Origin of the sequence: Streptomyces sp. NPDC059398 (genome assembly GCF_042751845.1) — a bacterium.
In the GTDB taxonomy this organism is placed as follows: Bacteria; Actinomycetota; Actinomycetes; order Streptomycetales; family Streptomycetaceae; genus Streptomyces.
Window position 1 is genome coordinate 1 of sequence record NZ_JBHYWP010000018.1, and the last position, 86,612, is coordinate 86,612.

Sequence of the window (86,612 nt, forward strand, 5' to 3'; positions counted from 1 at the left end):
GCGCTCCGGGCGGCCCCGGGTGTCAGCTCTCCGGCCGGTCCTCGGGGACGGACTCGATGCCGCCCTCCGCGGGGGTCGTGCCGTTGGTACCCGCGGTGACCGCGTTGACAGCGCCGTTGGTGAGCGCCAGCTCCCTCGGGGAGAGCACCGGCGGGCGTGTCGAAGGCGTACGCCGGTTGGAGCCCGTCCACGCCGGGCGGGCCGGACGCTTCACGATCCCGGAGAAGACCTCGGCGATCTGCTCCTTGTTCAGCGTCTCCTTCTCAAGGAGCTGGAGGACCAGGTTGTCGAGAACGTCGCGGTTCTCGACGAGGATCTCCCAGGCCTCGTTGTGCGCGGTCTCGATGAGCTTCTTGACCTCTTCGTCGACCAGCGCCGCGACCTCTTCCGAGTAGTCGCGCTGATGACCCATCTCCCGGCCGACGAACGGCTCGGAGTTGTCGGCCCCGAACTTGATCGCGCCCAGACGCTCGGTCATGCCGTACTGCGTGACCATCGCGCGGGCGGTGGCCGTGGCCTTCTCGATGTCGTTCGCCGCGCCCGTGGTCGGGTCGTGGAAGACGAGCTCCTCGGCCGCGCGCCCGCCCAGCATGTACGCCAGCTGGTCGAGCATCTCGTTGCGCGTGGTCGAGTACTTGTCCTCGTCGGGCAGGACCATCGTGTAGCCGAGAGCACGGCCTCTGGAGAGGATCGTGATCTTGTGGACCGGGTCCGAGTTGGGGGAAGCCGCCGCGACCAGGGCGTGTCCGCCCTCGTGGTACGCGGTGATCTTCTTCTCCTTGTCGGACATGATCCGGGTCCGCTTCTGCGGGCCAGCCACGACACGGTCGATCGCCTCGTCCAGCGACTCGTTGTCCACGAGCTTCTGGTTGCCGCGCGCCGTGAGGAGCGCCGCTTCGTTCAGCACGTTGGCCAGGTCGGCGCCGGTGAAGCCGGGCGTACGACGGGCGACCGCGCCCAGATCGACGTCCGGGGCGACCGGCTTGCCCTTCTGGTGGACCTTGAGGATCTCCAGACGGCCCTGCATGTCCGGACGGTCGACCGCGATCTGCCGGTCGAAACGGCCGGGACGCAGCAGCGCCGGGTCCAGGATGTCCGGCCGGTTGGTGGCGGCGATCAGGATGACCCCGCCCTTCACGTCGAAGCCGTCCATCTCGACGAGCAGCTGGTTCAGCGTCTGCTCGCGTTCGTCATGGCCACCGCCGAGGCCCGCGCCGCGGTGCCGGCCGACGGCGTCGATCTCGTCGACGAAGACGATCGCCGGGGCGTTCGCCTTGGCCTGCTCGAAGAGGTCACGCACCCGGGAGGCACCGACACCGACGAACATCTCGACGAAGTCGGAACCGGAGATCGAGTAGAACGGCACCCCGGCCTCGCCCGCGACGGCGCGCGCGAGCAGCGTCTTGCCCGTTCCGGGCGGTCCGTACAGCAGGACGCCCTTCGGGATCTTGGCGCCGACGGCCTGGAACTTCGCCGGCTCCTGCAGGAACTCCTTGATCTCATGGAGCTCTTCGACAGCCTCGTCGGACCCCGCCACATCGGCGAAGGTCGTCTTGGGGGTGTCCTTGGTGATCAGCTTGGCCTTTGACTTGCCGAACTGCATGACCTTGGAGCCGCCGCCCTGCATCTGATTCATCAGAAACAGGAAGACCACGACGATGAGTACGAAGGGCAGCAGCGAGAGCAGGATCCCGACGAAGGGATTCTGCTTCGACGGGGAGACCGTGTAGCCCTTCCCGATGTCGCCGCTGTCGACCTTGCTCTGCAGCTTGGCGGCGAGGGCGGTGCCCTGCGCGTCGCCGATGTAGTTCGCCTGGAACTTGCCGCCCGACTCGCCGTCCAGCTTCTGGCCGTTCTTCAGCTCGATCTTGATGACGTTCTCGTCACCAGTCGTGACCTTGGCCTGCTCGACCTGGTTCTTGTCGATCGCCTGGACGACCTTGGAGGTGTCCACTGACTTGTAGCCGCCCGACGAGCCGACGACCTGCATCAACACGACCACGGCGAGGACGGCCAGCACGATCCACATGACCGGCCCACGGAAGTATCGCTTCACGTCCATCCATACGGGGCGGAACTACGCCCCGTCCCTCCTGCCCGTAGGTAAATGCTGCTGTGAGTAAAGAGTGTTCTTCGGACGGTACCTCAGCATGGCCGCCCGCGACCTCACGGGAGTGCCGACGAACCTTCCTTCCCCTGCTCCAACGGCGGGAAATAGGTGAGGGTTCCCGTTCGGCTCACGGCTGAATGCCGGGCGCCCGACAGGGCCGGACGGGGTGTCAGCCGCCGTACACGTGCGGAGCCAGTGTGCCGACAAAGGGGAGGTTGCGGTACTTCTCGGCGTAATCGAGTCCATAACCGACGACGAACTCATTCGGAATATCGAACCCGGCCCACTTCACATCGAGCGAGACCTTTGCCGCATCCGGCTTACGGAGCAGTGTGCAGACCTCCAGCGAGGCGGGCTCGCGGGATCCGAGGTTCGACAGCAGCCAGGAGAGAGTCAGACCCGAGTCGATGATGTCCTCGACGATCAGGACGTGCTTGCCCTTGATGTCGGTGTCCAGGTCCTTGAGGATCCGCACGACGCCCGACGACTGGGTGCCCGCCCCGTACGACGACACCGCCATCCAGTCCATCGTGACCGACGTGGACAGCGCACGGGCCAGGTCGGCCATCACCATCACAGCGCCCTTGAGAACACCGACGAGCAGCAGGTCCTTGCCCGCGTACTCCGCGTCGATCTTCGCGGCCAGCTCCACGAGCTTGGCGTCGATCTCTTCCTTGGTGATGAGCACCGACGCGAGGTCGGTGCCCATGTCTTTCTCGTTCACCCGGGCCACTTTCGGTTGCTTGTGCTTCGGCTTGCGGCGCAGCTCTGCGTCAGCCTTGCCGGATCACCAGTCTGCCACCCTGCCGCTGAGCCTCGACGCGGCCGGGGAGGTTGATGACTCCCTGCCCGCGCCAGCCGGTGATCAGCCGGTCCAGCTCCTCGATGTGGCGGGCGAAGAGGGACCCGGCGGGCGCACCGGCCGCGATGGCGGAGCGGCGCAGCACCCGGCTGCGTACGGCGGGCGGCAGGGCGTAGAGCTTGGCGCACTCCAGCTGCCCGGACTCGTCCCTGGCAGCTTCCTCGGCGTTGGCCGCCCAGGTGTCCAGGGCGTCGGCGTCGTCGCGGGAGAGCCGTGCGGTGCGGGCCAGGGCCTCGACGACCCCTTTGCCGAGGGACTTCTCCAGGGCGGGCAGCCCTTCGTGGCGCAGCCGGGAGCGGGTGTACGAGGGGTCCGTGTTGTGGGGGTCGTCCCAGACCGGGAGGTGCTGGACGAGACAGGCCTTGCGGGCGGTCTGGCGGTCGAGCTGGAGGAACGGCCTGCGGTACCGGTCGGCCGCCCCCGAGACGGCCGCCATCCCGGACAGGGAGCGGATGCCGGAGCCGCGGGCAAGGCCGAGCAGCACGGTCTCCGCCTGGTCGTCCCTGGTGTGGCCGAGGAGGACGGCGGCGGCGCCACGGCGCTCCGCCACCGCGTCCAGCGCGGCGTACCGGGCGTCCCTGGCCGCCGCCTCGGGGCCGCCGGTCCTGCCGACCGTCACGGCGACGGAGTCGACGGGGTCGAGCCCGAGGCTCTCCAGCCGTGCGACGACTTCAGCGGCGCGGGAGGCGGAGCCGTCCTGGAGGCCGTGGTCGATGGTGACGCCGCCTGCGCGGACGGGGAGTTTGCGGGCCTCGAAGGCCAGGGCCGATGCGAGCGCCATGGAGTCGGCGCCACCGGAGCACGCGACCAGCACCAGCGGCCGGTGCGGCTCGGACGGGGCGCCTCCGGGGCGGTCGCCCCGGTCAACTGGGGAACGCGGGGCGGCCGTGCGCCCGGCCGGGATTTCGCCGATGGCCGTCTGTTCGTTGAGTACGTCGTGGAGTACGCGGCGGACCGCCAGGCGTATCGCTGCGACCGCAGGATGGGGACCCATATCCGGTGCCCTTCGGTGGAGTTGGGGGGGTGCCTCGGGTGGACGGGTGCGTCACACAGAGTGCATAGATGGTGACAGAACCAGGCCGATACCCGAGCATCGCACGCCAACTCCTCGCCGACGGTCCCTCGGATGGGTGATTACCGCGGCGTACTTCTGCCAGGGGCCGGGTCAGGGCGCCGTCTCGCCCTTACCGTGCACCCGCGCGATCCACTCCGCCGGTTCGGCGATCTCCGCCTTGGTGGGCAGCGTGTTCGGCGAGGTCCAGACGCGGTTGAAGCCGTCCATGCCGACCTGCTCGACCACGGCCCGTACGAAGCGCTCGCCGTCGCGGTACTGACGGAGCTTGGCGTCGAGTCCGAGCAGCTTGCGCAGCGCCTGGTCGAGGCGGCCCGCACCCTGTGCCCTGCGCTTCTGGAACTTCTCCCGGATGTCGTCGACCGACGGCACGACCTGCGGGCCGACGCCGTCCATCACGTAGTCCGCATGTCCTTCGAGGAGCGACATCACCGCGGTGAGGCGGCCCAGGATGTCGCGCTGGGCGGGGGTCTGGACCAGTTCGACCAGTGAGCTGCCGCCGTCGCCCTCCCCGGCGTCGGCGCCGGTGGTCCGGCCGCCCGCGAACGACTGGGCGGCCTCCCGCAGCCGTTCGAGGACGGTCATCGGGTCGACCTCGGTCGCTTCGAGGAACGACTGGATTTCGCCCTCCAGATGGTCGCGCAGCCACGGCACGCCGGTGAACTGGGTGCGGTGGGTCTCCTCGTGCAGACAGACCCAGAGCCGGAAGTCGTGCGGGTCGACCTCCAGCTCGCGCTCCACATGGACGATGTTCGGCGCGACCAGCAGCAGCCGGCCGCCGCCGCCCGCCGCCCCGGGCATGTCACGGCCCGCGGGGGCGAACGTCTCGTACTGCCCGAGCACCCGGGAGGAGAGGAACGACAGCAGCATGCCCAGCTCGACGCCGGTGACCTTGCCGCCCACCGCGCCGAGCACGGCGCCGCCCGGTGAGCTGCCGCGCCGGTCCTCCATCTTGCCCAGCAGCGGCTTGAGGACTTCACGGAACCCGGCGACGTTGGCCTTGACCCACCCCGCGCGGTCCACCACGAGAACCGGGGTGTCCTCCAGGTCCGTGCCGTCCGGGATCATCCGGGTGAAGGCACGGACGTGCTCCTCGGCGGATTTGGCGTGCCTGCGCAGCTCCGCCACCACCGCTCGGGCCTCGTCCCTGCTGACCTCGGGACCCTGCTTCGCGAAGCGGGTCGCAGTCGCCGTGGCGAGGTTCCAGTCGACCATCTCGGCACCACCGATGCGCGTCATGCGTCAACCGTACGTTCTCGGATCGGCGGACGGTGAGGTGTTGCACCGGCTGCCCGGAGCGCAGCGGCTGCCCGGAGAGTGCAGTGCACGGGCGGTGACCGGGCGGGCGCTGCGGGCGGGCGGTCGGCCACCGCCCGGGTCTCAGCCCGCGCAGCCGCAGGACGCCACGGCGGTGCCCAGACGGTCCAGTGCCGACTGGGCCTCCACCGGGGACGCGGTGTCCGAGGCCATGAACGCGAAGGCCAGCAGCCGTCCCCGGGCGTCCACCACCGTGCCGGCCAGGGTGTTCACCCCGGTCAGGGTGCCGGTCTTGGCGTGCAGCAGACCGCCCGCGCCGGAGGGGTCCGTGTAGCGCCCGTCGAGTGTGCCGGAGAACCCGGCGATGGGCAGCCCGGTGAGGATCGGCCGCAGCTCGGGGCGGGCCGGGTCGCCCGCCCGGGTGAGGAGGGTGGCGAGCAGGGCCGGGGTGACCTTGTCCTGCCGGTTCAGCCCGCTGCCGTCCGCGAAGCGGGCCCCGTCCAGCGGCAGGCCGAGCTTCTCCAGCTGGGTCCGTACCGCCCGGCCCGCTCCCGCGAAGCTCGCGGGCTGGTGTACGGCGAGCGCGGTCTGCCGGGCGATGGCCTCCGCGATGTCGTTGTCGCTGTTGGTGAGCGCCCGCTCGACCAGCGCCGAGAGCGGCGCCGAGTACGTCCTGGCCACCGGCTTCGCGTCCTTGGGGGACTTCCCCGGTGACGGTGTCCCCTTGCTGTGCACGGACCGGTCGGCCAGCAGCGAGGCGAACGTACGGGCGGTGTCGCCCGCCGGGTCGCCGCTGCGCGGGGCCGGGCCGTGGTCGCCGTCCTCCGCCGCCGAGGGGGCCGCCGTGGTGCCGGGGTGCAGCCGCCCCTCGTCCGTCATGAGGGCGCTGACCGGGGCGAGGTTGTCGTTGGGGCCGATGGGGTGGAGCACGGGGCCGGAGTAGAGCGACGTGTCGTACGTGATGCGGACGGAGCCGACGCCCCGGTCGCGCAGCGCCTTGGCCGTGGTGTCGGCGAGCTTCCGCAGGCCGTCCCGGTCCAGGGTCGGGTCGCCGCCGCCCCTGAGGGTCAGCCGCTTCCCGTCGGGGCTCGCGGTGACGGTGGTCGCGATGCGGTGTCCGGGACCGAGCGCGGAGAGGCCCGCGGCCATCGTGGCGAGCTTCACCGTGGAGGCGGGGGTCATCGGCCGGTCGGCGTCCGATCCGTACAGCCTCCGGCCGGTGGCAGCGTCGATCACCACGCCGCCGGCGGTGGGGCCGAGCCCCGGGTCGTGCATCAGCCGGCCGAGCGCCCTGCCGAGCCCTTCGGCGGTCGGTGCGGCGCCGCCGCCGAGCGCGGCGAGCACGCTGGGCGCGCTGGGCGCGGGGGCCGGTGCGGCACCGTGCGCGGGGCGCCCGTGATCTGCGCCACCTGTACGGTCCCGGGCGGCGGCCCAGTCCCGCTCGGCCTTACGCTGACCTGAGTCCCAGGGTCCTGACGCCGCGATCAGTCCGGCCGCGAGCGCGAGACCGATCACGGCGGAGCCCGCCGAGAGTTGCCACGTCGTCACCTTCGGCACCGGCACCTCGGAGCAGCCCCTTTCGCGATCACACATCGTCGTGGGGGACACTTAACCACTGCGTTCGCCGTGCGCACGGCATCCGGCCGGTCCGGCAGGACGCAGCACCACCCGAAGTTCGTGTTGATCATGGAGGAGCCACCCGTGGAGTTCGACGTCACCATCGAGATTCCGAAGGGTTCGCGGAACAAGTACGAGGTGGACCACGAGACCGGCCGGATCCGTCTGGACCGTCGCCTCTTCACCTCGACCAGCTACCCCGCGGACTACGGATTCGTCGAGAACACCCTCGGCGAGGACGGGGACCCGCTGGACGCCCTTGTCCTGCTGGACGAGCCGACCTTCCCCGGCTGTGTCATCAAGTGCCGCGCGATCGGCATGTTCCGGATGACCGACGAGGCGGGCGGCGACGACAAGCTGCTCTGCGTCCCGGCGTCCGACCCCCGGGTGGAGCACCTGCGCGACATCCACCATGTGTCCGAGTTCGACCGCCTGGAGATCCAGCACTTCTTCGAGGTCTACAAGGACCTGGAGCCCGGCAAGTCCGTCGAGGGCGCCGACTGGGTCGGCCGCGCCGATGCCGAGGCCGAGGTCGAGAACTCGTACAAGCGCCTCCAGGCGCAGGGCGGGTCGCACTGACCGGCCGGAGCCGGTAGCGGCCGTCGGCCGGTCCGCTCCGAGGCTGCCTCTGCGGGCGGTGTGTCCCTCACGGGCGCACCGCCCGCGGTGCGTCCGGAGGCGGTAGGGGCCGTGCGTCCGGAGGCGGTACAGGCAGTACCCGTGCGCATACTGGGCAGGCGCTGATCAGGAACAGGAGAGGCGGGAGCGGAGCGAGTGGCTGAGACGGACGGTCCAGAGGACCGCAAGCCGCAGTCGGACGAGGTACGGAGTGCGTTCGTGCCGCCGACGGGTACGGAGACTCCGGGTCCCGAGGACTCCTCCACCACGTCCGAGTTCTCCGTGCCGCCGGGGCTGGCCGCCGAGACGCCGTCCGAGCCCGAGGGTTCCGCCTTCACCACACCGCAGACATACAGCGCCCAGAACTCCCCGCCCGCCTTCACCCCGGCCCATGGCTTCCCCATGATCAAGCTGGCCAAGGAGGCGCCCTGGCAGGACCGGATGCGCACCATGCTGCGGATGCCGGTCCATGAGCGGCCCGCGCTGGAGGCGGCGCAGAAGCAGGACGACGAGTCGGGTCCCGCCGTACCGCGTGTGCTCGACCTGACGCTGCGTATCGGCGAGTTGCTGCTCGCGGGCGGCGAGGGGGCCGAGGACGTGGAGGCGGCGATGTTCGCCGTCACCCAGGCGTACGGGCTCGAACGCTGCGAGCCGACCGTCACCTTCACCCTGCTGTCGATCTCGCACCAGCCGTCGCTGGTGGACGACCCGGTGACCGCGAGCCGTACCGTACGGCGCCGCGGTACCGACTACACGCGGCTTGCGGCCGTCTACCACCTCATCGACGACATCACGTCCGAGGACGTCGACGTCTCGCTGGAGGAGGCGTACCGGGGTCTCGCCGGGATCCGCCGTAACCGGCACCCCTATCCGGGCTGGGCGCTGACGACCGCCAACGGGCTGCTGGCCGGTGCGGCATCGGTGCTGGTCGGCGGTGGCGCGCTGGTCTTCATCGCCGCGATGGTGGGTGCGATGCTCGGCGACCGGCTTGCCTGGTACCTCGCCGGGCGCGGGCTGCCGGAGTTCTACCAGTTCGCGGTGGCCGCGATGCCGCCCGCCGCGGTGGGGGTGGCGCTCACCCTCGCCGACGTGCCCGATCTGCGCGCCTCCGCGGTGATCACCGGTGGGCTCTTCGCGCTGCTGCCGGGGCGGGCGCTGGTCGCGGGCGTCCAGGACGGTCTGACCGGCTACTACATCACCGCCTCCGCGCGACTGCTCGAAGTCGTCTACTTCTTCATCTCGATCGTCATCGGTGTGCTGATCGTGATCTGGCTGGGGCTCCAGTTCGGTGCCAACCAGCTCAACGCGGAGGCCGCGCTGACGGGCGCCAACCGGCCCCTCATCCAGATCGGCGCCGCGATGCTGCTGACCTTCGCCTTCGCGATCCTGCTCCAGCAGGACCGCTCCACGGTGCTGATGGTGACGCTGAACGGCGGGGTGGCCTGGATCGTCTACGGGGCCATGCACTACGCGGGAAAGATCGCTCCGGTGCCCTCCACCGCCGTCGCGGCCGGACTCGTGGGCCTGTTCGGGCAGTTGTTCTCGCGCTACCGGTACGCGTCGGCGCTGCCCTACGTCACCGCGGCGATCGGGCCGCTGCTGCCCGGTTCCGCGACGTACTTCGGGATGCTGTACATCGCGCACAGCGACGTCAACAAGGGGCTGTCCTCGCTGACCAAGGCCGCCGCCCTGGCGCTGGCCATCGCGGTCGGGGTGAACCTCGGCGGTGAGATCTCCCGGCTCTTCATGCGGGCCCCCGGTGTAGTGGGCGGGCAGCGCAGGGCGGCGAAGCGGACGCGCGGGTTCTGACAGCTGTCCGGCGGCCGCACCCGGGGGCCGGGCGTGGCCCTACCGCTTGGCGTGCCGGCCGCGCTGGCCGCTGGGGGCGGCCGGGCTCTCCGGTGCACCGGCGGACGGTGCGCCGCCCTCCTGCTTCGCCTTGCCGCGCGACCGCAGGTACTCGATCGCGATCGGCACCACCGACACCAGCACGATCGCGACGAGGATCAGCTCGATGTGCGCGTTGACGAACGCGACCTTGCCGAGGCCCGCGCCCAGCAGGGTGACGCCCACACCCCAGAGCGTGCCGCCGATGACGTTGAAGATCACGAACGAGCGGTAGTTCATCCGGCTCACGCCCGCGATGATCGGCGTGAAGGTCCGGACGATGGGCACGAAGCGGGCCAGCACCAGCGACTTCGGGCCGTACTTCTCGAAGAAGTCGTGGGCCTTCTCGACGTTCTCCTGTTTGAAGAGCTTGGAGTCGGGCCGCCGGAAGAGCGAGGGCCCGACCTTGCGGCCGAAGAGATAGCCGACCTGGTCGCCCGCGATCGCGGCGACGGCCACCAGCACACAGAGCAGCCAGAGCGGGGTGCCGAGCTTGTTGGTGGTGACGAGCAGGCCGCTGGTGAACAGCAGGGAGTCGCCCGGCAGGAAGAAGCCGATCAGCAGCCCGGACTCGGCGAAGACGATCACCAGCAGACCGGCCACCCCGAAGGTGCTGATCAGATAGTCCGGGTCCATCCAGCTCGGTCCGAGCGCGAGAGTAGTCACGGGTTCCGGGCTCCTGGGGTCAGTCGGCATGGGTGCCATGCGGGTAATGGCTGGCCAAAGTTATCAACGCCGACACGGCGTTCCTGGTTCCGTCCCCTCCCGCCCGGGTGCGATATACGAATATTCGGGCAAGGTGATCACCAGGAGGTGGTGCCGGATGAGCATCGAGGATTTCGGCGGCGGCCAGTCGCCCCAGGCCGACGTTCTGGTCGTCACGACGAACGACGTCCCCGGACACACGGTTCAGCAGGTGATCGGTGAGGTGTTCGGCCTCACAGTCCGCTCCCGTCATCTGGGCAGCCAGATCGGCGCCGGTCTGAAGTCGATGATCGGCGGTGAGCTGAAGGGACTGACGAAGACCCTCGTGGAGACCCGTAACCAGGCGATGGAACGGCTCATCGAGCAGGCCCGCGCCCGGGGCGCCAACGGGGTGCTCGCGATGCGGTTCGACGTCACCGAGGCGGCCGACATCGGCACCGAGGTCTGCGCCTACGGCACGGCGGTCGTCATCGCCAGGACGTGACCCACGGGGGCGGTACGGGGACGAGCCGCCCGGCCCCGTCCCCGTACCGGCCCCGCGAGCCCGGCCCGCACGCTCCGGACAGGCGGTCCCGGCCCCGCGGTCCCGGCCCCGCGGTCCCGGACGGACAGCCCCGGACGTGCGGTCCCGGACAGGCAGCTCCGGACAGACAGCCCCAGTCGAGTGCTCCCAGAGGAAGGCGAACGCGAACCATGCCCCTGCACCGAGGCGCGAACGGGGCCGACGGCTCCGGGAAACCGTCCACCGTCGCCGTCAACCCGTTCTTCGGCGAGGCGAACCCCGTCGGCGGCATGGACACCGCCCCGCCCAAGCACCGGCTCCCCGACGACCCGCTGCCGCCGATGAGCGCGTACCAGCTGGTCCATGACGAGCTGATGCTGGACGGCAACTCCCGGCTCAATCTGGCCACGTTCGTCACGACGTGGATGGAGCCGCAGGCGGGCGTGCTCCTCGGGGAGTGCCGCGACAAGAACATGATCGACAAGGACGAGTACCCGCGCACCGCCGAGCTGGAGCGGCGCTGTGTGGCGATGCTCGCCGATCTGTGGAACGCACCGGATCCCACGACCACCGTCGGCTGTTCGACGACCGGGTCGAGCGAGGCGTGCATGCTCGCCGGCATGGCGTTCAAACGGCGCTGGGCGAAGCGGAACGCGGACCGCTATCCGGCCACCGCGCGGCCGAACCTCGTCATGGGGGTCAATGTCCAGGTCTGCTGGGAGAAGTTCTGCAACTTCTGGGAGGTCGAGGCGCGGCAGGTCCCCATGGAGGGCGACCGGTACCACCTGGACCCGCAGGCCGCGGCCGACCTCTGCGACGAGAACACCATCGGGGTCGTGGCCGTGCTCGGCTCCACCTTCGACGGGTCGTACGAGCCGGTCGCCGAGGTCTGCGCGGCGCTGGACGCCCTCCAGGAGCGCACCGGGCTCGACATCCCCGTCCATGTCGACGGGGCGTCGGGCGCGATGGTCGCCCCCTTCCTCGACGAGGAGCTGGTCTGGGACTTCCGGCTGCCCCGGGTCTCGTCCATCAACACATCGGGGCACAAATACGGTCTCGTCTACCCGGGCGTCGGCTGGGCGCTGTGGCGCTCCCCCGATGAACTGCCCGAGGAGCTGGTCTTCCGGGTCAACTACCTGGGCGGTGACATGCCGACCTTCGCTCTCAACTTCTCCCGGCCTGGCGCGCAGGTGGTGGCGCAGTACTACACGTTTCTGCGGCTCGGCAGGGAGGGGTACCGCGCCGTCCAGCAGTCGACACGCGACGTGGCGGAATCGCTCGCCGGCCGGATCGAGGAACTGGGCGACTTCCGGCTGCTGACCCGGGGCAATGAACTGCCGGTCTTCGCCTTCACCACCACGGACGACACCACGAGCTTTGACGTGTTCGACGTGTCCCGGCGGCTGCGTGAGCGGGGGTGGCTGGTGCCCGCGTACACCTTCCCCGAGAACCGGCAGGACCTCTCGGTGCTCCGGGTGGTCTGCCGGAACGGGTTCTCCGAGGACCTGTCCGATCTGCTGATGGACGACCTCCGGGCGCTCCTTCCCGAACTGCGTCGGCAGTCGGGGCCGTTGGAGCGGAGCAAGGCGGAGGCCACCGCGTTCCACCACTGAGCACCCGTCACCGGGCGGCCGGGAGCCGCACCCGTCAGGCGCTGTCCATCAGGCGCTGTCCATCAGGTGCCGTCTGTCAGGCGCTGTCGCCGGGGTCCGGCTCGCCGCTCGCGTACGGGTTCTCCTCGCCGTCGGCGAGCACCCCCACGAAGGGCTCGCCCTCGCCCGCGAAGACATACGCGCCGCTCTCGATCCGGGCGATCAGGCCACGGGTCCACTCGGCCCCGCCGTCCGCCGTGTGGATCCAGAAGTTCATGATCTCGCCGATGTGGCCCAGCTGCTGCGGGCCGCCCTCGGGGATGTAGTGCTCGGTGACCGAGGCCCGCCAGGTCTCCACCGCCCGCAGGCGTTCCTTCAGGAGCTCCACGGCCTCGGCCCGCTCCAGGTCGACGATGCAGCCCAGCGCCGCCGACATGACGTCCGTCCGCTGGTCGTACGTGACCAGTGCCTCGCGGAGCAGCCTGAGGTACTCGTCCCGGCCGGCCGCCGTCATCTCGTACTCGGTGCGGGGCGGGCCGCCCGCCGTGCTGGGAGCCGTCTCGTGGGCCAGCAGCATGCCCTGCTTGGCCAGTTGCTTCAGGGCGTGGTAGATCGACCCGGGCTTGGCGTTGGACCACTCGTGGGCGCCCCAGTACTCCAGGTCGTTGCGGACCTGGTAGCCGTGCGCGGACCCGTGCTGGCGGACCGCTCCGAGTACGAGCAGACGGATCGCTGACGCTGACATGGGGCCAGCCTAGAGCTCGTCCCCCGGTACGGCCGGGCCCGGCCCCGGAAGCGGGCACCGCGCTGTCAGAACGGGAACCCGCTGCGCCCGTGCTGGATGGAGATCCACTGCTGTGTGGTGAAGGCGTCGACCATCGAGTCGCCGTTCAGCCGCCCGAGCCCGGAGCGCTTCTCGCCGCCGAAGGGGACGACCGGCTCGTCGTGCACGGTGCTGTCGTTGATGTGGATCATCCCGGTACGGACCCGCCTGGCCAGCCGGACACCGCGCTCCACGTCCCCGGTGTGCACCGCGCCGCTCAGCCCGTACGGGGTGTCGTTGGCGATACGGACCGCCTCGTCCTCCCCGTCGAACGGCACGAGCAGCGCCACCGGTCCGAAGATCTCCTGCTGGAGCAGCGGGGAGCCGGGGGCCAGACCGGTCAGGACCGAGGGCGAGACCAGGCTGCCCTCGGTGTCCCCGTGCACCAGGGCCGTCGCTCCGGCGGCCACCGCCTGCTCGACCAGCGCCGTGACGGCCTCGGCCTGCCTGGTGTTGATGAGCGGGCCGATGTGGGTGGCCGGGTCGGCGGGGTCGCCGGTCCTCAGGGTCCGCACCCTGGCGACGAACTTCTCGGTGAACTCCCGCTCCACCCGGCGGTCCACCAGGATGCGGTTGGCGGCCATGCAGACCTGGCCCTGGTGCACGTACCGGCTGAAGACCGCCGCGTCGACCGCGTAGTCGATGTCGGCGTCGTCAAGGACGATCAGGGCGCTGTTGCCGCCGAGTTCGAGCACGGCGTGCTTGAAGTGGGCGGCGCAGACCGTGGCGACGTGCTGGCCGACCCGGTCGGAGCCGGTGAAGGAGATGACCTTGGGCACCGGGTGGGTGAGCAGCGCGTCGCCGATCTCGGCGATGTCCGTGACCACCACGTTCAGCAGGCCCGCCGGCAGCCCCGCGTCCTCCAGCACCTTCGCCACCAGGGTGCCGCCACAGACCGGGGTGGACTGGTGCGGCTTGAGGACCACGGCGTTGCCGAGCGCGAGGGCCGGGGCGACCGACTTCATGGAGAGCAGGAACGGGAAGTTGAACGGGCTGATGACCCCGACCACGCCGACCGGGACGCGGTAGACGCGGTTCTCCTTGCCGTCGACGGGCGAGGGCATGATGCGGCCCTCGGGGCGCAGCGCCAGCTGGACGGCCTCGCGCAGGAACTCCTTGGTGAGGTGCAGCTCGAAGGCCGCCTTCAGCCGGGTGCCGCCCAGCTCGGTGACGATGGCGTCGGCTATCTCGTCCTCGCGCTCCTCGATGATGCGCAGGGCGCGTTCGAAGACGGTACGGCGGGTGTAGGGGTTCGTCCCGGCCCAGGCCACCTGGGCGCGTTCGGCGGCGCGGTACGCCTGGTCCACCTCGGCGGCCGTGGCCACCGTGATCGACGCGAGCTTCGTCTCGTCGTACGGATTGAAGTCGATGATGTCCCAGGAGCCGCTGCCCGGCTTCCACTCACCGTCGATGTACTGAAGAGCCAGCTCGCTGAAGAAGGACATGGAGATCCCTAACTGCCGCTGCCGCGCGCGCAGATGCTCATGACGCCATAGGCCTGATGGCATCTCATCGTACGTGCGTTTCAGGTGGTGCGGAGGATGTCCCTGATGATGGAGCGGGTGTCTTCCTGGGGCGGGCTGTCCTGCTGAAGCTGCGTCATGGCCCTTTCGTACTGGGCGACTTCGTCGGCCTTGTCGAGGTAGAGGGAGCCGGTGAGCTGCTCCAGATAGACGAGGTCCGACAGATCGGACTCCGGGAAGCGCAGCATCGCGAACGATCCGCTCTCGCCCGCGTGGCCGCCGAAGCTGAACGGCATCACCTGGAGCGTGACGTTCTGCATCTCGGAGATCTCGATGAGGTGCTCCAACTGCGCCCGCATCACGTCCCGTTTACCGTACGGACGGCGCAGCGCCGACTCGTCGAGCACGGCGTGCAGCTGCGGGGCGTGCTCGGCCACCAGGACCTTCTGCCGTTCGAGGCGCAGCGCGACCCGGCGGTCGATGTCGGCGTCCGACGCGGTGGGGTTGCCCCGGGTGACGACGGCGTGGGCGTACGCCTCGGTCTGCAACAGGCCGTGTACGAACTGGACTTCGTAGGCGCGGATCAGTGAAGCGGCGCCTTCGAGACCGATGTACGTCTGGAACCAGCCCGGCAGCACATCGCCGTAACTGTGCCACCAGCCGGCGAGGTTGGCCTCCTTGGCCAGTCCCAGCAGTGCCTCGCGCTCGGTCGCGTCGAGGACTCCGTAGAGCGTGAGGAGGTCCTCGACGTCCCTGGACTTGAAGCTCACCCGTCCCAACTCCATACGGCTGATCTTGGATTCCGAGGCCCGGATCGAGTATCCGGCGGCCTCCCGGGTGATCCCGAGTGAATCGCGCAGCCGTCTGAGCTGTGAGCCCAGGAGGATGCGCCGCACGACGGACCCACCTCCGGTGCTCAGCGTCTGGGAAGAACCCCAGGACTCGCCTGCTGACACTTTCCAACCCTCCCCGGTCGTGATGTGGGGGGCAGTCTGCCACTAAAACGCTCCGCCCTGTACTCGATCGATTACAGAAAGAGCAAAGCCCGGCGGGCGATCGACGGACGGGTGTGACAGGAGTGCAGGAAGAAATGCACCAGAACCGGCACGGGCCGCTCAAGTCCGGCGCGTGCACGTGCATCTGCCCTTGCATCTGCCGTGCGCATTCGGAACCATGGGCCCCGCGCACCTGCGTTCTCGTACCACCGCACGCTGGCTACGGCCGCGAAACCGGGGAGTGCCTCGCATGGGGACGGATGGATCGACCATGCTCGACGAGCCGTTGAAGCAGGGCCTTCCTCCCATCGACCCCTTGGCCGTGTCCAGCTCCGCCTCCTGCGCCCTGCCGCCGAGGTTCGAAGCGGTGCGGGGGGCCCGGCACTTCACCAGGTCGACGCTCCTGAACTGGGACCTCGGTGACCGCTTCGACGATGTGGCGCTGGTCGTCTCCGAACTCGTCACCAACGCCCTGCGCCACGCCCTGCCGACCGACACCCCGCGCGACGAGGACGCCCCGGTGCGGCTGCACCTGATGCGGTGGACCTCCCGTCTGGTGTGCGCGGTACGCGACCCGAGCGACGGCACCCCCGCCGCCCGCCCGTCGGACGACTTCGCGGCGGAGTCGGGCCGGGGCCTCTTCCTGGTCGAGTCCTTCGCGGACAGCTGGGGCTGGCACCCGCTGGCGGGAACGCTGCACGGCAAGGTGGTCTGGGCGCTGTTCCGGCTCCAGGGGGAGTAGGGGAGCAGGGGAGCAGGGCGGGGGCCAACCGCAGCTCCCGGTCAGCCCTGTTCCGCGACCAGGTGGTCGAACTCCCCCGCCTTCGCGCCGTGCAGCATCGCCGCGATCTCGGCCGGGGTGTAGACGAGGGCCGGTCCTTCGGGGTGGCGTGAGTTGCGTACCGCCACGTCACCGCCGGGCAGCCTGGCGAACTCCACGCACGCGCCCTGCGAGTTGCTCAGCTCGCTCTTCTGCCAGACGACCCCGTGGAGCTCTGTTGCCGCCATGCCGTTGTATGCGTGGTGCACAGGTCGCTCCCGGGTAGTGCAGAAGTACGGAGTAGCGGAGTACGGAGCAGCGGTACGGGCGTGCGGAAGTACAGCTGTCAACTGTCCAGGATCATAGCTGTGTTCATGTGCCGATGCATGAGCAGATGCACGTGCACGCGGGGTGGTCATTCCACTACAGCTTTGCCGATGAAACGTTTCTCATGCACGGAGACGCGCCGTTCCCCCGATCCGGCTCCCTGGTAGCTTGTCGCGTTCCGTCAACCACACCCAGGGGGAAGAAGTGAACAGGTTCGTACGTACCACCGGCCTCGCGGTCGCCGGGCTTACGGCTGCGCTCGTGATCAGCGGATGTTCCAGCAGTGACGGCAAGAGCTCCGACGCGTCCCAGGACAAGGGCGCGCACACCGCGGCCCCGGCGCCGTCCGCGTCCACGGGTGGCACGGGTGGCGGCGGTGCGGGTGCGAAGGCCGCGGGCATGGAGGGCAGCTGGCTCGCCATGACCGACGGCAAGTCCACCGCGCTGGTGATCCAGGGCAAGCAGGCCGCCATCGCGGGGCAGCATGTCTGCACCGGCGTGGTCGCCGACATGGGGAAGCCGATGCTGACCCTCAAGTGCCCCGACGGCAACAACGACCGCACCATGGGGACGATCGAGTCCGCCGACGGCGGCATCATGAAGGTGTCGTGGGAGGCCGGGATCAAGGACACCTTCAGGAGGACCGACGGCGGGAAGCTCCCGGACGGGCTGAAGATGCCCCACCTCTAGGGCTTTTCCCAGGGCCTTCTGCGGAGCCTTCTGAGGGGCCTTGTTCAGGGTTTGTTCAGGGTTTGTTCAGGGCTTTCCGGAGGGCCTTCTCGATGGCTTTTCGTCCGGGTCGGGACGCGGCCGGGCCGGCTCTTCGTCCAGGGCGGCGGTGAGCTGGTCCAGGGTGTCGAGGAGCAGACCCGCCCCGCCGCGTACGACCTGGTCGGGTACGCCCTCGCTGTCCCATGCCGCCAGGTTCTCGCGCACCTCGTCCCAGTGCGGAACCCGCCGCTGGCGGATGTCCCTGGCACCCCGCTCGACCGCGTGGAGCAGCGCGTCCGCCACCTCGCGCGCCGCCGGTACGGGTGTGGTGGAGCGGCCGGGCAGATGGGCCTCCATCAGCATGGCGGCCCGGCCCAGCTGCGCCATCGCCTCCTCCGCCCCCTCGGCCACCGGGCGGGAGAGGCCGCGGTGGCGCACCGGTTCATGGGTGGCCCGCTCCAGGGCCTCCTGCCAGGCGATACGGGCGGCACGCGCGGCGATCACCGCGTCGCGCACATCGGTCCTGCGGGCGCCGGCCGGGTCGGCGTAGTGGGCGACGACCGCCGCCGCGTAACGACCGTCGGCGAGCAGCCAGTCGGCGAGCCGGTTGCGCAGCCTGGGGGTCTCCCAGGCCGGATAGACGGCGTACGCGACCATCGCGAGCAGCCCGCCGATCAGGGTGAGCAGCACCCGGTCCCGTACGGTCTGGCCGACCGCGAGGCCGCTCATGTCGAGGAGGAAGACGACATAGGCGGAGACGCAGGCCGAGCCGGCCGCGTACCCCGTGCGCATCAGCAGGAACATCAGCCCCGCGCTGACCACCGCGAGCGCGCCGGACGGGTAGGGCCCCGGATGTGCCAGCCGGACGACGGCGGTGGCGACCGCGACCCCGACGAGGGTGCCGCCGAAGCGCGCGACGGCGCGGCCGTACGTCTGGGTGAAGGCCGGCCGCATCACCATCACGGAGGCCAGCGGCACCCAGTAGCCGTGCCCGAACGGCAGGGCGGCGCCGATGAGATAGCCCACCGCGGCGACCACGGCGGTGCGGATCGCGTGGCGCAGGACGGGTGAGTCGTGACTGCGCAGCTCCTTGCGCATGGTCCGCAGCACGACCGGCGCCATCCGTACCAGCGAGGGCCGCACCAGCGGCTCGGCGTCGGCCGTGGTGCCCTGGCCCCTGGCCGTCTCGACGACACCGCGCAACAGCGTCGCCAGCCGGGCGGCGGCACGGCGGGCGGGTCCGGTGAGCACGTCGGAGTTGTCGGGGGCCTCCAGTACGGACAGGGCGGGGGCGGAGATGACCACCGGTTCGCCGTACCGGACGGCGTGGGCCGCGGAGTCGAGCACGGAGCCCGCAGCGGCCAGGAGTTCCCGCACCCGTTCGCGCTCGGGCCCTTCCGGCGCGGCGCCCACGGCGGGGTCGGCGAGTGAGGCGAGCACGGGTCTGACCCGCTCGGCGACACCGCGGGTGCCGTGCAGTTCGGCGGGGCGCCTGCGGGCCTCCCTGCGGGTGACGGCGGCGGCGCTGCGCGCCGTCACGAACGGCTCGGGGTCGAAGGGGGCGAGCGGGTCCTGGCACAGCCTGCGGGCGTAGTCGGCCTCGGCGGTCAGCGCGTCGGCGAGTGCGTCGCGCTGGGCTCCCCATCTGCGGACCGGGAAGAGGACGATCAGCCCGGCCTGGACGATCCCGCCGCAGGCGATCATCGCGGCGTGGCCGGCCGCGGCCGGCACGGAGGTGGGGAGGGTGACGGTCACCAGCATCATCGCGACGTTGGACGCGGCGATGATCCCGGCGGTGGGCCCGACGGCCCAGGCCAGCCCCGCCAGCAGCGCCCAGAGCGCGATCAGGGCCGTGAACAGGGCGGTGTGCACGGCGCTGAGGTAGCCGATGAAGGTCGATACGGCGAGCGTCCCGCCCGAGAACAGCGCGAGGACGGGCCGGGCGCGCCAGCTGCGCTGGAAGCTGGCGATGGCCGCCTGGAACGCGCCGAAGGCGGAGCTGGCGGCGACGGCGGGGCCGAAGATGTCGAGGCTGAGCAGAACCACCAGGGCGAGGCCGGCGGCGCCGCGGAAGGCGATGAGCGGTTCCAGGCGCCGCTGTTCGATCCTCAGCCCGGAGCGGGCGGTCGCATACAGGGCCCGGAGCCAGCGCATGGAGCTGAGCGTAGCGGGATACCGGTACATATCGGGCGCATGGCCGGGCCCCGGGCCACCGCGTCAGCGCGGCCGGGGCGCCGGCCCTGTCGCGTCAGCGCCGTCCGGGGCACCACGTCAGCACTCCCGGCCGTCACGTCAGCAGGCACCGGCCCCGCCGCGTCAGCGGGCGCGGGGGCACCATCTCCGCCGCGTCAGCGGGCGCGGGGGCACCATCTCCGCCGCGTCAGCGGGCGCGGGGGCACCATCTCCGCCGCGTCAGCGCATCCGGGGCGCCGGCCCCACCGCGCCCGCCGCAGGCCCCAGCCCCGCCGCGTCCGCCGCCGCCGTGCCGTCCAGCCAGCCCGCCTCGTCCGAGACGCCCCGCACCCGGCTCACGGTGGTCTCGGGGAACATCCGGTCCGCCTCCGAGACCACGGCCACATCCCGCTCCGCGAGCACCGGCAGGAGCGAACCGGCCTCGTCCGCCGTCACCTGGTCGGTGGCCCTGGCGAGCCGGTGACCGAGCCTGCTGGCGTACGCGGTCAGGAACGACTGCCGGAACGTCTTCGTCCGCTTGCGCCCGCCCGCACGCTGCGCCGCCTCCGCGCGGGTCATCGCGGCCATCCCCTGGACCAGGAGCGAGGTATGGAGCAGCTCGGTCACCTCCAGGTCGGGTTCGAAGCCGACGACCGTCGAGAAGCCGAACGCGCTGTTCCAGACCGCGCGGCAGCGGTTCGCGGTGGCGACCGCGTCCAGCAGGACCGCCTTGGCCGTCTCGTACGGGGCGTCGACGCCGATCCGGCAGGCCGCCGGGGTGTCCGTACGGTGGCCGTCGGCCGCGAGCCGCGCCTCGTCGATGCTGTGCCGGGCCATCAGCTCCTGTGCCTTCCCGCTGAGCGCCTCCGCCTCCGCCGCGTACTGCGTCGCCTCGGCCTTGGCCAGCAGCGCGCGGATCCGGCCGAGCGCGCGGGGCTCGGCGTGGTGGTGCGGCGGAAGGAGCACGTCCGCACCCGGGACGGGACCCAACGGTTCGATGGCCGGGAGCCGCAGGAGCAGCCGGTACAGCTCCAGGAGGGCGGTCGCGTACGAGAAGCGGTCGGCCTCCCAGGGGGGTGTGTCCAGCGCGTCGAGCTGGGCCCGCCAGCGCGGCGGCAGCCGCTGGTACGTGCGTACCTCCGCCGTGATCAGCGCGGTCAGCAGCCGGACATGCCGGTCGGCCAGATCGCGCCGGACGAGCCGTACCACATCGGCGGGCTGCCACCCGCGCCGCCAGGCCCGGCGCAGGAACTCCGCACCGCGCCGGTCCAGCTCGGCGTCGGCCGCCGGGTCCGCCGCGAGCAGGGAGGCTCCGGTGTCCAGGCCCGCGTCGCCCTCGCTGTAGAGGGCCGCGGCGAAGGCCCGGTCGATCACCGGTTCCATACGTTCTCCATGCGCCAAGGGTAGGTCCGGCCCTCCCCGTTCCCGCCCGGCGGCCGGGAACGGGAGCATGGGCGGCCGTGGACACCGCCGCCCATGGACACGGCCGCCGACGCCGGCGTGCGGGGCGCCGCAGTGCGTCGCGCCTACGGTGAGGTCATCACCCTGTACGGCGTCGGACCCGCGGCACCGGACGGTCCGGCAGCCCTGGCAGCCCCGCCGGACCCAGCAGGCCCGGCAGGCCCGGCAGGCCCGATCCGGCAGATCCGGCAGATCCGGGCGGGATCCTTTGTCCACAGCCTGTGGACAGGTGACCGGGTGGCTGTCCGACCGACCGGACCCAGCGCCGTCTCACACCTTCAGCACCAGCTTTCCCCGTACGTGCCCCTCCTCGCTCAGCCGCTGAGCCTGTTCCGCCTGCTCCAGCGGCAGGACCTTCGCCACCTCGACCCGCAGTGTGCCGTCCGCCGCCTGTTCCGCCTGCCGCGCCAGGATCGTCTCCGCGTCGGCGGACATGGCGCCCCCGCTGAAGACCACGCCCAGCTCCCGTGCGGCCGGGTCGGAGATGGTGACGACCCGGTCCGTCGTACCGCCGCGCAGCTCGATCGCGTCCGGGAGCGCCCCCTTGCCCGCCACGTCGAAGACCGCGTCCACGCCCTGCGGGGCGACGGCGCGGACCCGCTCCACGAGTCCCTCGCCGTACGTCACGGGCGTCGCACCCAGCGTCCGGAGGTAGTCGTGGTTGGCCTCGGAAGCGGTGGCGACGACGGTCGCTCCACGGGCCGCCGCGAGCTGGACGGCGAGCGAACCGACCGCGCCGGCACCGCCGTTGACCAGCAGTGTCTCGCCGTTCCTGAGGTCCAGCAGATTCAGGACGCGCTCCGACGTCTCACCGGCCACCGGCAGCGCGGCCGCGGCCTCCCAGCAGAGCGCGTCGGGCTTGGGCGCGAAGGACTCGGAGAGCGCGTACGGCGCGTACCCGCCCGTGACGCTCCAGCCCACCACCTCGTCGCCGGGCGCGACCCCGGTGACGCCTTCACCGATCTCGTCCACGGTCCCGGCGACCTCCACCCCGGGAACCGCGGGCAGCGGGGTCGGGAACATGTCCTTCGCCCAGCCGCTGCGGATCTTGTGGTCGAGAGCGTTCACCCCGGCGGCGGCCACCTTCAGGCGGACCTGGCCGGGGCCCGCGTGCGGCTCGGCGGTCTCCCTGAGCCGCAGCACCTCGGGGCCGCCGAACTCCTCGAACACGATCGCTTCCATGGTGTCTCCCTCGGTCGGTGAGCCGGTGTGGGTGAGTGAGATGTGGCTGAGTGAGATGTGGGTGGGTGAGCAGGTGAGTCGCGGGGGGGCGTATGCCCGGGTCCGGCGGCACCCGGCCGGTAGAACCACACCGCCGGTGCACTTCTTCCGTTTCCCAGCATCGATTTCCGTGTCCCACCATCGATCGTGACCGCTCCCGCCCCCGCCCGCCTTTCGTACGGCTCTCCCTCTCCCGCCACCGGCTCCGGCTCCGGCTCCGGCTCCGGCGGATTGTCAGTGGCGGCTGCAAGACTCGCTCGCATGACCGAACGGTGGGCTCTGGCGACGGCGGAGGGCGGCGGGGCACACCTCGCGCCACTCGGCGGCGACGGGCTGCCCGCAGGGGACGTGGTGTACGAGCCGGATCTGGCCGAGGCGGTGCGGGCCAGACCCGGCGTCGGCCGGTGGGTGTGGCGTTCGACCGCCGAGATCTATCCGCGGCTGCTCGCGGCCGGGGTGCGGGTCGAGCGGTGTTACGACATCGAGTCCGCGGAGCTGCTGCTGCTCGGCCACGCCGGGCGGTACGGCGAGCCCCGGTCGGCCGCGGCGGCCTGGGCCCGGCTGCACCGGGCGCCCGTGCCGCCCGATCCGCGCCCCCGGTCGGCCGAGCCCGGCGCACAGTCCTCCCTCTTCGAACCGGCCCCCGTACCCATGGAGTTGAGCGCGCTCCTGGAGGTGTACGCGGACCAGCTCGGCCGGTACGGGACCACCGTCCACCCGGACCGGATGCGGCTGCTGACCGCGTCGGAGTCGGCGGGGATGCTGGTGGCGGCCGAGATGCACCGGGACGGCCTGCCGTGGCGGGCCGATGTGCACCGGGCCGTCCTGGACGAACTGCTCGGGGAGCGGTATGCGGGCGGCGGGGAGCCGCGCCGGATGGCGGAGCTGGCGGACGAGGTGTCGGCGGCCTTCGGGCGCCGGGTCAGACCGGAGCTGGCGGCCGATGTCGTCAAGGCGTTCGCACAGGCCGGGATCCGGGTGAAGTCGACCCGCCGCTGGGAGATCGAGGGCATCGCGCATCCGGCGGTCCCGCCCCTTCTCCAGTACAAGAAGCTCTACCGGATCTGGACGGCCAACGGCTGGTCCTGGCTCCAGGACTGGGTGCGGGACGGGCGCTTCCGCCCGGAGTACCAGCCGGGCGGGACGGTCTCCGGGCGCTGGACCACCAACGGCGGCGGGGCACTGCAGATCCCGAAGGTGATCCGGCGGGCGGTCGTCGCCGACGAGGGCTGGCGTCTGGTGGTGGCCGACGCCGCCCAGATGGAGCCCAGGGTGCTGGCGGCGGTCTCCCGCGACCCCGGGTTGATGGAGGTGGCCGGACACGAGGGGGATCTCTACTCGGCCCTCTCCGACCGGGCGTTCAGCGGCGACCGGGACCACGCCAAGCTCGCGCTGCTCGGCGCGGTCTACGGCCAGACGTCGGGGGACGGCCTGAAGAATCTCGCGGCGCTGCGGCGGCGGTTCCCGGCAGCCGTGGCCTACGTCGACGACGCGGCGAGAGCCGGCGAGGAGGGCCGGCTCGTACGGACCTGGCTCGGCCGGACCAGCCCACCGGCGGCCGGGGCCGATGACGGCGACGAAGCGGGCATCCCGCAGGAGGAGCCGGCGCCCGACGGTGAGTCCCGTGCGGACCGGCCGTCGGGCAGGGCGCACGCGCCGGACGCACGGGCCTGGGGCCGGTTCACCCGGAATTTCGTGGTGCAGGGCAGCGCGGCCGACTGGGCACTGCTGATGCTGGCCGCACTGCGCCGCGCCCTCCACACCGGGGGTCTCCGCGCCGAGCTGGTCTTCTTCCAGCACGACGAGGTGATCGTGCACTGCCCGGCGGACGAGGCACCGCGGGTGGTCGAGGCGATCCGGGCGGCCGGTGAGCTCGCCGGGCGGATCGCCTTCGGGGAGACACCGGTGCGGTTCCCGTTCACGACGGCGGTGGTCGAGTGTTACGCGGACGCGAAATGACGCACGGCAGATGACGCACAGCACGGGTCGCACAGCACGCGGGACGCACGGCGAGGGACGCCCGGCACGGGACGCGAAATGACCGGAGTGCGACGCGAAGAATGTCCGCCGTCTCCCCGGGTACGCGGTTGGTCGGACACGCAGTATCCGGAAACGCCGTACAACGCGACACCGCAGTACGGCGCGACGAGGTACAGCGCGTCGACGTACGAGGCAACCGACGTACGAGGCAACCGACGTAAGGAGTGCAGGCACTATGACTGCCACCGTGAAGAGCACCCTGCCCGATGCGGCACGTGAGACCACCGGGAAGGCGCTCCAGGGCGCCCTGGTCGACCTGCTCGGCCTCTCCCTGCTCGCGAAGCAGGTGCACTGGAATGTGGTGGGGCCGCGCTTCCGCTCCGTCCACCTCCAGCTCGACGAGGTGGTCACCACCGCCCGCGACTACGCGGACACCGTCGCCGAACGGTCCTCCGCCATCGGCGTACCGCCCGACGGGCGTATCGCCGCGCTGGCCAAGACGAGCGAACTGCCGGAGCCGGCGACCGGCTGGATCACCGACGACGATGTCGTGGCGCTGCTGGTGGACGCGCTGGGCGGGGCGATCACCCGGCTGCGCAGCGCGATCGCCGCGACCGACCAGGCGGACCCGGTGAGCCAGGACCTGCTGATCGGTCTCACCGCCGAACTGGAGAAGCAGCGCTGGATGTTCCAGGCGGAGAACGTCTGACCGCCGTACATCCACCCCGGCCCGGCGCATCCGGCCCGGCGGCCGGCCATCCGACCTGACGGCCATCCGACCCGTCGGCCGCCCGCCCCGGCGAACCCGTCCTACGTCCCGGCTCTCCCGGAGCGGATCCGGGACGCGAGGACCGCGATGTCGTCCGTGGCGTCCCGGCCGAACCGGTCGAGTACGTCGTCCAGGAGACCCTCCAGGGTCCCGCCGACCGGAAGACGCAGACTCGCCAGCCGGCCGACGGACACATCGATGTCCTCGCCCCGGCGCTCCACCAGGCCGTCGGTGTACATGAACAGGACCGTCCCCGGGCCGCAGGGCAGCGAGACGGTCTCATAGCCGCCGAGCCCGGTGCCGAGCGGCGGCCCGACCGGGATGTCGGCGATCACGGCCTGCTCCCCCCGGTCGATGAACACCGGCGGCAGATGACCGGCGCTCGCCACCTGGCACTCCCCCCGGAAGCGGTCCACGACCGCCAGCAGACAGGTGGCAGCCCGGTCGATGCCCGCCTTCTCCACCATCAGATCGAGCCGCTCCAGGATGACGTGCGGCGGGAGGTCGTCCTGGGCGAGGAGCCGCACCATGGAGCGGTAGTGGCTCATCGCCACGGCGGCGTCGACCCCGTGGCCCATCACATCGCCCATGACCTTCAGATGGCGTGCGTCCGACAGGGGTACGACGTCGAACCAGTCGCCGCCCACCTCCGCCCCCTGGCCGACCGGCAGATAGCGGGTGGCGACCTCGATGTGCGGATGCGGTTTGCGCGGCTCGGAGAGCAGGGCGCGCTGCAGTTCCAGGGCGATTCCGTGCTCCCGCGTGTAGCGGCGGGCGTGATCGAGATCGACGGCGGCCCGGACCGCCAGCTCCCGGGCCACCACCACGTCCTGGTCGGTGAAGGCGGGTGAGTCACCGGCCCGTACCAGCGCCAGGCAGCCCAGCGGGCGCCCCCGGGAGGTCAGCGGCACGACGCACACCGAGTGGAAGCCGAGGGCCCGGTAGACGGCGACCCGCTCCGGGCTGGGGGCGGACGCGGTCAGCTCGGCGTCGGTGGAGAGGTTCTGCAGGACCGGCTGGTTCGTCTCCAGACAGCGCCCGATGGTTCCGCCCGACTGGTAGTCGGCGTACTGCCCCGGTTCGCCGAACTGCCTTACCGCATCGGCGAGTTCCGGCACGGTCGCCATGCCCGCCCTACGCAGCCGGACCACCCCGGCGGGCGGCGGACGCACCTCCTGGCCGATCTCCGGGGCGAACACCTCGACGCTCGCCACATCGGCCAGTTCGGGGACCACGAAGTCGGCCAGCTCGCCGCAGGTCGTATTCATGTCGAGCGTGGTGCCGATCAGGTTGGCGGCCGTGTCCAGCATCGACAGATGCCGGCTGACCCGTTCGTACTCCACCTGCCTGCGGCGCGGCGCCAGCACTTCCAGCACGATCAGGACAAGCCCCCGGACCTCCCCGTCCTGCTCCACACGGTGACAGGCGCCCTGCCAGAACCGCGGCTCCGGACGGTCCGACGCGGGGGTCCGGCCGCTGGTCGCCAGGTCCCGGGCCCGGCCGTCGGCGAGCACACCGCGCAGGAGGTCCGACGGGACGTCCAGCTCGGGAAGAATGTCCTCGACGGTCCGGCCGAGATGCCCGGCGGCCGAAATGCCATTCATCCGTTCGAGAGCCGGATTGACGTACAGATAGCGCAGCTCCGTGTCGAGCACGCAGATTCCCGCCGGGGTACCCGCGAACAGCGATTCCAGGCTCTCCAGACCCAGCGGGGGCGGAACATCCGGCGCATCGGCGCACACAGGGGACCTCCAGGGGCGGGACGGCGGACGCCCTGACCTCCATGGTCGACCGCCGGAACGCGGCGCGCATCCGGCCGGGGCGGCTGGGCGGCATCCGGCTTCGCCTGCGGGCCGGACGGGGCTTGCGCTGAAGTGCGCTCCAGCACCTAGCGTCACGGACGGGCCTGGACCGGGGCCGCGGACGGAACCCGGACGGAACCGGCGGCCACCCACCCGACCGAGGGGAACACCATGCGTTACACACTGTTCGGCAGGACCGGTCTGCGCGTCAGCGAGCTCAGCCTGGGCGCCATGACCATCGGCGAGGAGTGGGGCTGGGGCGCCGACAAGGAGACGAGCGCTCGCATCGTCAACGCCTACGCGGAGGCGGGCGGCAACTTCATCGACACCGCCAACAACTACACCGAGGGCAGTTCGGAGCTCATTCTCGGGGAACTGCTGGAGGGGCGCAGGGACCGGTTCGTGCTGGCGACCAAGTACAGCTGCACGACCGACCCCGACGACGTCAACTCGGCGGGCAACCACCGCAAGAACCTGGTGCGGTCGGTGGAGGCCAGCCTCGGCCGGCTGCGCACCGACCGGGTGGACGTCCTGTGGGTGCACGCCCGCGACAACTTCACCCCGGTCGACGAGGTGATGCGCGCCCTGGACGATCTGGTCAGGTCGGGAAAGGTGCAGTACATCGGCGTTTCGGACTGGCCGGCCTGGGAGATCGCACAGGCGAACACCCTGGCCGAACTGCGCGGCTGGACCTCCTTCGCGGGCTCCCAGCTCCGCTACAACCTGCTGGAGCGCACACCGGAGCGCGAGCTCCTGCCGCAGGCCCGCGCCTTCGACCTGGCAGTACTGGCCTGGGCGCCGCTCGCGGCGGGCAAGCTCACCGGCAAGTACCGCAGGGGTGAGACCGGCCGCCTGGACGGCTCAGGCGCGGACGGCCGGAACGACCACGAGGACGCCGTGATCACCGCGGTACTGGAGGTGGCCGAGCAGGGCGGCTGGTCCCCGGCCCAGGTGGCACTGGCCTGGCTGCGCAGCCGGCCGGGCAATGTCATCCCCATCGTCGCGGCCACCAGGGAGAACCAGCTGACGGACAATCTGGCCTCGGTCGATGTCCGCCTGGACGCCGGAGCCCTGGCCCGTCTGGACGAGGTGAGCGCCGTGCCGCTCGGCTTCCCGCACGACTTCCTGCGGGAGCCCGGCATCACCCGGAGCTTCTACGGGGACCGCTGGGCCGAGATCGACGACCGCCGCTCCACCTACCGGCGCACCACGGGCGAGGTCCTCTGACGAGGGGGGAGCGTGCGGGCCCTTGGGGACCCTGAGTGTGACCCGCTCCGGGCCCCGGTCGGCCTTCCCGCCGGGGCACCGGCGAGCTGCGCCGAGCTCCGGCGGGGAAAGGTACAGGCCTTTCAGGAAACAGCTGATGGATGTATCTGAGATATCCCCGTCAGGACATAGGTCATGCATACAAAAGCGGTACAGAAAAGCGTCACGTTCACCCACCTGTATTGTGTGCGGGCAGCCCGAATCGATTCGTTCGCCCTCAGAAATTGCACCGGGAATACCTCTTGCGTCGGCGGTCTCATCCAGACGCGTGCGAGCGCACGACGCATTCACCCCGAGGAGAAGCGGCGCCTTCACCCTCTCGCCGCAATCTTATCCCTACCAAGACGCCCGTCCGACACACGGGACCCGCCACCGGATCCCATGATCGACCTAAATCACCCACTCCTCGCATATGGGCGCTGTGAACCTCTCGAATTCATCGGTCCAGCCCCGGGAAACCATCCGGACGGCCGCAGTCGGGGTCGCTCAACCCCTGCGCCGGCCCAGTCGGCCGAGCGCCTTCAGGGCGCGGGTCTCGTCGGAACGCGCGCCGATCCGGCGGCTGATCGACAGACTCTCCTCCAGGTGCACCGCGACCTGGCCGATACGCCCGGTGTCCTGCTCGGCCTGGGCCAAGTCGTAAAGAACTCCGGCTACTTCACCTGCGGCGCCGATCCGCCGCATCACCGCGAGAGCGGCGATGTGCTGAGGCAGAGCCCGCTCGGCGAGGCCGGCCGCGCGGTAGGCCCGGCCGGTGCCGTTGAGGGCGACGCCCTCCCCTCTGAGGTCCCCCACGCCCCGCAGCGCCGGCAGCGACTTTCCATAGAGGACGAGGGCTTCCTCGGTTTTTCCGAGAGCGGCCAGAACACTCGCGAGATTCATCTGGAGTGTGGCGCGGTCTCCTCTTCCCACCATTGCCTTGGAGAGATCTATGGCTTCTCGGTAAGCACGTTCGGCGGCTTCCAGATCGCCACTCTTCTGCCTCAGCTCCGCGACGTTGTTGAGGGTTCGGTATCTCCCCCTGTCATCGGCCGCGTCCGTGAATACGACAAGGGCGCGGAGGAAATAGTCGAGCGCCGTTTCGTCATGGTCCAGATGGAGATGGGTAATACCGAGAAGATTGTAGCTGCGCCCTACCTGGACGGCGTCATTCGACTGCAGCCGCAGACTCAGTGACCTTTCCTGCAGCGTCTGCGCAAGAACGTACTGTCCGGTGTGCCAGAGCGGAATCGACAGTTGGTGGATCGATTCGCTCTCCAGCTCCGAATCGCCGAGGGCCCGCGCGATCCCCAGGGCCTCCGAGGCCGTCGCGTGCCCCTCCCCGTACTCACCGCGGTGGACACAGACCCCGCTCAGATCGAGAAGCGCACGCGCCCGCGCCGCGTCGTCGCCCGTGGCGCGCCAGTGCTCCACAGCTCGGCGCAGCAGCGGTTCCGCGGTGCCGAGGTGGCCCTCCACATCCAAAAAACCGGCCAATATGTTGGCGCAGAGGGCGAGTTGGCGTTCCGAACCATGCCTGCGGACCCGGTCGAGCGCCGCCAGCACGTTGGCGCCCTCGGTGATCAGCCACTGCTCGGCCGCATGCGCGTCGGGCATCTCGGGTCCGGGTGACTCGGGGAGTCCGGAAGCGGCGGCGATACGCGAACGGAAGGGGTAGGCGAGCCGGTCGGCACGGACGGCGAGACGCAGGTAATGATCCACCAGCCGTTCGAGCGCCCTACGGGAGTCGTCCCGGCTGTCCACACGCACCGTACGGACGCCGGAACCGGAATCGGGATCAGCACCGGAAACGGAATCGGAATCGGTATGGAGTTCCGCACCGGGATCGTCACGTAATTCGGACTCGTCATCGATCAGCGTACGGGCGTACGCACGCAGCAGATCATGCAGGGTGAAGCGGTGCGGTGAGGGCTCGGTAATGAGGTGGTGGGCGTGGAGTTCCTCGACCGCGCGCGCGGCCGTACCGAAAGGGAGACCGGTGAGCGCGACGACCGCATACGTATCGAATTCCAGCCCGAAGTGCAGACCGATACGGCGGAACACCAACTGCTGGACCGGGGTCAGCGCACGGTAGGACTGGGCGAACACATGGGAGACCGATCTTTCCCCGTCCCGCATTTCGGAAAGCTCTCCGCTGCCGCCGGTCAACTGCTCAAGGAGGTCGGCCGTGGTCCACGACGGCCGGAGCAGCAGCCGGCTCGCCACCAGTTCGATAGCGAGGGGCAGATAGTCGCATATACGAACTATTCGCTCGATGTCCGCGCCCCGGCCGGTGCCGCCCCGGCCGGTGCCGCCGCGTCCGCCGAGCCGCTGCTCGAAGAGCGCGATCGCATCCCCGCGCGGCAGCACGTCGAGCGAGACGGGCCGGACACCCGGGAGGCCGGGAAGCCGCTGCCGGCTGGTGACGATGACCGCCGTCGGGGACGCGCCCGGAAGCAGGGGCCGGACCTGGGCCGGTCCAGCGGCGTCGTCCAGGATCACCACCATCCGGCGGTCCCGTACGGAGGCCCGCCACAGGGAACTCAACTCCTCCTCACCGTCGGGCAGTTCGACAGCCGGTATGTCGAGCAGCCGCAGCAGTTCGGTGAGGGCATGGGCAGCTGTCAGCGGCGCCCGCCCGGAGACATGTCCTCGCAGATGTATGTAAATCCTGCCGTCCGGGAACCGTTCCCGCAGTTGGTGCCCGAGATGGACCGCCATGGATGTCTTTCCCACACCCCCCATCCCGTCGATCGCCTCGATCCGCACGACGGGCGCGGTGGTGCCGTCCCCCTCACAGAGCGCGGCGGTCAGCTGCCGCAGTTCGTCCCGGCGCCCCACCCATGGGATGTCGCGCGGCAGGTTGTCCGGGACCACGCGCCCGGGGCGTGAGGGCCGGTGCGTTCCGCTGCCGGCCCGCAGGAGCAGCGCAGCGGCCGGGGTGCCCGAGAGGATGCCCTGGTGCACCCGGCGCAGCCGCCGTCCCGCGTCCAGGCCGATGTCACGGACGACGCGCTGCCGCGTCCGTTGCAGCAGCCTGGTCGCCTCGGCGGCGCGGCTGCTGCCGTAGAGGGCGAGGGCGAGCTGCTCGGCCAGCGCCTCGTCGACCGGGTGCTCACCGAAGAGCGGCATCAGTACCGGGACGGCCTCGGCGAACTTCCCCGCCTCCATGAGGATTTCGGCGTACACCCGGGCGCCCGCGAGACGGCTCTCACCGACCGTGCCGCGCAGTGCGGCAGCCCAGTCCCCGGCCATTCCGGCCAGCGGTTCACCGCGCCAGAGGCCCGCCGCCGCGTCCAGCAGACGCATCGCCTCGGTCCCGTCGCCGCTGTCCCGCAGAGAACGCGCCTGCTCGACACAGCTCGTGTAGCGGCGCAGGTCCACCCGGTCGGGGTCGATGTCCAGCACATACGCGTTCGTACGGCTGACGACCTGGGGTGCCCCGTCCCCTGCGGCCCTCAGGGCCCGTCTGATGCGCGAGACATGAACATGCAGGGCTTCTCTGGCCTTTGCGGGCGGATTCTCGTCCCAGATCCGGTGGACCAGCGTGTCCACGCCCACGGTACGGCTCGCGTCCCAGGCCAGGGCGGCGAGCGCCAGCCGCGTTTTGGTGGAACCGAGATCACCGGGCCGGCCGGCGGCCCCTACCTCCACCGATCCTGAAAGTCGAATCTCACACTCCACCAGCGTCCCTCCGCCGGTCCGGCCCGCTATGGGCCGGGCATTCGAGAGTGACACGGCGGAGCGCCCATGGCTATATGAGCCCGGCCTGCGTCCTGTTGAAGTCCGAAACTGACTTCTGGCTGAGCAATTCTGTTCATCTACGCCATGGAGCGGGAATGCCTCTCCTGGTCGACGCAGGACGTTGCCGCATTTCCACATATGCTTCTGGCATATTCACCTTCGGATACCGCCCAGCAGGTCCCGGTCGGCCCGACGAGGTCCCGACCAGGAACCCACTCCCGACCAGGCATCGACGCCAAACCGACGCAGGAATCACTCAGGAGCACGACCGACCGACAGCACCACCGACTCGCTTACTGCCCGCCGCGCTGTTCAGGGAGGTTGGGAGACGTGTCCACTCCGGAGTCCGGCAGAGCGACGGCGCTGCTGTCGTCCCTGGTCGCCCATGGAACCGAACGGGCCTCCCCCGCCTGGCGGGAGCTGGGCCGGATCGCGCGCGCCGTAGCCGGTCAGGACCCCGCCGTGGCCCGGCTATGGCCCTCTGAGGACGTACAGACGGACGCCCCGGAGGATCCACCGGCGGACGGGGCGGCCGACGCCGTGCCGGTGGATCCGCTCCAGGACATGGCACGACTGGCCACCGTCCTCGCCGATGCGGCGAGGACCGACGTCCGTACGGCGCGCACGGTGGACGACTGGTTACGGCGTTACGGGCCCGGTCAGGAACCGGCCGCCCACACCAACACCATCGGCGGGGCAGCCGTTCTGCACGGGCCGAGTGTGCAGGCCCGCGACATCCAGGGCGGCGTCCACTTCCACCAGCCTGCCGGGCAGGACAGCGCCCGCCCCCCGGTGCCCCGCCAACTGCCGCCGGTCAGAAAGCCGTTGATAGCCCGGGAGAGCGATGTGCGCGCCCTGGACCGGCTCCGGGCGGGACACCCCGCGGGGACCCCGCAGCTGCTGGTGGTCAGCGGCTTCGCGGGCGTCGGAAAGACGACGCTCGCCTCGCACTGGCTGCACGGACTCGCCGACGACTTCCCGGACGGGCAGTTGTACGCCGACCTGGGCGGCCGGGCGGCGGCAGCGGAGTACGGGGAAGGCCCCGTACCGGCCGCCGCCGTACTCGAAGGGTTCCTGTACGCGCTCGGGGTGGGCTCCGTACCGGTGGACACCGCTCAACGCATCGCGCTCTGGCGGTCGTTGACTTCCGGGCTGCGTCTGGCCGTACTGCTCGACGACGCGTACACATCGGCTCAGGTGCGTCCCCTGCTCCCGGGTGCGCCCGCAGGACTCACCGTGGTGACGAGCCGGAGCCACCTCACAGGGCTCCAGGTCGACGGTGCCGCCGTGCACCGACTCGGCGCCCTCGCACCCGACTCCGCGGTCGAGCTGCTCGCCAGGGGCGGGGGCGGGCAGCGTGTCCTCCAGGACCCGGAGGGCGCGCGTGAAGTGGTCGCCCTCTGCGGGTATCTGCCACTGGCCGTCTGCCTCGCCTCCGCCCAGCTCGCCGCGCGCCCGCACCACACCCTGTCCGCCCTGGCCCGCAGCCTGTCCCGGGGCCGGGGGCCGCTCGACGCACTCCGCGTGGAGGGAGAGGCCGTGGTGCGTACAGCGCTGGATCTGTCCTACCGGCTGCTGACCGGCAGCGGCGCCGCTCTCTACCGGCGGATGGGCCTGCTGCCCGCCGACCGCTTCGACCTCTCCCTGCTGACGGCGGTCGGCACGGACCCCCCTGAGCCGTCCGGCCCGGCCGGCCCGGACGGCTGGGAGCACTCCGCCGACGCCGACCTGGCCATCGGCGCCCTGCTGGAGGCGAACCTCCTGGAGGAGACGGGCCCAGGGACCTACCGCTTCCACGACCTCGTACGCCCCCACGCCCGTCTCATCGCCGAGACGCGGGAGAGCCCCGCACAGCGCGAGCGCACCCTCCGCCGCTTCGTGGACTGGTGTCTGGCCTCCGCGACCGCGGCGGAGAGCATCCTCACCCCCGGCCACCGGCTGCCCGCCCGACCCGCCACGGTGCCGGGCGTCGTACCCGCCGCCCTCAGCACCCCCGCCGATGCGCTGGCCTGGCTGGACACGCACCGCAACAGCCTGCTGGGAGCGGTACGGCACTGCGCCCGCGCCGGATGGCACACCGCCTGCTGGCAGTTGACCGACGCCGCCTGGCCGCTCTTCGTACGGTTGCGGCCCCGGGAGATGTGGATCGAGACGCACCGCACCGGGCTCGCCGCCGCGCGTTCCGACGGATCCCGGGAGGGCGAGGGGCGGATGCTGACGTCCGGGGCGATCGGGCTGCGCGACGCGGGCCGTTACGCGGAGGCCGCCGACTGGTACGCCCAGGCGCTGGAACACGCCACGGCCGACGGCGACCTACGCCAGCAGGCCCAGGCGATCAACGGACTCGGCCACATCAGTCTGCTCACCCACCACTACGACGACGCCCGCGCGCACTTCGAAACGGCCCTGCGCATGAGGGAGTCGGCCGGATACGCACGAGGCGCCGCCCTCTCCCGGCGGCGCCTGGGCGAGACCGCACTGGCGGCGGGAGACCACCCGGCCGCCGCCGGGTATCTGGCCGCCGCGTGCACCGAGTTGGAGGCGCTGGGCGAGAGCTACGAGGCGGCCCGGGCCCTGGCCCTGCTCGGCCGCGCACTGGCAGGCGACGGCGACCACGACGGCGGCACCCGGCGGCTGCGCGAGGCGCTGGCGGCCTTCCGGTCGTCCGACGTCCGCTCCGCCCACTGGGAGGGGTATGCCCTGGAGTGGCTCGGCGAGGCCGCCGCCCGCCAGGGCGACACCGCGGAGGCGACCCGCTGCTACGAGGCCGCGCGCACCCTCTTCCTGCGCCTGAGCCCGGCCGACGCCGAGCGCCTGGCCGACCGGCTGCGCCATCGGTGAGGAGGACGCGGGCCGGGGGGGGCGGGGTCAGTGCAGGGGCAGGCTGGCGAGGGTGAAGACGGGGCTGGTCTGCGGGTCGCCGGAGAGGTAGGTGTCCATCTGGGAGTTGGTGACCAGCAGCCGGTGCCCGCTCACGGCGACGCCGGTGGTGGTGTCGGCGCCGGGGTAGGTGCGGGTGGCGACGGTGGTGGCCCGGGTGGCGTCGCCGGACAGGCGGAGGGTGGTGACCGTGTTGTTCACCGAGCGGGCGACGTACAGGGTGTTCCCGCGGCGTGTGATGCCGTCCGCGCTGGTCAGTGGTGGCGCGGCGATCTTGCGGAGGTCGCCGGTGGCGAGAGTGAGCCGGTAGAGGGCGCCGCTGTACCAGTAGCCGATGATCAGGGAGGTGCCGTCGGGGCTGGTGGTGATGCCGTTGGCGTTGGACTGGCCTGCCGTGTAGTCGGGGAGACGGTAGGCCGCGTGCAGGGTGCGGTGGGCGCCGGTGGCGGGGGCGTTCACCTCGGCGGCGGGGATCCGGTAGACCACGGCGCGGTAGGAGTCCGTGATGTAGACGTCGCCGTCGGGAGCGATGGCCGCGTCGTTGACGAGGGTTCTGCTGCCTGGGTCGGGCACCGTGTAGGTGGCGACCGGTCTGCCGGTGGTGGTGTAGACGAAGAAGCGCCCGGTGAAGGCACCGGCGACCAGCAGGCGGTGGCCGTCGGTCTTGATCCCGGTGACGCTGGTGCGGCCGTCCTGACCACCGGGCAGGAACGGGTGGAGCGTACGCGTCCCGACGCGCCCGCGGTAGACGGTGCCGTCGGCGATGCTGCCGGTGTAGATGTTCCGGTGGTCGGCCGCGACGCTTTCCGGGAAGGCCCGGTGGCCGTCGAGGGTGATCGAGTGGACGCGGCCGGTGCCGGGGTGGGCCGGCGCGGCAGCGGCGGGCACCGCGAGAGCGGCCAGGGCGGCCGACGCCGCGGCGAGGGCGAGCAGCGTCCGCCGCCCTGGGGAGTGTGCGGTGGTGCGGGAAGGCATGGTGGATCGGGGTCCTTCGGGTGAGGGGTGTACGCGGCCGACAGGCAGCGGCCCAGGCTTCAACCGCCGTACAACGGCCGCGACTTCGGCAACGGCGATGGAAACAGCGGCGGCAAGGAGGCGCGGTGGCAGCGACGGGCGAGGGTGTGGTGGCCGGTCAGCGCAGGGCGTCGGCGATCGCGTCGGCCAGCGGGGTGGTCGGGCGGCCGATCAGACGGCGCAGGTCGCCGGAGGTGGTGAGCAGTTCGTCGCGGCTCATGCCGAGATCGGCGTCGGCCAGCACCCCCGCCAGCTCCGCCGGCAGCCCGGCGTCGGTCAGTGCGTGGGCGAACGCGTCGGCCGCGAGGTCGGTGTAGGTGACCTGCCGCCCGGCGGCTGTCGAGAGCGCCGCGGCGAGACCGGCCAGGGTGAACGCCTCGTCGCCGCCCAGCTCGTACACCCGGCCGGCGTGGCCTTCGGTGGTCAGCACGGTCGCGGCCGCATCGGCGTAGTCGGCGCGGGCGGCGGCGCTGATCCTTCCCCGGCCGGCTGCTCCGACCAGGGTGTTCTCGCGCAGGATCTGCGGCAGTCGACCGGTGTAGTTCTCCAGATACCAGCTGTTGCGCAGCAGCACGCTGGGGACCGCGCGCTCACGCAGGTACTCCTCCGTGGCGCGGTGGGTGGCGGCCAGGATCGTGGTGGCCGTATCGGCGTGCGACATGCTCGTGTACGCCACCAGCTGCACGCCTGCCGCCACTGCGGCGTCGATGGCGCGGCGGTGGTTGGCGACCCGCTCGTCCACCGTCGTGGTCGAGATCAGCAGCAGCCTGTCCGCTCCCGCGAAAGCCGCCGCGAGGCTGTCGGGGTCGGCGAAATCGGCCCGGCGCACCACCACACCGCGGTCGGCGAGTTCCTTCAGCCGGGTGGTGTCGCGGCTGGTGGCGACGATGTCCGAGGCCGGCACCCCGCGGCGCAGCAGTGCCTCGACGGTGAGCCTGCCCAACTGCCCGGAGGCACCGGTGACCACGATCGACATGGGATCCACCCCTGATTCTTGGTTTCGGTTCCGCCGCGGACCTCCCGCGGCTGGATCCCACCCTTCCTCCGATACTCGCTATTGGTAAGTAGCCACCTTGTCGTAAGGTGGCAACCCGGACGAAAGCATCGAGGTGAGCGTCGTGTCGGTCGACAAGAATGTGACGGGCCCCACAGCGGCGTTGTCAGATCCGTACGTGCGCGGCTGCCCGTCGCGGGATCTGCTCGACCAGATCGGCAGCAAGTGGGCCGTCCTGGTGCTGGGGGAGCTCGGCCGGGAGGGGGCGTGCCGGTTCACCCGGCTGCGGCAGCGGCTGGCCGGGGTGAGCGAGAAGATGCTCACCCAGACCCTGCGCACCCTGGAACGCGACGGCCTGGTCCTGCGGACGGTGTACGCGCAGGTGCCGCCCCGCGTGGAGTACGAGTTGACCGATCTCGGCCAGACTCTGCGGGAGCCGCTGAAGGCGCTCACGCAGTGGTCCGTGGGGCATGTAGCGGAGGTTGTCGCTGCCCGCGAGGACTACGACACCCGCATTCAGGCCGGCTGAACGACCGTACGCTGACGGCCGGTCACCGGATTCCGCGCGCTCGGGTGACGGCCGGGGCACGCAGGGAAGAAGCCCTGGCACACGCCGCCGCGCGGCTCCCCGCCACGACGGCTCGCGCGGCTTCCCGGCGCTCCTTCCCCGACCGTCGGCGCCCCCCTCAGCCGCGGCCCCGCGGCCCCGTGGGCCCCACCGACCGGAGCGCTTCGGGCGTGCCGCCCGCCACCAGCCAGGCGTGCAGCACCGAAGCGACGACGTGCGGTGGTACCAGGAGGCCGGGGACCGTCCGGATCGGCCGGACCGGCGGTGCACCGGCGCCGGTCCCGGCCGCGCGCACACCGAGTACGAGGGCGTTCCCGGCGGCCGGCACCGCCGCGACGAGGGAGCCGGGGTACCGCGACATCAGTGCGCCCACCCGGTGGTGGGCCCACTCCACCGGCAACGGCTCCCCGGTGACGAGCACATCCGCGTACTCGGCGTGGGCGATGCCGTGCTCCACGTACTCGGCATGAGCGATGCCGTGCCCCGCTTCCTCGGCGGGCCTCGTGTACTCAGCGGGCCCCGCGTACTCCACCCGCCCCGCACACCCGACGCGTCCCGTGTGCCTCCTCCGCCGTGGTGCGTCCGGATTCGCCCGCAGATGGACGTCGGCCGCGCCCGGACCGCGGAACCGTGGCCGGCTCCCGGGGAGCGGGACCGCCACCGCGAGCAGGACAGAGGCCCGACCGTGACCGGTCGTCGACCGCCAGCCGACGGAGACCGGGAAGACGGCCACGGGCGCCTCGCTCCGGTCCCCGGGCAGGTCCGGCAGGAACCCCGTGACCGTGGCTCCGGCCCGGGGCGTCCCGAACCGGACCGCGCACCAGGAGACGTCCGGCGGGGTCGCCCCGTACAGCTCCGTCCCCCCGGCGCGTACGGTCGGGGCGGGCCGGGCCGTCACAGCGCCACCCCCAGGCCGTCGCCCTCCCACCGGTCCAGCGGTGGCGGGGTCGGCAGCGGGGGTACCGCGGGTGCCCAGGCCGGTTCGCCCAGCCGCAGCAGCCGGTAGAGGAGCGTGCGCATCCGCCGGTGGAACTGGCCGGGCGCCGACGACAGCAGCGCGGCCACCTCCGCGTACCGGCCGGGGACGTACTGCTCGGCGGCGTACCGCAGTTGCCCCGCGAGGGGATGGGCCGGGGAGACCGCGGGGGCGAGGGTGGCCAGGAGCGCCGCCGGTGACGAGGCGGAGATCTCCCGCCTCGGTCCCGGTGTGAGCAGCAGGGCGGCCCGGGTGAGCGTCCCGTACGCGGTCAGGGAACCGTGGTCACCGATGATCCAGTCGGCCGCGATGAGCGGAACCTGCCAGTCCGCTTCCGGCGGCACCACGGCGATCCCCCGGGCCCGGCAGCCCGCGAGCCAGCTGCGCACCTGCCAGCTGCCGTGTCCCGCGAAGACGTTCGGGTGGAGCAGCAGGGCCACCCGGTAGCGGTGGGCGGGGAGTTGGCTGAGCAACTGCGGAAGCAGGGTGTCGAACCGGCCGAAGGTGGAGGTGGGCCCCCAGGTCGAGGTGACGATCACCAGCTGACGGCCCACTCCGACACCCAGCGCCCTGCGGAACTCCTCGCGCCGGTCCATCCCGGAGGTGATCCGGTCCACGCAGGGGTCGCCCACCACATGGGCCACCGGCAGCGCCTCGGGGCAGGAGTCGGCCAGCTCCCGCACGTCGCGCTCGTGCGCGTAGACGATGGCGGCCGGCCCCACCCGCCCCTCGTGGAGCAGATGCTGACGGCTCAGCATCCCCGGAGTGCGCTTCTCCCCCGGCGCCAGCACGGAGGTGTCGGTGAGCAGTTTGATGTGGCCGGCCCCGTGCGAGATCCGCACGACCGGCGCCCGTAACGCGTGCACACCGCGCGACCCGGCGGCCAGCGCCAGATCGAACTCGGCCCGCAGCGCCTGGTCCCAGGGCACGGTGGCGATGCCCAGGCTCCGCAGATACTGCGTGACGCCGCCGCCGAAGGCGTGCGGCGCCACGGTGAAGACCACCTGGATACGGAAGTCGGCCTCCAGCAGGCAGATGACTTCCTGGAGTCGCTGGGCGAAGGCCACGGTGTGCACGACGACCAGAATCCGTTTGCAGTCCGGTACGGTCAGCCACTGACCTTGCTCGATCAGCGCCGTTTTCGTGGTGTTGACAGACACAGTCGGTCCCCCATGTTCGTCGGCTGCGTGCAGCAGTCGAAGGGAGGGGTTCCCGGCCCGTACGGCACTTTCCTTGCAGTGGCCTTGCAGCAACCTTGCCCGCCCGGGATCAGGTCTCCGTCGAGCCCTCCCCGCCCCGGATCAGGTCTGGGGCCGGGCTCTCCGCACTCCGTCCGCGGGCTCCGCCTCAGGCGTCCCCGGACTCCTTCGCGCCCCCGTCCCCCGTGACGATCCGCCGGATCGTCTCCAGCGGCAGCTTCGGGGTGCCGTCCCGGAAGAGCAGGCCGTTCGTCTCCTGTGCGGTGTCCATGAACTGCGTGTAGCAGAACCCGGCGACCAGCGGGCTGTCCCGCAGTTCGGCGAAGAGCGTGCCGAGCAGTTCCGCGTACTGGGTGTCGGAGCTGGTCTGCGTGTAGAAGAAGTCCTCGTCGCCGCCCGCCAGCGAGAGGCCGCCGAACTCCGTGATCATCAGGGGTGCGTCGCCCGCGGCGAAGCGTGCGTCCTGCCGGTCCGAGAGGGAGATCCTCCGGCCCTGCGGGCCGCCGCCCGCCAGCACCGCCGCGAAGCCGGCCGCGTCCCCGTAGCGCTCCTTCAGCAGGGCGGGGTCGCTGGTGTAGTCGTGCACCCCCAGGATGTCGCTGTCGGTGTGCTCCCAGCCCTCGTTGGAGAGCACCGGACGCGACGGGTCCAGGGCCCGGGTCAGCGCGGCCAGGGCCATCGAGTACTGCTGCTGCGCCGGGTCCCGCGCGACGTCCGAGAAGCCCCAGCTCTCGTTGAAGGGCACCCAGGTGACGATCGACGGGTGGCTGCGGTCCCGGCGCACCAGGTCCAGCCACTCCCGGGTGAGCAGTTCGACGGCCTCCGTGCCGTACTCGTACGCCGCGCCCGTCTCGCCCCAGACGAGCAGGCCGAGCCGGTCGGCCCAGTACAGGAACCTCGGGTCCTCGGCCTTCTGGTGGACGCGGACCGCGTTGAAGCCCATCTCCTTGATCAGCTCGACCTCGCGGCGCAGTTCCGCGGTGCCGCTGTTGGCGAGCAGGGTGCGGGGGCGGTACCCCTGGTCGAGTACGGAACGTACGTAGTACGGGCGGTCGTTGAGCAGGAAAGCGCCACCTCCGACGCCCGCGCTGCGCAGGCCCAGATAGCTGTCGACCGCGTCCACGACATCCACCGCTTCCGCGTCCCCGGTGCCGGCCGGCCCGGACGCCTCCGGGTCGCGCACCGTGACCCGGGCGTCCACCAGGGTGGGTGACTCGGGGGTCCACCACAGGGCTTCCCGGTCGATTCCGTTGCGCAGGGCGTCCACCGCGATGTCGACCCGGACGCGGCGGCCCGTGGTGACGGTGGAGGTCTCGGCCAGCACCCGGTCACCTGCGCGCAGCACGATGTCGACCGTGAGCGGCCGGGGCAGCGGCCGGGCGAGGGCGATCTCCGCCACGACTCCGTACTGGGGGTCCGGGATCCAGGCCAGGTCGGTGATGTGCTGGCCGGGGACGGTCTCGGTCCAGACGCTCTGCCAGATGCCGGTGGTCCGCTCGTACCAGACGGCGTGCGGCCGCTCCTGCCAGTCCTGCTTGCCGCGCGGGACGCAGAGGTCGGCCGGGTCGTCCTCGGCGCGTACGACGAGTACGTGCTCGGTGGCGTCCGGGCGCATCGCCCCGGTCACATCGGCGGTGAACGGCGTCTGCCCGCCGGTGTGTTCGGCCACCAGCCGGCCGTCCAGCCAGACCCGGGCGCGGTGGTCGACCGCGCCGAAGTGGATCAGCGTACGGCCGCCGTCGGAGGCGGACGGGACCAGCGTCCCGTGGGCGATACGGCGGCGGTACCAGACGACCGGGTGCGGGGCGGTCTCACCTATGCCGGAAGCGGGTGCCTCGGGCGGGAAGGGGACCGTGATCTCCCGGTCGAACCCGCCGTCGGCGTCCACGGAGAACCACGCCTCGCGCTCGCCCGCGTCGGCGTCGTCGTATCCGAAGTCCCAGGCGCCGTCCAGGCTGTTCCACTGCTCACGGCACATGAGCGGCCTCGGATACGTGCCCTCCTGATCACTCGCCCTCACGGCTCCTCCTTCTGCCTCACCGGCCATCGGGTTTCGTACAATCGAATTCCGTTCATCATGAGTGAAGCTTTGCATCGTTGCAAGGAAACCGACCCGGGACACCGAACCCGGGGGACCGAGGGGGACGCGCCGGTGGGCAGGGTACGGATGCGGGATGTGGCCGAACACGCCGGTGTGTCGGTGCGGACCGTGTCCAACGTGGTCAGCGGCTACACCCATGTCAGCCCGGAGATGCGCGCCCGGGTCCAGCACTCGCTGGACACGCTGGGCTACAAGATGGACTACCTGGCCCGCGGCCTGCGTTCGGGCCGCACCGGATTCGTCGCGCTCGCCGTGCCCTACCTCGCCGAGCCCTACTTCGCCGAGCTGGCCCAGGCCGTCATCCGGGCCGCCGCCCGGCGGGGCATCACGGTGCTGGTCGAGTCGACGGAGGGCGACAGCGAGACGGAACGGCGCATCCTCGCGGGCGGTCTGACCAATGTGGCGGACGGCGTGCTGTTCAGCGCCCTGACCGTGCCGGCCGCCGATGTCGCGGCGACCCCGCCGGACTTTCCGCTGGTCATGCTGGGTGAGCACGATGTCGGCGACCGCTTCCCACGGGTCGGCATCGACAATGTCGCCGCGGCCCGCACCGCCGTGGAACACCTCCTGGAACAGGGCTGCCGCCGTATCGTCGCGCTCGGCAGGAACGGCAGCGAGAACGGCCGCCAGCGCGCCGACGGCTACCGGCAGGCCCTCTCGGCGGCCGGGGTACGGCGGGTGAACTGGCTGGTCGCGCCGGTGAAGGACTGGAACAGGGCCCAGGGTTACGAGGCCGTGCGGCAGCTCCTTGAGGGCAGCGGCCCGCTGCCGGACGCGGTCTTCGCCTTCAACGACGCGCTGGCCGTCGGCGCCCTGCACGCGCTGAACGCCTCCGGCGTCCGGGTGCCCGACGACGTCGCCCTGGCGAGCATCGACAACGTACCGGAGGCGGCGTACACCCACCCCCCGCTCACCTCCGTCGCACCGGATCTGGAGGCGATCGCGGAGCGCGCCCTCACCCTGCTCGACGAGCAGACCGGCCGACGGCCGGACGGCGGCAACTCCGGGGCCGCGGGGGCGCGGCAGGAGTCGACGCCCTTCCGGCTGGTCGTCCGCGCGTCCTCGCAGCGCCAGCCGGCCGGCTGACCGCCCGGCACACCTCCCAGGGCCTGGGGTCGAAGTGCCGCCTGCCGCGCGACGACAGACCCTCGTCCGCACCGGCCCGACCCCGGATATCACCTTCTTGCATCGATCTATTGCAACGATGTAAATCGTGTGCCAAGGTCTCGGCCATCGAGTTCACATCGAATGGACGAGGTGACTACCCCTATGAGCGGAGCGATGGCGCGCCGGCGCTTCCTGGCTCTCGGCGGCGGGCTGGCCCTGACCGGCGGGCTCTCCGCGTGCGCGTCCCCGCTGGCCTCAGGGCTGACGGGCTCCCAGCCCAACACCGCCGACGTGATCTTCTGGAACCTCTTCACGGGCGGCGACGGCGCCAACATGGTGCTGATGGAGAACGCCTTCCGCAAGGAGCACCCCGGTACGACGGTCGAGGCCACCATCCTGGGCTGGGGGAACCCGTACTACACCAAGCTGGCCCTGGCGACGGCGAGCGGTACCCCGCCCGATGTCGGCATCGCCCATCTCTCCCGGCTGCCGCTGCTCGCAGCCGCCGGGCTGCTGGAGCCGGTCTCCGAGACGGGCGTCGGCGACCTGGGTGTCACCCCGGACCGGTTCACCCCGGCGGCCTGGAAGAAGGCCACCGTGAACGGCACTCCGTACGCGGTCCCGCTGGACACCCACCCGTTCGTGCTGTTCTACAACACCGACCTGGCCAAGAAGGCCGGTCTGCTCAACGCCGCGGGTGACGGGCTGAAGCCGATGAAGGGCAGGGCCGCCTTCACCGACGCGGTGAAGGCGATGAAGGAGGCGGGCGCCCAGTACGGCGCCGCGATGTCCATCACCGCCGACCCGTCCACCGCCTGGCGCTGGTTCAGCATGATCTACTCCGGCCTCGCGGGCCCCCTGGTCACCGGCTCGGGGACCACGATCGACATCGACGCGGAGGCGATGCGGGAGACGTTCGACTTCATGCAGAGCCTCACCGGGCCGGGTCTGATGCCGAAGAGCCTCAACGGGTCGGGCGCCAACGCGCTGTTCAGTACCGGCAAGGCGGGCTTCCTCTTCGACGGCGAGTGGCAGATCCCCTCGTACCGGCTGGTCAAGGGATTGCGCTTCAACGTGGTGCCGTTCCCCGCGCTGCTCGGACCCGAGCCGGTGGCGTACGCCGACTCGCACGCGCTCGTCGTCCCGCGCAACCCGAACCGGACCTCCGCACGGACCGCGCACGCCGCGCGGTTCATCAAGAGCCTGCTCGACAACAGCGCGACCTGGGCGCACGGCGGCCATGTGCCCGCCTGGCTGCCCAGCCAGCGCAGCAAGGCGTTCCTCGGCCAGTCCCCGCAGCGCAACTACGTACAGGCGGCGTTCAACGCGAAGTACGACCCGGTCGCCTGGTACACGGGCGCAGGGTCCGACTTCCAGAACACCGTGGGCGCCACCATCATCGAGGTCCTCGCCGGACGGCTGGGGCCGAAGAAGGCCGTCGGCGCGATGCGGGCGGATCTGAAGCGCTACACCACGGCCCGACCACCGGTCACGATGAAGTAGGAGGCAGTTCCATGACGACCGTCGCCTCGACGCGGCCGGCCCCGGAGTCCGTACCCGTGCGGACCGCGCCCGACCGGCCGCCCCGCTCCGACCGGCGGGCGGGCCTGCTGCTCAGCACCCCGTTCCTGGTGGTCTATCTGCTGTTCCTGGGCGGCCCGCTGCTGATGGGTGTCGTGCTGAGCTTCTTCAACACGACCACCGTCAAGGACGGCCTCGGGGACTGGGTGGGGGTGTCCAACTACACCCAGGTGCTGAAGGACTCCCTCTTCTGGGACGCCATGTGGCACTCGGTGCTCTTCACCCTGATCACCACCCCGCTGCTGGTGGTGCTGGCGCTGCTCGTCGCCATCCTCGCCTCCCGGGTCCGGCGCGGCCGGCTCTTCTACCGTCTGGCGTTCTTCGCACCGTACGTGGTGCCGTCGTCCGTGGTCGCGCTGATCTTCCTGTGGATGTACACGCCCGAAGTGGGCCTGCTCCCCAAGCTGTTCGGCGCGGTCGGACTGCCGGTACCGGACTTCATCGGCAGCACGTCGGGCGGCTGGACCGCGGTGATCCTGATGACGCTGTGGTGGACGTTCGGCTTCAACTTCGTCCTCTACACGGCCGCGATCCAGGACGTCCCGCCGGATGTGTACGAGGCCGCCGCCATCGACGGGGCGAGCCCCTGGCAGCAGATCCGGCTGATCACCGTGCCGCTGCTGCGGCCGACCACCGGACTGGTGCTGATCCTGCAGATCCTGGCCTCGCTGAAGGTCTTCGACCAGATCTATCTGCTGCTCGCCGGCGGCCCGAACCAGTCGACACGGCCGGTCATCGAGTACATCTACGACACCGGGTTCACCTCCTACCGGGGTGGCTACGGCGCCGCGGCCACCATGGTCTATTTCGTCATCATCGTCGCGATCTCGTCAGCCTGGTACGTGCTGCGCCGCCGGTCCGCGACCCCCGCCGCGCCCCGCGCGGCGGCCTGAGCGGAGGACACCTTGAGCAGCATCACCGGCATCACCCGGACCCGGCCGGCCGGCGAGGGCTCGCCCGCGGAGCCCTCGGCGCCCGCGGCGCCCGCCGTCAACGGCGCGAAACTCTTCAACCGGCTCTGCGCCGTCTGTCTCACCCTGTTCGCGCTGATCTGGCTCGTGCCGTTCGCGTGGGCGCTCATCACCTCGTTCCGCCCGGACGGCTCGATCACCGCGAACCCGACGTCGCCCTTCGCTGGCGGCTGGTCCCTGCACGCGTACTCGTACGCCTGGGACGCCTATCCGATCGGCTCCTGGTACCTCAACAGCCTGGTCATCGGGGTGCTCGCGGTCGTCTTCACGGTCGCTTTCTGCTCGATGGCCGGCTTCGCCCTGGCCTTTCTGCGCTTTCCCGGCCGCAATGTCGTCCTGGCGCTGGTCACGGCGGGGCTGATGCTGCCGACCGAGGCGCTGGTGCTGCCGCAGTTCATCGAGTACCGGTCGCTGCATCTGCTCGGCACCTACTGGGCGCTGGTCCTGCCGTCGGTGGCGGCTCCGGTGTCGGTCTTCATCTTCCAGGCGTTCTTCAAGGGCATCCCGGTGGCGCTGATCGAGGCCGCGCGCATCGACGGGGCGAGCTGGTGGCGGGTCTACCGGACCATCTGCATGCCGATCTGCCGCCCGGCGATCTCGACGGTGTCGATCCTGACCTTCATCAGCTCCTGGAACGCCTTCCTGTGGCCGCTGCTGGTGCTGAACCAGACCAAGTCGCAGACGATCCCGGTGGGTCTGGCGTCCCTGGTCAACAACAGCAATATCCAGTACGCGGAGGTCATGGCGTCGTCGGTGCTCGGGTTCCTGCCGCTGATCGCGGTGTTCCTGGTCTTCCAGCGGCGCATCGTGCAGGGCGTGGCGACGACCGGCATCAAGTAGCGGCGGGGGCTCCGGGGTTCGCGGGGCCATCGGGGCCTTCGGGGTCGGCGGGGCTGCCAGGGTCCGTGGGACTGCCGGGGCCCGTGGGCCCTGCGGCGTCCACGGGGTCCACGGAGCCCAGGACCAGCTCCGCGAGGCGCAGGTACGCGTTCACGGTGGCCGCCCGCAACCGGTCCAGCTCCCAACTTGGCGACTGAAGCGCCGCGTCGAAGGGGATGTGGACCACCTGGGCGGGGTCGATGCCGAGCCGCCCGGCGAACGAACCGGGCAGCCGTCGGCCCGAGGCCCCGCCGATCTCGGCGGCGACCACCACCGCCTCCCGTGCCAGCCGCCCGCGCCCGTCCTCGCGTACCGCTTCGAGGGTCCGCACCGCCGCGTCCAGGAACCAGTCCGCGGTGCCGCAGCACACGATCAGCCGGTCCGTGTGGTCCAGCACCGCACCGGCCGAACGGTCGAGGCGCAGCCGCGACCAGTCGGTCAGCACACAGGAGTAGTGGGGCGCGGTCCTGGCCAGCATCCCGGCGTACTCCTGTGCGTGCGCCGGGTTGTGGCTGAAGTGGCCGCCGCGGTGGGCCAGCACTTCGAGCCCCGAGGGCAGCCGGGTGGTGAGGGCGCGGATCTCCCCGTGCGAGGGGGTGGGGGGCAGCCCGGCCAGATCGCGTACGACGGCCTCGTTGCGCCGGGTGAGGAAGGCGTCGAGCGAGCCCTCGGACGCGGCGCCGTCCAGAGCCAGGACCGGCTCGCCGCGTACGGCGGCGAGCAGCGAGCCGAGGACCATCGTCGTCGTGGCCCGGCCGCTGTAGTGGTAGGCGCCGGCCAGGGTCAGCCGCCTGCTGTACGCCAGGGGTACGCGCAGCCGCTCCAGGCGGGCCAGCGTCTCGCGGCGGGCCGACCCGAAGCGCGGCAGCCGCAGACCGGCGTCGGCGGGGCGGGGACCGCCGCCCTCCGAGTGCAGTTCGAGCGGGGGCCGCTCCGACGGCGCCCGGGTGGTCGCGGGCGGAAGCTGTGGCTCCGCGCCGCCCCGCTGGAGCCGCACCCGGGCGACGTACCGGGAGAGCAGTTCGGCGACCTCGCCCGCCGCGGGCCGCTGCGCCGGGTCCGCGTCGAGGCAGCGCAGCACCAGAGCGCGCAGCTGGTCCCAGGTGCCGCCCTGCCACAGGTGCATGCCCTCCGGCAGGCCCGGCAGTTCGAGGCCCGCCTTGCTGCTGATGAGCTGGAGCAGCTCACCGAGGGAGCGCATGTTGTCCTCGCGGGTCGGGACGGGGCCCGAGCCCAGGTACTCGCCGTCGACCGCACAGTCCGAGAGGTCGCCGAGCACCACGGTGCGGCGCAGCACGAAGACGCTGTCGGCGCTGAGGTCGGCGAGCACGATGCCGTTGACGTGGCAGACGGTGAGGGCGTTCGCCAGGTAGCAGGCGACGAGCAGCCCGCGCAGGATGTCGAAGGGGGCGCTCCCGGCCTGCACCGCCTGGGCGTAGATGTCCCCGAGGCGCGGCGGCTGCGCGGTCGGGGTGTCCGCGTCGGCGATCGGTGTCATCGCCAGCCAGCGCGGCGAGTCCCGGAGCCCGCCGGCCAGCAGCGTGGGGGCGCACTGTCCCTGGAGCCGGCGGAGCACCTCGGCCTCCACGTCGATCAGCCGGCTGTTGGCCGAGGGGAGATCGGGGCGCGGTATCCGCAGTACGGCCTCCTCGCCCCTCGGGTCGACGCCCCGGTAGAGGACGGTGCGGCGCCCGCGGCGACGGCCGCGCAGGACATACCCGCCGAGCTGGTCGGGGTCGCTGTCCGTGAGCGGCTCCCACTGGTCGGTGTCGGGGCCTGCCGGTTCCCGCTCCGGGCCGCCCCTCCGGTCGCCGAACGAGACCCCGAACCGGCTGAGCAGCCGCCGCTCCACGCTGGTGAACGGCTGGTGCGAGCCGGGCAGCCGGTCGGAGCCGTCCGGGTGCGCCAGCCAGGCCGGGAAGTCCGGTGCGTTTCCCGCGAGTTCCCCGAGACGTCTGCCGATCCGGCGGCTGGTGTGCAGGAGTTCGGCCTGCGGTACTGCGTCCAGGAGCACCGACTTGGCCTCGTCGGAGAAGTCGAAGATCCGGTGCTTGGCGGGGAGCGGGCCCGGTACGGGCGCGGGGTGCGGGCGTACCAGACCGCCGAGGAACACCTCGGCGAGGTCGGACGTACCGGCCTTCCAGGGCACCGCCGTCTGCACCAGCCGCATCACCGGCACGGACAGCGGGGAGACCGCGGCGAGATGGGCCGCGAGGCGGTACGCCTCCGGGGTGGCGGCGTCCCGGAAGTGCTGCACGCTGCCGAGGTCGTGTGAGGGGGCCACGGCCCCGTACGGGTCGGGGCGGGTCAGCAACGGCAGCTCGACGGTGGTGCCGGGCGAGGCGAGCAGCCGCGCCCAGTCCCGCAGCGAGTCGGCCGTCGGCTCCAGGACGGGCACCGGCACTCCGTCGAAGTCGGCGAGTCCCCGGGGGAGGACCGGGTCCGCGATCTCCCAGGAGGTGTTGGCGCCGCCGATCCGCCGGGTGGTGGCCATCCACCGCTCGGCGGAGACACCGGACGCCTCCCACATGCCGGGCGGCAGGGTGTGCAGCACCGCGACCGGGCCGCGTGCCGCCCGCCCGGCCAGCAGGTCGTGCATCGTGCCGGTCCGCCAGGCGGGGCCCATGCCGTCGCTGACGACCAGCAGCAGGGTACGGCCCGAAGGGTCGTTGATGCCGCTCAGCGGCAGCTCGGCGCTGTCCGTGTGGAAGGGCCGTGCGTGCAGGCGGGGTTGGTGCGGGGAGCGGGTGTCGAGCCCGAGCACCCGGATGGCGGCGAAGGCACCGAGCCGTTCGAGGAGGGTGCGCAGCTCCGTGCCGAGGCGGTGCCAGAGCAGCATGGAAAGACCGTCGTCGACGAGCAGGACGAGGTTGAGCCAGCGCTCGCGCACCGGCCGCTGCACCACATCGGCCAGCCGGGTCTCGGCGAGCCCGGCGGCGGTGCGCTCCTCGTCGATCTCCGTACGGTGGCGGCTGTCCCGTCTGCGCCGCAACGGCCGCAGGGAACGGCCCAGTTCGAGTTCGTCGGCGAGTGCCTTGTCCTCGGGAACGCGCAGCGGCATGGCCCGGCGGGGCTGCGGTCCCGGCCGGGGCCGCGGCGGTTCGGGGGCCGGTGACTGGCGGGCCGCCGCGTAGAGCGCCGGGGTGGTGAGGTCGGGGAGGTCCGGGTCGTCGGGCTCCGGTGCGGACCTGCGCGGTTCCGCCCCCTCGGGTCCCGGCTCCGGGGGCACCGGGTGATGCGGTGCGGTGGGCTCGTCCCGGTGGAGCGGGGCGTCCTGGCCCGCGGGCAGCCTCCGGGCCAGCCAGAGCACGTCGAGCACCTGGTCCGCGTCCAGGTCGTGGCCGCAGGCGGACAGCACCCGCAGCGCCTCGGCGAGCGGGCCGCCACTGTCCGGGGGCGCGGGGGTGCGGGGGCCGCCCGGGTCGCCCGCCCCGGTCACATCGCCCCGGTGAGCTGATGCAGTACGGCGTCCAGCAGCCCTTCGGCGTCCAGGTCGATACCGCCGGCCCGCAGGAACACGGCGTTGAGCAGCTGGTCGGTGGCGAGTTCGCCGGGGGCCCGGCGGCGCAGGAAGACCTCGATCAGGTCCTCGGCCTCCCGCAGCGCCTCATCGCCGAGGTGCGCGGCGACGATGGCCCGCAGCCGCTCCTCGTCGGGCACCGGCAGATCGAGCCGTACACAGCGGCGCAGGAACGCGGGCGGGAAGTCGCGCTCGCCGTTGCTGGTGATCACGACGACCGGGAACTCGGCGCACTGCACAAGGCCCTGGTGCACCAGGACGGTGCCCCGGTGGTCCAGGTTCTGCACCTCCACATCGGCCATGTCCTCCGGGAGCCGGGTCAGCTCCGCGATGTCGAAGACGCCCTCCTCGAAGACGGTGAGCAGGTCGTTGGGGAGATCGACGTCGCCCTTGTCCATCTCGTCGATGAGCAGGGCGCGCGGGGTGGACGACGGCACCAGGGCGGTGCCGAGCGGGCCGAGCCGGATGAACGTACCGATGGACGGCTCGCGTTCACCGCGGTCCCGGCTCAGCGTCGTCTCACGGAGCCGGCCGATCGCGTCGTACTGGTAGAGCGCGTCCTTCACGGTGGAACGGCTGTTGACCGGCCAGCGCAGCAGCTCGCCCAGGTTCAGTTCGTGCGCGATGGCGCGGGCCAGCGACGACTTGCCGGTGCCCGCGGGGCCGGTGACCAGGAGCGGACGGCGCAGATGCAGCGCCGCGTTGACGACGTCGGCGTGCCTGCGCTCGATCAGATACGGCAGCTCCGGCCGCATCGACCGCACGGGGGTGAACCGGCGCCAGGGCGGGGCGGACGGGAGGGCGACGGCCCGGGGCACCCCGTCGCCGCGGAAGAGCCGCCAGTCGGCATCGGCACCGGTGCCGGTGCCGGTGCCGGTGCCGGCAGCGGTGTCGGCGGCGGCGTTGGCATCGGCATCCGCGTCGGCTGTCATGTGCTCTCCTGTGGTTCGGTCAGATGCAGTCGGGGCACCGTACGGTCGGCGTCGGCCCAGGCGAGGACCGGGCGGCCGGGGAACTCGGGCGGGCTGGCCCTGGCCCTGGCCCGGTAGCCGCGCACCCCGTCGGGCAGCTCCCGGGTGGCGACGTCCGCCATGTGCTCGACGACATGTGACGCTCCGTCCCGGCCGCGGTCCCACACCACCACAGGGATGCCCAGCGCGAGACAGATCTGCACGATGCCGTCGCGGGGGCCGGGTGGTACGTCCACGGAGACGCGCACCGCGTCGAGTTGGTTGACCAGACTGGAGTAGACGGTGTCGCGGTCCATGGACTCCGAGACGACGACGGTCCGCCCCGAGTCGAGCCGGTTCCATCTGCTGCGCCAGTGCGACATGAAACGCCCGTGTCTGCGCAGGAGTTCGGGGCAGTGCACGACCAGCGGGAACTCCACGCCGAGCACGCCCGGCACGATCTCGTCCGGATCCCGTGCCTCCCACTCGTCCACCGGCAGATTGAGACCGGTGCGGTCCACGAGCACCTCGACGAGCGGCGGCCGTTCGTCCCCGGCCGGGGGCGTGAGCGAGTCCAGGACGCGCAGCACCTCGCGCGCCGCCTCCGATGCCGAGTACGACATGACGCTGTCCGTCGACACCTGCCGGGGCCCGGCCCCCTCGTCGCACCAGCTCCGCAGCTGGTGGCGGCCGGGCCCGGCCCGCGTCACCTGCACCAGGACCCGGACGCGCGCCGAGCGGGTCCGCACCGAGCGCTCCCACTCCTGCGCGTCGGCTCGCCGCTCGCCGAGCGCAGCCCGGGTGATGCCGAGCCGTCCGGCCACCCCGTCCGCCCACAGCCGCAGCTCCGCCCGCCTGGGTCCGGTGCCCAGGGCGCCGACGTACTCCATGACCCGCAGCAGCGCCGGGACCCGGCGCTCCCCGCCCGTGGAGTGGCCGTCCCCGGGCAGGACCTCCAGATGGTCGAGGAGCGCGTCCAGCGAGTCCCCGCCGGGCAGCGCCGCCAGATGCGGCAGCGCGGCGCGCACCGCCTCGGGGAACCGTCCGAGCACCGCCTGGTCCATGGACCGCAGCTGCCGGCGGAGTGCGGCGTACTCCCGCGGCGCCAGCAGCCTGGGCGTACGGGAGAGTCCGCCCGCCGCGAGGACCCGGTCGGCGGCCTCCGGGCTGTCCCGGCGCAGGATCCCGGAGAAGGCGGCCAGGGCGCGTGGATGGGTGAGGAGGAAGGCCGCGAACTCCTCGGATGTGGGCGGCGTGACACCGCTGCCGTACGCGGTGCCGCACGCGGTGGCCAGCCGCTGGGCGCGGTCGATCCGCTCGCTCAGCACGGGCAGCAGGTCCTCGATCGCCTCCACAAGGAGCAGGAAGGCGGGGTCGTCGGCGTCGAAGGGCGCGGGGAGCACCGCGTCGAGGACGCCCAGGGGGCGCAGTTCGGCCTCGACGCGCTGCCAGGGGATGGCCCAGCTGCGCCGGACCAGCTGCTGCGGGCTGTACGGGAGCGGGGCCCCGGTGCGGGGGTCCTGGGGCGGCATGAAGTGCGCGACGACGAGTCCGACGACAGCCTGCTCCGCCCGGCACCAGAGGGGTCCACCGCTGTAACCGGCCCCGACCGCCATACCGGTGGGCTCGCCGTCCAGGTAGCCGAGGGAGCGGTGGAGCGAGGCGACGGTGAGGCGGGCGAGGGTGGCGGCCCGGCCGCCGCCGTGCCAGGCCCCCACTTCCTGGCCGACCGCCATGGGGGCCCGGCCCACGGCAGGCAGGTCGCCGGTGGGCCCGTCGACGCGCAGCACCGCCAGGTCGCCGAGCCATGCGTCGTCACCCCTGCGCACCGCGCCGCCGTCCTGGCCGCGCGGCGGGATCCAGTGCGCCACACGGGCGGGGTACCGCTCGGGCAGCCCTGCCTCGCGCACCTCCACGGGGATCTCCCCCGACCCGGGCGACCTGGACTCGAACATGTCCCGGCCCAGCGCGTCGTTGACGACATGGGCGCAGGTCAGCACGGTGTCGGAGCCGAGCACGAAGCCGGCCCCCGCGGCCTTGTCTCCCTCGGCCCGCAGGACGGACACGACATGCAGCGACGGGTCGTCGTCCGCTTCCCCCGCGGCCCGGAACCAGCCCACGCTCACTCCCCGGTGGGGGCGGGAGCGGGAGCGGGAATGGCTGCGGGGGCGGGGGCGGGCGCCGGAGCCGGGGCGGGGGCGGGGGCCGGGGCGGGGGCCGGAGCCGGTTTCCAGCTCGCGGTGACGGTGAGATGGGCCTGCCCGGTGGCGCCGACGATCCCGAACTTGAGGTCCTGGCCCACCTGCACGCCGAAGGTCACGCTCATCTCCGTGGGCGGCTCGGGTGCGGAGGAGACGGCGTGGTGCACCTCTTCCAGCAGCGGGCCGATCGGCTTCAGCACCCCGCGCAGCGCCCCCGCGGCGAAACTGGCGACGGCCCGGCCGCCCGCGCCCACCGGCACCGCCTGCCCCATGCCCTCCGGGAGATCACAGCCGGGGTCGGGGGTCGCGGCTCCCTCCACCGGGGCCAGCAGGAAGCGGACCGGCGTACCGTCGTCGAATTCGAGGTCGGGCGTGGGGTCCGGCGCGGAGTCGGGCGAAGCAGCAGGCGCAGGGTCAGACGTAGGAGAAGACACCCTTGCATTGTGGCAAGTTGGGCGCGGGGCGGTGCCGGGAGCGCGTAACCCGGTTACCGGATCGGTGCATTGGTCCGGGCGTACACCGCGAGGCCGCAGCACCGGCCTCCGGCTGCGGCGACCGCGACGACCGTGACGACCGGGGGTGGGCCACCCTTGGGTGGGCCACCCGGGCCCGATGTCACCCGAGCGCGATGTCGCCCGAGCGCGGCGGTACGGCGTCCAGCTCGGCGAGCGTCGCGGCGTCCAGCACGACCGACCCGGCGGCGGCGTTGGCCTCCAGATGCCCGGCGTCGGCGGTGCCCGGAATGAGCAGGACGTTCGGGGCGTGGTGGAGCAGCCAGGCGAGGCCGATCTGCGAGGGGGTGCGGCCCAGGGCCTCCGCCGCCGCCGCGACCGCGGGCTCGTCGGCCACCTTCGGCATACCGGGGAAGGCGCTGCCGAGCGGGAAGTACGGCACCCAGGCGATGCCCTCGGCGGCGCAGAGGTCGAGCATCTCCTCGTCGTCGCGTGCCACCAGGCTGTAGGCGTTCTGCACACAGGCGATGCCCGCGGGGATGCCCCGGCGCAGGACGTCCATGCTCACACTGCTGAGCCCGATCGCCCCGATCTTGCCCTCGTCGCGCATGGCCACCATGACCGCGAGCTGGTCGTCGAGGTCGACCACCTGATCCCCCTCGGCCCGCAGCCCCGGCCCGGAGTCCGCGCGGCGGAGGTTCACCAGCGGGATCTGCTCGACCCCGAGGCTCACGAGGTTGTCCTCGACGCTCGCCCGCAGCTCATCGGGCCGCTGTGCGAGCCGGAGCGGCAGGGGTCCTCCGGGGTCGGGGGTGGCGCCGACCTTGCTGACGACGAGGACACCGTCCCCGGGGCGGATCGCCTCACGGATGACACCGTTGGCGAATCCGTCGCCGTAGAACTGGGCCGTATCGATGTGGTCGGTGCCCAGCTCGACCGCGCGCCGCAGGATCGCCAGGGCGGCGGCGCGGTCGTCCGCCAGGCGTTCCAGCTGCATCGCCCCGTAGCCGACACGGGAGACCGTGCGCCCGGCGAGGAGACCGGGGCCTCCGGGGCGCGGGGCACCGGTGGCCGTGGTGCCGGTGTGCGTGTCAGTGCCGGTGTACGTATCGGTGTGGGTACCGGCGGAAGGGGCGCCGGAGGCGTCCGCACCGGACGAAGGGGTGCGGGGAGAAGGGTTGCCTGGGGTCATGGAAATCCCGTCCTCGTGCGACGATGGAGAAAGCGGAGGAGTCTCCGTTATGCGACTGTAGCACTACCCGGAGGTCCCTCCGTTTTGACCACGCCCGAACCGCCGCCCGCCGGCTCCCCGGCCGACCGCCTCACCGGCACGGACCGGCCGGCCCGTGCCGACGCGCGGCGCAACCGCGAGAAGCTCCTGACGGCCGCACGGGCCGCCTTCACGGCCGCCGACGACAAGGTCCCGCTCGAAGCCGTCGCCCGTGACGCGGGCGTCGGCATCGGCACGCTCTACCGCCACTTCCCCACCCGCGAGGCACTCGTCGAAGCGGTCTACGCCGCCGAACTCGACCAGGTCACCGCCGAGGCCGACACCCTCCTCACCGGGCACCGGCCCGAGGCCGCGCTCCGCGCCTGGATGGACCGGTACGCGGCGTTCGTCGCGACGAAGCGCGGAATGATCGACACGCTCCGGGCCGGCTGGGCGTCGGGAACCATGGCGATACCGACCACGCGGGAGCGCATCACCGGGGCGATCGCGGGGATCCTCGCCGCAGGGGTACGTACGGGTTCGTTCCGCGCGGACGCCGACCCCGACGACGTCACCGCCCTGCTCCTCGGCGCCTTCCTCTCCACGGCGGCCGACGACAGCCCGGACCGGATCGGCCGCCTGCTCGACCTGATCGTCGACGCACTGCGCCCGCTCGGCCCCGGGCACAGCTGACGGGACACCCTGGCCACACCTGACGGGACGCCCCGGATGCACCAGGTGGCAGGACGGCCCCGGCCCCACCCGACGGGCCGCCCCGGACACACCTGACGGGACGTGAGGCACCGCCCCCGCCGCGGCGCCCGGTCACCCCTCCACGTCGGGGCTGCCCCGACGGCGCGGGCTGGGCAGCCGCGGGATGGTGGGGACCTTGGAGCGGCGGCTCTTGGTGGCGAAGGCCGGGCGGGGCGACGGAGCGGCCGGGACATCCGGGGCCGACGGCCGGAGCCGGGCACCCCGGGGCGCCCGGGGGTCGGGCGGCGACGTCAGCACCGAGCCGAGCGCGGCCGCCACACTCACCTCCACCGGTTCGGCGGGACGCGAGGGCGACAGGTGCGTGTCCGCGCGGTGCGGCTCCGGTCGCGCGCGGCCCGTGGCCGGAGCCGCACGACCGCCGGGTTCCGGTTCGTCGCGGCGGCCCGCAGCGCGGTCACCGTACGGATCCCGGTACGGGTCGGCCGAACCCGGACCCCCTGAGCGCGGCCGGAGTTGGGCGGGCTCCACACGGTCGTACCGCTCCTTGCGGCGGAACGGGATGACGGCCGCCTGCCCGGGGACACGGTCACCGGGCTCGTCCCCGTCCTCCCCCGCCCGCCCGGCGAGCTGGTGGTACTGGGCCGCCGCATCACGCCAGCCCCGGCCGTAGGCGGCGAACTCACGCCGCTCCAGCTCCTCGCGTACCAACACCACGAGGTCGTCCGCCGCATGACTCTCCAGCAGCGCGCCGACAGCGGCCAGCAGTTGTGCGAGATCACCGGGGGGCGGCGGCCCCGTGTCCTCCCCCGCGTCCGGCTCGGCCGTCCGCCGCTGGCATGGCGCACCCGCGGATGAGCCGTTCGCCTGCCGGGAGCCCTCCTCGCCCTCGACCATGCGTGGCTCTTCCTGACGTCCCCTTCGTTACCGCCCCCAAGTCCGGGGGCCGACGCCCCGCCCCCTTCCGGCGACCGCCACGCTCACCCCCCGTACATCCTCCCGGTGATCACCGGCAACTCTCCAGGGAACGGACCGGAAACAGTTTAGCCCTCCCTGTCCCGCGCCCCCCGTTCCCGAGGCAAAGAAGCGGAGGCCGGGCCGCCGGGGTGGGCCGGGCCGGTCGGACCGCCCGGGGCGGGCCAGTCCACGTAAATCCACATGAAGTCGGTTGAGTTCAAGCCGGTCCAGGTCAGGCCGGTTCAGGTCAGGCCGGGCCGGTTCGGGTCAAGACGGCTCAGGTCAGGCCGGGCCGGTTCGGGTCAAGACGGCTCAGGTCAGGCCGGGCCGGTTCGGGGCTCAGCCTCTTCGGGCCCGGCGGGCCGGAAGGTCCCGCTCCACCTGTTCGCCGGGCAGGAACTGACCCGCCACCCGCAGGAACATCTCGCGCTGCTCGGGCGGAACACCCAGAGCGGCGGCGGCCTCCTCCAGCGTGAGCCGCCCGGCACCCCCGGCGGCGGCCCGCTCCAAATCGTCGCCCACCGGCGGCAGCGGCAGCTCATCCTCGGTGAGGCGCCCGGACCGGATCAGCATCTCCCGCACAGGGATGTCCAGAGCGTGCGCGAGACGGCGCATCGTCTCCAGGTCGGGCATGCTCTGCCGCTGCAACAGCCGCGTGATGGCGGCCCGGTGCACACCCGCCTCGTCGGCGAGGCGTGATTTGCCGCCGCCGCGCGGGCTGTCGATGTCGTATCCACGCCGACGGATCACATCCTCGATCCAGGCCGTGAACTGGTCGAGTTCATTGGCGGTCACGGGCCCTCGCCTCCCTCCGAAGCGAGCCCCACGTTACCGCGCTTGCGCGCACGGAATTATGAGCTTTTGCGTGCGCAATGTGTGGGTCCTGTCGAGATGGAGCCGTTCCCGAGCCGCCTTCCTACGCGCAGCGATCTCGACAACACCCTCCGTGGACAACTGGAGGCGACCCTTCCAGATTTATTTGTTGCGCGCCCGCACGCAATCTGCGAATCTGCGGCAACACCGGTTCCCTCCCGGCGCACCCGGCGCACCCGCACCTCCGTACCTACTCACCTCCGTACCTCGGTACCCACTCACCTCCGTACCTCCACCCCGTCCCCCGCTCGCGCACCAGGAGCACCCATGGATACGTCCCTGCTCGCCCTCCCCTCCGACACCTGGACCAGCTCGGCAGCCTGTCTGGGGCTGCCCCCGGACACGGTGTTCGCCCGGCGCCCGGCCGAGGCGGCGCCCGCCCTGATGGCCTGTGCGCGGTGCCCAGTTGCCCAGCAGTGCGAGGACACGGTGGCACCGGCGTCGAGCTTTTTCGACGGGGTCTGCGCGGGACGCCTCTGGCGCAACGGCCGGACCGTCGCCCTGGTCCGCCGTCCACGGCAACGCGTTGCCGCCGCCTGAACCGGCACGCACCAGCACCGAATCACCGCAGCACCACACCTCACAGTCGGCACCGCGCGATACCGGCACACGGAGCAGAAAGGCACCGCCATGAGCGAGAAGAAGGTTTCCGGAGCCGCCGCGCCGCACGGCGCCCGCCTCCGGCCCCCGACCGGGCCACCCCACGGCGACGGGGCGGACGATGCCCGGGACGCCGCCCTCTGGGCCGCCCTGCTGATCCGCCAGTTCCCCGATCTGCTGGACGAGTTGGTGCCGTCGGCAGGCAGCCGCCCGCGCTCCGTACGGCACACTCCCGGACCGGCCGAACGCGCCGCTCGGGCGGCCACCGCCGCCGCCGACCGGGCCGACGCCCTGCGCAACGAGCAGCAGCACGGACTCGCCGTCCCCGGCCACTCCGCGGCCCCGGTACGGCTGCACATCTCGGACACCCTGCGGGACATCACCGACGGTGTGGTCGAGCTCGAAGAGGCGCTGTTCGACCGGCTCCGCCTGGGCCGCCCCCGCCGTGCCCCCGTACCCGAGCGACTCATCCGGGTCGCCGCACTGCTCGACCGCACCGCGGCCGACCCCACCCTGGCCCGGCACACGCGCGACGAGCTGCGCCGGATGGCGCGCCGCTGCTCCAGGGCGCTGGGCGAGACCGAGACGATGGCCCGGCTCGCCGGGCGCTGCCCGTGGTGCGACTCCGTCTCGCTGCGCGCCTTCCCGGACCGGGAAGCCGTGCTCTGCGTGAACCCGGGCTGCCGCTGCGACGACGCCACGTGCGACTGCGCCACCGACCCGGCCTTCCGCCACCTCTGGGAGCGGGACGCCTGGGCAGCCGTCGAGGCGTCCCGCACCCAGAGCTCCGCCACCCCGGCGGGGGGCGAGGTCCGATGAGCCCGCGCCCGTACGGCACTCTCACCGACGTGACCCTGGTGACCAGCGCGCTGGCGGCCCAGGAAGCCGGGGTGGTGCCCGCGACCATCAGGAAGTGGGTGCAGCTCGGCCATCTGCGGCCGTCGGGCCGACAGGGCCGGAACCATCTCTTCCGCCTGGAGCACGTGTTCGCCGCGGAACGCACCGCCCGGCGCGCCCCCACCCGCCGCACGGCTGACAGCAGCACTGGCAACAGCCGCCGCAGCACCGACAACTGACCGACCCAGCCCCCCACCTGACACCGCACATGACACCGCCCCCGGTTCCGCAAAGGGAACCGGGGGCGTTCGCGTGCCCCGGCGCACCAACGGCCGGACGCAGCAGACAGAGCAGACACAGCACGCACGGCCGATCAGCAGCAGGCACAGCACGTATGGCCGATCAGCAGCAGGCCCGCGCGGCGCCGTCAGACAGGAGCCTCGAACGGGCGGCGGGGCCGGGGCCGAGGCCGTACCAGGGCGGGTCTCGTCGCCATCGCCTCCTGCCAGCCACTGGAGAAGCCGCGGAGTTCGGCGTCTCCGGCGATCCGGGCTCCGACCTCCCCCACGACCGCGGCCAGGGTCCGGCCCACCTCTCCGGTGTACCGGCCGGCCTGCGCCGATTCCACGGCGACCGCGACGGCGGCGGCCGTCACGTCGGCCAGCCGCTCCTTCGGTCCCCCGGTCACCACGACTGCTCTCCGCTGTTCCTCGTCACGGCCCCACCGTCCTTGCACAGGTGGCGATTCACACCACGTCCGGCCTGATCGAATCCACGTTCGAATTGCCGCCCAGGGTAACGCAGCACCCACCCGGACGCCCGGCATATGACGGCCCGAAACGGCCTACCCGCCCCACCCAGCCAAAGTTGGTTGCGCGCACGCAACCTATCGATCACTATGGCTGCAGCGGCGGAGCTGTGCCCCTTCCCTCCCAGGTGGCCCGGTTCCGCCGCTCCCCTGTCCGGCGTGCGTACGGGCCGTACGTACGGACGTCCACCCCGCCCCGTACAAAGGAGTGACCCCCATGCCCTCATCCGCGCCGGGCACGTTCCCGGACGTACAGGCCATCGTCCGGGATCTGCTGAAGACCCGTCCGGAGCTGGCGGACGCGTACGTCGACGACGCACCACCGGCCGGTTTCAACGGGACCCAGCCGGCCGTGCTGATCTCCCGGATGGGCGGGGCCTGGGTCGACGACCTGCATGTGGACCGGCCGCTGATCCAGCTGGAGGTCTACGGGCCGCAGAAGTCGGCGGCCCACACGCTGGCCAACGCGGCCCGCGCCACCCTGCTGGCCGCGGCCGGCACCGTCTTCGGTACGTCGTTCGTCAGCGACGTGACCGAGGAGGACGGGCCGCGCTGGCTGCCCGACTACGTCTACGCGGGCGCCAACCGCTACGTCTGCATCCTCCGCCTCACCGTCCGCACGGACTGACACCGCACCACCTCTCCTCCTCCCTCCCCCTTGAACCGGGCCCCGCCGAACCGACCGGCGGGGCCTTCGCCGTGTCCGCCCCGGACACGGCGGCCCCGTCCCGGGGCAACTCCCTGGAAAGGAAGCCACTTTCATGGCTGGTAACAACTCGTCCGAGATCCGCATCGCAGGCACCGGCCGCATCCTCGTGGCCCCGGCCGGCACCCCGGCGCCGACCCAGTTCTCCGCCGACCCGGCGGCCGACTGGGACAGCGCGGTGTGGCGGGACCTCGGATACACCTCCACCGACGGCGTGACCTTCTCCAAGAAGGACAAGCTCGACCCGGTGGAGACGTGGCAGGCGGTCAGCCCGGCCCGCTTCATCTACGCGGACCGTGATCTGACGCTGAAGTTCGCCATGCTCCAGTTCAACGAGGACACCCTGCCGTTCTTCATGGGCGGTGACACGGTGACCGCGGTGAACGCGACCACCAACCCGGGCGTCTACTCGTACAACGTGCCGGACGGCCCGCAGTTCGACGAGCGCGCCCTCGGCCTGGAGTTCCACGACGGGGCGGACATCACGTACCGGTTCGTCATCCCGCGTGGCCAGGTCACCGCGTCGGACGACATCAAGCTGGCCCGCAAGGCGGCCGCCTCGCTCGGCGTCACCTTCACGGCCCTGTCCTCCGGCGAGACCATGCCGCTCGCGACCTTCGTGATGAAGGACCCGTCGTACCTCACGTCCACGCCCAGCGTCTGACCCGCCGCCCCCGCCCAGGGGGCAGCACCCGGGGTGCCGGGCCACCGGGCCCGCCCGGCCCGGCACCCCGCCGTACGCGACCGGGCCCCGGATCCGTACGGCCGGCCGACTCCACCCGGCCAGGCCACCCCACCACTCAGCACGTCCGCATCAGCACCCATCAGCACCCATCAGCACCCATCCGAAACGGAGACCCCATGGCCACCTTCGACGTGAACAGCGCCCGTGCCCAGCGCATGGAGGCGCTCGGCCGCACCTGGTCGTTCGAACTCGACGGCGAGACCTACCAGCTGCCGACCGAGCTGACCCGCACGACCGCCGGGGCGCTCCGCGGCCTGGACGACAACGACGTCGACGGCCTGCTCGAACTCCTCCTCGGCAAGCAGCAGTTCGCCCGCTTCGCCAAGCTCGACGTCACCATGCAGGACATCGCGGCGATCCTGGAGGCGTACGGCAAGGAGACCGGGCTCGGCCTGGGGGAAGACTGAGCCTCGTCGCGTTCGCCGAAGAACACGCCGAGGCTCTGGAAGCCGACCTGCTCCGGCACTACGGGGTGGACCTGCTCGACTGGCATCGCGGCCGGCTCTCGTCCCGCCGGCTGTCGATCCTGATCAAGCACCTGCCACGGGACAGCGCCACCATCCGCGACACGGACGGCGAGACCGCGGACTGGGCAGTCACCGACTACCTGCTCGCGGCCGTCGTGGACCATCTCGCGGCGGCCAACTGGATGTTCTCCGTCGTCAACGGCGACGGAGAGTCCGACCCGCCCGAGCAGCCGGTCCCGGTACCACGCCCGGGCGACCGGGCGGAGCGGGACGGGGCACCGGCCGAGACCACCTCACCGGCCACCACTCCCCAGCCCGCCCCGAGCCCCTCAGAACTGGCCCGCTTCTTCAGCTGACGCCACCGCCGGGGGGGGCCCGGCCCCCCCCCGCCCGCGCGCCCCCGGGGGCGGCGGGGCCGGCGGCGCCGGGCGTGCCCGACGGGCTCGGGTCCGCCGTGGGCGTATCGGACGGGGAGGGTGAGGGCGACGGGCAGTCCGGGGGTGTGCTGCCGCCCGGGTCGGGTGACGAGGTGTCCGGCGGCCCCGACGTGGGCCCCGTAGAGGGCGATCCGGTCGTGCCCGGGTCCCCCGGGGCGCTCGGTGAACCGCCGGGCGGTTCGGGTGTGCCGCCGCCTGACGGGCTCGGGGACGGGCCGGCCGACGGTGAGTGGGAGGGCGGGGGCCCGATGACGATGCCGCCGCCCCGGCCCCCTTGCCCGCTGTGGCCGCCGCCCTTGTGGTGGTGGTCCGTGCCGGAGGGTGTTCCGTTGCCGTCGGACGCGCCGCCCGCGCCCGGACTGTGCGGCAGGACCCCTTCACCGTCCGGGACCTCATGGGTCCCATGCCGGTAGAAGGAGAGCCAGGAGAGCACCAGCCGCAGATAGGCGTCGGAGTGGTTGTAGCTGAGGACAGCGCTGTTCAGACCGGCGCTGCCGCGCAGATCGCGGCCCCCGGCGCAGAGATAGTGACCGGCGGCAAGCGCGGCGTCGAAGACGTTCTCCGGGTCCTTCTTGCCATCGTGGTTGCCGTCCTGTCCCCAGGTGGCCCATGTGGACGGGATGAACTGCATCGGGCCCACCGCCCGGTCGTAGGTGACGTCACCGTCGTACGCGCCGTGGTCGGTGTCGGGGATGTGCGCGAAGCCCGAACCGTTGAGCACCGGGCCGAGGATCGGCGCGAGGGTGGTGCCGTGCGTGTCGACCGCCCCGCCCCGCGCCTGCCCCGACTCGACCTTGCCGATGGCGGCGAGCAGTTGCCAGGGCAGCCCGCAGCCGGGGTCGCTCCGGTGCAGCCGCGCCTCGGCCGACCGGTAGGCGGCCAGCACGGTCGCCGGGATCCCCGACTGCTCGTACACCGCTCCCGCGCCACCGGCGTCGACCGGGTTGCCGGGTGGCGGCGGAGTGACCAGCGGCGGGATCTCGGTGTGGAACGAGTTGTCCGTGGGGCCGTCCACCTGGGCGGTGGCCCTCTCCGCCGGTACGGACGATCTCTTCGGCCGGGGCAGTTCGTGGTGGACGAGCCCCGGGGCCTGCGAGGCGGTGAGCGCGGCCATGGCCGCCGCGGCCACCGCGCTGCCTCCCAGTCCCCGCCGCATCCGCCGCACATGCCTCATCTGCCGCTCCCTCATCGGAATTCGGAAATTACGGAACCTCGGGTCGTTCACGCTGCGCTGGTCATCGGGCCGCCGGAACACGGGTGTTCGGGGCGGTGGCCGGAGTGGACGGCGGCCGGATGGGCCGCCGCGCCGCCGGGCGGGTCACCGGGTGAAGGTGTCGATGTTCGAGATCCGCCATCTGCCGCCCCCGCGCACCGCGTCGACGGCGAACATGGCCGCGGCGTACGTCGTCCGGTCCTTCTTGGCCGCCGTGTCGGTGTTGCTCTGGTCCGCGTAGAGCAGCACCCGTGCGCGGTCGCCGTCGATCAGCTCCACGCCGCTCTCGGTGACGGTGGTGGTCAGCACGAGCTTCTGCTTGGCGGCCTGCGCGCGTACGGCCGCCAGCATGTCCTTGTGCTGCTTCACGGCCTTGCCGGTGAGCAGGGTCGCCGCGGCCCGGTCCGCCTTGGCCGTGTTGGTGTAGTCGTACGAGAAGAGGGCGTTGACGGCGCTGGTAACCTGGCCCTTCACCTCGGTGGTGCGGCCCACGTCGGTCAGTGCGCCGTTGCTGGTCGCGGCGGAGCCGTGGAGATCGGACGCGCGCGTCCAGGCGTAGGCGGCGAACCCGCCCAGCAGCACGGTCAGGACGGCCAGCACCACCGGCAGCCTCACCCAGGCGCGGAGCGGCCGATGTGCGGCCCCGGCCGCCCGGTCCTCAGTGTCTGCGGCTGCGTCTGCGGCTCCGGCTGCGTCGGATTCCCCGGACTCGGATTTTCCGGACGCCGATTCCCCTGACACCGGCTCCTCGGCCTGTGCCTCTCCGGGGCCCCCGGGTCCGTTCCGCTCGCGCGGCGGCCCCTCCGGCGGCGTCCCCTCCGCTCCCCGTGGTCCGACGCGTACCGGGGCCACGGCCGCCAGTCGCCGCTGCCGGTTGATGAGATGACGGGTGGTCGACATGTCGTCCTCAGCTCCTCTCCTGGGTCAGCCGGCGGTGTTGCCGACGGGCGCCTGGCCCAGGGCGCTGAGTTTCCAGCCCCCGGACGTACGCGTGAGTTCGCCGAGCAGCCGGCTCTCCTTCTCGGCCGGCTTGCCCTTCGGCGCGGTCACCGTGATCCGCAGCGCCACCATCACGCTGGCCCTGCCCGCCCGGTCGTCCAGCTCGGTGACCGCGCCGGAGAGCACCCGCGCCGTCGACACCGTCTGCGCCTGCTTGATCTGCTTCTCGAACTCCGGCCTGCCGTCGGTGAGTTGCTTGTGCAGATCGCCGGTGGTCGATGACTCCCAGGTGTCGAGCCCGGCCGTCAGCTTCCGGTGGTCCAGCGTGTTCATGTTCTGTACGGCCTGCTCCCCCGCGGCCAGTACCCGGTCCCGCGACTGCGCGTAGGCGGCGGAACCGTCGTGCGCGGCCGCGTACCAGGACCACCCGCCCCAGCCCGCCGCGCCCGCGGCGAGCAGCGCCAGCGCGAGCGCCACCGCCGTCAGCGGGTTCCCCGCCGTCCTGAGCGCCCTGAGCGTCCCGGCTGTCCTGCGTGTCCCGGGTGTTCCGGATGTCCCGAGTGTGCTGCGCATGTACGTCTCCCTCAGCGGGCCGTGATGTCGGTGATCAGCCAGTTGCCGCCGCGGAGTTCGGCGGTCACCGACAGCTGTGCGGCCACCACTCCGGCCGGTTTCCCCTTGCGCTGTGCCGTCTGGTCGAGGAAGACCAGCAGCCGCGCCTCGCTGCCGGTCAGCCGGGTGACCCCGGCCCGTACCACCTGTGTGGTCAGCGTCAGCTTCTGCTCCTTCGCGCGTTTCCCGACCTGCCCGAAGAGCGCCGTGTACTGCTTCGCGGCCTTGCCTGCGAGCAGTTCGCGTGCCGACTGCGCGGTGACGTCGGTGGCCTGCGGTGTGTAGGACAGGACCTTGCCGAGCGTGGCGCTGACGTCCCCGGTGACCTGCGATGTGGCCTCCGTGTCGGTCAGGGCGCGGTTCCCGGCGGCCGGGGTGCTCCTCAGCTGATGGGCCCGTACCAGCATCCCGGCCCCGCCGAGCACAAGGAGCAGTACCGCCAGGCATCCCGCGATCAGCGCCCGGCGGTGGCGGCCCCGACCGCTCCCCGCGGGCGACTCCCCGCCCGGAAGGCCACGGGCGTCCCGAGAGACCTGAGTGTCCTGGGCGTCCTGAGAGTCCTGGGCGTCCTGGGGGCTTTCGGTGCCCTGGATGTCCTGAGGATCCCGGGGCTCCACGCCGATGTTCTCCACGGTGTTGCTCACGCGCCCTCCTTACCGACCGGCACTGCGCTGAGTGCGGTGACCTTCCAGCCGTCCGGGGTGCGGGCGAGCGTGGCCGTGAAGCGTTTGCGGTCGGTCGTGGCCGTACCGCCCCTGGGGGTGATGGCGACCTGGACGGTGGCGATCAGCGCCGCCGTGCCCGCCCGGTCGTCGAGCGCGGTGAGTGCGGCGTCGGTGACGGTGCCGCGCGCGGAGGTCCCTGCCTTGTCGAGGGTGGTCCGGTCAGCCGCGCGGGTGGCGGCCAGCCTGTCGTGGAGCGCGCCGGTGGAGGCGTCCAGCCACTGCCGCAGCCCGCTGTCGGTGTGCTTCGCGTCGAGGGTGTTGAGCTGGGCGACGCGTGCGCGCCCGGCCGCCAGCGCGGCGTCCCGGGAGGCCGAGTACCGCAGCGAACCGTCCCGGTGCGCCTGCCAGTACACCCATCCGGAGACGGCACAGAAGAGGACGGCGACCGTCAGGGCCAGCCCGCTCAGTACCTTGGTACGAGTGGTCACGCGCCGCCTCCCGGTCCGAGCAGCCCGCTCAGTCCTGTAGGGCCTCCGGCCGGCAGCGCGGGCGCCCCCAGGGCCCCGGGGAGCGAGCCCGCCCCTCCGGCGTCGGTGCCCAGGAGCAGGGAGCCCGGTTTCGCCGGCGCCGGGAGCGGACCGCCGCCCGGCGCGTTGGCCGAGCCGCGCACCTCCTTGCCGGTGCTCGGCGGCGAGGTGCAGCGGGCCCCGGTGTTGAGCTCCGCGGTGGCGCTGGTGTCCAGGCCGTTGCGGTACGTCGTGCCGCCGTATCCGGCGGTGCACGGCAGGGGCGAGAAGAAGGTGACGGCCATCCCGAAACGTGCTCCCTTGGCGTTGATGGCTGTGGACCCCGCCGCGGCCACCGCCGGAAGTTTCACCAGCAGTTCCTCCGTGCCGCGCTGACGGGTGACCGCCACATCGGATGTGGTGAGCAGATTGGCGAGCACCACGCTGAGATCGGGGTTCAGATCCCTGAGCAGGCCACTGACCTGTGTCGCGGCCTCGGGTGTGGCCGCGATGAGCGCCCGCAGATCGGTGTCGGAATCCACCAGCTGCCCGGCAAGTCCCCTGGCCCCCTTGGCGAAGGACTTCAGGGCCTCGCCCTCCTGGTTCTGGGTGCGCAGGACGGTCTCGCCGTCGGCCATCAGCCTGGTGTCGGTGGGCAGCGCCTTGTCCGCGGCCTTCAGGAAGTCGCTGCTGCTGTCCATCAGGACCTGGAGGTCCTCGCCGCGCCCGTCGAACGCGGCGCCGAACTCGTCCACTACCGTGCGCAGCGCGTCCGTATCGACCGAGGACGTCAGGTTGTCGACGCTGGTGAGCACGTTGGTCACCGGGGCCGGGATACTGGCGTCGGCCCGGACGATCCGGGAGCCGTTCTCCAGGTAGGGGCTGCCGGTGGCGACCGGACGCAGGTCGATGTACTCCTCGCCGACCGCCGACAGGTTGGCGACGACCGCTTTGAGATCGGCGGGGATGGCGGGCGCCGAGTCGTTGATCCGCAGATCGGCCTCCACGCCGTCGCCGGTCAGCCTGATCGGCCCGACCCGGCCCACCGAGACACCTCGGTAGGTGACATTGGCGTGGGTGAACAGGCCGCCCGTCTCCGGGAGTTCGACCTTCACCACGTAGTAGCCGCGCAGCCCGACCAGATGTCCGAGGTCGGCGTAGCGCGCGCCGAGGTAGCCGAGGACGAGCACCGTGATCAGCAGGAAGGCGATGTTCTTCAGCCGGGTGGCCCTGGTGACCATCAGTGGCCGCCTTCCGTGGACGGGGTGGGGACGGAGGGCAGCGGCAGGGGCGGCGGGGCGGCGCCGGACTTGCGCTGTGCTGTGGCGCCCTCGGTCCCGTCGGTGCCCCCGCCCTGGGTGCCTCCCCCGGTGAGGGTGATCGGCGGAATGATCTGTGTCCCCGGCACGGCCGTCACATCCAGATAGACATTGAGGTAGTCGCCCTTCACCCCGCGCAGCACCTCGTCGGTGAAGGGGTAGGTGAAGAGCACCTGCAGCGAGTCGGGCAGGTCCTTGCCGGAGTCGGCGAGCTGCTGGAGCGTCGGTGCGAGCGCCTTGAGGTCGGCGACCATGTCGGCCTTGCTCTTGTTCACGGTGTCGACGGCGACCCCGGAGAGCGTGTCGAGCGCCTTGAGCATGGTGATCAGGGAGCCGCGCTGCTTCTCCAGCACCTTCAGCCCGGGGCTGAGGCCGGTGAGCGCCTTGCCGATCTCCTGTTTGCGGGTGGCGAGCGTCGCGGAGAGCCGGTTGACGCCGTCGAGTGCGTCGGTGATGTCGCTCTTGTGTCCGTCGAGGCTGGTCACCAGGGTGTTGACGGACTGGAGGGTGGAGCGGATCTGCGGCTCCCGGCCGCCGAGGGTCTTGTTGAGTTCGGTGCTGATGGTCTTGAGCTGCTGCACACCGCCCCCGTTGAGCAGCAGGGAGAGTGCGCCGAAGACCTCCTCGACCTCCGGGTTGCGGTTGGTGCGTGAGATCGGGATGGTCTCGCCGTCGGTGAGCCGGTCGGCCGAAGCGTCCTTGTCCGGTGCGGTGAGCTGGATGAACTTCTCACCGAGCAGGCTGGACTGTTCGAGATGGGCGTAGGCGTTCCGCGGCAGGCGCACCTTGCCGTTGACCCGCATCGTGACCCGCGCCGACCAGTTCCCCGGCGCGAGCGTGATCTTCGAGACCCGGCCGACGGCCACGTCGTTCACCTTGACCGCCGCCTGCGGTACCAGGTTCAGTACATCGCCGAAGTCCGCGTGGATCTCGTACGGGTGCGCGCCGAGGTCGGCCCCGCCGGGCAGCGGCAGGTTCTCGATACCGGAGAACGACGGCGCGGCGCAGCCCCCGAGGGTCACGGTGCAGCAGACGGCGAGAGCGACGGCGACCGCGACGCCGGTACGGGACGTACGGGCGTAGCCGGGGGTACGCGAGGTGGCAGGCGTATGGGACGAGCCAGGCGTACGCGGGGCGCGGGATGTGGTGGTCCGGCTCATCGGGCGGTCCCCTTCCGTGCCGTGGAGTGCGCGGCCCCCTCGGCGGACTTCGCGGACTGCGCGGACTTCGCGGGCGAGCCGTACACCTCGCCCACCGTGGGCAGTGGCAGCGCGGGCAGCGACTTCCGTTGCGACGGCTGTACGGGGACCAGCCCGTCGACCCCCGCGCCGGCCGGGACCCCGCCGGCGGCGGTGCCGTCCGCCCCGGACGTGGACGGGCTTCCGGCGCCGGTGAGTTGGCCGTTCATGCTGATCTCGTTGAGATTGCCCCGGCCGTCGATGGTGCGGTGCGCGGGGTCGTAGGCGTTCAGCAGGTTGCCGGCGGCGAGCGGCGCGTCGTCCAGCATCTCCGCGAGGGAGGCACGCTGTTCGACCAGCGTGTCGGTGATCGGCCGCAGCCGGCTGACGCTCTTCTTGAGGGAGCCGCGGTTCTCCTCGATGAAGGTCTTCACCTGGCCGAGCGCGGTGCCCAGCTGCTTCAGGGCGGTGGCCAGATCGTCCTTGTCGTCGTCGAGGAAGCCGGAGACCGTGGCGAGCTGCTCCTCCGCCGTCTGCACCTTTCCGTCGTTGCCCTTGAGCATCGTGGTGAAGGACTGGAGGTAGGCGAGCGTGTCGAAGAGGTTGCCGCTGCTCTTGTCGAGCGTCTTGGCCGCCTTGCCGAACTGCTCGATCGAGTCCCCTATCGCCTTGCCGTTGCCCTTCAGGTTGGCCGCCCCGGTCTTGAGCAGATCGTCAAGGGCGCCCTTCGAGTTGGCGCCCTTCGGCCCGAGCGCGGTGGCCAGCTGGGTGACGCTCGCGTACAGCTGGTCGACCTCGACGGGCGTGGCGTTGCGGTCCGCCGCGAGGGTGGCCCGGTCCTTGAGCTGCGGGCCGCTGGTGTACGCGGGTGACAGCTGGACGTACCGGTCGGCGACGATGCTCGGTGCGACGATCAGCGCGCGGGCGTCGGCCGGTACCTTCACCCCCTTGTCGAGGACCAGCACCACCCGCACCTCCCTGCCCTCCGGCCGTACGGAGTCGACCCGGCCCACCTTCACTCCGAGGATCCGCAGGTCGGAGCCCGCGTAGAGGCCGGTGGCACGGTCGAAGTAGGCGGTGATGCGGTGGCCTCCGGCGCTGTCGAGGGCGAGGACGCCGGTGGTGGTCACGCCCGCGATCAGGACGAGTCCCGCCCCGATGCCCGCGATGCGCCTGGTGGTGTGGTTCATCGGCTGCTCCCCTGGGCCTGCCGGGGCGACATGCATCCGGTGGCCGGGGGTGTGCCGGCCGGCAGGTAGTTCTTCGGGACGAGCCCGCAGATGTAGCTGTCGAACCAGCGGCCGTTGCCGAGGGTGTTGCCGACGAGCCGGTAGTAGGGACCGGCCAGGGACAGCGCCTTGTCCAGGCTCTTGCGGTTCTTCAGCAGGACGGTCGTGACCTTGTCGAGTGCGGTCAGGGTCGGCTTCAGCTGCTTGTTGTTGTCCTTGACCAGGCCGGTCAGTTCGGTACCGAGGTCGGTGGTCCCGGTGAGCAGCAGATGGATGGAGTCACGCCGGTTCTGGATCTCGCCGAGCAGCAGGTTGCCGTCCTTCAGGAGGGCGTCGAAGCTGCTGTTCTTGGCGGACAGGGTCTTGGTGAGCTGTTTGCTGCCCTTGAGCAGCTTGGCCAGTTCGGCGTCCCGCTGCGAGACCGTCCGGGACAGCGCGGAGAGGCCGGTCGCCGCGTTCCGCACGTCGGGGGGCGAGTTCTTGAAGGTGTCCGAGATCGTCTGGAAGCTCTTCGCGAGCTGCTTGGTGTCGAGGTCGCCGATGGTGTCGCTGAGCCCGCTGAACGCCTGGGTGACGTCGTACGGCGATGTGGTGCGGCTCAGCGGGATCGTGGCCGAGGGGTCCTGCGCTCCGGTGCCGACCGGGTCGAGCGCCAGATACTTGTCGCCGAGCAGGGTCTTGATGGCGATGGCCGCCGTGCTGGAGTTGCCGACCCAGGCGCCCTTGACCTTGAAGTCCACCTTCACCTTGGCACCGTCGAGCGCGACAGCCTTCACCTGGCCGACCCTGACCCCGGCGATCCGCACCTCGTCACCGGGGCTGAGCCCCGCCGACTCGCTGAAGTCGGCGGTGTACTGGGTGCCGCCGCCGATGAAGGGCAGTGAGTCGGCGCGGTAGGCGGCGAGCCCGATCAGGGCGAGCACCAGCAGTCCCACGAGGCTCACGGCGACCGGATTGCGCTCCCGTACGGGCTTGATCCGCGGGAGCCGCAGGCGGGGTGTGTTCATGCCCGGCACCTCGATTCGGTGACCGCGATACCGGTGGGCGGTTTGCTGCCGTCCGATGTGGTCACACCCGTCACCCGGGCCTCGCAGAGGTAGAGGTTCAGCCACGAGCCGTAGGAGGCGAGCCGGGTGATGGCCTGCATCTTGGCGGGGGTGGTCCGCAGGAAGTCCTGGAGCTGCGGTGTGGCGTCACCCAACTGCCCGGCCACACGTCCGAGTTGGCTGATGTCCTTCTTGAGCGGTGCCCGGCCCTCCTGGAGGAGTCCGGCGGTCGATGTCGTCAGTGCGCCCATCGCGGTGATCGCGTCCCCGAGGGGTTTGCGGTCCCCTGCGAAGCCGGAGACGAGCTGCTGGAGGGTGACGACGAGGTCGTTGAAGTCCGACTCCCGGCTGTTGACCGTCGTCAGCACCGTGTTGAGGTTCTTGATGACCTGCCCGATGACCTTGTCCTTGGCCGCGACGGTGGTGGTCAGCGATCCGACGTGCTGGAGCAGGCTGTCGACGGTGCCGCCCTCGCCCTGGAGCACCTGCACGATGGAGTTGGCCAGCTGGTTCATCTCGGCCGGGGCCAGGCCCTGGAGGAGCGGCTGGAACCCGTTGAACAGCTCGGTGAGGTCCAGTGCCGGTGTGGTGTGCGAGAGCTGGATGGTGGCGCCGGGCGGGAAGAGCTTCCCGACGGGCCCGCTACCCTGCTCCAGGTCGACGTACCGCTGGCCGACCATGTTGAGGTACTTGATCGACGCGGTCACCGATGCGGGCAGGGTACGGCCCTTCTTCACGGCGAAGCGCACCTCGGCGAGCCGCCGGTCGGCGACCTTCACGGACTCGACCTGCCCGACCTTCACCCCGGCGATCCGTACGCTGTCCCCCTCCATCAGCCCGGTCGCGTCGGTGAACCGCGCCCGGTAGGAGACGGTGTCGCCGACGTCCGTGTTGGCGATGCTCAGCCCGAGTACCGCGGTGGCCAGCGAGGTCACCAGGACGAAGACCAGGGATTTGACGAGCGGGGCCGTCAGACTGCGGCGCTTCACTTGAGCTTCACCTCCGCACCGCGGAAGACCGGGCCGGCCAGCAGGCTGCTCCAGTCGGGAAGGGACCGCGCCGGTGACTTCACGCCGGGGGCCAGGAGTTCATTGACGAGCTGGTTCTCCTGGGGCGAGTTGGGCAGCCCGAGGCTGTCGGAGCTCTTCGTCCCGGTGGCGGCGGTCGGCACGGACTTGCCGGTGTAGGGGACGGAGTAGCAGTGCGGTCCGCCGCTCGCGGTGTAGGACGGGGTGTCCCTGCCCGCGGTGTACTTCCCCAGCGAGGGGACGGAGACCAGGCTGACGTGCAGCCCCGGTTCGTCCGTTCCCTTGCCGAGCGCCTTGTCCATGGCGGGCACGAAGCCCGCGAGGGTGCTCAGGGTGCAGGGGAACTCGGGGGCGTACTTCGCGAGGAGTTCCAGCGTGGGGCGGCTGGTCGCGGAGAGCCGGATGATGTTGTCCTTGTTCTGCTGGAGGAAGGCCGTGACGTCCTGGGCGGTGCCGGTGGTGGTGGCGTACACGTCCGCCAGCTGGGCCTGCTTCTCGGCGAGGGTGGAGCTGGTGGTGGTGAAGTCGGTGAGCGCGGTGAGGATGTCGGGCGCCGCGTCCGAGTAGACCTTGGTGACCTTGACCAGCTCCGCGATGTCCCGGTTGAGCGTGGGCAGTTGCGGGTTGAGCTTCTTCAGATAGCTGTCGAGCGTGACGAAGGTGTCGCCGAGCTGCTGCCCCCGACCGCTCAGCGCCTGGGCGACGGCGGTCAGCGTGGCGGAGAGCTTCTGCGGCTCCACCGCGGTGAGCAACGGCAGTACGTGGTCGAGCACCTGCTCCAGCTCGATGGCGTTGCGCGAACGGTCCTGCGGGATGGTGTCGCCCGCCTTCAGCGCCCGGGTGGACGCGTGCGCCGGCGGTACGAGTGCGACGTACCGCTCGCCGAACAGCGTCGTCGGCAGCATCTGCGCGGTGACGTCGGAGGGGACCTGGCTCAGTTTGTCCGGCTGGATGGCGAGGGTGAGCCGGGCGCCGCCGCCGTCCGAACTGATGCCGCGCACCTGCCCGATGACGACACCGCGCAGCTTCACATCGGCGTTGAGGTGCATCTCGCTGCCGACGGTGTCCGCGTCCACCCGTACCGTCGCCGAGTCGGTGAAGTCCTTCCGGTACACGGCGACCGACAGCCAGATCAGCAGTGCGGGGACCACGATGAAGACCACACCGGCGAGCCGTAGCCGTACTGTCCGCGCGCTCATCCCGCCACCTTCACGGTCGTCGTGGCGCCCCAGATGGCGAGGGAGAGGAAGAAGTCGGTGACGCTGATGAGCACGATGGCGTTGCGCACCGACCGGCCGACCGCGACTCCGACCCCGGCGGGGCCACCGGTGGCGCGGAAGCCGTAGTAGCAGTGGGCCAGGATCACCAGGACGCTGAAGATCAGCACTTTCAGCACCGAGAGCAGGACGTCGTCCGGGGAGAGGAACAGGTTGAAGTAGTGGTCGTAGGTGCCGGACGACTGCCCCTTGAAGAGGACGGTCACCAGGCGGGACGCGACGTACGAGCTGAGCAGCCCCATGGCGTACAGCGGGATGATTGCGACCACTCCGGCGATGATCCGGGTGGTGACGAGATACGGCATGGAGCGCACCCCCATCGCCTCCAGCGCGTCCACCTCCTCGTTGATGCGCATCGCGCCGAGCTGGGCGGTGAAGCCCGCGCCGACGGTCGCGGAGAGGGCGAGTCCGGCGACCAGCGGGGCGATCTCGCGGGTGTTGAAGTACGCGGAGATGAACCCGGTGAAGGCGGCGGTGCCGATCTGGTTGAGCGCCGCGTATCCCTGGAGGCCGACGACCGTCCCGGTGAAGAGGGTCATGCCGATCATCACGCCGATGGTGCCGCCGATGACCCCGAGACCGCCGCTGCCGAAGGCGACCTCGGCGAGCAGCCGCTGGACCTCCCTGGTGTAGCGGCGCAGGGTGCGCGGGATCCAGAGGAGCGCCCTGGCGTAGAAGACGAGTTGGTCGCCCGAGCGGTCGAGCCAGCCGAGCATGGACATCTCTCAGCTCCCCTTCGCGGGGACGATCTGGAGATAGACCGCCGTGAGGACCATGTTCACGAAGAACAGCAGCATGAAGGTGATGACGACGGACTGGTTGACCGCGTCGCCGACGCCTTTGGGGCCGCCGCGGGGGTTGAGTCCCCGGTAGGCCGCGACGATTCCGGCGAGGAAGCCGAAGATCAGCGCCTTGACCTCGCTGATGTAGAGGTCCGGCAGCTGGGCCAGGGCGGAGAAGCTGGAGAGATAGGCGCCCGGTGTGCCGTGCTGCAGGATCACGTTGAAGAAGTAGCCGCCGAGCGTGCCGACGACGGAGACCAGTCCGTTCAGCAGGACCGCCACGAACATCGTGGCGAGCACCCGGGGCACCACCAGGCGCTGGACCGGCGAGACGCCCATGACCTCCATCGCGTCCAGCTCCTCACGGATCTTCCGTGAGCCGAGGTCGGCGCAGATCGCCGAGCCGCCGGCGCCCGAGATCAGCAGCGCGACGATCAGCGGGCTGGCCTGCTGGATGACGGCGAGCACGCTCGCCCCGCCGGTGAAGGACTGGGCGCCGAGCTGCTCGGTGAGCGAACCGACCTGGAGGGCGATGACGGCGCCGAAGGGGATCGAGACCAGGGCGGCCGGCAGGATCGTGACGCTCGCGATGAACCAGAACTGCTCGATGAACTCCCTTACCTGGAAGGGTCTTCGGAAGACGGACCGGATCACGGTGGCGCCGAGGGCGAAGAGCTTCCCGGTCTCGCGCAGCGGTGCGAGCACCCGCAGCGGCGGGCGGGGCTGCCGGTAGTCGGCGGGTCTGCCCGTGGCGCCGTCGGCCGACGGCTCGGAGGGGCGGACCGGAGGGGGTACGGTCATGGCCGGCCACCGCCGGATGCCGGGGCCGTGCCGGATGCGGGGGTCCCGCCGGGTGCCGTGGCCGTGCCGGATGCCTGAGTCGCCCCTGATACCGGAGTCGCGCCGGATGCCGGGCCCTCGTAACTCCTGAGGATGGCGGTGCGCGCCGCATCGGGCAGCTCCGCCAGCATGCCCAGCACCCGTTCCCTGCGCCGCAGGACCGCCTGGCGCTCGGGCAGCCCGTCGGAGGGTTCGAGCTGCGGGACGAGGGGGCGCGGCGTGTGCGGGCGGGTGCCTGCCGCGCTGCGCTGCTCGGCCGCGAGGGTCGCCGCGTCCTTCTCCTCGGACATCCCGATCGGCCCCTCGCGCCGGCCGCTCAGGAACTGCGCGACCACCGGCTCCTCGCTGGTGAGCAGCAGTTCGCGGGGCCCGAACGTGACCAGGTTGCGCAGGAAGAGCATCCCCATGTTGTCGGGGACGGTGGCCGCGATGTCGAGATTGTGGGTGACGATCAGCATCGTCGCGTCGAACTGCGCGTTCAGGTCGATGAGCAGCTGCGAGATGTACGAGGTGCGCACCGGGTCGAGCCCCGAGTCCGGCTCGTCGATGAGGATGATCTGGGGGTCGAGCACCAGGGCGCGGGCCAGTCCGGCCCGCTTCCGCATTCCCCCGGATATCTCCCCGGGAAGCTTCTCCTCGGCGCCCAGGAGCCCCACCATGTCCATCCGCTCCATGACGATACGGCGGATCTCCGACTCCTTCTTCCTGGTGTGCTCACGGAGCGGAAAGGCCACATTGTCGAAGAGCGTCATCGAACCGAAGAGTGCACCGTCCTGGAACATCAGGCCGAAGAGCTTACGGGTCTCGTAGATGTCGCGTTCGGGACTGTTCACCATGTCGACGCCGTTGATGAGCACACTGCCCCGCTCGGGTTTCAGCAGCCCGATCAGAGACTTGAGGAACACGGTCTTTCCGGTGCCGGAAGGGCCGAGCATCACACTGACTTCACCGGCAGGGAGCGTGAGTGTCACGTCCTGCCAGATTCTCTGTTTGCCGAAAGACTTCGTGAGCCCTTCAACAACTACTTCGATTCCCATCTCACCTCCTGCATGCACTCACGAAGTGACAGAAGTGCGCCGAGAGGCGCACGTTAAGTTCACCGGCACCACCGGGACAAGCCCTTGAACAGGTAACTCTCCAAGAAATTGAGCCACTTGTCAGGGGGTGACAAGCCCGTGCGGAAACCTTGTTGAAAAGTGCTCACTCGGAGCAGGGACGCAGGTGAGGGACTTACGCCCCGGCCTCAACCGGCCGAGCTGCTTGCGGAGAGCGACGTTACGGCCGGGTAACCTGGGGCCGCAATACCAGTTCCGCAAGTTTTGTCAGGAGGGTGCGCGTCCGCTCTCTTCTTTGCGGTGAGTGAGCAGCGCAGGACGGAAACTCATCCGGAAGTGATAAATTCCGGCGGCCGGGGGGCCGGGGGCGCGCGGACGCCCGGCGTAGCGGAACACCGTAATCCGCCGCGTACGGCCTCCGGCGGATGCGCACCGCGCCCGGACACGCACCAACTGACAAGGCGCTCAATGCCCTTGCTCATCACCGCACAAGAAGACCAGGACACCCGAAGTTCATCACACCACAGCATTGTGCGGTGGTGTTTCCCGCCAGTAACCTCACGGCTCGGTGAATTCGGAGGCGAAACCGGACCACGGGAGAGCCCTTGTACACCTCGACCCGCCTTTCGCTCATCACCGCCTTCTGGACGGCTGCCGAAAAAAGGGGAAGACATGAGATCCGTTTCCACCCGACTGCGTCTGGGGCTGCTCGCCGGCTCCACCGCCCTCACCGCTTTCGTGTCCGTGGGTACGGCTACCGCGGCCAGTGGGCCCGTCAGCCTGAACGGCAGCTGGGCGCCGTTCTCCCGGTGTCCTGTGGACGCTCCCGCGATGCTGGCCGCCGACGGGCAGAACGACACCGCGCTCTGCGTCTCCTCGCACTCGGCGAACGGCTCCATCAAGCTCGGCAGCTCCGTCGTGCCCACCGGGGCCAGCGACCTGCAGCTCGGCGTGATCACCCACCCCAACGGCTCATCGACCCTGGTCTCCCCCGCGGGCGGCGCGCTGGTGGCCGACTCCGCACAGCTCCCCGGCGGCCTGCTGGGACTGATGTGCCCCAGCAACGTCCCGGTGGTCAGCGGCATCTGCAGGCAGATCACCGACAACAGCCTCAACCGGGTCACCGCCACCATCGAGTCGGTGAACAACCCGAGCGACTTCACGCTGCTGGCCGGGGCCACCACGGGCAAGCCGATCGTGACCCTGCCGGTCCGTATCCATCTGCAGAATCCGTTCCTCGGCGACAAGTGCTACATCGGCTCGGCGGCGGACCCCATCCTGCTGCGCCCGCAGAACCTCACCGCGCCCACCCCGGGGACCGAGTCGTTCGACGCCGACGGCACCGCCGACCCGGACGGTGCGCTGGGCCGGATCAACCTCGTCGGCGCCAACCAGGGCGACACCACCTACGCGGTCCCCGGCGCCAGCGGCTGCGGACTCGACCTGCTGAACTGGGCGGTGAACCTCAAGACGGCGCTGCCCTCCGCATCCGGCAAGAACAGCGTGACCCTGAACAGCGCGTCGACCTATGTCGCCACGCTCAACGACCCGGCCGGCGCCGCCCCCGGTGAGGGCAAGGCCCTCTCGGACGCCTGGCACTCCGCCGTACGCCACTGACGGCAGCCGCACACCAGGCTCCCCCGCACCTCGCCCCGATGGGGCCGCTCCCCGCCACTGCGGGAGGCGGCCCCATCGGCCTGCCGGACCGCCGCCGCGACCCGGCACCGGGGGGCAGGCACGGCCCGGTACCTGGGACCCGACAAGGCCCGGCACCGGGGCCAGGCACGGTCCGGTCCGCCTCCCGGTGCCGACAACCCGCCTCCCGGTGCCGACAACAAGCCATTCATGGCCGGCAGATGGCGCGGCGGCGCGTGCGGTTACGGCTTGACGGCCTTGGTACCCGGAAGCTCGGGGATATTCGGCGGGCACAGGTTGTCGGGTGAGTCGGGAATACAGGTCGTCCCCTGGTTCATCTCGATACTGTTCCCCGGGCCGGAGAGCGCGGCGGTGAAAAGCGGGTCCAGGTCCTCGCCGTTCGTACCGCATCCGGAGAATCGGGGAATGTCTATCGTGCCGTCGAGTGTGCCGCCGTAGAAGACATTCGTGTATTTGGCACCGCCGTTGAGAACCACCTTGTAAGGGGTAGCCGTCCGGCACGAGCCGCCGACATCGAGCGGGGTTCCGTTCACCTTCACGTCGTACAGCCGCAGCGACTGTCTGAACGAGATCACGGAGAACACACTGGTGCCGACGTTCCCGGTCGATATGGTGACCGGCCCGGTCTCGAACCGCACCTTCGCGGTGACCGGCTGGAATCCGAAGGTCAGAAAGGTCGATTCGGCGTCGGGGAGGCGCAGGTCGGCCAGTGAGTCCAGCCGCAGATAGAGGCCGCCCGGCTGGACACTGGACCTGACCGACGAGTGGGTGACCGCCAGCACGCTGATCGTCACGGGCTTGCGCTTCGGATCGTTGATGATCATCGCGCCGTTGAGCTTGCTGACATTGGCCACACCCAGGGCGTAGGCGCAGCCGGGGCTGCCCGGCAGGTCGTACTCGCCGGGGGTGGCCCCCGGCGGTGCCTTGGGCGCGTCGCCCGGGTCGGCCTTGCCCTTCGGTATCACGGTCGGGCACTTGCCGACCGGTGCGGGGTCGGACCGGGGCTGCACCGTGACGCCGCCGTCCGCTTGCTCGCGCCCCTTCCCCCCGTCCGTGGTGGTGGGCGTCGGGCTACCCGGCGTCGTGGTGGGACCGGCGCTGCCCGTCGGCGGCACCGGAACGGTCCCCAGCGCCACATCCTGGCCCGCGGCCGGCTCACAGACCAGCGGCACGGGCTCCGGGGCGCCCTCCTTGCCGGTGCCGGGCGTCGCGGTCAGCAGCCCGAGCCTCAACTCGCCCGCCGCCAGGGTGATGTCGCCCGTACCGCCCGCCGTGACGGTGGGCACCGGCCCCGCGTGGACGAGCCGTACATCGCCCTCCGCCGGAACCGGGGTACTGGGCGCGGCGAGATCCGACCACATCGCCGTGGCCGACCGGTCGTTCTGGCTCACCTTGACGGCGAGGGACGCGGTGCTCAGGACCGCCTCCGTGTCCTTGGGCAGCAGCGCCGCGAGATCCGTGCCCGCCAGCCCCACGGTGACCTTCACCGGACCGGGCTGCACCGGCTTGCCGGGCTCGGCGGACGCGGGGAGGTTCATCGCGACCCCGACCGTGGCACGGGCGGAGCCGGACGGGAGCCCGCAGTCGTACGAGAGGGTGGCCGGGGCGCCGCCCTCGCCGGCCGCCGATCCGTTGCCTGCCAGCAGCCCGGCGACGAGTGCGGCCGCCGCGGCGGATGCCAGCCGTACCGGCCGCCCACCGCCCCTCACACCGCCGCCCCTCACAGGTGTCCTGGGATTCATTCCGGCCCTGCCCTCCGCCTCATACGGTCTGGTTCCTGTTCTTCCGCTGCCACGGGGTCCCGTCGGGCCGCCGCGCCTGCTGACCGCCGGGCCGCAAACGTGAAATCCGGGCCGGAGGCAGCAGACGCTGCCTCCGGCCCGTGCCGCCCCGCCCCGATGGGGTTACGGAGTGCTGATCACCGGTGCGGTGCTCACCGCGTACGAGGCATTGAAGGACGCCACGTCACCGTTGTTGATGAGGCCGAGGCAGCTGGCGCCGGACGCCACCAGGCCGTTGCCCGTGCCGTCGATCACCAGGGCGTGTGCGGTGTTGTCGTAGTGGCCGTTGACGGTGCCGGTGAAGTCGGCGGCGCAGCCGACACCCGCGATGTGCGCCGAGATCGCGCTGACCGTGCCGTTGACCCAGGTCGGGTGGGAGGAGTTCACACTGACCGCGTTGATCTTCCACGGGGTGGCCTTCATCGTGACCTTGAATGTGATGCCGGCCACGCTGCAGTTGGTGAACGTGATGGTGTTGATGGAGCCGATCCCGACGCCGTTGGTGCTCGTCGCCTGGAGGGAGCCCGCGGTCACGTCGGACGACGCACAGTTCAGCGTCGCGGCCGGCACCGCGAGTGACGGGTTGGCGGCGTGCGCCGTGTAGGCACCGGAGTGGGTGACCGTCCAGGAGGACGTGGCGGTGGCCGATGCCGATGTCGCGGCCAGCCCGACGGCCGCACCGATGGCGGCGGTCACGACTGCGGCTCTTGCGGCAAACTTGTGCATGGTGTGATTTCCCTTCGTGGCGTCTTGATCAGATTCCCGGAGTTCCGTCCCGGGCGGAACGGAGCCCCCACGAGGTTCACTTGGCCGGTTGGCGGTTTCGTCCCGGGCGACCGCTCGTTCCGACCGTGCGGCGATGACGCTACGAGTGAGTAACCTGAGTTCGCAATGGCCTGTACGAAGGAATTTGGGCGCGGGTTCTCCGGCGTCGATTTCCTGTTGCCGGGCGAGTACGGACCAGCCCCTCATTAGCCGGAAGTGAGTAATTCCGTACGGTCCGCCGTGTCTCCCGGTGACAGTTGTCCGCTCCGCCTCCCGGCCGGATCGTCCGGCCCGGCATCCGCCCCGTACGGCGGGGCCCGCTCCTTTCTTGTCACCGAATGACAAAGGAGGCTGCCGAAACCGAAGCGGAATTGCCCGAGCGTGCCATCCGGCGAACGGAGTTGACGGCGCGCGATGGCTGGATACGCTCCCCCGCTCACCCCCCGCGCTGTCGTGGATGTGTCCACCGGACCCCGGCTTCGACTATGTTCGGCAACCCAAATCGGTACGCACCTGACGGTCTCCGGGAGCGCTCTCCCGTCGGCCACCCCCCACCGGGCGCCGGAGAGCAAGGGGTCGAGGAATGCCGGGAGTTGCACAGCCCTCGGACATCGGAGAACCGCTGGGGCCGCTTCCCCAGGAGTTCGCGGCCGTCATGCGGCCCGAACTCCCCAGCCTGATCAAGGAAATCGGCCTGGAGGTCACCCGTGCCTACCCCGAGTACGCACGGCTGCTCGAAGGCCCCTACGCCCAGGGCATCCGGATCGGCGTGGAGCAGAACATCTCCGTCTTCGTCGACCAGGTCGCCGAACCCACCGCGTCGTCGGCGCTGCGCGACGAGATGTGCCGGCGGTTCGGCCGGTTCGAGGCGTACGAGGGCAGAAGCCTGGACAAACTCCAGGGCGCCTACCGGCTCGGCGCCCGGATCGCGCTGCGGCGGGCGAAACGGGTGGGGCGGCGCTACAACCTCTCCCCCACCCTGATGCTCACCTTCGCCGACGCGCTGTTCACCTATGTCGACGAGCTGGAGGCGCTGTCGCGCGAGGGCTATCTGGAGGTGCGGACGGCCGGCGGGGACCAGCAGGACACCCAGCGGCGGCGACTGGTGCATCTGATCCTCGCCGGTTCACCGGTGCCCCGCTCCGCCATCGCCGAACTCGCGGAGCAGACCGGCTGGACCCTGCCCGACCAGGTCACGCTCGTCGCCCTGCGGCCGCCCGCCGGAGTTCCGTCCGCCCTGCTGGACAACGATGTCCTCGCCGACCTGGCGGAGCCGCAGCCCCATCTGCTGGTTCCCGGCCCCTTCGACGAGCGAAGACAGCACATGCTCGACGTCGCACTCCCCGGAGCGCGCCGCGCCGTCGGACTCACCGTCCCGCTCGCGAACGCCGCCGACTCGCTCCGCTGGGCCCGCCGGGTACTCGACCTCGTCGACACCGGAACCATCGGCGACGCGCCGACGATCCACTGCGAGGACCATATGGTGACGCTCTGGCTGCTCTCCGACCGGGCATTGCTCGAACAGCTCGCCGGACGCGAACTGGCCCCCGTCGCCCACCTCACGGCGAACCGCAGGGACCGCCTCCTGGAGACGCTGCACGCATGGCTCGCGACCCGGGGCACCGCGGCCCAGCTGGGCGAGGTCCTGGATGTGCACGCACAGACCGTGCGCTACCGCATGCGCACCCTGGAGAGCATCTTCGGCCGCCAACTCTCCGATCCTGAGCGGCGGTTCGCCATCGAGATCGTCCTGCGCGCGATGCGGCTGGAGCCGAGCAGCGGCTGACACCTCCCGTGGCACCCTCCTTCCCTTCCCCGCCTTGCCCGTGCGCCCTCGGCGCCATAACCTGACTCCCCAGTAAGTTGACTCAGCAGTAAGGAAGCTTCGTGGCGGACAACATCAGCGAAAAGCTCGCGGAGCTGGACTTCGCGTCCGTCTCCCCACAGGAATTCGCGACGATCATCAAGGGGCTCACCACGAAGGAACTCGGCGAGATCGCCCACGGTGATCTGCGCCGCCGGGTGCTCGCGGAGGTATTCGGGCGCATGGAACGGCAGTTCCGCCCGGAGAGTGCCGGTTCGCTCGCCGCCGTGATCCGCTGGAAGATCACGGGCGAGAGCGACGTGGTGTACGAGACCACCATCGGCGACGGGATCTGCACCGTCACCGAGGGCCGCTCGGAGGCCGATCCGCGCCTCACGCTGGCCCTGGGCGACGCCGACTTCCTCAGACTGGTCTCCGGAAACGCGAGCCCGGTATCCCTCTTCCTCCTCCGCAAGGTCGGCGTCACTGGGGATATGGCCCTCGCCGCGGGGCTCACCCGGTACTTCGACATTCCCAAGGCGTGAGCGGGAGAAGAGGGGACACGGTCAGCGGCACCGGCAGACCTGTGACCACTGACCCGTACGCCACATCCACCGGGACGCCGCTACCGCCGCGAGGCTGAACCTCGCCGTCCGGCGATCACTGGACCGGCCTACAGCGTGTGCGCCGTTCGCGCGGCGGTGTGAGGGTGCCCCTGTGACCACTGCCAGCAGTCCAGCCCCAGCCGCACCACCTGTGCTCGACACCCGGCAGCGGAACATCGTGTTCGGCACGATCATGCTCGGTGTGCTGCTGGCCGCACTCGACCAGAGGGGTGGGGGGGGGCCGCGCGCGCGCCGCGCGGCGCGCCCCCCCCGCCCCCCCGCGCGGGCGGGCCCCCCCCCCCTGCTCGTTGTGGTGGAGCGCTCCCTGCGGCTCAGCCGATGGCGAGGCGGCGCAGCACGAGCCCGGTCGCCGGTTTCGGGCCGAACGAGGTCGATTTACGTGGCATCGTCACACCCTGGCGGGCCAGTTCCCGGACGACCTCCTCGCGTACCGGGTACATCAGGACGGCCGTACCGCCCAGTCGCTCGGCCTGTTCGACGGCCGCGTCCGTCGCATGGATGTACGTGATGTGCTCGGGCGCGTCCGGGACCGACCAGACCTTGTCGAGCAGCGTGTGGTGGAGCACTGTCGCGTCCAGCGTCCGCCAGGCCATGGGGTGGTCGGCGGGGACCGTGCGGGCCAGCAGCTCCGGTGACGGACGGTCGGCGAGATGGAAGCGGCCGTCCCCGGCGAGCAGAAAGGCGTTGCCCGCGGACGCCGCGTCGGCGAGGGCGGCAAGGGCCTCCGGGAGCGCGTCGAACGACTGGACCCGGAAGGCGCCGTCGAGCGCCGTCAGTGCCTCGGAGACCGGCAGCCGGCGCAGTACCCGGTGGATCGCCCTGACCTGGAGCGGATAGTGGACCGTGTCGATGAGGAGCACCAGGCCGTATCCCCAGGGGCCGGGCCCCGGGTGTTCGTCGCGCAGCCGGAGATAGGTCGCCCACCGGTGGTGCCCGTCGGCGATCAGGGCCTGCCGCCCTGCCAGGTCGGTCTGCGCCTCCGCGATCTCCGCCGGATCGGTGACGGCCCACAGCCGGTGGCTGAAGCCGTCCTCGGTGACCGTCGCGAGCAGGGGGTCTCCGGCTATCGCCCGCTCGATGACCGCCGCCGCGCCCCGCACGCGTGCGGCTCCCGTTGCCGTTCCCGCCGGTTCCGTCGCGTCGCCGCGGTAGGTCAGCAGGAGCGGTTCGAAGTTGACGGCCGTGGTCCGCATCAGCGCCGCCCGGTCCGCGACGATGTCGGCCATCACGTCCTCGTGCGGGAGGACCACGCCCTCCTCGGGGGTGGAGAGGGCCAGGGTGCCGATGAGACCGCGTTGGAGCACCTCGCCGTGGCGCTGCTCGTACACATAGAGGGCGGCCTCGGGGTCCGCGGCCAGGATGCCGTCGTCGAACCACTCCGTGAGCGTCGCCGCGGCCTTCTGGTTGCGGGCGGCGGGAGTGTCGGCCTGGGGCAGGATCAGGCGCACGATGTTGTGCGGATCGGCGGACTCCAGATGGTGCAGCCCGTCCGGCCGGACCACGACATCGTACGGCGGGGACGTGACGGCCGCGAGACTGCCGACGCGTTCGGGAACGTAGCGCACTCCGCGGAAAGGGAAAAGACGCAGTCCGTTGTCCGCATGCCGACCACTTGAAGTCATTGGTGCATGGTATGTGGGGATCCGTCATACGGGATGATCGGAGAAGAACAGCGACAAGGAGTGCGATGACCCGGCAGACCAGGACCAGCCCAGACGGCATGACGACCCCCTTGAGTGAGACGTACGACACAGCCCTGCTCGACCTGGACGGGGTGGTGTACGCGGGCGGCGCGGCCATCGCCCACGCCGTCGATTCGCTCGGGAGCGCGCGGGACGGCGGGATGCACCTCGCGTACGTCACCAACAACGCGCTGCGGACACCGGAGGCGGTGGCGGACCACCTCACCGAACTGGGCGTGCCCGCCGATGCCTCCGATGTCATCACATCGGCCCAGGCGGTCTCCCGGCTGATCGCCGATCAGTTCCCGCGGGGAGCCAGGGTGCTGGCCATCGGCGGGGAGGGGCTCCGGGTCGCGCTGCGCGAACGCGGCCTGGAACCGGTGGACTCGGCCGACGACTCCCCGGTCGCGGTGGCGCAGGGGTACGGCGGCCCGGACATGACCTGGGCGCGGTTCGCCGAGGCCGGGTACGCGATCAACAGCGGTCTGCCATGGTTCGTCTCCAATACGGATCTGACCATTCCCAGCGCGCGCGGGATCGCTCCCGGTAACGGCGCCGCGGTCGAGGTCGTCCGGATCGCGACCGGGGCCGAACCGCAGGTGGCCGGGAAGCCGCTGCCGCCGATGCACCGGGAGACCGTGCTGCGGACCGGCGCGAAGCGGCCGCTGGTCGTGGGGGACCGGCTGGACACCGACATCGAGGGCGCGTTCAACGGCGGGGTGGACTCGCTGCTCGTACTGACCGGCGTGACGGACGCGGCCCAGCTGCTGGCCGCACCGCCCGAGCACCGGCCGACCTATGTGGACGCGGATCTGCGCGGGCTGCTCACCGGCCAGCCCGAAGTGACCGAGGACGGCGGGGTGTTCCGCTGCGGCGGCTGGAGCGTATCGGTACGGGACGGGGAGCCTGCCGTCGACGGTGACGGGGGCCCGCTGGACGGGCTGCGGGCGCTGTGTGCCGCGGCCTGGACAGAGGCGGGCGACGGTACGTACGGTCGGGACGCCGGCAAGGCGATCGCCCGCATCGGGCTCTGACCTCGCAGGGCTTCGGCGCCCGCCCGGTCCCGGGGCGGGTGTCCACGCCCGGTCCCGGTGCGGCTGTCCGCTTCGGGCTCCGGGGCCGGCCCGTACCGCCGCCCGGTCGGAGAACCGCCAGGGTTAGGCTAACCTAACCACGTGTTGGTCGACAGTCCCTCCAGGCAGAGCGCGGAGCAAGCCCCCGCGCCACCCAGGCGCAACGCGGCGCGCGCAGCCGGGCTGCTGCTGTCGCTCGCCCTGCTGCTCCTGGTCGTCGTCGCGAGTATCGCGATCGGTGCCAAGGCGGTGCCGCTGGGTGAGGTGTGGCACGGTCTGGCGCACAGCTCGGGCACGGGCGACGACGTACTGATCCGGGATGTGCGCGTCCCCCGCACCGTCCTCGGGGTCCTGGTCGGGGCCGCGCTCGGGGTCGCCGGAGCGGTGATGCAGGCGCTCACCCGCAACCCGCTCGCCGAGCCCGGCATTCTGGGCGTCAACGCGGGTGCGTCCGCCGCCGTCGTCTCCGCGGTGAGCTTCCTCGGGGTCAGCTCCTTCACCGGCTATGTGTGGTTCGCCTTCGCGGGCGCCGCCGTGGTCTCGGTCCTCGTCTACGTACTGAGCGGGAGCCGCGGGGCCACCCCGGTACGGCTCGCGCTCGCCGGTACGGCCGCCACCTACGCGATGTTCGGCTACGTCAACGGTGTGGAACTGCTCAACTCGGACGCCCTGGACAAGATGCGCTTCTGGACGGTCGGTTCGCTGGCGTCGGCGACCTCCGGGACGGTGACGCAGGTCTGGCCCTTCGTGGTGGCCGGCCTGCTGGTGGCGCTGCTGCTCGGCCGCCCGCTCAACGCCATGGCGCTGGGCGACGACACGGCCAGGGCGCTCGGCGCGCACCTCACCCGCACCCGGGTCCTCGCGATGCTCGCCGTGACCCTGCTCTGCGGATCGGCGACCGCCGCCTGCGGGCCGATCGTCTTCATCGGGCTGATGGTCCCGCACATCGTCCGGGCGATCACCGGACCCGACATGCGCTGGACGCTGCCGTACGCCGCGGTCCTCTCGCCCGTCCTGCTGCTGGGCGCCGACGTCGTCGGCAGGATGGTCGCCCGGCCCGCCGAGCTCCAGGTCGGCATCGTGACCGCGCTCATCGGCGGCCCCATCTTCATCTTTCTCGTACGCCGCCGGAGGATGACTCAGCTGTGAAAGCGATGCACGCGATACGTACCCCGGGCGGGCTCTCGCTGCGGGTCGAGGCCAGAGCAGCGGTCGTGGTCGTCCTGCTTGCCGTGGTCGCCCTGGTGGCCGGTGTGGTGCTCATCGGCAGCGGTGACTACCCGATCGCACCCACGGACGTGATCCGCACCCTCCTGGGCAGCGGCACCACGGCCCAGGAGTTCATCGTCAACGACCTGCGGCTGCCCAGGGCGCTCGTCGGGCTCCTCGTCGGGGCGGCGCTGGGCGTCGGGGGCGCGGTCTTCCAGTCCATCTCCCGCAATCCGCTGGGCAGTCCGGATGTGATCGGCTTCGGACAGGGGGCGAGCGTCGGAGCACTCGCGGTGATCGTGCTCTTCCACGGCGGAGCGACCGCGGTGGCCGGCGGGGCGGTCGTCGGCGGCCTGGCCACCGGCATCGCCGTGTACACGCTGGCCTGGAAGCGGGGGGTGCACGGCTACCGGCTGGTTCTCGTCGGTATCGGCGCCGCCGCGATGCTGACCGCCTGCAACAGCTATCTGCTCACCAAGGCCGGCCTGGTCGACGCGACCCGCGCCGTCGTCTGGATGACCGGCTCACTCGACGGCCGCGACTGGTCGCAGGTCTGGCCGCTCCTGGCCACCTCTGTGGTGCTGATGCCGCTGGTCATCGGGTACGGGCGCAATCTCAGGATGCTGGAGATGGGCGACGACGCCGCGTACGCCCTGGGCGTACGGGTCGAGCGGACCCGGCTGGTGCTGATGCTGGCAGCGGTCCTGCTCACCGCGGTGGCCACCGCCGCCGCCGGGCCGATCGCCTTCGTGGCTCTCAGCGCACCTCAGCTCGCCCGGCGGCTGACCCGCTCGCCGGGCGCCAACCTCATCCCCTCGGCCCTCATGGGCGCCGCCCTGCTGGTCGTCGCCGACAGGACCCCCCCCCGGGCCGTCGGCGCCCGGCCCC

74 protein-coding genes are annotated in these 86,612 nt (G+C 71.4%); 29 read left to right on the forward strand and 45 right to left on the reverse strand.

Annotated elements, in window-relative coordinates:
• Positions 1–22: 22 nt before the first annotated feature.
• The 5 genes from ftsH to dacB all read right to left on the reverse strand — a co-directional run bounded on the left by ftsH (position 23) and on the right by dacB (position 6,894).
• On the reverse strand, positions 23–2,062 hold the full coding sequence (ftsH, locus tag ACFXBC_RS09150) for an ATP-dependent zinc metalloprotease FtsH (protein WP_385020594.1): 2,040 nt from the start codon (positions 2,060–2,062) through the stop codon (positions 23–25).
• A 217-nt stretch (positions 2,063–2,279) separates the two neighbouring features.
• The gene (hpt, locus tag ACFXBC_RS09155; RefSeq protein ID WP_385020817.1) at positions 2,280–2,819 is read right to left on the reverse strand and encodes a hypoxanthine phosphoribosyltransferase; all 540 of its coding nucleotides are present in this window, start codon (positions 2,817–2,819) and stop codon (positions 2,280–2,282) included.
• 64 nt (positions 2,820–2,883) lie between these two features.
• Positions 2,884–3,966 carry a tRNA lysidine(34) synthetase TilS gene (gene tilS / locus ACFXBC_RS09160; protein WP_385020596.1) on the reverse strand — a complete coding sequence of 361 codons (1,083 nt, stop codon included), beginning with the start codon at positions 3,964–3,966 and terminating at the stop codon, positions 2,884–2,886.
• 171 nt (positions 3,967–4,137) lie between these two features.
• Positions 4,138–5,283, reverse strand: coding sequence for a zinc-dependent metalloprotease (locus tag ACFXBC_RS09165; RefSeq protein ID WP_385020599.1), 1,146 nt, complete (start codon positions 5,281–5,283; stop codon positions 4,138–4,140).
• Between the two features lie 141 nt (positions 5,284–5,424).
• Complete coding sequence (dacB, locus tag ACFXBC_RS09170) at positions 5,425–6,894, reverse strand: D-alanyl-D-alanine carboxypeptidase/D-alanyl-D-alanine-endopeptidase (RefSeq protein WP_385020602.1); 1,470 nt, start codon at positions 6,892–6,894, stop codon at positions 5,425–5,427.
• A 108-nt stretch (positions 6,895–7,002) separates the two neighbouring features.
• Here dacB and ACFXBC_RS09175 point away from each other — a divergent pair, with 108 nt between their 5' ends.
• Both ACFXBC_RS09175 and ACFXBC_RS09180 read left to right on the forward strand, forming a co-directional pair.
• Positions 7,003–7,497, forward strand: coding sequence for an inorganic diphosphatase (locus ACFXBC_RS09175; protein ID WP_164264904.1), 495 nt, complete (start codon positions 7,003–7,005; stop codon positions 7,495–7,497).
• A 195-nt stretch (positions 7,498–7,692) separates the two neighbouring features.
• The gene (locus ACFXBC_RS09180; RefSeq protein WP_385020606.1) at positions 7,693–9,345 is read left to right on the forward strand and encodes a threonine/serine exporter ThrE family protein; all 1,653 of its coding nucleotides are present in this window, start codon (positions 7,693–7,695) and stop codon (positions 9,343–9,345) included.
• 39 nt (positions 9,346–9,384) lie between these two features.
• Here the strand turns inward: ACFXBC_RS09180 and ACFXBC_RS09185 are convergent, their stop codons facing one another.
• Positions 9,385–10,089, reverse strand: coding sequence for a DedA family protein (locus ACFXBC_RS09185; RefSeq protein ID WP_385020609.1), 705 nt, complete (start codon positions 10,087–10,089; stop codon positions 9,385–9,387).
• 157 nt (positions 10,090–10,246) lie between these two features.
• Here ACFXBC_RS09185 and ACFXBC_RS09190 point away from each other — a divergent pair, with 157 nt between their 5' ends.
• Both ACFXBC_RS09190 and ACFXBC_RS09195 read left to right on the forward strand, forming a co-directional pair.
• A complete protein-coding gene (locus ACFXBC_RS09190) occupies positions 10,247–10,612 on the forward strand; it encodes a YbjQ family protein (protein ID WP_385020612.1) in 366 nt (121 codons plus the stop codon).
• 209 nt (positions 10,613–10,821) lie between these two features.
• Entirely contained in the window at positions 10,822–12,243 is a 1,422-nt protein-coding gene (locus ACFXBC_RS09195; RefSeq protein WP_385020615.1) for a glutamate decarboxylase, read from the forward strand.
• A 76-nt stretch (positions 12,244–12,319) separates the two neighbouring features.
• Here the strand turns inward: ACFXBC_RS09195 and ACFXBC_RS09200 are convergent, their stop codons facing one another.
• From ACFXBC_RS09200 to ACFXBC_RS09210, 3 genes are all read right to left on the reverse strand, one after another.
• Positions 12,320–12,967, reverse strand: coding sequence for a PadR family transcriptional regulator (locus tag ACFXBC_RS09200; RefSeq protein WP_385020618.1), 648 nt, complete (start codon positions 12,965–12,967; stop codon positions 12,320–12,322).
• Between the two features lie 65 nt (positions 12,968–13,032).
• Complete coding sequence (locus ACFXBC_RS09205) at positions 13,033–14,490, reverse strand: aldehyde dehydrogenase family protein (RefSeq protein ID WP_385020621.1); 1,458 nt, start codon at positions 14,488–14,490, stop codon at positions 13,033–13,035.
• Positions 14,491–14,570: 80 nt separating this feature from the next.
• A complete protein-coding gene (locus tag ACFXBC_RS09210; protein ID WP_385020624.1) occupies positions 14,571–15,464 on the reverse strand; it encodes a helix-turn-helix domain-containing protein in 894 nt (297 codons plus the stop codon).
• 289 nt (positions 15,465–15,753) lie between these two features.
• On the opposite strand from ACFXBC_RS09210, the gene ACFXBC_RS09215 reads away from it, so the two are divergent.
• Entirely contained in the window at positions 15,754–16,245 is a 492-nt protein-coding gene (locus ACFXBC_RS09215; protein ID WP_385020627.1) for an ATP-binding protein, read from the forward strand.
• A 41-nt stretch (positions 16,246–16,286) separates the two neighbouring features.
• On the opposite strand, the gene ACFXBC_RS09220 is transcribed toward ACFXBC_RS09215, so the two are convergent.
• Positions 16,287–16,532, reverse strand: a complete 246-nt coding sequence (locus tag ACFXBC_RS09220) for a DUF397 domain-containing protein (protein ID WP_385020630.1) — start codon at positions 16,530–16,532, stop codon at positions 16,287–16,289.
• Between the two features lie 262 nt (positions 16,533–16,794).
• On the opposite strand from ACFXBC_RS09220, the gene ACFXBC_RS09225 reads away from it, so the two are divergent.
• Positions 16,795–17,280 carry a hypothetical protein gene (locus ACFXBC_RS09225; RefSeq protein ID WP_385020633.1) on the forward strand — a complete coding sequence of 162 codons (486 nt, stop codon included), beginning with the start codon at positions 16,795–16,797 and terminating at the stop codon, positions 17,278–17,280.
• Positions 17,281–17,346: 66 nt separating this feature from the next.
• Here the strand turns inward: ACFXBC_RS09225 and ACFXBC_RS09230 are convergent, their stop codons facing one another.
• The 3 genes from ACFXBC_RS09230 to ACFXBC_RS09240 all read right to left on the reverse strand — a co-directional run bounded on the left by ACFXBC_RS09230 (position 17,347) and on the right by ACFXBC_RS09240 (position 22,116).
• A complete protein-coding gene (locus ACFXBC_RS09230) occupies positions 17,347–19,455 on the reverse strand; it encodes an FUSC family protein (RefSeq protein ID WP_385020636.1) in 2,109 nt (702 codons plus the stop codon).
• Between the two features lie 258 nt (positions 19,456–19,713).
• Positions 19,714–20,856, reverse strand: a complete 1,143-nt coding sequence (locus ACFXBC_RS09235) for a DUF2786 domain-containing protein (RefSeq protein WP_385020639.1) — start codon at positions 20,854–20,856, stop codon at positions 19,714–19,716.
• 348 nt (positions 20,857–21,204) lie between these two features.
• Positions 21,205–22,116, reverse strand: a complete 912-nt coding sequence (locus ACFXBC_RS09240) for an NADP-dependent oxidoreductase (protein WP_385020642.1) — start codon at positions 22,114–22,116, stop codon at positions 21,205–21,207.
• 300 nt (positions 22,117–22,416) lie between these two features.
• Between ACFXBC_RS09240 and ACFXBC_RS09245 the strand changes: the two genes are divergently transcribed.
• Both ACFXBC_RS09245 and ACFXBC_RS09250 read left to right on the forward strand, forming a co-directional pair.
• Entirely contained in the window at positions 22,417–24,114 is a 1,698-nt protein-coding gene (locus ACFXBC_RS09245) for a bifunctional 3'-5' exonuclease/DNA polymerase (RefSeq protein WP_385020646.1), read from the forward strand.
• A 256-nt stretch (positions 24,115–24,370) separates the two neighbouring features.
• Entirely contained in the window at positions 24,371–24,844 is a 474-nt protein-coding gene (locus tag ACFXBC_RS09250; RefSeq protein WP_385020650.1) for a DNA starvation/stationary phase protection protein, read from the forward strand.
• Between the two features lie 101 nt (positions 24,845–24,945).
• Here ACFXBC_RS09250 and ACFXBC_RS09255 read toward each other — a convergent pair whose 3' ends face one another.
• Positions 24,946–26,646, reverse strand: a complete 1,701-nt coding sequence (locus ACFXBC_RS09255; protein ID WP_385020652.1) for a SpoIIE family protein phosphatase — start codon at positions 26,644–26,646, stop codon at positions 24,946–24,948.
• Positions 26,647–26,877: 231 nt separating this feature from the next.
• On the opposite strand from ACFXBC_RS09255, the gene ACFXBC_RS09260 reads away from it, so the two are divergent.
• Positions 26,878–27,933 carry an aldo/keto reductase gene (locus tag ACFXBC_RS09260; RefSeq protein ID WP_385020655.1) on the forward strand — a complete coding sequence of 352 codons (1,056 nt, stop codon included), beginning with the start codon at positions 26,878–26,880 and terminating at the stop codon, positions 27,931–27,933.
• Between the two features lie 525 nt (positions 27,934–28,458).
• Here ACFXBC_RS09260 and ACFXBC_RS09265 read toward each other — a convergent pair.
• Positions 28,459–31,605, reverse strand: a complete 3,147-nt coding sequence (locus ACFXBC_RS09265) for a tetratricopeptide repeat protein (protein ID WP_385020658.1) — start codon at positions 31,603–31,605, stop codon at positions 28,459–28,461.
• Between the two features lie 420 nt (positions 31,606–32,025).
• On the opposite strand from ACFXBC_RS09265, the gene ACFXBC_RS09270 reads away from it, so the two are divergent.
• Entirely contained in the window at positions 32,026–34,536 is a 2,511-nt protein-coding gene (locus ACFXBC_RS09270) for a tetratricopeptide repeat protein (protein WP_385020661.1), read from the forward strand.
• Positions 34,537–34,563: 27 nt separating this feature from the next.
• Here the strand turns inward: ACFXBC_RS09270 and ACFXBC_RS09275 are convergent, their stop codons facing one another.
• Entirely contained in the window at positions 34,564–35,550 is a 987-nt protein-coding gene (locus ACFXBC_RS09275; protein ID WP_385020664.1) for an SMP-30/gluconolactonase/LRE family protein, read from the reverse strand.
• A 157-nt stretch (positions 35,551–35,707) separates the two neighbouring features.
• Positions 35,708–36,565 (reverse strand): SDR family oxidoreductase, encoded by an 858-nt coding sequence (locus ACFXBC_RS09280; protein ID WP_385020667.1) that lies wholly within the window; start codon positions 36,563–36,565, stop codon positions 35,708–35,710.
• A 142-nt stretch (positions 36,566–36,707) separates the two neighbouring features.
• Here ACFXBC_RS09280 and ACFXBC_RS09285 point away from each other — a divergent pair, with 142 nt between their 5' ends.
• Positions 36,708–37,112: a winged helix-turn-helix transcriptional regulator gene (locus tag ACFXBC_RS09285; protein WP_385020670.1), complete on the forward strand. Its 405-nt coding sequence runs from the start codon at positions 36,708–36,710 to the stop codon at positions 37,110–37,112.
• Positions 37,113–37,269: 157 nt separating this feature from the next.
• Here ACFXBC_RS09285 and ACFXBC_RS09290 read toward each other — a convergent pair whose 3' ends face one another.
• The 3 genes from ACFXBC_RS09290 to ACFXBC_RS09300 all read right to left on the reverse strand — a co-directional run bounded on the left by ACFXBC_RS09290 (position 37,270) and on the right by ACFXBC_RS09300 (position 41,346).
• Positions 37,270–38,049, reverse strand: coding sequence for a hypothetical protein (locus ACFXBC_RS09290; protein ID WP_385020673.1), 780 nt, complete (start codon positions 38,047–38,049; stop codon positions 37,270–37,272).
• Entirely contained in the window at positions 38,046–39,287 is a 1,242-nt protein-coding gene (locus ACFXBC_RS09295) for a hypothetical protein (protein WP_385020676.1), read from the reverse strand. Before ACFXBC_RS09295 ends, ACFXBC_RS09290 begins: the two co-directional genes overlap by 4 nt.
• 187 nt (positions 39,288–39,474) lie before the next feature.
• A complete protein-coding gene (locus ACFXBC_RS09300) occupies positions 39,475–41,346 on the reverse strand; it encodes a glycoside hydrolase family 2 protein (protein ID WP_385020678.1) in 1,872 nt (623 codons plus the stop codon).
• Positions 41,347–41,493: 147 nt separating this feature from the next.
• On the opposite strand from ACFXBC_RS09300, the gene ACFXBC_RS09305 reads away from it, so the two are divergent.
• From ACFXBC_RS09305 to ACFXBC_RS09320, 4 genes are all read left to right on the forward strand, one after another.
• Positions 41,494–42,513 carry a LacI family DNA-binding transcriptional regulator gene (locus tag ACFXBC_RS09305; RefSeq protein WP_385020820.1) on the forward strand — a complete coding sequence of 340 codons (1,020 nt, stop codon included), beginning with the start codon at positions 41,494–41,496 and terminating at the stop codon, positions 42,511–42,513.
• Between the two features lie 183 nt (positions 42,514–42,696).
• On the forward strand, positions 42,697–44,037 hold the full coding sequence (locus ACFXBC_RS09310) for an extracellular solute-binding protein (RefSeq protein WP_385020681.1): 1,341 nt from the start codon (positions 42,697–42,699) through the stop codon (positions 44,035–44,037).
• A gap of 11 nt (positions 44,038–44,048) precedes the next feature.
• The gene (locus ACFXBC_RS09315) at positions 44,049–45,008 is read left to right on the forward strand and encodes a carbohydrate ABC transporter permease (RefSeq protein ID WP_385020683.1); all 960 of its coding nucleotides are present in this window, start codon (positions 44,049–44,051) and stop codon (positions 45,006–45,008) included.
• Positions 45,009–45,020: 12 nt separating this feature from the next.
• Positions 45,021–45,926 carry a carbohydrate ABC transporter permease gene (locus ACFXBC_RS09320; RefSeq protein ID WP_385020686.1) on the forward strand — a complete coding sequence of 302 codons (906 nt, stop codon included), beginning with the start codon at positions 45,021–45,023 and terminating at the stop codon, positions 45,924–45,926.
• Here the strand turns inward: ACFXBC_RS09320 and ACFXBC_RS09325 are convergent.
• The 5 genes from ACFXBC_RS09325 to ACFXBC_RS09345 form a co-directional block, all read right to left on the reverse strand.
• Entirely contained in the window at positions 45,919–49,404 is a 3,486-nt protein-coding gene (locus ACFXBC_RS09325; RefSeq protein WP_385020689.1) for an SAV_2336 N-terminal domain-related protein, read from the reverse strand. The genes ACFXBC_RS09320 and ACFXBC_RS09325 overlap by 8 nt on opposite strands.
• Entirely contained in the window at positions 49,401–50,417 is a 1,017-nt protein-coding gene (locus tag ACFXBC_RS09330; protein ID WP_385020692.1) for an AAA family ATPase, read from the reverse strand. Before ACFXBC_RS09330 ends, ACFXBC_RS09325 begins: the two co-directional genes overlap by 4 nt.
• Positions 50,414–52,555: a trypsin-like peptidase domain-containing protein gene (locus tag ACFXBC_RS09335; RefSeq protein WP_385020695.1), complete on the reverse strand. Its 2,142-nt coding sequence runs from the start codon at positions 52,553–52,555 to the stop codon at positions 50,414–50,416. Before ACFXBC_RS09335 ends, ACFXBC_RS09330 begins: the two co-directional genes overlap by 4 nt.
• A 2-nt stretch (positions 52,556–52,557) precedes the next feature.
• On the reverse strand, positions 52,558–53,070 hold the full coding sequence (locus tag ACFXBC_RS09340) for a CU044_2847 family protein (protein ID WP_385020698.1): 513 nt from the start codon (positions 53,068–53,070) through the stop codon (positions 52,558–52,560).
• Between the two features lie 181 nt (positions 53,071–53,251).
• Positions 53,252–54,280: an aldo/keto reductase gene (locus ACFXBC_RS09345; protein ID WP_385020700.1), complete on the reverse strand. Its 1,029-nt coding sequence runs from the start codon at positions 54,278–54,280 to the stop codon at positions 53,252–53,254.
• Between the two features lie 84 nt (positions 54,281–54,364).
• On the opposite strand from ACFXBC_RS09345, the gene ACFXBC_RS09350 reads away from it, so the two are divergent.
• The gene (locus tag ACFXBC_RS09350; RefSeq protein ID WP_385020703.1) at positions 54,365–54,991 is read left to right on the forward strand and encodes a TetR/AcrR family transcriptional regulator; all 627 of its coding nucleotides are present in this window, start codon (positions 54,365–54,367) and stop codon (positions 54,989–54,991) included.
• A 132-nt stretch (positions 54,992–55,123) separates the two neighbouring features.
• On the opposite strand, the gene ACFXBC_RS09355 is transcribed toward ACFXBC_RS09350, so the two are convergent.
• Together ACFXBC_RS09355 and ACFXBC_RS09360 are read right to left on the reverse strand one after the other, a co-directional pair.
• Complete coding sequence (locus ACFXBC_RS09355; RefSeq protein ID WP_385020706.1) at positions 55,124–55,906, reverse strand: hypothetical protein; 783 nt, start codon at positions 55,904–55,906, stop codon at positions 55,124–55,126.
• A 399-nt stretch (positions 55,907–56,305) separates the two neighbouring features.
• Entirely contained in the window at positions 56,306–56,761 is a 456-nt protein-coding gene (locus ACFXBC_RS09360; protein WP_385020708.1) for a helix-turn-helix transcriptional regulator, read from the reverse strand.
• A 345-nt stretch (positions 56,762–57,106) separates the two neighbouring features.
• Here ACFXBC_RS09360 and ACFXBC_RS09365 point away from each other — a divergent pair, with 345 nt between their 5' ends.
• The 3 genes from ACFXBC_RS09365 (at position 57,107) to ACFXBC_RS09375 (ending at position 58,515) form a co-directional block, all read left to right on the forward strand.
• Positions 57,107–57,379, forward strand: a complete 273-nt coding sequence (locus ACFXBC_RS09365) for a WhiB family transcriptional regulator (protein WP_385020711.1) — start codon at positions 57,107–57,109, stop codon at positions 57,377–57,379.
• Positions 57,380–57,469: 90 nt separating this feature from the next.
• Positions 57,470–58,258 (forward strand): hypothetical protein, encoded by a 789-nt coding sequence (locus tag ACFXBC_RS09370; RefSeq protein ID WP_385020714.1) that lies wholly within the window; start codon positions 57,470–57,472, stop codon positions 58,256–58,258.
• Positions 58,255–58,515 (forward strand): hypothetical protein, encoded by a 261-nt coding sequence (locus tag ACFXBC_RS09375; protein WP_385020717.1) that lies wholly within the window; start codon positions 58,255–58,257, stop codon positions 58,513–58,515. The genes ACFXBC_RS09370 and ACFXBC_RS09375 overlap by 4 nt, the downstream gene beginning before the upstream one ends.
• Positions 58,516–58,703: 188 nt before the next feature.
• On the opposite strand, the gene ACFXBC_RS09380 is transcribed toward ACFXBC_RS09375, so the two are convergent.
• The gene (locus tag ACFXBC_RS09380) at positions 58,704–58,967 is read right to left on the reverse strand and encodes a hypothetical protein (RefSeq protein WP_385020720.1); all 264 of its coding nucleotides are present in this window, start codon (positions 58,965–58,967) and stop codon (positions 58,704–58,706) included.
• A gap of 334 nt (positions 58,968–59,301) precedes the next feature.
• Between ACFXBC_RS09380 and ACFXBC_RS09385 the strand changes: the two genes are divergently transcribed.
• The 4 genes from ACFXBC_RS09385 (at position 59,302) to ACFXBC_RS09400 (ending at position 61,358) form a co-directional block, all read left to right on the forward strand.
• A complete protein-coding gene (locus ACFXBC_RS09385) occupies positions 59,302–59,712 on the forward strand; it encodes a hypothetical protein (RefSeq protein ID WP_385020723.1) in 411 nt (136 codons plus the stop codon).
• A 133-nt stretch (positions 59,713–59,845) separates the two neighbouring features.
• Complete coding sequence (locus ACFXBC_RS09390; RefSeq protein ID WP_385020725.1) at positions 59,846–60,454, forward strand: phage tail protein; 609 nt, start codon at positions 59,846–59,848, stop codon at positions 60,452–60,454.
• A gap of 197 nt (positions 60,455–60,651) precedes the next feature.
• The gene (locus tag ACFXBC_RS09395; protein WP_385020728.1) at positions 60,652–60,942 is read left to right on the forward strand and encodes a hypothetical protein; all 291 of its coding nucleotides are present in this window, start codon (positions 60,652–60,654) and stop codon (positions 60,940–60,942) included.
• Between the two features lie 65 nt (positions 60,943–61,007).
• The gene (locus tag ACFXBC_RS09400; protein ID WP_385020731.1) at positions 61,008–61,358 is read left to right on the forward strand and encodes a hypothetical protein; all 351 of its coding nucleotides are present in this window, start codon (positions 61,008–61,010) and stop codon (positions 61,356–61,358) included.
• Here ACFXBC_RS09400 and ACFXBC_RS09405 read toward each other — a convergent pair.
• The 14 genes from ACFXBC_RS09405 to ACFXBC_RS09470 form a co-directional block, all read right to left on the reverse strand.
• Positions 61,351–62,613, reverse strand: a complete 1,263-nt coding sequence (locus ACFXBC_RS09405; RefSeq protein ID WP_385020734.1) for a lytic transglycosylase domain-containing protein — start codon at positions 62,611–62,613, stop codon at positions 61,351–61,353. The two genes, ACFXBC_RS09400 and ACFXBC_RS09405, sit on opposite strands and share 8 nt — an antisense overlap.
• Positions 62,614–62,757: 144 nt before the next feature.
• A complete protein-coding gene (locus ACFXBC_RS09410) occupies positions 62,758–63,552 on the reverse strand; it encodes a hypothetical protein (protein ID WP_385020737.1) in 795 nt (264 codons plus the stop codon).
• A gap of 24 nt (positions 63,553–63,576) precedes the next feature.
• On the reverse strand, positions 63,577–64,164 hold the full coding sequence (locus ACFXBC_RS09415) for a hypothetical protein (RefSeq protein WP_385020740.1): 588 nt from the start codon (positions 64,162–64,164) through the stop codon (positions 63,577–63,579).
• An 11-nt stretch (positions 64,165–64,175) separates the two neighbouring features.
• Positions 64,176–64,847, reverse strand: coding sequence for a hypothetical protein (locus ACFXBC_RS09420; protein WP_385020744.1), 672 nt, complete (start codon positions 64,845–64,847; stop codon positions 64,176–64,178).
• On the reverse strand, positions 64,844–65,356 hold the full coding sequence (locus ACFXBC_RS09425; protein ID WP_385020747.1) for a hypothetical protein: 513 nt from the start codon (positions 65,354–65,356) through the stop codon (positions 64,844–64,846). The genes ACFXBC_RS09420 and ACFXBC_RS09425 overlap by 4 nt, the downstream gene beginning before the upstream one ends.
• Entirely contained in the window at positions 65,353–66,615 is a 1,263-nt protein-coding gene (locus tag ACFXBC_RS09430; protein WP_385020750.1) for an MlaD family protein, read from the reverse strand. Before ACFXBC_RS09430 ends, ACFXBC_RS09425 begins: the two co-directional genes overlap by 4 nt.
• Entirely contained in the window at positions 66,615–67,853 is a 1,239-nt protein-coding gene (locus ACFXBC_RS09435; RefSeq protein WP_385020753.1) for an MCE family protein, read from the reverse strand. Before ACFXBC_RS09435 ends, ACFXBC_RS09430 begins: the two co-directional genes overlap by 1 nt.
• The gene (locus ACFXBC_RS09440) at positions 67,850–69,061 is read right to left on the reverse strand and encodes an MCE family protein (protein WP_385020756.1); all 1,212 of its coding nucleotides are present in this window, start codon (positions 69,059–69,061) and stop codon (positions 67,850–67,852) included. Before ACFXBC_RS09440 ends, ACFXBC_RS09435 begins: the two co-directional genes overlap by 4 nt.
• The gene (locus ACFXBC_RS09445; protein ID WP_385020759.1) at positions 69,058–70,107 is read right to left on the reverse strand and encodes an MCE family protein; all 1,050 of its coding nucleotides are present in this window, start codon (positions 70,105–70,107) and stop codon (positions 69,058–69,060) included. Before ACFXBC_RS09445 ends, ACFXBC_RS09440 begins: the two co-directional genes overlap by 4 nt.
• Positions 70,104–71,135: an MCE family protein gene (locus tag ACFXBC_RS09450; protein ID WP_385020762.1), complete on the reverse strand. Its 1,032-nt coding sequence runs from the start codon at positions 71,133–71,135 to the stop codon at positions 70,104–70,106. Before ACFXBC_RS09450 ends, ACFXBC_RS09445 begins: the two co-directional genes overlap by 4 nt.
• Complete coding sequence (locus ACFXBC_RS09455) at positions 71,132–72,373, reverse strand: MCE family protein (RefSeq protein ID WP_385020765.1); 1,242 nt, start codon at positions 72,371–72,373, stop codon at positions 71,132–71,134. The genes ACFXBC_RS09450 and ACFXBC_RS09455 overlap by 4 nt, the downstream gene beginning before the upstream one ends.
• Positions 72,370–73,173: an MlaE family ABC transporter permease gene (locus ACFXBC_RS09460; protein ID WP_385020768.1), complete on the reverse strand. Its 804-nt coding sequence runs from the start codon at positions 73,171–73,173 to the stop codon at positions 72,370–72,372. The genes ACFXBC_RS09455 and ACFXBC_RS09460 overlap by 4 nt, the downstream gene beginning before the upstream one ends.
• Positions 73,174–73,176: 3 nt before the next feature.
• Positions 73,177–74,034, reverse strand: coding sequence for an MlaE family ABC transporter permease (locus ACFXBC_RS09465; RefSeq protein ID WP_385020771.1), 858 nt, complete (start codon positions 74,032–74,034; stop codon positions 73,177–73,179).
• Positions 74,031–75,110, reverse strand: coding sequence for an ABC transporter ATP-binding protein (locus ACFXBC_RS09470; protein ID WP_385020774.1), 1,080 nt, complete (start codon positions 75,108–75,110; stop codon positions 74,031–74,033). Before ACFXBC_RS09470 ends, ACFXBC_RS09465 begins: the two co-directional genes overlap by 4 nt.
• Positions 75,111–75,800: 690 nt before the next feature.
• Here ACFXBC_RS09470 and ACFXBC_RS09475 point away from each other — a divergent pair.
• On the forward strand, positions 75,801–76,745 hold the full coding sequence (locus ACFXBC_RS09475; RefSeq protein WP_385020777.1) for a hypothetical protein: 945 nt from the start codon (positions 75,801–75,803) through the stop codon (positions 76,743–76,745).
• A 260-nt stretch (positions 76,746–77,005) separates the two neighbouring features.
• Here ACFXBC_RS09475 and ACFXBC_RS09480 read toward each other — a convergent pair whose 3' ends face one another.
• A complete protein-coding gene (locus tag ACFXBC_RS09480) occupies positions 77,006–78,493 on the reverse strand; it encodes a DUF6801 domain-containing protein (RefSeq protein WP_385020780.1) in 1,488 nt (495 codons plus the stop codon).
• 195 nt (positions 78,494–78,688) lie between these two features.
• Positions 78,689–79,291: a hypothetical protein gene (locus ACFXBC_RS09485; RefSeq protein WP_385020782.1), complete on the reverse strand. Its 603-nt coding sequence runs from the start codon at positions 79,289–79,291 to the stop codon at positions 78,689–78,691.
• 622 nt (positions 79,292–79,913) lie between these two features.
• On the opposite strand from ACFXBC_RS09485, the gene ACFXBC_RS09490 reads away from it, so the two are divergent.
• Together ACFXBC_RS09490 and ACFXBC_RS09495 are read left to right on the forward strand one after the other, a co-directional pair.
• The gene (locus ACFXBC_RS09490) at positions 79,914–81,116 is read left to right on the forward strand and encodes a PucR family transcriptional regulator (protein WP_385020785.1); all 1,203 of its coding nucleotides are present in this window, start codon (positions 79,914–79,916) and stop codon (positions 81,114–81,116) included.
• Positions 81,117–81,217: 101 nt separating this feature from the next.
• Positions 81,218–81,679, forward strand: coding sequence for an SCP2 sterol-binding domain-containing protein (locus ACFXBC_RS09495; protein ID WP_385020788.1), 462 nt, complete (start codon positions 81,218–81,220; stop codon positions 81,677–81,679).
• 392 nt (positions 81,680–82,071) lie between these two features.
• Here the strand turns inward: ACFXBC_RS09495 and ACFXBC_RS09500 are convergent, their stop codons facing one another.
• The gene (locus ACFXBC_RS09500; protein WP_385020791.1) at positions 82,072–83,382 is read right to left on the reverse strand and encodes a DUF1015 family protein; all 1,311 of its coding nucleotides are present in this window, start codon (positions 83,380–83,382) and stop codon (positions 82,072–82,074) included.
• Between the two features lie 65 nt (positions 83,383–83,447).
• Here ACFXBC_RS09500 and ACFXBC_RS09505 point away from each other — a divergent pair, with 65 nt between their 5' ends.
• The 3 genes from ACFXBC_RS09505 to ACFXBC_RS09515 all read left to right on the forward strand — a co-directional run.
• On the forward strand, positions 83,448–84,476 hold the full coding sequence (locus tag ACFXBC_RS09505; RefSeq protein WP_385020794.1) for an HAD hydrolase-like protein: 1,029 nt from the start codon (positions 83,448–83,450) through the stop codon (positions 84,474–84,476).
• Between the two features lie 141 nt (positions 84,477–84,617).
• Positions 84,618–85,664, forward strand: a complete 1,047-nt coding sequence (locus ACFXBC_RS09510) for a FecCD family ABC transporter permease (RefSeq protein WP_385020797.1) — start codon at positions 84,618–84,620, stop codon at positions 85,662–85,664.
• 5 nt (positions 85,665–85,669) lie between these two features.
• Positions 85,670–86,612, forward strand: a 943-nt coding sequence (locus ACFXBC_RS09515; RefSeq protein WP_385020823.1) for a FecCD family ABC transporter permease, incomplete at its 3' end; no start/stop codon positions are given.

Bases quoted from the DNA above. Each gene is read 5' to 3' on its own strand.
- ACFXBC_RS09390 (WP_385020725.1), top strand. From the start codon at position 59,846: ATGGCTGGTAACAACTCGTCCGAGATCCGCATCGCAGGCACCGGCCGC.
- ACFXBC_RS09435 (WP_385020753.1), bottom strand. From the start codon at position 67,853: ATGAGCCGGACCACCACATCCCGCGCCCCGCGTACGCCTGGCTCGTCC.
- ACFXBC_RS09460 (WP_385020768.1), bottom strand. From the start codon at position 73,173: ATGTCCATGCTCGGCTGGCTCGACCGCTCGGGCGACCAACTCGTCTTC.
- ACFXBC_RS09245 (WP_385020646.1), top strand. From the start codon at position 22,417: ATGACCGAACGGTGGGCTCTGGCGACGGCGGAGGGCGGCGGGGCACAC.
- ACFXBC_RS09275 (WP_385020664.1), bottom strand. From the start codon at position 35,550: ATGCCTTCCCGCACCACCGCACACTCCCCAGGGCGGCGGACGCTGCTC.
- ACFXBC_RS09215 (WP_385020627.1), top strand. From the start codon at position 15,754: ATGGGGACGGATGGATCGACCATGCTCGACGAGCCGTTGAAGCAGGGC.
- dacB (WP_385020602.1), bottom strand. From the start codon at position 6,894: ATGTGTGATCGCGAAAGGGGCTGCTCCGAGGTGCCGGTGCCGAAGGTG.
- ACFXBC_RS09165 (WP_385020599.1), bottom strand. From the start codon at position 5,283: ATGACGCGCATCGGTGGTGCCGAGATGGTCGACTGGAACCTCGCCACG.
- ACFXBC_RS09500 (WP_385020791.1), bottom strand. From the start codon at position 83,382: ATGACTTCAAGTGGTCGGCATGCGGACAACGGACTGCGTCTTTTCCCT.
- ACFXBC_RS09455 (WP_385020765.1), bottom strand. From the start codon at position 72,373: ATGAGCGCGCGGACAGTACGGCTACGGCTCGCCGGTGTGGTCTTCATC.
- ACFXBC_RS09485 (WP_385020782.1), bottom strand. From the start codon at position 79,291: ATGCACAAGTTTGCCGCAAGAGCCGCAGTCGTGACCGCCGCCATCGGT.
- ACFXBC_RS09490 (WP_385020785.1), top strand. From the start codon at position 79,914: ATGCCGGGAGTTGCACAGCCCTCGGACATCGGAGAACCGCTGGGGCCG.
- ACFXBC_RS09505 (WP_385020794.1), top strand. From the start codon at position 83,448: ATGACCCGGCAGACCAGGACCAGCCCAGACGGCATGACGACCCCCTTG.
- ACFXBC_RS09190 (WP_385020612.1), top strand. From the start codon at position 10,247: ATGAGCATCGAGGATTTCGGCGGCGGCCAGTCGCCCCAGGCCGACGTT.
- ACFXBC_RS09395 (WP_385020728.1), top strand. From the start codon at position 60,652: ATGGCCACCTTCGACGTGAACAGCGCCCGTGCCCAGCGCATGGAGGCG.
- ACFXBC_RS09230 (WP_385020636.1), bottom strand. From the start codon at position 19,455: ATGCGCTGGCTCCGGGCCCTGTATGCGACCGCCCGCTCCGGGCTGAGG.
- ACFXBC_RS09345 (WP_385020700.1), bottom strand. From the start codon at position 54,280: ATGACCCCAGGCAACCCTTCTCCCCGCACCCCTTCGTCCGGTGCGGAC.
- ACFXBC_RS09470 (WP_385020774.1), bottom strand. From the start codon at position 75,110: ATGGGAATCGAAGTAGTTGTTGAAGGGCTCACGAAGTCTTTCGGCAAA.
- ACFXBC_RS09430 (WP_385020750.1), bottom strand. From the start codon at position 66,615: ATGGTCACCAGGGCCACCCGGCTGAAGAACATCGCCTTCCTGCTGATC.
- ACFXBC_RS09375 (WP_385020717.1), top strand. From the start codon at position 58,255: ATGAGCCCGCGCCCGTACGGCACTCTCACCGACGTGACCCTGGTGACC.
- ACFXBC_RS09310 (WP_385020681.1), top strand. From the start codon at position 42,697: ATGAGCGGAGCGATGGCGCGCCGGCGCTTCCTGGCTCTCGGCGGCGGG.
- ACFXBC_RS09280 (WP_385020667.1), bottom strand. From the start codon at position 36,565: ATGTCGATCGTGGTCACCGGTGCCTCCGGGCAGTTGGGCAGGCTCACC.
- ACFXBC_RS09405 (WP_385020734.1), bottom strand. From the start codon at position 62,613: ATGAGGCATGTGCGGCGGATGCGGCGGGGACTGGGAGGCAGCGCGGTG.
- ACFXBC_RS09385 (WP_385020723.1), top strand. From the start codon at position 59,302: ATGCCCTCATCCGCGCCGGGCACGTTCCCGGACGTACAGGCCATCGTC.
- ACFXBC_RS09415 (WP_385020740.1), bottom strand. From the start codon at position 64,164: ATGCGCAGCACACTCGGGACATCCGGAACACCCGGGACACGCAGGACA.
- ACFXBC_RS09260 (WP_385020655.1), top strand. From the start codon at position 26,878: ATGCGTTACACACTGTTCGGCAGGACCGGTCTGCGCGTCAGCGAGCTC.
- ACFXBC_RS09240 (WP_385020642.1), bottom strand. From the start codon at position 22,116: ATGGAAGCGATCGTGTTCGAGGAGTTCGGCGGCCCCGAGGTGCTGCGG.
- ACFXBC_RS09330 (WP_385020692.1), bottom strand. From the start codon at position 50,417: ATGACAGCCGACGCGGATGCCGATGCCAACGCCGCCGCCGACACCGCT.
- ACFXBC_RS09315 (WP_385020683.1), top strand. From the start codon at position 44,049: ATGACGACCGTCGCCTCGACGCGGCCGGCCCCGGAGTCCGTACCCGTG.
- ACFXBC_RS09410 (WP_385020737.1), bottom strand. From the start codon at position 63,552: ATGTCGACCACCCGTCATCTCATCAACCGGCAGCGGCGACTGGCGGCC.
- ACFXBC_RS09370 (WP_385020714.1), top strand. From the start codon at position 57,470: ATGAGCGAGAAGAAGGTTTCCGGAGCCGCCGCGCCGCACGGCGCCCGC.
- ACFXBC_RS09445 (WP_385020759.1), bottom strand. From the start codon at position 70,107: ATGAACACACCCCGCCTGCGGCTCCCGCGGATCAAGCCCGTACGGGAG.
- ACFXBC_RS09440 (WP_385020756.1), bottom strand. From the start codon at position 69,061: ATGAACCACACCACCAGGCGCATCGCGGGCATCGGGGCGGGACTCGTC.
- ACFXBC_RS09200 (WP_385020618.1), bottom strand. From the start codon at position 12,967: ATGTCAGCGTCAGCGATCCGTCTGCTCGTACTCGGAGCGGTCCGCCAG.
- ACFXBC_RS09195 (WP_385020615.1), top strand. From the start codon at position 10,822: ATGCCCCTGCACCGAGGCGCGAACGGGGCCGACGGCTCCGGGAAACCG.
- ftsH (WP_385020594.1), bottom strand. From the start codon at position 2,062: ATGGACGTGAAGCGATACTTCCGTGGGCCGGTCATGTGGATCGTGCTG.
- ACFXBC_RS09205 (WP_385020621.1), bottom strand. From the start codon at position 14,490: ATGTCCTTCTTCAGCGAGCTGGCTCTTCAGTACATCGACGGTGAGTGG.
- ACFXBC_RS09365 (WP_385020711.1), top strand. From the start codon at position 57,107: ATGGATACGTCCCTGCTCGCCCTCCCCTCCGACACCTGGACCAGCTCG.
- ACFXBC_RS09465 (WP_385020771.1), bottom strand. From the start codon at position 74,034: ATGACCGTACCCCCTCCGGTCCGCCCCTCCGAGCCGTCGGCCGACGGC.
- tilS (WP_385020596.1), bottom strand. From the start codon at position 3,966: ATGGGTCCCCATCCTGCGGTCGCAGCGATACGCCTGGCGGTCCGCCGC.
- ACFXBC_RS09355 (WP_385020706.1), bottom strand. From the start codon at position 55,906: ATGGTCGAGGGCGAGGAGGGCTCCCGGCAGGCGAACGGCTCATCCGCG.
- ACFXBC_RS09475 (WP_385020777.1), top strand. From the start codon at position 75,801: ATGAGATCCGTTTCCACCCGACTGCGTCTGGGGCTGCTCGCCGGCTCC.
- ACFXBC_RS09235 (WP_385020639.1), bottom strand. From the start codon at position 20,856: ATGGAACCGGTGATCGACCGGGCCTTCGCCGCGGCCCTCTACAGCGAG.
- ACFXBC_RS09305 (WP_385020820.1), top strand. From the start codon at position 41,494: ATGCGGGATGTGGCCGAACACGCCGGTGTGTCGGTGCGGACCGTGTCC.
- hpt (WP_385020817.1), bottom strand. From the start codon at position 2,819: ATGGGCACCGACCTCGCGTCGGTGCTCATCACCAAGGAAGAGATCGAC.
- ACFXBC_RS09250 (WP_385020650.1), top strand. From the start codon at position 24,371: ATGACTGCCACCGTGAAGAGCACCCTGCCCGATGCGGCACGTGAGACC.